The sequence below is a fragment of the Pseudarthrobacter sp. CCNWLW207 genome, assembly GCF_037203945.1.
Taxonomy (GTDB): domain Bacteria; phylum Actinomycetota; class Actinomycetes; order Actinomycetales; family Micrococcaceae; genus Arthrobacter.
This window is the reverse complement of the sequence record NZ_JBBCBS010000009.1, coordinates 57,150-172,492: the sequence shown is the minus strand read 5'-3', so window position 1 is coordinate 172,492 and position 115,343 is coordinate 57,150. Positions and strand designations below refer to the sequence as shown.

General features: G+C 64.8%; 104 protein-coding genes, 4 tRNA genes and 1 pseudogene (2 of these 109 cut by a window edge). 78 read left to right on the top strand and 31 right to left on the bottom strand.

The features are described 5' to 3' along the window. The 7 genes from thrC to V9L17_RS16400 form a co-directional block, all read left to right on the top strand. Positions 1-825 carry the 3' portion of a threonine synthase gene (thrC, locus tag V9L17_RS16430; protein WP_337345842.1) on the top strand. Its footprint begins 282 nt before the window's first position, so only the last 825 of its 1,107 coding nucleotides appear in the window; the start codon falls outside the window, past its left edge; the stop codon is at positions 823-825. Between the two features lie 2 nt (positions 826-827). Continuing rightward, positions 828-1,802 carry a homoserine kinase gene (gene thrB, locus V9L17_RS16425; protein WP_337345843.1) on the top strand — a complete coding sequence of 325 codons (975 nt, stop codon included), beginning with the start codon at positions 828-830 and terminating at the stop codon, positions 1,800-1,802. A gap of 297 nt (positions 1,803-2,099) precedes the next feature. Then, positions 2,100-4,322: a transcription termination factor Rho gene (gene rho / locus V9L17_RS16420; RefSeq protein WP_337352179.1), complete on the top strand. Its 2,223-nt coding sequence runs from the start codon at positions 2,100-2,102 to the stop codon at positions 4,320-4,322. A gap of 238 nt (positions 4,323-4,560) precedes the next feature. After that, the gene (prfA, locus tag V9L17_RS16415) at positions 4,561-5,634 is read left to right on the top strand and encodes a peptide chain release factor 1 (RefSeq protein WP_337345845.1); all 1,074 of its coding nucleotides are present in this window, start codon (positions 4,561-4,563) and stop codon (positions 5,632-5,634) included. Between the two features lie 12 nt (positions 5,635-5,646). Beyond that, positions 5,647-6,513 carry a peptide chain release factor N(5)-glutamine methyltransferase gene (prmC, locus tag V9L17_RS16410; protein WP_337352178.1) on the top strand — a complete coding sequence of 289 codons (867 nt, stop codon included), beginning with the start codon at positions 5,647-5,649 and terminating at the stop codon, positions 6,511-6,513. 15 nt (positions 6,514-6,528) lie between these two features. Next, a complete protein-coding gene (locus V9L17_RS16405; RefSeq protein ID WP_337352177.1) occupies positions 6,529-7,353 on the top strand; it encodes an L-threonylcarbamoyladenylate synthase in 825 nt (274 codons plus the stop codon). Continuing rightward, complete coding sequence (locus tag V9L17_RS16400; protein WP_337352176.1) at positions 7,353-8,111, top strand: WecB/TagA/CpsF family glycosyltransferase; 759 nt, start codon at positions 7,353-7,355, stop codon at positions 8,109-8,111. Before V9L17_RS16405 ends, V9L17_RS16400 begins: the two co-directional genes overlap by 1 nt. Here the strand turns inward: V9L17_RS16400 and V9L17_RS16395 are convergent. Next, complete coding sequence (locus V9L17_RS16395) at positions 8,108-9,004, bottom strand: glycosyltransferase (RefSeq protein ID WP_337352175.1); 897 nt, start codon at positions 9,002-9,004, stop codon at positions 8,108-8,110. The two genes, V9L17_RS16400 and V9L17_RS16395, sit on opposite strands and share 4 nt — an antisense overlap. Positions 9,005-9,317: 313 nt before the next feature. Here V9L17_RS16395 and V9L17_RS16390 point away from each other — a divergent pair, with 313 nt between their 5' ends. The 14 genes from V9L17_RS16390 (at position 9,318) to V9L17_RS16325 (ending at position 22,778) form a co-directional block, all read left to right on the top strand. Next, complete coding sequence (locus tag V9L17_RS16390) at positions 9,318-10,430, top strand: MraY family glycosyltransferase (protein WP_337345850.1); 1,113 nt, start codon at positions 9,318-9,320, stop codon at positions 10,428-10,430. A gap of 104 nt (positions 10,431-10,534) precedes the next feature. Then, positions 10,535-11,017 carry a hypothetical protein gene (locus V9L17_RS16385; RefSeq protein WP_337352174.1) on the top strand — a complete coding sequence of 161 codons (483 nt, stop codon included), beginning with the start codon at positions 10,535-10,537 and terminating at the stop codon, positions 11,015-11,017. Next, positions 11,010-11,342, top strand: a complete 333-nt coding sequence (locus tag V9L17_RS16380) for an AtpZ/AtpI family protein (protein WP_337345852.1) — start codon at positions 11,010-11,012, stop codon at positions 11,340-11,342. Before V9L17_RS16385 ends, V9L17_RS16380 begins: the two co-directional genes overlap by 8 nt. Positions 11,343-11,423: 81 nt before the next feature. Next, positions 11,424-12,224, top strand: a complete 801-nt coding sequence (gene atpB / locus V9L17_RS16375; protein WP_337345853.1) for a F0F1 ATP synthase subunit A — start codon at positions 11,424-11,426, stop codon at positions 12,222-12,224. Positions 12,225-12,302: 78 nt separating this feature from the next. Continuing rightward, positions 12,303-12,506: an ATP synthase F0 subunit C gene (atpE, locus tag V9L17_RS16370; RefSeq protein WP_009356484.1), complete on the top strand. Its 204-nt coding sequence runs from the start codon at positions 12,303-12,305 to the stop codon at positions 12,504-12,506. Between the two features lie 55 nt (positions 12,507-12,561). After that, entirely contained in the window at positions 12,562-13,113 is a 552-nt protein-coding gene (locus V9L17_RS16365; protein WP_337345854.1) for a F0F1 ATP synthase subunit B, read from the top strand. After that, positions 13,113-13,940: a F0F1 ATP synthase subunit delta gene (locus V9L17_RS16360; RefSeq protein WP_337345855.1), complete on the top strand. Its 828-nt coding sequence runs from the start codon at positions 13,113-13,115 to the stop codon at positions 13,938-13,940. Before V9L17_RS16365 ends, V9L17_RS16360 begins: the two co-directional genes overlap by 1 nt. Before the next feature lie 83 nt (positions 13,941-14,023). Beyond that, positions 14,024-15,661, top strand: coding sequence for a F0F1 ATP synthase subunit alpha (atpA, locus tag V9L17_RS16355; RefSeq protein ID WP_337345856.1), 1,638 nt, complete (start codon positions 14,024-14,026; stop codon positions 15,659-15,661). Between the two features lie 73 nt (positions 15,662-15,734). After that, positions 15,735-16,625: a F0F1 ATP synthase subunit gamma gene (locus V9L17_RS16350; RefSeq protein ID WP_337345857.1), complete on the top strand. Its 891-nt coding sequence runs from the start codon at positions 15,735-15,737 to the stop codon at positions 16,623-16,625. Positions 16,626-16,709: 84 nt separating this feature from the next. Next, entirely contained in the window at positions 16,710-18,164 is a 1,455-nt protein-coding gene (gene atpD, locus V9L17_RS16345; protein WP_337345858.1) for a F0F1 ATP synthase subunit beta, read from the top strand. A gap of 1 nt (position 18,165) precedes the next feature. Next, positions 18,166-18,450: a F0F1 ATP synthase subunit epsilon gene (locus V9L17_RS16340; RefSeq protein WP_131131695.1), complete on the top strand. Its 285-nt coding sequence runs from the start codon at positions 18,166-18,168 to the stop codon at positions 18,448-18,450. Positions 18,451-18,460: 10 nt separating this feature from the next. Beyond that, complete coding sequence (locus V9L17_RS16335; protein WP_131131696.1) at positions 18,461-18,892, top strand: DUF2550 domain-containing protein; 432 nt, start codon at positions 18,461-18,463, stop codon at positions 18,890-18,892. Between the two features lie 5 nt (positions 18,893-18,897). Continuing rightward, on the top strand, positions 18,898-20,208 hold the full coding sequence (locus V9L17_RS16330) for an alpha/beta hydrolase (protein ID WP_337352173.1): 1,311 nt from the start codon (positions 18,898-18,900) through the stop codon (positions 20,206-20,208). Further along, complete coding sequence (locus tag V9L17_RS16325) at positions 20,205-22,778, top strand: bifunctional lysylphosphatidylglycerol flippase/synthetase MprF (protein WP_337352172.1); 2,574 nt, start codon at positions 20,205-20,207, stop codon at positions 22,776-22,778. Before V9L17_RS16330 ends, V9L17_RS16325 begins: the two co-directional genes overlap by 4 nt. Before the next feature lie 174 nt (positions 22,779-22,952). Here V9L17_RS16325 and V9L17_RS16320 read toward each other — a convergent pair whose 3' ends face one another. Continuing rightward, a complete protein-coding gene (locus V9L17_RS16320) occupies positions 22,953-23,156 on the bottom strand; it encodes a cold-shock protein (RefSeq protein WP_011692441.1) in 204 nt (67 codons plus the stop codon). A 300-nt stretch (positions 23,157-23,456) separates the two neighbouring features. Beyond that, a complete protein-coding gene (gene nucS, locus V9L17_RS16315; RefSeq protein WP_337352171.1) occupies positions 23,457-24,152 on the bottom strand; it encodes an endonuclease NucS in 696 nt (231 codons plus the stop codon). 37 nt (positions 24,153-24,189) lie between these two features. Between nucS and V9L17_RS16310 the strand changes: the two genes are divergently transcribed. Beyond that, the gene (locus V9L17_RS16310; RefSeq protein WP_337345862.1) at positions 24,190-24,534 is read left to right on the top strand and encodes an ATP/GTP-binding protein; all 345 of its coding nucleotides are present in this window, start codon (positions 24,190-24,192) and stop codon (positions 24,532-24,534) included. A gap of 67 nt (positions 24,535-24,601) precedes the next feature. Then, complete coding sequence (locus V9L17_RS16305) at positions 24,602-25,402, top strand: alpha/beta hydrolase (protein WP_337352170.1); 801 nt, start codon at positions 24,602-24,604, stop codon at positions 25,400-25,402. On the opposite strand, the gene V9L17_RS16300 is transcribed toward V9L17_RS16305, so the two are convergent. Continuing rightward, positions 25,399-26,706, bottom strand: a complete 1,308-nt coding sequence (locus tag V9L17_RS16300; protein WP_376044095.1) for an AI-2E family transporter — start codon at positions 26,704-26,706, stop codon at positions 25,399-25,401. The genes V9L17_RS16305 and V9L17_RS16300 overlap by 4 nt on opposite strands. A 207-nt stretch (positions 26,707-26,913) precedes the next feature. Here V9L17_RS16300 and V9L17_RS16295 point away from each other — a divergent pair, with 207 nt between their 5' ends. The 8 genes from V9L17_RS16295 (at position 26,914) to V9L17_RS16260 (ending at position 36,202) form a co-directional block, all read left to right on the top strand. Continuing rightward, on the top strand, positions 26,914-28,614 hold the full coding sequence (locus V9L17_RS16295) for a hypothetical protein (protein ID WP_337352169.1): 1,701 nt from the start codon (positions 26,914-26,916) through the stop codon (positions 28,612-28,614). A gap of 69 nt (positions 28,615-28,683) precedes the next feature. Next, positions 28,684-29,679, top strand: a complete 996-nt coding sequence (locus V9L17_RS16290) for a tetratricopeptide repeat protein (protein ID WP_337352168.1) — start codon at positions 28,684-28,686, stop codon at positions 29,677-29,679. Further along, positions 29,679-30,776, top strand: a complete 1,098-nt coding sequence (locus V9L17_RS16285; RefSeq protein WP_337352167.1) for an NADH:flavin oxidoreductase/NADH oxidase — start codon at positions 29,679-29,681, stop codon at positions 30,774-30,776. Before V9L17_RS16290 ends, V9L17_RS16285 begins: the two co-directional genes overlap by 1 nt. A gap of 72 nt (positions 30,777-30,848) precedes the next feature. Continuing rightward, entirely contained in the window at positions 30,849-31,643 is a 795-nt protein-coding gene (locus V9L17_RS16280) for an ABC transporter ATP-binding protein (RefSeq protein ID WP_337345867.1), read from the top strand. Continuing rightward, positions 31,625-33,196 carry a transporter gene (locus V9L17_RS16275; RefSeq protein WP_337352166.1) on the top strand — a complete coding sequence of 524 codons (1,572 nt, stop codon included), beginning with the start codon at positions 31,625-31,627 and terminating at the stop codon, positions 33,194-33,196. The genes V9L17_RS16280 and V9L17_RS16275 overlap by 19 nt, the downstream gene beginning before the upstream one ends. Before the next feature lie 30 nt (positions 33,197-33,226). Then, positions 33,227-34,009, top strand: coding sequence for a glucosamine-6-phosphate deaminase (nagB, locus tag V9L17_RS16270; protein WP_337345869.1), 783 nt, complete (start codon positions 33,227-33,229; stop codon positions 34,007-34,009). Between the two features lie 67 nt (positions 34,010-34,076). Continuing rightward, positions 34,077-34,418 (top strand): DUF3039 domain-containing protein, encoded by a 342-nt coding sequence (locus V9L17_RS16265; protein WP_066292415.1) that lies wholly within the window; start codon positions 34,077-34,079, stop codon positions 34,416-34,418. Beyond that, entirely contained in the window at positions 34,418-36,202 is a 1,785-nt protein-coding gene (locus V9L17_RS16260) for a DEAD/DEAH box helicase (RefSeq protein WP_337345870.1), read from the top strand. The genes V9L17_RS16265 and V9L17_RS16260 overlap by 1 nt, the downstream gene beginning before the upstream one ends. A gap of 86 nt (positions 36,203-36,288) precedes the next feature. Here V9L17_RS16260 and V9L17_RS16255 read toward each other — a convergent pair whose 3' ends face one another. Both V9L17_RS16255 and V9L17_RS16250 read right to left on the bottom strand, forming a co-directional pair. After that, the gene (locus V9L17_RS16255) at positions 36,289-36,924 is read right to left on the bottom strand and encodes an isochorismatase family protein (protein ID WP_337352165.1); all 636 of its coding nucleotides are present in this window, start codon (positions 36,922-36,924) and stop codon (positions 36,289-36,291) included. Continuing rightward, positions 36,924-38,252, bottom strand: coding sequence for a nicotinate phosphoribosyltransferase (locus tag V9L17_RS16250; RefSeq protein WP_337345872.1), 1,329 nt, complete (start codon positions 38,250-38,252; stop codon positions 36,924-36,926). Before V9L17_RS16250 ends, V9L17_RS16255 begins: the two co-directional genes overlap by 1 nt. 161 nt (positions 38,253-38,413) lie before the next feature. Here V9L17_RS16250 and clpS point away from each other — a divergent pair, with 161 nt between their 5' ends. From clpS to rdgB, 6 genes are all read left to right on the top strand, one after another. After that, a complete protein-coding gene (clpS, locus tag V9L17_RS16245; RefSeq protein WP_337345873.1) occupies positions 38,414-38,797 on the top strand; it encodes an ATP-dependent Clp protease adapter ClpS in 384 nt (127 codons plus the stop codon). After that, positions 38,790-39,356, top strand: a complete 567-nt coding sequence (locus tag V9L17_RS16240) for a DUF2017 domain-containing protein (RefSeq protein ID WP_337345874.1) — start codon at positions 38,790-38,792, stop codon at positions 39,354-39,356. Before clpS ends, V9L17_RS16240 begins: the two co-directional genes overlap by 8 nt. 105 nt (positions 39,357-39,461) lie before the next feature. After that, positions 39,462-40,529, top strand: coding sequence for a glutamate racemase (gene murI / locus V9L17_RS16235; protein ID WP_337345875.1), 1,068 nt, complete (start codon positions 39,462-39,464; stop codon positions 40,527-40,529). After that, a complete protein-coding gene (locus tag V9L17_RS16230) occupies positions 40,526-41,323 on the top strand; it encodes an MBL fold metallo-hydrolase (RefSeq protein WP_337352164.1) in 798 nt (265 codons plus the stop codon). The genes murI and V9L17_RS16230 overlap by 4 nt, the downstream gene beginning before the upstream one ends. A 102-nt stretch (positions 41,324-41,425) precedes the next feature. Continuing rightward, the gene (gene rph / locus V9L17_RS16225) at positions 41,426-42,193 is read left to right on the top strand and encodes a ribonuclease PH (RefSeq protein ID WP_337345877.1); all 768 of its coding nucleotides are present in this window, start codon (positions 41,426-41,428) and stop codon (positions 42,191-42,193) included. Between the two features lie 41 nt (positions 42,194-42,234). Next, positions 42,235-42,906: an RdgB/HAM1 family non-canonical purine NTP pyrophosphatase gene (rdgB, locus tag V9L17_RS16220; protein WP_337352163.1), complete on the top strand. Its 672-nt coding sequence runs from the start codon at positions 42,235-42,237 to the stop codon at positions 42,904-42,906. A gap of 106 nt (positions 42,907-43,012) precedes the next feature. Here the strand turns inward: rdgB and V9L17_RS16215 are convergent, their stop codons facing one another. Further along, complete coding sequence (locus tag V9L17_RS16215) at positions 43,013-43,786, bottom strand: DedA family protein (RefSeq protein WP_337345946.1); 774 nt, start codon at positions 43,784-43,786, stop codon at positions 43,013-43,015. A 195-nt stretch (positions 43,787-43,981) separates the two neighbouring features. Here V9L17_RS16215 and V9L17_RS16210 point away from each other — a divergent pair, with 195 nt between their 5' ends. Then, a complete protein-coding gene (locus V9L17_RS16210) occupies positions 43,982-45,016 on the top strand; it encodes an exonuclease domain-containing protein (protein ID WP_337352162.1) in 1,035 nt (344 codons plus the stop codon). A 67-nt stretch (positions 45,017-45,083) separates the two neighbouring features. Next, entirely contained in the window at positions 45,084-45,620 is a 537-nt protein-coding gene (locus V9L17_RS16205) for a DUF4395 domain-containing protein (RefSeq protein WP_337352161.1), read from the top strand. Here the strand turns inward: V9L17_RS16205 and V9L17_RS16200 are convergent. Further along, entirely contained in the window at positions 45,607-46,689 is a 1,083-nt protein-coding gene (locus V9L17_RS16200; RefSeq protein ID WP_337352160.1) for an ADP-ribosylglycohydrolase family protein, read from the bottom strand. The two genes, V9L17_RS16205 and V9L17_RS16200, sit on opposite strands and share 14 nt — an antisense overlap. A gap of 167 nt (positions 46,690-46,856) precedes the next feature. On the opposite strand from V9L17_RS16200, the gene V9L17_RS16195 reads away from it, so the two are divergent. The 4 genes from V9L17_RS16195 (at position 46,857) to V9L17_RS16180 (ending at position 53,600) form a co-directional block, all read left to right on the top strand. Then, positions 46,857-47,810 (top strand): aquaporin, encoded by a 954-nt coding sequence (locus V9L17_RS16195; RefSeq protein WP_443198044.1) that lies wholly within the window; start codon positions 46,857-46,859, stop codon positions 47,808-47,810. Positions 47,811-47,902: 92 nt separating this feature from the next. Next, the gene (locus tag V9L17_RS16190; protein WP_337352159.1) at positions 47,903-49,090 is read left to right on the top strand and encodes an exonuclease SbcCD subunit D; all 1,188 of its coding nucleotides are present in this window, start codon (positions 47,903-47,905) and stop codon (positions 49,088-49,090) included. Then, positions 49,087-52,119, top strand: a complete 3,033-nt coding sequence (locus V9L17_RS16185; protein WP_337352158.1) for an SMC family ATPase — start codon at positions 49,087-49,089, stop codon at positions 52,117-52,119. Before V9L17_RS16190 ends, V9L17_RS16185 begins: the two co-directional genes overlap by 4 nt. Before the next feature lie 143 nt (positions 52,120-52,262). Then, positions 52,263-53,600, top strand: a complete 1,338-nt coding sequence (locus V9L17_RS16180) for an MFS transporter (protein ID WP_337352188.1) — start codon at positions 52,263-52,265, stop codon at positions 53,598-53,600. 24 nt (positions 53,601-53,624) lie between these two features. On the opposite strand, the gene V9L17_RS16175 is transcribed toward V9L17_RS16180, so the two are convergent. Further along, the gene (locus V9L17_RS16175) at positions 53,625-54,353 is read right to left on the bottom strand and encodes an IclR family transcriptional regulator (protein ID WP_337345885.1); all 729 of its coding nucleotides are present in this window, start codon (positions 54,351-54,353) and stop codon (positions 53,625-53,627) included. A gap of 163 nt (positions 54,354-54,516) precedes the next feature. Between V9L17_RS16175 and V9L17_RS16170 the strand changes: the two genes are divergently transcribed. The 3 genes from V9L17_RS16170 (at position 54,517) to V9L17_RS16160 (ending at position 58,051) form a co-directional block, all read left to right on the top strand. After that, entirely contained in the window at positions 54,517-55,053 is a 537-nt protein-coding gene (locus V9L17_RS16170; RefSeq protein WP_337352157.1) for a flavin reductase family protein, read from the top strand. Between the two features lie 60 nt (positions 55,054-55,113). After that, positions 55,114-56,568, top strand: coding sequence for a 4-hydroxyphenylacetate 3-monooxygenase, oxygenase component (gene hpaB / locus V9L17_RS16165; RefSeq protein ID WP_337352156.1), 1,455 nt, complete (start codon positions 55,114-55,116; stop codon positions 56,566-56,568). A gap of 151 nt (positions 56,569-56,719) precedes the next feature. After that, the gene (locus tag V9L17_RS16160) at positions 56,720-58,051 is read left to right on the top strand and encodes an MFS transporter (RefSeq protein WP_337345888.1); all 1,332 of its coding nucleotides are present in this window, start codon (positions 56,720-56,722) and stop codon (positions 58,049-58,051) included. Positions 58,052-58,140: 89 nt separating this feature from the next. Here V9L17_RS16160 and V9L17_RS16155 read toward each other — a convergent pair whose 3' ends face one another. The 6 genes from V9L17_RS16155 to V9L17_RS16130 form a co-directional block, all read right to left on the bottom strand. Continuing rightward, positions 58,141-58,788, bottom strand: coding sequence for a phosphoribosyltransferase (locus V9L17_RS16155; protein WP_337345889.1), 648 nt, complete (start codon positions 58,786-58,788; stop codon positions 58,141-58,143). A gap of 151 nt (positions 58,789-58,939) precedes the next feature. After that, a complete protein-coding gene (locus tag V9L17_RS16150) occupies positions 58,940-59,767 on the bottom strand; it encodes an alpha/beta fold hydrolase (protein ID WP_337352155.1) in 828 nt (275 codons plus the stop codon). A gap of 4 nt (positions 59,768-59,771) precedes the next feature. Continuing rightward, the gene (locus V9L17_RS16145; RefSeq protein WP_337345891.1) at positions 59,772-60,101 is read right to left on the bottom strand and encodes a biotin/lipoyl-containing protein; all 330 of its coding nucleotides are present in this window, start codon (positions 60,099-60,101) and stop codon (positions 59,772-59,774) included. Continuing rightward, positions 60,094-61,146, bottom strand: coding sequence for an alpha-ketoacid dehydrogenase subunit beta (locus V9L17_RS16140; RefSeq protein ID WP_376044069.1), 1,053 nt, complete (start codon positions 61,144-61,146; stop codon positions 60,094-60,096). Before V9L17_RS16140 ends, V9L17_RS16145 begins: the two co-directional genes overlap by 8 nt. Further along, a complete protein-coding gene (locus tag V9L17_RS16135) occupies positions 61,139-62,176 on the bottom strand; it encodes a thiamine pyrophosphate-dependent enzyme (RefSeq protein ID WP_337352154.1) in 1,038 nt (345 codons plus the stop codon). Before V9L17_RS16135 ends, V9L17_RS16140 begins: the two co-directional genes overlap by 8 nt. A 190-nt stretch (positions 62,177-62,366) precedes the next feature. Beyond that, positions 62,367-63,746, bottom strand: a complete 1,380-nt coding sequence (locus V9L17_RS16130; RefSeq protein ID WP_337352153.1) for an amino acid permease — start codon at positions 63,744-63,746, stop codon at positions 62,367-62,369. A gap of 175 nt (positions 63,747-63,921) precedes the next feature. Between V9L17_RS16130 and V9L17_RS16125 the strand changes: the two genes are divergently transcribed. The 6 genes from V9L17_RS16125 (at position 63,922) to V9L17_RS16100 (ending at position 70,401) form a co-directional block, all read left to right on the top strand. Beyond that, positions 63,922-64,404, top strand: coding sequence for an Lrp/AsnC family transcriptional regulator (locus tag V9L17_RS16125; protein ID WP_337345894.1), 483 nt, complete (start codon positions 63,922-63,924; stop codon positions 64,402-64,404). Between the two features lie 129 nt (positions 64,405-64,533). Then, on the top strand, positions 64,534-65,244 hold the full coding sequence (locus V9L17_RS16120; protein ID WP_337345895.1) for an NUDIX hydrolase: 711 nt from the start codon (positions 64,534-64,536) through the stop codon (positions 65,242-65,244). Beyond that, on the top strand, positions 65,241-66,554 hold the full coding sequence (nadA, locus tag V9L17_RS16115; protein ID WP_337345896.1) for a quinolinate synthase NadA: 1,314 nt from the start codon (positions 65,241-65,243) through the stop codon (positions 66,552-66,554). The genes V9L17_RS16120 and nadA overlap by 4 nt, the downstream gene beginning before the upstream one ends. Continuing rightward, a complete protein-coding gene (gene nadB / locus V9L17_RS16110) occupies positions 66,554-68,356 on the top strand; it encodes an L-aspartate oxidase (RefSeq protein ID WP_337352152.1) in 1,803 nt (600 codons plus the stop codon). Before nadA ends, nadB begins: the two co-directional genes overlap by 1 nt. After that, positions 68,349-69,236, top strand: a complete 888-nt coding sequence (gene nadC, locus V9L17_RS16105) for a carboxylating nicotinate-nucleotide diphosphorylase (RefSeq protein ID WP_337352151.1) — start codon at positions 68,349-68,351, stop codon at positions 69,234-69,236. The genes nadB and nadC overlap by 8 nt, the downstream gene beginning before the upstream one ends. 7 nt (positions 69,237-69,243) lie before the next feature. Further along, positions 69,244-70,401, top strand: coding sequence for a cysteine desulfurase family protein (locus tag V9L17_RS16100; RefSeq protein WP_337352150.1), 1,158 nt, complete (start codon positions 69,244-69,246; stop codon positions 70,399-70,401). Positions 70,402-70,502: 101 nt separating this feature from the next. On the opposite strand, the gene V9L17_RS16095 is transcribed toward V9L17_RS16100, so the two are convergent. The 3 genes from V9L17_RS16095 to V9L17_RS16085 are packed head-to-tail and all read right to left on the bottom strand — an operon-like array spanning position 70,503 to position 72,583. Then, entirely contained in the window at positions 70,503-71,006 is a 504-nt protein-coding gene (locus tag V9L17_RS16095) for a GtrA family protein (protein WP_337352149.1), read from the bottom strand. A gap of 17 nt (positions 71,007-71,023) precedes the next feature. Next, positions 71,024-71,863, bottom strand: a complete 840-nt coding sequence (locus tag V9L17_RS16090) for a fumarylacetoacetate hydrolase family protein (protein WP_337352148.1) — start codon at positions 71,861-71,863, stop codon at positions 71,024-71,026. 57 nt (positions 71,864-71,920) lie between these two features. Further along, on the bottom strand, positions 71,921-72,583 hold the full coding sequence (locus V9L17_RS16085; protein WP_337345902.1) for a DUF1684 domain-containing protein: 663 nt from the start codon (positions 72,581-72,583) through the stop codon (positions 71,921-71,923). A 68-nt stretch (positions 72,584-72,651) separates the two neighbouring features. Here V9L17_RS16085 and V9L17_RS16080 point away from each other — a divergent pair, with 68 nt between their 5' ends. Beyond that, on the top strand, positions 72,652-73,449 hold the full coding sequence (locus tag V9L17_RS16080; RefSeq protein WP_337352147.1) for a hypothetical protein: 798 nt from the start codon (positions 72,652-72,654) through the stop codon (positions 73,447-73,449). 70 nt (positions 73,450-73,519) lie between these two features. Then, a complete protein-coding gene (locus tag V9L17_RS16075; protein WP_337345904.1) occupies positions 73,520-74,326 on the top strand; it encodes a transglutaminase-like domain-containing protein in 807 nt (268 codons plus the stop codon). Between the two features lie 52 nt (positions 74,327-74,378). On the opposite strand, the gene V9L17_RS16070 is transcribed toward V9L17_RS16075, so the two are convergent. From V9L17_RS16070 to bcp, 8 genes are all read right to left on the bottom strand, one after another. Next, positions 74,379-74,840 (bottom strand): MarR family winged helix-turn-helix transcriptional regulator, encoded by a 462-nt coding sequence (locus tag V9L17_RS16070; RefSeq protein ID WP_337352146.1) that lies wholly within the window; start codon positions 74,838-74,840, stop codon positions 74,379-74,381. Further along, entirely contained in the window at positions 74,840-75,949 is a 1,110-nt protein-coding gene (locus V9L17_RS16065; RefSeq protein WP_337352145.1) for an LLM class flavin-dependent oxidoreductase, read from the bottom strand. The genes V9L17_RS16070 and V9L17_RS16065 overlap by 1 nt, the downstream gene beginning before the upstream one ends. Before the next feature lie 127 nt (positions 75,950-76,076). Further along, complete coding sequence (locus V9L17_RS16060; protein WP_337352144.1) at positions 76,077-79,292, bottom strand: efflux RND transporter permease subunit; 3,216 nt, start codon at positions 79,290-79,292, stop codon at positions 76,077-76,079. 70 nt (positions 79,293-79,362) lie between these two features. After that, positions 79,363-80,865, bottom strand: coding sequence for a malate:quinone oxidoreductase (locus V9L17_RS16055; RefSeq protein ID WP_337345908.1), 1,503 nt, complete (start codon positions 80,863-80,865; stop codon positions 79,363-79,365). Between the two features lie 79 nt (positions 80,866-80,944). Further along, positions 80,945-82,618, bottom strand: a complete 1,674-nt coding sequence (locus V9L17_RS16050; protein WP_337345909.1) for an ABC transporter substrate-binding protein — start codon at positions 82,616-82,618, stop codon at positions 80,945-80,947. 194 nt (positions 82,619-82,812) lie between these two features. Beyond that, on the bottom strand, positions 82,813-83,487 hold the full coding sequence (locus V9L17_RS16045) for a fasciclin domain-containing protein (RefSeq protein ID WP_337345910.1): 675 nt from the start codon (positions 83,485-83,487) through the stop codon (positions 82,813-82,815). Positions 83,488-83,751: 264 nt separating this feature from the next. Further along, positions 83,752-83,833, bottom strand: a tRNA-Leu gene (locus tag V9L17_RS16040). An 89-nt stretch (positions 83,834-83,922) separates the two neighbouring features. Beyond that, complete coding sequence (gene bcp / locus V9L17_RS16035) at positions 83,923-84,396, bottom strand: thioredoxin-dependent thiol peroxidase (protein ID WP_337345911.1); 474 nt, start codon at positions 84,394-84,396, stop codon at positions 83,923-83,925. A gap of 95 nt (positions 84,397-84,491) precedes the next feature. On the opposite strand from bcp, the gene V9L17_RS16030 reads away from it, so the two are divergent. The 3 genes from V9L17_RS16030 (at position 84,492) to V9L17_RS16020 (ending at position 86,342) form a co-directional block, all read left to right on the top strand. Continuing rightward, complete coding sequence (locus V9L17_RS16030) at positions 84,492-84,947, top strand: MarR family winged helix-turn-helix transcriptional regulator (protein ID WP_337345949.1); 456 nt, start codon at positions 84,492-84,494, stop codon at positions 84,945-84,947. A 139-nt stretch (positions 84,948-85,086) separates the two neighbouring features. Further along, positions 85,087-85,764, top strand: a complete 678-nt coding sequence (locus tag V9L17_RS16025) for an HNH endonuclease family protein (RefSeq protein WP_337345912.1) — start codon at positions 85,087-85,089, stop codon at positions 85,762-85,764. 56 nt (positions 85,765-85,820) lie between these two features. Continuing rightward, positions 85,821-86,342, top strand: a complete 522-nt coding sequence (locus tag V9L17_RS16020) for a hypothetical protein (protein WP_337345913.1) — start codon at positions 85,821-85,823, stop codon at positions 86,340-86,342. Positions 86,343-86,543: 201 nt separating this feature from the next. Here the strand turns inward: V9L17_RS16020 and V9L17_RS16015 are convergent. The 3 genes from V9L17_RS16015 to V9L17_RS16005 form a co-directional block, all read right to left on the bottom strand. Continuing rightward, positions 86,544-86,619: transfer RNA gene (locus tag V9L17_RS16015), tRNA-Lys, on the bottom strand. A 116-nt stretch (positions 86,620-86,735) separates the two neighbouring features. Further along, positions 86,736-87,908 (bottom strand): PQQ-dependent sugar dehydrogenase, encoded by a 1,173-nt coding sequence (locus tag V9L17_RS16010; protein WP_337345914.1) that lies wholly within the window; start codon positions 87,906-87,908, stop codon positions 86,736-86,738. Then, entirely contained in the window at positions 87,817-88,941 is a 1,125-nt protein-coding gene (locus tag V9L17_RS16005) for a sunset domain-containing protein (RefSeq protein ID WP_337345915.1), read from the bottom strand. The genes V9L17_RS16010 and V9L17_RS16005 overlap by 92 nt, the downstream gene beginning before the upstream one ends. Positions 88,942-89,095: 154 nt before the next feature. On the opposite strand from V9L17_RS16005, the gene V9L17_RS16000 reads away from it, so the two are divergent. From V9L17_RS16000 to V9L17_RS15950, 11 genes are all read left to right on the top strand, one after another. After that, positions 89,096-90,022: a LysR family transcriptional regulator gene (locus V9L17_RS16000; RefSeq protein ID WP_337352143.1), complete on the top strand. Its 927-nt coding sequence runs from the start codon at positions 89,096-89,098 to the stop codon at positions 90,020-90,022. 140 nt (positions 90,023-90,162) lie between these two features. Continuing rightward, positions 90,163-91,884, top strand: coding sequence for a dihydroxy-acid dehydratase (gene ilvD, locus V9L17_RS15995; RefSeq protein ID WP_337352142.1), 1,722 nt, complete (start codon positions 90,163-90,165; stop codon positions 91,882-91,884). A 363-nt stretch (positions 91,885-92,247) separates the two neighbouring features. Beyond that, positions 92,248-94,155, top strand: a complete 1,908-nt coding sequence (locus tag V9L17_RS15990) for an acetolactate synthase large subunit (RefSeq protein WP_337345918.1) — start codon at positions 92,248-92,250, stop codon at positions 94,153-94,155. A 2-nt stretch (positions 94,156-94,157) separates the two neighbouring features. Then, entirely contained in the window at positions 94,158-94,670 is a 513-nt protein-coding gene (gene ilvN / locus V9L17_RS15985) for an acetolactate synthase small subunit (protein ID WP_055796055.1), read from the top strand. Between the two features lie 22 nt (positions 94,671-94,692). After that, positions 94,693-95,796 (top strand): ketol-acid reductoisomerase, encoded by a 1,104-nt coding sequence (gene ilvC / locus V9L17_RS15980; protein WP_337345919.1) that lies wholly within the window; start codon positions 94,693-94,695, stop codon positions 95,794-95,796. Positions 95,797-95,923: 127 nt separating this feature from the next. Then, positions 95,924-97,513: a phosphoglycerate dehydrogenase gene (gene serA, locus V9L17_RS15975; protein ID WP_337345920.1), complete on the top strand. Its 1,590-nt coding sequence runs from the start codon at positions 95,924-95,926 to the stop codon at positions 97,511-97,513. 206 nt (positions 97,514-97,719) lie between these two features. After that, positions 97,720-100,515, top strand: a complete 2,796-nt coding sequence (locus tag V9L17_RS15970) for an ABC transporter permease (protein WP_337345921.1) — start codon at positions 97,720-97,722, stop codon at positions 100,513-100,515. Next, complete coding sequence (locus V9L17_RS15965) at positions 100,512-101,267, top strand: ABC transporter ATP-binding protein (protein ID WP_131131755.1); 756 nt, start codon at positions 100,512-100,514, stop codon at positions 101,265-101,267. The genes V9L17_RS15970 and V9L17_RS15965 overlap by 4 nt, the downstream gene beginning before the upstream one ends. 33 nt (positions 101,268-101,300) lie before the next feature. After that, positions 101,301-102,860: a methionine--tRNA ligase gene (gene metG, locus V9L17_RS15960; RefSeq protein WP_337352141.1), complete on the top strand. Its 1,560-nt coding sequence runs from the start codon at positions 101,301-101,303 to the stop codon at positions 102,858-102,860. A gap of 171 nt (positions 102,861-103,031) precedes the next feature. Continuing rightward, on the top strand, positions 103,032-104,084 hold the full coding sequence (locus tag V9L17_RS15955) for a 3-isopropylmalate dehydrogenase (RefSeq protein ID WP_310161981.1): 1,053 nt from the start codon (positions 103,032-103,034) through the stop codon (positions 104,082-104,084). 111 nt (positions 104,085-104,195) lie between these two features. Then, positions 104,196-105,308 (top strand): branched-chain amino acid aminotransferase, encoded by a 1,113-nt coding sequence (locus tag V9L17_RS15950; RefSeq protein ID WP_337352140.1) that lies wholly within the window; start codon positions 104,196-104,198, stop codon positions 105,306-105,308. A gap of 120 nt (positions 105,309-105,428) precedes the next feature. Here the strand turns inward: V9L17_RS15950 and V9L17_RS15945 are convergent, their stop codons facing one another. Then, positions 105,429-106,028, bottom strand: a complete 600-nt coding sequence (locus tag V9L17_RS15945; RefSeq protein ID WP_337352139.1) for a hypothetical protein — start codon at positions 106,026-106,028, stop codon at positions 105,429-105,431. Positions 106,029-106,153: 125 nt separating this feature from the next. On the opposite strand from V9L17_RS15945, the gene V9L17_RS15940 reads away from it, so the two are divergent. The 10 genes and pseudogenes from V9L17_RS15940 to V9L17_RS15900 all read left to right on the top strand — a co-directional run bounded on the left by V9L17_RS15940 (position 106,154) and on the right by V9L17_RS15900 (position 114,913). Further along, positions 106,154-106,954: an MBL fold metallo-hydrolase gene (locus V9L17_RS15940; protein WP_337352138.1), complete on the top strand. Its 801-nt coding sequence runs from the start codon at positions 106,154-106,156 to the stop codon at positions 106,952-106,954. Positions 106,955-106,995: 41 nt separating this feature from the next. After that, positions 106,996-107,772 (top strand): fumarylacetoacetate hydrolase family protein, encoded by a 777-nt coding sequence (locus V9L17_RS15935; RefSeq protein WP_337348933.1) that lies wholly within the window; start codon positions 106,996-106,998, stop codon positions 107,770-107,772. A gap of 71 nt (positions 107,773-107,843) precedes the next feature. Further along, positions 107,844-109,358 carry a glutamate--tRNA ligase gene (gene gltX / locus V9L17_RS15930; RefSeq protein ID WP_337348932.1) on the top strand — a complete coding sequence of 505 codons (1,515 nt, stop codon included), beginning with the start codon at positions 107,844-107,846 and terminating at the stop codon, positions 109,356-109,358. Continuing rightward, entirely contained in the window at positions 109,358-110,095 is a 738-nt protein-coding gene (locus tag V9L17_RS15925) for an HAD family hydrolase (RefSeq protein ID WP_337352137.1), read from the top strand. The genes gltX and V9L17_RS15925 overlap by 1 nt, the downstream gene beginning before the upstream one ends. Positions 110,096-110,245: 150 nt before the next feature. After that, a tRNA-Gln gene (locus tag V9L17_RS15920) sits at positions 110,246-110,317 on the top strand. Positions 110,318-110,447: 130 nt separating this feature from the next. After that, positions 110,448-110,520: transfer RNA gene (locus V9L17_RS15915), tRNA-Glu, on the top strand. Positions 110,521-110,642: 122 nt separating this feature from the next. Then, positions 110,643-110,921: pseudogene (locus V9L17_RS21330) on the top strand (acyltransferase family protein); the annotation flags it as partial. Between the two features lie 26 nt (positions 110,922-110,947). Continuing rightward, positions 110,948-111,517 carry an acyltransferase family protein gene (locus tag V9L17_RS15910; protein ID WP_337352136.1) on the top strand — a complete coding sequence of 190 codons (570 nt, stop codon included), beginning with the start codon at positions 110,948-110,950 and terminating at the stop codon, positions 111,515-111,517. A 7-nt stretch (positions 111,518-111,524) separates the two neighbouring features. After that, positions 111,525-113,300, top strand: a complete 1,776-nt coding sequence (locus V9L17_RS15905) for a dynamin family protein (protein ID WP_337352135.1) — start codon at positions 111,525-111,527, stop codon at positions 113,298-113,300. Further along, a complete protein-coding gene (locus V9L17_RS15900; RefSeq protein WP_337352134.1) occupies positions 113,297-114,913 on the top strand; it encodes a GTPase in 1,617 nt (538 codons plus the stop codon). The genes V9L17_RS15905 and V9L17_RS15900 overlap by 4 nt, the downstream gene beginning before the upstream one ends. 42 nt (positions 114,914-114,955) lie before the next feature. On the opposite strand, the gene V9L17_RS15895 is transcribed toward V9L17_RS15900, so the two are convergent. Then, a protein-coding gene (locus V9L17_RS15895; RefSeq protein WP_337348927.1) for a DUF1697 domain-containing protein crosses the window boundary here: on the bottom strand, positions 114,956-115,343 show its 3' portion. The gene runs 152 nt beyond the window's last position; only the last 388 of its 540 coding nucleotides appear in the window; its start codon lies off the right edge, out of view; it ends in the stop codon at positions 114,956-114,958.

The following is a 115,343-nucleotide window of genomic DNA, read 5'->3' as shown; positions in this document are numbered from 1 at the left end:
GCCTACGCAACCGCCGCAGGCCTGAAGTGTGCCGTGCTGGTTCCCGAGGGCAAGATCTCCATGGGCAAGCTCAGCCAGGCCATCGCACACGGAGCCACGCTGCTCCAGGTTGACGGCAACTTCGACAACTGCCTGGACATTGCACGGAAGCTGGGGGAGTCCTACCCGGTCTTCCTGGTCAACTCTGTCAACCCTGCCCGGATCCAAGGCCAGAAGACCGGCGCATTCGAGGTAGTGGACTCCCTGGGCGACGCTCCGGACATCCACGTCCTGCCCGTCGGCAACGCCGGCAACATCACGGCATACTGGAAGGGCTACAAGGAGTACTCCGCGCCGTTCGAGTCCGCAACAGCCGGTACCCTTCCTGCCGTCTCCACTAAGACCCCGCAGATGTGGGGCTTCCAGGCCGCTGGCGCCGCGCCGTTCGTAGCGGGCCACCCGATCACCGAGCCGGACACCATCGCCACCGCCATCCGGATCGGCAACCCTGCCTCCTGGGACGGCGCCATCGCCGCCCGCGACGAGTCCGGCGGATTCATCGATGCCGTCACGGACGAAGAAATCCTCGACGCCCACCGCTGGCTGTCGGCCCGCGAAGGTGTCTTCGTGGAGCCCGGCTCAGCAGCCGGTGTTGCCGGGCTCTTGAAGAAGCACGCCGCGGGGGAAGTTCCGTCCGGCAAGACGATTGTCATCACCGTCACGGGCCACGGGCTCAAGGACCCCCAGTGGGCACTGCGCACCGAAGACGGCAGCGACGTGCAGCCGGTCAAGGTCTCCAACGATGTTGTGACCGTTGCAGCCGAACTGGGACTGGAAGACAAGTAGCCGTGGAAACCACCTCGCCCACCACTGTTGGCCTGCCCCTCATCGAGGCAGGACAGCGCGTCACCGTCCGGGTCCCGGCCACCAGCGCCAATCTCGGTCCCGGATATGACAGCCTTGGCCTGGCCTTGGCGTTGCATGACACCCTGACAGTGGAGAGCCTCGAAACCGACGAACTGCTTTTCGAGCTCAGCGGCGAGGGAGCCGAAACGCTGCCGCGCGATGCCAACCACCTGGTTATCCGGGCCATGGAAGCCGCCTTCGAGCGACTGGGCTACCGCCATGGCGGCTTGAAGATTATCGCGAAAAACGTCAACCCGCACGGCCGGGGCCTGGGTTCATCGGCCTCGGCTGTGGTGGCTGCAGTCTCCGCGGCCAACGCCATGGTGCCGGAGGCCGGACAGCGTGGGCGCGACTGGATCCTCCAGCTCACCAGCGAGCTGGAAGGCCATCCGGACAACGTCGCACCGGCCATTTTCGGTGGGCTGGCGCTCTCCTGGCAGGACAGTGACCAGTACAGCAGCACATGTGCCAGTGTGCTGGAGTCGGTGATCCCGATTGTGGCGGTGCCTGATTTTGAACTGTCCACGGAGGCCGCCCGCGCGCTCCTGCCTGCCTCGGTGGGCCACCATGCTGCCGCCATGAATTCGGGCAGGGCTGCCCTGCTGATCCATGCACTGACGCAGAAGCCGGAGTTCCTGCTCGCCGGCACCGAGGATTTCCTGCACCAGAGCTACCGCGCGGAAGCCATGCGGCCCAGCGCAGCCCTGATCAGCGCGCTGCGGAAAGCCGGATATGCGGCCGTTGTCTCGGGTGCCGGGCCCACGGTCCTGGTGCTGGCCAACGGCCAGGCTGAAGCCTCCGCAGTCGTGGACTTTATCAATGCCTTTACGGCGTCAAACACGCCGGATATCGCCTGGCGCGTGCTGAAGCTCGCAGTGGACGTTGAAGGTGCTAAGGTGGACTTGCACCGGCGGTGATTCCGCCTATCTGATCTGCAGCTGCATTCAGTTGTTATTTGATCTCCTACTGCGCAACATCTTCCGGTGCCGCCTGCTTGGTCTGTCGCAGGAATCTGCAGCATGAAGTGTCTGCCCCTGAACCGTCAGTCCAGCGTTCCGCCATTAATCGGAGCGTGGGTGAATCAGTATCCGGCCCTGCTGGCCGAAATCCAACCGGCAAGGCCGAATTTCCGGCTGCAGATCTGAACTGCAGCCCAGATCAAATCATCGCGTCCAGCTCCCAGTCTGGACGCCGTCGAGGGGGAAGGATCCTTCGTGACCGAAACCACTGAGCTGTCTCCAGCTGTGGAACTATCATCTTCTGCTGCCGGATCGTCAACGGCCGCACCCGCCAAGAGCAGCGGCCTAGCCGGCCTGAAGCTCGCCCAGTTGCAGGCGCTTGCCAGCCAGCTAGGTATCTCCGGCGGATCCCGCATGCGCAAGGGGGACCTGGTCACGGCCATCTCCGCCCATCGTGCAGGCACTCCGGCCACCAAGGCGCCGGCCAAGGCTGCCGGAAAGGCGACCGAAAACCACGTTGCTCCCACTGTTGCCGCGCCTGCGACTGCACCCGCCGCTGCAGCGAGCGAAACCGCGGAGGCCCCGGCCGCCGAAGGTACCCGTGCACGTGGCCGTGGCCGCAGCCGCCGGGCAGTCAGCGACGGCGTTGTTGCCGCCGCTCCGGCGGAAGCAGCCGGCGAGGCCCCGGCCGCTGCCCCCGCCGAAGCTCCGGCCTCCCAGCCCGCCGAGGCCGGCGAGGCAGCAGAAGGCGCCGGCGAACGCCGCCAGCCCCGCACCCGCAACCGCCGCCGCGGTGAAGCAGCTGCTGCGTCCCCGCAGACCGCCGAAGCTGTCGAAACACCGGCCGAACAGCCCGTTGCCGAACAGCGCCACGCGGAGCGCACTGAAACCCAGCGCACTGAAACCCAGCGCACTGAAACCCAGCGCACCGACGCCCAAGGCTCAGAAGCCGGCGACGGCCAGCGTGCCGACCGCCGTGAAGGCGGACGTAGCCGCGGTGCCCGCGACACCGCCGTTCGCGAGACCACCGACGGCGGCCGCGACAACGCAGGCAGCCGTGAGGCTGGCCAGCGTGAAGGCGCCCGTCGCGACGACTCCCGCGACAACACCCGCGACAGCGATGATTCTGACGGCGGAAGCCGCCGGAACCGCCGCAACCGCCGGGACCGGAACGACCGCAATGACCGCAATGACCGCTCAGGCGGCCAGGATAGCCGGGACAACTCCCGCAACGACCGTTTCCGCGACCGCAACGACCGCCGTCGGGGACGCGCCCAGGGACCGGACGTCGACGACGTCGAGGTCACCGAGGACGACGTCCTGCTGCCTGTCGCAGGCATCCTGGACGTCCTGGAGAACTACGCGTTCATCCGCACCTCCGGCTACCTCCCGGGCCCGAACGACGTTTATGTCTCCCTCGCCCAGGTCAAGAAGTACAACCTGCGCAAGGGCGACGCCGTGGTTGGAGCCATCCGTGCTCCGCGTGACGGCGAAGACCGCAGCCAGCAGTCAGCCCGCCAGAAGTTCAACGCCCTGGTCCGCGTGACGTCAGTCAACGGCAAGACCTCCGAAGAACTCAAGGACCGCGTCGAGTTCGCCAAGCTGGTTCCGCTGTACCCGTCCGAGCGCCTGCGCCTCGAGACCGACCCCAAGAAGATCGGCCCCCGCGTCATCGACCTGGTTGCCCCGATCGGCAAGGGCCAGCGCGGCCTGATCGTCTCCCCGCCGAAGGCCGGAAAGACGCTCATCCTGCAGTCCATCGCCAACGCCATCACCACCAACAATCCTGAGGTCCACCTCATGATGGTGCTCGTTGACGAACGCCCCGAAGAAGTCACCGACATGCAGCGCACGGTCAAGGGTGAGGTTATTGCCTCTACCTTCGACCGTCCGGCCGATGACCACACCACCGTGGCCGAACTCTCCATCGAACGCGCCAAGCGCCTCGTGGAAATGGGCATGGACGTGGTGGTCCTCCTGGATTCCATGACCCGCCTGGGCCGCGCCTACAACCTGGCAGCACCGGCCTCTGGCCGCATCCTGTCCGGTGGTGTTGACTCCGCCGCGCTGTACCCGCCGAAGCGCTTCTTCGGTGCAGCCCGCAACATCGAAAACGGTGGCTCCCTGACCATCCTGGCAACCGCCCTTGTGGAGACTGGTTCCAAGATGGACGAGGTCATCTTCGAAGAGTTCAAGGGCACCGGCAACATGGAGCTCCGCCTGTCCCGCCAGCTGGCTGACAAGCGCATCTTCCCGGCCGTGGACGTCAACGCCTCCGGCACCCGCCGCGAAGAGAACCTGCTTTCCCCCGAGGAAGTCAAGATCATGTGGAAGCTGCGCCGCGTCCTCTCCGGACTCGAAACGCAGCAGAGCCTTGAGCTGTTGACCAACAAGATCCGGGAGACCCAGAGCAACGTCGAGTTCCTCATGCAGGTCCAGAAGACGACGCTTGGTGCGAAGTCGGATAACGACAAGTAGCTGTTTTCAGGGGCGGGGTGCGGTTGCCTCGCGTGGTTCGCCACGCGGGATTTCCGCCCCCGCCCCTTCGCGTGGTGGCCATGTCCTAACGGACTTGGCCACCACGCTTCAGCAGGCCCGATGCTACTCCCGGGGCGGAAAACCCACGCGTCGGGTGCCCGGTTCACCGTGTGCCCGGCCGCTTTGGGATGGATTCCTGTGCCCCACTAAAATGGGTGCAGAACGAAAGGTTTTGAAAATGTTTGAGTCCGTACAGGGCCTGCTTGATGAGCATGATGCTATCCAGGCGCAGCTTGGGGATCCTGCTGTTTATGCTGACCAGCGGCTGGCCCGGAAGCTGGGGCGGCGGTCTGCCCAGCTGAACGGCATTGTTGAGGCCTACCACAAGTGGGAGGGCATCCGGGATGATCTTGCTGCTGCCAAGGAAATGGCGGGGGAGGACCCCGAGTTCGCTGCCGAGGTGCCTGAACTGGAGGCTGCGCTCGAGACGGCCTCCGCGAAGCTGCGCCGTCTGCTCATCCCGCGCGACCCTGACGACGCCCGCAACGTGATCCTTGAGGTCAAGGGCGGCGAGGGCGGCGATGAGGCTGCGCTGTTCGCCGGCGACCTGCTGCGGATGTACACCCGGTACGCGGAATCGCGCGGCTGGAAGACCGAACTTATCTCGGCCACGGAGTCTGACCTGGGCGGCTACAAGGACGTCCAAATGGCCGTCAAGGGCAACTCGAACGATCCTGCCGAAGGCGTCTATGCACGGCTCAAGTTCGAAGGTGGTGTGCACCGTGTGCAGCGCGTGCCCGTGACGGAGTCGCAGGGCCGTATCCACACTTCGGCTGCCGGTGTGCTGGTGCTGCCTGAAGTTGATGAGCCCGAAGAGCTCGAAATCAACCAGAACGACCTCAAGATCGACGTCTACCGTTCCTCGGGACCCGGTGGCCAGTCGGTGAACACCACTGACTCCGCCGTCCGCATCACCCACCTTCCCACGGGGATCGTGGTGGCCATGCAGAACGAAAAGTCGCAGCTGCAGAACCGCGAAGCGGGCATGCGTGTCCTCCGGGCCCGCATCCTGGCCCACCAGCAGGAGCAGATCGACGCCGAGAACTCGGCCCAGCGCAAGTCGCAGATCCGTACGATGGACCGTTCGGAGCGCATCCGCACTTACAACTATCCCGAAAACCGGATCGCGGACCACCGTACCGGCTACAAGGCCTACAACCTGGACCAGGTCATGAACGGCGACCTCGAGCCCGTCATCCAGTCCGCCATCGAGATGGACGAACAGGCACGCCTGGACGCCATCGGCGAATAGCCTTCCCAAGAGATGACTGGTTCGGAGCGGACCCTCGCGGCAGCCGTCAGTGAGGCCACCACCATACTGCAGCAAGCCGGAGTTCCCAGTCCCCGTGTCGACGCCGAGTTGCTCGCCGAACACCTGCTCGGCGTCGGCCTCGGCCGGCTCCGGGCGATGATGCTCGGGAACTCCCCGGCGCCGGAGGGCTACGCGGACCTCGTGGCCGAACGCGCGCAGCGGACCCCACTCCAGCACATCACGGGCGTTGCGCACTTCCGCTACCTGGAACTCGCCGTCGGACCTGGCGTTTTCATCCCACGGCCCGAAACCGAGTCTGTCGTCCAGCTGGTCATCGACCACGTCAAAGGCATGGAACACCCGCGGATTGTGGATTTGGGCACAGGTTCCGGCGCGATTGCCGGTTCCATTGCCCATGAGGTTCCGGGCGCGGACGTGCATGCCGTGGAGTACAGCCCGTTCGCGCACGCGTGGGCGGCGAAGAACCTCGCTCCCCTCGGTGTGAACCTCGTCCTGGGGGACCTGCGCGACGCGCTTCCCGAACTTAACGGAACTTTCGACGTCGTCATTTCGAATCCGCCGTACATCCCGGCCGAAGCCGTTCCCAACGAGCCGGAAGTTGCGCTCCACGATCCGCCGGAAGCATTGTACGGCGGGGGAGCGGATGGCATGGAACTCCCGACGGCGGCGGCAGCTTCCGCGGCGCGGCTGCTGGTTCCCGGGGGCTACTTCGTGATGGAACATGCTGAGGTCCAGGCCGGCTGGATCAAGGCGATGTTGTCGCGGTCCGGTGTGTGGACCGGAATTACCACGCACCTGGATCTCAACGGCAAGGAACGGGCCACCAGCGCGGTGCTTTCCGGCCTGGACCACGAGTGATGAAAGAATGAGGCAGTGAGCACAACCTATAACTGCACGTCAGACGATCAGCGCGCCCTGGGACTGGAACATGCCCAGCGTGCCATCAGCGAACAGAAATGCGTCGTATTCCCCACGGACACTGTCTATGGGATCGCTGCCGATGCCTTTTCGCCGCAGGCTGTCACCATGCTGCTGGTCTCCAAAGGGCGCGGCCGCAGCATGCCGCCGCCGGTCCTCATCCCCAGGATCAATGCCCTCGACGGTCTGGCCACAGACGTGTCGGCGGACGCCCGCAAACTCGCTGAAGCTTTCTGGCCCGGCGGACTTACGCTGATCCTGCACGCCCAGCCGTCCCTGGACTGGGACCTCGGCGACACGAAGGGAACGGTAGCCCTCCGGATGCCCGCAGATGAAGTGGCACAGGAACTGCTGACCTTGACCGGTCCGCTGGCGGTGTCGTCGGCCAACCGTACCGGCCATGCTGCGGCCCAGACCGCCGCCGAGGCGCGGGAACAGCTCGCTGAGTCCGTGGAGGTCTACCTTGAAGGCGGATTCCGGCCGCTTGAGGGCACTGAGGGTGTTCCCTCAACAATTGTTGATGCCACCGGTCCGCTGCTCCGGGTGGTCCGGAACGGCGCCGTGACCCTCCAACAGTTGCGCGAGCACGTTCCAGGGGTGCTGGGGCTCGGTGAGATCCCTATGGCCGAGGAACCTGCAGACGAGACGCCAGTAGGCGACTCTGAGGTGGATGAGGCCCCCCTGGATGAAGTCCCCCTGGCTGAAGCCACCCTGGATGAAGCCCCCACAGGCGCAACGGCGGGGGAGCCAACCGGTCCGAAACAGGAGCCGAACGCTTGATGACCCTGCTCCGCCAGGCCATTCCGGTCCTCGGTGTTGATGCCACGCCCCTGAGGGTGGACGAACTGATTGATGTCCTTGAGGGGTTCGTTAACGACGGCAGCACAAGGACCGTCGTCGGCCATAACCTGCATAGCGTGACACTGACCCATTCGGATCCCGGCTTCCGCCGCCTCTACGAGGACAGCGACGTTGTGCTTCTGGACGGAGCGCCAGTGCTGTGGCTCTGGGGCCGTACCGGGCAGGCTTCCGGGCCGGTCATGGAGTACCGGCTTGGGTCAACGGACTGGATTCCCGCCCTGGGGCGGCTGGCCGGCCTGGAGCGGATCGCAGTGGTCGGCGCCGGCGCCGAGGCCAACGCGAAGGCCGTAGCAAGGTTGGAGGGCATTGTCCCGTCCGCGACGGTCTCAGGCTTTCCTGGCGAAGGCTGGAACGACGACGTCGAGGACACCGCCGCCGCCTGGCTCACCGAACAGCGTCCCCAGTTGGTGCTCCTGGGACTAGGCATGCCGCTGCAGGAATCAGTGCTGCAGCGCAGGCTGGATACCCTGCCGCCGGCCATTTACTGCGCCGTAGGCGGGGCGATCGAGCAGCTCGCCGGAATCCAGAAGCTGGCACCCCGCTGGCTGGGCCGGCTGGGGCTCGAATGGGCCTGGCGCCTGGTCCTGCACCCGCGCAGGGTGGCCTACCGCGTCTTTGGCGAGCCGTGGGTCCTGCTGTGGCTGCTCGCACGGCGCCGCCTCAGGCGGACGTCCTAGAACTTCTGCTCTTCCAGCGGAGCAAATCCCTTGGCCCGCAGCCCGGTGGTAAACGATCTGGCCCAGTCCAGGAACCCGGGCAGGTCTCGGCGCTGCGCAAAATAGCCAACGTAGCCGCCGACGTCGGCCACGAAGGACTTGACCCGGAAATACCGGCGGATCAGATAACCGCGGTTGCGGTAGTAGTAATACCGCTTGAAGGCCGACTCCGGCACGATGACATGCCAGCCGGCCCCATAGACGTGTTTGGTTTCGGCGAAGGCGTGGGGGTGCGTGATGGCGGTGGTTGTGACGGTGCCAAACCGGATGCCCGCCTTGCGGAGCCGGATGGTGAAGTCCACTTCGTCGCCCCGGATGAAGAGGCGCATGTCCGGCAGGCCCACCTTGAAGAAGACGTCTGAGCGGATCAACGCGCCGTTGAAGAAATGTCCGTCATCCAACAGGAAACCGACCTTCTCCAGTTCGGCGCGGTCGTGGGTGACTTTTCCGTCCAGGCGGAAGAAGAACGACAGCCGGTCGGGCTGGCCCGGCGCGACAACGAGGGGTACCACGGCCTCCAGATCGCGGGCTTCAGCTTCGCGAAGCAGGGTGGCCAGGCATTCCGGGTCAGCCGGTTCGGCGTCGTCGTCCATCATCCAGATCCAGTCTGCGCCGCTTGCGACGGCCTTGAGCGCCGCCAGGGCGAAGCCGCCGGCGCCGCCCAGGTTGGCCTCGGACCGGACATAGTCCACGTTGGAATGCTTACCGGCTACGTCGCGTGCGGGGTTGGTGCCGCTGTCAACCAGGCAGATGGTGTCCACGGATGCGGACTGGGCGTTGATGGCGTCCAACAAGGTGGACAGCTCCCGGTGACGGTCGAAGGTCACCGCAGCAACAGCAATACGGGGGGTCATGGACTTCCTTTCAGCATGGCTGACAGGGAATTCCCCGCTCGCAGTGCGCCGTGTGGCGCGAAGCCATGAAGCCGTTGGCGCTAGTATCTTTGACTAGAGTCCACTGTAATACAGCCGTGTAAGGCACTGCGTACAAGAAAAAAATGCACTGCCTGCTGCGCGCCCGGCGACGGAGAAGTTTCATTTATCGAAGAACAGATCCCCTGCCAGTGAGCCCATCGACCACGGAACAGCCGCTGTTGTGGCTGCCCAGCCCCAGCACTGCCGTAGCTCCAGGAGCTACGGCAGGAACTGACGAAATGGCCGCCATCGCATGATTATGTACCTGCTCATGGGCTTGACGGCTGCCGTCGTGTCCTACTCGGCAACCTGGGGTGCCCGGGTTATCGGAAACCGGCTCGAGCTCCACATGCCCATCCGCAGCCGCGACATGCATTCGACGCCGGTATCACGGCTGGGCGGCGTGGCTATCTTCCTTGGTGTGATGGTGGCCTTGATCGTGGCCAGCCAATCCTTCTTCGTGAAGGACATCTACCGGAACAACTTTTCCCCGTGGGGAATCCTCGCCGGAGCCGTACTGATCGTGCTGGTAGGTATAGCCGATGACCTGCTGGACATCCGTTGGTGGGTCAAGCTCATCGGGCAAAGTGCGGCAGCCCTGGTGGTAGCCATCTGGGGAGTCCAGATGACGATTGTTCCCTGGGTACCGGAACCGATCACCCTGGAAAATGAGATGCTTCGGGTGGTGCTGACCGCGGGGCTGATCGTGACCACCATGAACGCCTTCAACTTCATCGACGGCCTTGATGGCCTGGCTGCCGGCGTGGCCATCATCGGCGGCACAGCGTTCTTCTTCACCGCCTACTGGGTCCACCGCACATCCGTCATCTTGGACAAATCGGACCTCGCCACGCTGATTACGGTGGTCCTGGTGGGCAGCTGCATAGGGTTCCTGCCGCACAACTGGTTCCCTTCCAAGATCTTTATGGGGGACTCCGGTGCCATGCTCATCGGCCTGCTCATGGCCTCCGCGGGTATTGTCTCCACCGGACAGATCACGTCAGGGTTGTATGACCGGGCCAACGGTATCTCCACCGTGATACCCATCCTGCTGCCCTTCGCCGTACTGTTCCTCCCACTGCTTGACCTGGGCCTCGCCGTTGTTCGGCGCACGGCACGCGGACGTTCCCCGTGGTCGGCGGACCGCGGGCACCTCCACCACAAACTGCTTGATATCGGCTATTCGCACCGGACGGTGGTGATCCTCATGTATCTGTGGACCGCCATCCTGTCCTTCGGAGGGCTGGCCTTTGCAGTGTTCCCGTGGCAGATCGTGCTCTCTGTTGACCTCTTCGCCACCCTGGTGATGGGCCTCGTGACGGCGTGGCCGTACCTGCGGCGAAGGAAAGAGGAACCCGCGGCGTAACGGCGTTCGGAAATATTTCTATCTCGTGTAGAATTTAGGGGCAGCTCAAGCTGACCTCCACCACGCCCCTGGCTCCTTGCCTTGGTACCGACGATTGGGATCATATGACCTCCAACGCCGACTCCGGACCCGTGTCCGGCAACGGACCCGTTGGTGTCTCCGGTCCCACCCGGTCACTGTGGCTCCGCCTTCTTGTACTCAGCTCGCTGGCCGCTGGGGCAGGCCTGGTCCTGTGTTCCGTGGTTGCGGCATTCCTGGACGGCGTGAGTGGTGCCCTGTCGGCTGTCCTGGGCGGATTGCTGGTGATGCTGTTCTTCGGCATCAGCCTCCTCGTGGGCCATTTCGTCGGGCGCAGCAATCCATCGGGCGCCATCGGCGTCTTTGTTGCGACATATTTCATCAAAGTCGTGGGGTTCGCCGTCGTCCTGTTCCTTATCGGTGCGCCGGAGTGGCTTCACGGCCGATGGTTCCTGATCGGGGCCGTCGCCGCCGTCGTACTTTGGCAGGGTGCGGAGATCTACGGCTTTAGCAAGGCACGGTTGCAGATCTACAACGACCCCGAGACCAAGGAACCACGCGATGTCTGACCGGAAGCGAAACAGGGGCCCGTCAAAGCCTCGGGTAACCGGTTCCGCACCCGGTGTATCCACTGAAAACAACGACGGCGGATACAACGCCGGGATGGCCGTCTTCAGCTACATAATTGGCGGAATCATCGTCTGGAGTTTGATAGGGTGGGGTCTGGATAATCTGTGGGGAACCCGCTGGATCGTGCTCGCAGGCGCTCTGCTTGGAGCTGTCGGAGGATTTTATCTTTCCCACATGCATGGCCTTACCAGTCTCAGAAACACAGCCGGTAAGAGCGGCGCAGACAGCGGCCCGTCCGCGGACGGAAACACTAATGCCAAATAATTTCACACGGGGAACAGCGGAGCGCAAATCCGCGGATCCCCGACCAACGCCCAATGATGGACACTGCAGAGAGGAAACGCGTTGATCGCGCTTGCGCTCCCGGCCCAAGATTCAGGAGAGTTCACTCCTCCTGGAATTGAAGAAATGCACCTGCCGGCAATCCTGCCGTGGGGGGCGGCAGACGGATTCTCCAAGCAGATGCTGCTGGTAATCCTGTCGGTCGTCATTATCGCCACATTCTTTCTGCTAGCTGCACGGAAGCAGCAGCTTGTCCCCGGCAAGCTCCAGTTCGCTGGTGAAATGGCCTACGGCTTTGTGCGTAACAGCATCGCCAAGGACATTATCGGCGGCAAAGACTTTATGAAGTATGTCCCGCTGTTGTTCAGCCTCTTCTTCTTTATTCTCGTGAACAACATTTACGGCGCCATCCCCGTGATCCAGCTTCCGAGCTTCTCGCACGTCGGCGGTGCGTATGTCCTTGCGGGCATCGTCTACTTCACCTGGATTGCCATCGGCATCAAGAAGAACGGCATCAAGTACTTCAAGCTGGCCACCGTGCCGTCCGGAGTCCCGTTCTACATCCTGCCCATCGTGGTTCCGATCGAGATCATCTCCAACTTCCTGGTTCGTCCGGTCACGCACAGCCTCCGTCTGTTTGCCACCATGCTGGCCGGCCACCTCATCGTGATGCTTGCCGGTTCCGGCATCGAGTACCTCGTGATGCAGGAAAACCTCCTGTTGAAGGGCACCTCGGTCCTGGTCCTGGTCGGCGCCATCGCCATGTACATGCTCGAAGCCCTGATCATGGCGCTTCAGGCGTACGTCTTTACCCTGCTGACCGCCATCTACATCGAAGGCGCTCTGCACGCGGACAGCCACTAGGCTCCCAAAATCTTCCCCTTGCGGGGATGAAGCAAACCAAACAACCTGCCACACAGATGGCATCTTGAAAGGAATAAAATGGAAGGCAATCTCAACCTCGTAGGTTACGGTCTGTCCGCAATCGGCGGTGGTATCGGTGTGGGTCTCGTGTTCGCTGCCTACATCAACGGTGTAGCACGTCAGCCGGAAGCACAGCGCGTCCTGCAGCCGATCGCATTCCTCGGCCTCGCGCTGACTGAAGCCCTCGCCATCCTCGGCCTGGTCTTCGCTTTCGTTCTCTAGTCTGACTTCAGAACAAGCGAACATCCAGAACCGAGTAGATAAGGACGGGTGAATTATGAATCAGCTGATCATCTCAGCCGCCACAGAGGGTGAAACCAGCCCCCTGATGCCCAATGTCTGGGAAATGGGCGTCGTCCTCGTCGGCTTTGCTGTCCTCATGTACATCGTGGTCAAGTTCATTGTCCCGATGTTCGAGAAGACATTCGCAGAGCGTGCCGAGGCCATCGAAGGTGGCATCGCGAAGGCTGAAAAGGCCCAGGCTGAGGCCTCCGCTGCACTCGAGGAATACAAGCAGCAGCTGACTGACGCCCGCGCAGAAGCCAACCGCATCCGCGAGGAAGCACGTGCAGAAGGCGCTCAGATCCTTGCTGACCTAAAGGAAAAGGCGGCTGCAGAGTCCGCCCGCATCACCGCTCAGGCACACGTGCAGATCGAATCGGAGCGCCAGGCCGCAGTTGTGTCCCTGCGCTCCGAGGTGGGCACTCTCGCCACCACCCTGGCAGGACGCATTGTTGGTGAAGCACTCACCGATGACGAGCGTTCGGCTCGCGTCGTTGACCGCTTCCTGGCAGATCTGGAGAACCAGAACGCAGGTGCAGCTCAGTAATGGCAGGTGTATCGAGCGGATCGCTGGCCACGGCACTGACCGCGTTGGAAGCCAAGCTTCCCATCGCCTCACTGCAGCTGGCTAAGGAACTCTTCGGAATCCTGGGAACGGTGGACAGCTCGGCTGGCTTGCGCCGCGCCCTGACTGACCCGTCCCGTAGCGGTGACGAAAAGTCGGCGCTGGTCAAGCAGCTGTTTGGCGGGAAAGTCTCCGCTGATGCTGCGGATATCGCGGGCGGACTGGCCAGTTTGCGCTGGGCATCGGCACGAGATATCGGCGATGCACTCGAGACTCTTGCCGCAACGGTGGTCATCGCCGTCGCTGAAAACAAGTCTGCCGTTTCTGCCTCCGGAATCTCTGGGCTGGAAGAGCTGGAGAACGATCTGTTCTCCTTCAACCAGGCCGTTGCCTCCAGCCACGAGGTACAACGTGCCCTGTCCGAACCACAGGCAAGCGGTGCTGCAAAGACCACCCTCACCGAAAGGCTGGTTCCTGGCGCAAGCGAGGAAGCCAAAGTCCTCATCGGCCAGGCGGTCTCGCAGCCCCGAGGCCTGAAGCCGACCAGGCTGGTGGCGCGGTTCGCCGAGCTGGCGGCCAAGCGGCAGCAGCGCTGGATTGCAACGGTCAGCGTCACCCGTCCTTTGACGGAGACGCAGTTCAGCCGCCTCCAGGCAGGGCTCAACTCCCTGTATGGTCGCGAGCTCAAGGTCAACATCAACGTTGATCCTGCACTGATCGGCGGAATCCGTGTCCAGGTAGGCGACGAAGTGCTTGACGCTTCCGTTGTTTCCCGTCTGGGCCAGCTTCACCGCCAACTGGCCGGCTAGCCGGACAAGCACAACTTAACTGATAGAAACCCCGGTCATCGTGAGCAACGATGATCACGAAAACAGGAGAGCAGGGACTGCAGATGGCCGAATTGACCATCAACGCCGACGACGTCCGTAATGCGTTGAACGAGTTCGCGGCGTCCTACGAACCCGGAAACGCAGAGCGCGTAGAGGTTGGCCGCGTAACCACCGCAAGTGACGGCATCGCCCGTGTTGAGGGCCTTCCCTCGGTCATGGCGAACGAGCTGCTTCGCTTCGAGGACGGCACGCTGGGCCTCGCCCAGAACCTTGACGTCCGCGAAATCGGTGTCATCATCCTCGGTGACTTCACGGGCATCGAAGAAGGCCAGGAAGTCCACCGCACCGGTGAGATCCTTTCCGTGCCGGTAGGCGACGCGTTCCTTGGACGCGTTGTTGACCCGCTGGGCCAGCCGATCGATGACCTCGGTGAGATCAAGGCTGAGACCACCCGTGCGCTTGAACTCCAGGCTCCCGGCGTCACCCAGCGCAAGTCGGTCCACGAACCGATGCAGACCGGACTCAAGGCCATCGACGCCATGATCCCGATCGGCCGTGGCCAGCGCCAGCTGATCATTGGTGACCGCCAGACCGGTAAGACGGCCATCGCCGTGGACACCATCATCAACCAGAAGGCCAACTGGGCTTCCGGAGATGTCTCCAAGCAGGTTCGCTGCGTCTACGTCGGTGTTGGCCAGAAGGCTTCCACCATCGCAGCAGTCCGCCAGACCCTTGAGGACCACGGAGCACTCGAGTACACCACCATCGTGGCGTCTCCCGCTTCCGACCCCGCAGGCTTCAAGTACTTGGCCCCTTACGCCGGTTCGGCCATTGGCCAGCACTGGATGTACGGCGGCAAGCACGTCCTGGTGATCTTCGATGACCTGTCCAAGCAGGCCGAAGCCTACCGCGCAGTGTCACTGCTGCTGCGCCGCCCGCCGGGACGCGAAGCCTACCCGGGTGACGTCTTCTACCTGCACTCCCGCCTGCTGGAGCGTTGTGCCAAGCTCTCCGACGAGCTCGGTGCGGGTTCGATGACCGGCCTGCCGATCGTCGAGACCAAGGCAAACGACGTTTCCGCCTACATTCCGACCAACGTGATCTCGATCACCGACGGCCAGATCTTCCTCCAGTCGGACCTCTTCAACGCCAACCAGCGTCCCGCTGTTGACGTTGGTGTCTCGGTGTCCCGCGTTGGTGGCGCTGCCCAGGTCAAGTCCATGAAGAAGGTCTCCGGTACCTTGAAGCTGGACCTGGCCCAGTACCGCGACATGCAGGCTTTCGCCATGTTCGCCTCGGACCTGGATGCAGCTTCGCGCCAGCAGCTCACCCGTGGCGCCCGCCTGATGGAACTGCTGAAGCAGGGCCAGTACTCGCCGTTCCCGGTCGAAGACCAGGTTGTGTCCATCTGGGCAGGCACTAACGGATACCTCGACGACGTGCCGGTGGAAGACATCAGCCGGTTCGAGTCCGAGTTCCTGGAGCACCTCAAGCACAAGTCCTCGATCCTCACCACGCTGGCACAGACCAACGTTTTGGGCGACGACACCGCAGAAGCACTGAAGACCGCCATCGTGGACTTCAAAAAGGGTTTCTTCGGCGAGGGTGACAACCGCCTGGTAGGGGCTGGCCACGAGGAGCATGATGCTATCTCCGAGGGCGAAGTCGACCAGGAAAAAATCGTCAAGCAGAAGCGCTAGTTCCGTTGAACGGGGTGCGCCGGACCCACGGGTCCGGCGCACCCGGTCTACGGAATCTTAGGAAAGGATAAGTATGGGAGCCCAGATTCGGGTCTACCGCCAGAAGATCAGCTCGACCACGTCGATGCGCAAGATCTTCAAGGCGATGGAACTGATCGCTACCTCGCGCATCGGCAAGGCCCGTGCGCGCGTAGCAGCTTCACTGCCTTACGCGAACGCCATCACGCGCGCCGTTTCTGCTGTCGCCAGCCAAAGCGAAATCGACCACCCGCTGACCACTGAGCCGGAGCAGATCCGCCGTGCCGCAGTCCTGGTAATTACCTCGGACCGTGGCCTGGCAGGATCCTACTCGGCAAGTGTGCTCAAGCAGGCGGAAGGTCTCAACGAGCTGCTCCATGCTGAAGGCAAGGAAGTCAAGACCTACCTCGTCGGCCGCAAGGGACAGGCGTACTACGAGTTCCGGAACCGCGAGTATGCGCGGGTCTGGACCGGCGGCACTGACGCCCCTGAATTCGCCACTGCGCGGGAAGTCGGGGAAGCGCTGCTGACGGATTTCGCAACGGCCTACGAAGAGGGCGGCGTGGATGAAATCCACGTTGTGTACACCCGCTTCAAGTCCATGGTGACCCAGGAGCCGACGGTCATCCGCCTGCTCCCGCTCGAGGTCGTTGAAGAGCAGGCCGCTTCGGAATCGGAGCTCTTGCCGCTGTACGAATTCGAACCGGAATCGGAGCAGGTTCTTGATGCCCTGCTGCCGCGCTACATCGAATCCCGTATCTTCGCAGCCATGTTGCAGGCAGCAGCTTCCGAGCTTGCTGCGCGCCAGCGGGCGATGAAGTCCGCCGGCGACAACGCGACGGACCTGATCAAGAAGTACACACGTCTGCGCAACACGGCCCGCCAGGCTGAAATCACGCAGGAGCTTTCCGAAATCGTTGCCGGCGCCGACGCCCTCGCGTCCTAGCCTTCGGCATTTTCGGTTCCCGCGGGACCTGCACCACAACAGATAAACTTAACCCCACGCCATCTACTGAGTGAAGTGAGAGAGATGACTGCCACTGCTACCGAACACGTAGCCGCAACGTCCGGTGCCACCGGCCGTATTGCACGTGTTATTGGCCCGGTTGTCGACGTCGAATTCCCGGCTGACGCAATCCCGTCGATTTACAATGCCCTGTCCACGGAGATCACCCTCAACGGTGTCACCAAGACCATCACGTTCGAGACCTCCCAGCACCTGGGTGACAACCTCGTCCGCGCCATCTCCCTGCAGGCTACCGACGGACTCGTCCGCGGCACGTCCGTGGTGGACAGCGGCGCCCCGATCTCCGTGCCTGTTGGCGACGGCGTCAAGGGCCACATCTTCAACGTCCTGGGCCAGCCCCTCGACGTTGCCGAGTCGGAACTGGAGATCAGCGAACGCTGGCCCATCCACCGCAAGGCTCCTGCCTTCGCTTCGCTTGAAGGCTCCACCGAGATGCTGGAAACCGGCATCAAGGTGATCGACCTTCTCACCCCGTACATCAAGGGTGGAAAGATCGGCCTCTTCGGCGGCGCCGGCGTGGGCAAGACCGTTTTGATCCAGGAAATGATCACCCGTGTTGCCCGCAACTTCGGTGGTACCTCCGTATTCGCCGGTGTGGGCGAGCGTACCCGCGAGGGCAACGACCTCTGGGTGGAAATGGAAGAGGCTGGAGTCCTCAAGGACACCGCCCTTGTATTCGGCCAGATGGATGAGCCGCCGGGAACGCGCCTGCGCGTGGCATTGTCGGCCCTGACCATGGCGGAGTACTTCCGCGATGTCCAGAACCAGGACGTGCTGCTCTTCATCGATAACATCTTCCGTTTCACTCAGGCAGGCTCCGAGGTTTCCACCCTCCTCGGCCGCATGCCTTCGGCTGTGGGCTACCAGCCCAACCTTGCGGACGAAATGGGCCTCCTCCAGGAGCGCATCACGTCCACCAAGGGCCACTCCATCACCTCGATGCAGGCTATCTACGTTCCCGCAGATGACTACACCGACCCGGCCCCGGCCACGACCTTCGCACACCTCGACGCGACCACGGAACTTTCCCGTGAAATCGCCTCCCGTGGTCTGTACCCGGCCGTTGACCCGCTGACGTCGACTTCCCGAATCCTGGATCCCCAGTACATCGGCAAGGACCACTACAACACGGCTGTCCGCGTGAAGCAGATCCTGCAGAAGAACAAGGAACTCCAGGACATCATCGCCATCCTCGGCGTTGACGAACTCTCGGAAGAGGACAAGATCGTCGTGTCGCGTGCACGCCGCATCCAGCAGTTCCTGTCCCAGAACACCTACACCGCCAAGCAGTTCACCGGCGTCGAAGGCTCCACGGTTTCCATCAAGGACACCGTCGAAGGCTTCACGGCGATCTGCGACGGCGACCTTGACCACATCGCAGAGCAGGCGTTCTTCAACGTCGGCGGCCTGGATGATGTTGAGCGCCAGTGGGCCAAGATCCAGGAACAGACCAAGTAATATGGCTGAGCTTGAGGTTGAGATTGTCGCAGCGGACCGTTTTATCTGGTCCGGAGCGGCCACGATGGTCAAGGCCCGCACCAGCGATGGTGAGATCGGAATCCTGCCCGGCCACTCGCCCCTGCTGGCGATCCTGGCCGAAGGTGAACTGGCCATCCAGCCGGTTTCCGGTGACCGTATTGCCGTAGTTGTTGACGGCGGATTCTTCTCCGTCGACAACAACCGCGTGGTTATTGTTGCTGACAACGCCCAGCTGGGTGACGCGGCTACTGCTGGGATCCGCTAGCACGACCTTGATGGACGCACCGAGTCTTCCGTTCATCGCCATGGCAATCGCCTTTGGATTGCTGATATTTGCACTGTGCCTTTCCGGGGTGCGCCGCTTCAATTTGCGGCGTGCCCTGGGCACGGTGGACGCCTCCATTTGCGTAGCTGGAAACAGCTGGCAGATGGGGGTTTGTCGTTATCAGGACAACGACCTTGAGTGGTTCCGGCTGCTCTCCCTCAGTGTCCGGCCCAAGCATAAGTTCAAGCGAAGTTCCCTTGAGTTGCTTGGCCGCCGCAAGCCGACCGAAGCAGAGGCCGTGAAAGTCCAGCCCGACGTCGTAATTGTGGAACTGCGTTATGAGGGCCAGGACCTGCGGCTGGCCATGAAGTTCGATGCCTACACCGGGCTCTCATCCTGGCTGGAAGCCGGGCCGGTCATCGGTGTCGGAACCTGGCGCTAGCCGGCGTGGACTTCATTGCTGATGTCCGGCTGACTGACGGACCGGTATTTTGGACCGCCTCGGCACTGGGGGCGGCTGCAGCCGTATACCTGCTGTGGCGCCCCGCAGCCGAGGGACCGCGTCCATGGTGGCTCTCAGTCCTGGTCTCCGTTGCCGGCGGCTTCGCCGTAGTGGGCCTGGTGCACTGGGCGCTGATCGACGTTTTTTCGACTTTCCCGGAGGACCTTCCGGATGACGTCCTGCTCTGGGCGGTTCCAGCTGTAGCCGCCCTGATCCTGGCGCTGATCCGCCTGCCGCGGTCCACCCAGCGGGCGCGGGGCGCCGGTATTGTTGCTTTCTTGCTGGTGCTCCTGTTGTCCGGAGTCCAGATCAACGCGTACTTTGGCCTCAACCGGACAGTCAGCGACCTCATGGGCACCGCGCTGGCCCGGATCCCGGCTCTGGAGCCTACCCTGACTCGCCAGCCTGGCGGCCCCTCTCCCGTGCCGTTGGCAGGCTGGGCCCCGCAGGGGGAGGTGCCTGACGAGGGCGCCCTCCGAAAGGCAACCATCCCCGGAACGGCCTCGGGGCTGGAGACGCGGGAGGCCTACATCTACTTGCCGCCGGCCTATTTCGCCACCAACAGGCCCGCGCTTCCGGTCCTGGTGCTGTTCTCCGGACAGCCGGGCGGTCCAGCCGACTGGCTCACCGGCGGCGCACTGAGGACACACCTGGACACGTTTGCCTCCGGCCACGGCGGTATTGCACCGGTTGTCGTGGTGGCGGACCCCAACGGGACACAGTCAGCTAATACGCTGTGCCTGGACAGCCGGATAGCCCGGGCGGACACCTACCTGTCCGTGGACCTTCCGGCATGGATCAACACAACCCTGGATGTGGACCCTGACCACGGGCGATGGGCTGCGGGCGGATTTTCCTTCGGCGCAACCTGCGCCCTGCAGATGGGCACCCGCCACCCGGATCTTTACAGCTCCGTGCTGGCGTTCTCCAGCGAACTCGAACCGGCCCTTGCCAAGGAACGGCAGAAAACCATCGACGCGGCGTATGCCGGAGACACCGCTGCCTTTGAGCGCGAGACCCCGCTGACCAGGATGAACCAGCAGCGGTTTGACGCCAAAGCAGTGTACTTCGCAGCGGGGGAGCGGGACCCCGAATTTGTGGAATACATGGACACCCTGGCCGAGGCTGCCAGGAAGGCCGGCTTCACTGTCGAAGCCACGCAAGTCCAGCATGCCGGCCACTCCTGGGACACGCCGTCCCGCGGGATGGCGGACGGGCTTGCGTTCCTGGCCGCCCGCTGGGGTATCAGGTCATGAGTGCCCGAACCGATGTCCGGACGGCCTCGCTCGCCTGGGCCACTGTGGGCCGGCCGGCGTGGCAGCGCTCTAAGGCGCGCCTCAGCTCGATTCCCTTCACCCTGGGCGTCCTGGGGGCCTTCATTCTGACCGGAGCCCTGACCGGAAGCTATCTTGCCGGTCCGCCGGAAACCATGCTGGACCTCGCCAGCGTCAGCGGGCCGGGACTGAAGTCGGGCCTGTGGTGGTCGCTGTTTACGTCGATGTTTTTCGCCACCAACCCGCTGGCCTATTTGACGGCATCACTGATGATCCTTCTGCTGCTGGGACTCGCCGAGCGAAAACTTGGGACACTGCAGGCTGCTGTGTTCTTTGCCGCCGGCCAGTTCGGCTCTGTAACTCTCTTCCTCCTGATCACCCAGGTGGCCAGATACGCAGGCGATGGCTGGTTGGGCCTGATGGCGGACAGCCACCTCATCGGCCCTTACGCCGCCGTTCTCGCTGTTGGCCTCGCCGCGAGCGGCCGGCTCGCAGTCCTCTGGCAGAGGCGCTTGCGGACGGGGCTGGTGTCGGTGTCGCTTCTCCTTGTGCTCTATGTTGGCCACCCGGAAACAGTGATTGGTTTCTTGGGGGCACTCCTTGGCCTCGTCGCCGGCTGGTGGATCCAGGGCGAGCACGGCCACCTGCACCGGCACCGTTCCACAGGCCGCGAAACGCGCAACCTGCTCGCCCTGACGGTGGCCGTTTTTGCCGTTGGACCCATCCTTACGGCGGTGGCGAGGACCCCCACCGGTCCCCTTGCCCTGCTGCGCGACGTAGTCCTGAATCCTCTGCCTACGCTGAGCCAGTTGGAATCCTATTGCGGTTCCACGGTTGAGGCATCCTGCCTGGAGGCGGGCCGGCAGGGTTTCGCAGGACCGGTGGGGCTGGCCCTGGCGATCGTTCCCGTCATCTTGCTGCTGATCTGCGCGGACGGAATGCGCCGCGGGCGGCGGCTTGCCCTGCGCATCACGCTGGTGATCCAGTTGGCCGTCACAGCGCTGGCGGCCGTCTACCTGGCGCTTTTTGCGCTGATCCCGCACTATCCGTCGCGGCCGCATACGGCGGCGATGGGGTCAGGCTTCGCACACATCCTGCCACTCGTGACGGTGCCCCTGCTGCTGGCCGCCGTGCTGTGGGCCAACCGCAGGCAGTTCAGGGTGGAGACCGTCCCCGAAGCCCGCCGAACGCTCATGGCTGTGCTGGGCGGGGCCCTGCTGTTGCTGGCCGGGGGCTACAGTGCGGCGTGGCTCAGCGCGGGCGGAATGACCCGCGACGGCGGCCCCTTGGGACTGCTTGCTGAACTGTCGCGGCAATACCTGCCCGTGCCCATCCCCAACCTTTATCGCAGGGTGTTCGCAGACCGCGACGGCGCAGAGTCCTTCATCTTCGCCTTCTCCGGTCCCGTTTTTTGGGTGATCGCCCTGGCCGGCGTCTGGTTCGTACTGCTGGGGCGGCACCATGGCAGCGATGCCGGCGCGTCCGACAGGGCGAGGGTGCGAGGGCTATTGCAGGAGGGCGGCGATTCATTGTCCTGGATGGCTTTGTGGGAACCCAACGTGTACTGGTTCAGCCCGGATCATAGGGGTGCCGTCGCGTACCAGCAGCACGGTAGCGTCGCGCTGACCCTTGCCGGACCCTTTGGCGCGCGGGCCTCGCGTTCCGGTGTTGCTGAAGGCTTCCTTGCACACTGCAGCCGGCATGCGCTCATTCCCGCGTTCTATTCCTGCGACTCCAGCCTCTGGCCACCGTTGCAGGACCGGGGCTTCCACCGGGTGGCGGTTGCCCAAGAGACCAGGCTTGCGGTACGCGAACTGGAATTCCGTGGGAAGGAATGGCAGAACGTGCGGACCGCCCTGAACCGTGCAGCGAAAATGGGCGTCACCGCTGTTTGGGGGAGCTATCACGGTTTGCCACAGGCACTGCGCGGCCAGCTCAGCGAAGTATCGGAGGAATGGGCGGCCGAAAAGTCCGTCCCCGAAATGGGCTTTACCCTCGGCGGGCTGGATGAGCTGATGGACGACGACGTGCTGTGCTGCCTTGCCGTTGACAGGGACGGCAACGTACATGGGGTGACCAGCTGGCTTCCCGTGTACGACGGCGGCAAGCTGGTCAGCCGCACGCTGGACGTCATGCGCCGCGGAGCCGGCGGGTTCCCGGGAGTCATGGAGTTCCTGATTGCCTCGGCAGTGCTGGAGCTACGAAAGTCGGTGGAGGTCATTTCGCTGTCCGGATCTCCGCTGGCGCGGCGCCCGGAGGATGGGCAGGCGAGCGGGGAAGCGGACGGGCAGGGGAGCGGCCAGCCCGGCCCGGTGCATGCGGAGAACCTGGTCCGCATCCTGGATGTGGTCGGACATGCGCTCGAGCCGGTTTATGGTTTCCGTTCGCTGGCTGCCTTCAAGTCACGCTTCAAGCCGGAGTACCGCACTCTGTACCTCTACTACCAGGACCCGCTGCACCTTCCAGCAATTGGCAGGGCGCTCACCAGGGCGTACCTGCCGGGGCTGTCCCTGCGGCAGGGCGCCAGGCTCCTCCGCGAACTGGTGAACTGACAAGCGGTCCCATGGTGGGACAAAACATTTATGACTGGGGAAGTCTTCGGGGAATGCCGTAACGGAAGGCCCGCCACATTTGGCTTTTGGTAAATAACAAAAATGATCCCCGGCAATCATGCCGGGGATCATTAATTCGCGGGGGCCGCACACGTGCGGCCGGCAGGCGAGGGACTAGACCAGCGTCACGCCGGTAGCCTGGGGACCCTTGGCGCCCTGACCGATTTCGAACTGAACACGCTGGTTCTCGTCGAGGGTCTTGAAGCCACCGGTCTGAATCTCGGAGTAGTGAACGAAGACATCGCCATCGGAGTCATCCGGGGTGATGAAGCCGAAGCCCTTTTCAGCGTTGAACCACTTGACGGTTCCCTGTGCCATTTATTTCTCCTCATAATGGAACTTTTAAGTCCAGCACACCTCGTGCTGGCCTTGGTCACTCCGCGAGAAGAATCCTGGATTGCCGTTCCTAGGAACTGGCCCTGCAGGAGCTTCGCGCTCGCAACATGTCTTGCGAGCATGAAAAACACCTACACAAAGACTCAGATAAGAATTTCATGTCACTACCCTCAGGTCAACGGTCCAGACAGCCAATCCGGTAAATTTTGCGTAAAACAAGCGTTAAACCCCTCGTCAGGGCCTTGTAACGGCCGCATCTCCGGATTCGCCGTACTGAAGTGCCTAGAAAAGCCGGGATTCGCTGTCGTCCACACCGCGCATGGCGTCATAGTCCAAGGTGACGCAGTCGATGCCGCGGTCATTGGCCAGGACCTTGGCCTGGGGCTTGATCTGCTGGGCGGCGAAGATGCCGCGGACGGGTGCCAGCAGCGGGTCACGGTTCAGGAGTTCAAGGTAGCGGGTGAGCTGTTCAACGCCGTCGATATCGCCGCGGCGCTTCAGTTCGATGGCCACGGTGGCCCCGCTGGCGTCGCGTGCCAGGATGTCCACCGGGCCGATGGCGGTGAAATACTCCCGGCGGATCAGTGAAAAGCCGGAACCGAGGGTTTCTATCTGGTCCGCGAGCAGGCGCTGGAGATCCGCCTCAACGCCGTCCTTGATCAGGCCCGGGTCAACACCAAGGTCATGGGAGGACTCGTGGAGGTGCTCATGGATGTTGATGATGAGCCGGTCATCGGTCTTGGCGGACTGGACGGTCCACTGCTCCGTGACTCCCAGTTCGAGATCAACGTCCTCCGGGGAAGACACACGCAAAGTTGCCGGCGGGCTCATCCAGTTCAGCGGTTTGTAGGAGCCGCCGTCGGAATGGACCAGCACCGACCCGTCAGCCTTGACCAGCAGGAGCCTGGTGGCAAGGGGGAGATGGGCTTTGAGCCGGCCAACATAATCAACGGAGCATCGGGCTATGACAAGTCGCACGCCGTACACACTACCGGGGCTGGGGCAGAATGGAGGCATGCCGCGTTCGAACCGCCCCCGCCGCCCTGCCTCCGGAAAACCGGGCGCCGCTGCAGGCAAGAAGGGAAACGGCGAGGTCCCGGAACTCGACCTGGAGCGGGCACGGGCGGGCATTGCCCGCCGCGAAAGCGCCCCCGACGGCGACTGGATGGTCCGGACCATGACGGCCCGGAACGCGGAAAAGACGTACGTCTGTCCTGGCTGCTCCACGGCCGTACTGCCCGGGATTGCGCACCTGGTGGTGTGGAAGGATGACCACCTTTTCGGCGCGGCCGCCGGCCTGGCCGAGCGCCGCCACTGGCACACGAACTGCTGGATGTCACGCAGCTACCGGTACCGCTGAGCAGACCGGTAAACCGGTGGCCGTCAGGGGACAATCCCGGCAGCGCAAAGTCGCTAAGCTGGCAGGCATGACTTTTGATCCGGCGTCGTACGAGTTCACCGTTCCTGTTGGCCCTGCACCCATTCGTGCCTCCACCGTTCTCCCCGCGAGGCGCGAAAACGTTGAGCTGCGCACCGAAGACGGCCACACCCTGGTGGGGGAACTGGCGCTGCCCGAGTCCGGAGAGATTACCGCGACGTTGATCACGCTTCACCCACTGCCCACGCACGGGGGGTTCATGGACTCCCACGTGTACCGGAAAGCGTCGTACAGGCTTCCGGCACTGGCGGGCGTAGCGGTGCTGCGGTTCAATACGCGCGGAACCTCTTCTCCCCGCGGCACCAGCGAGGGAGCCTTCGAGGAGGGGATCGGCGAGAGGTTCGACGTCGAGGCGGCCGTCCGCTTCGCCGTCGAACGCCAGCTCCCGAACCGGTGGCTGGTGGGCTGGTCCTTCGGCACCGAACTCGCACTGATGTACGGCGCAGTAGAACCGGTGGCCTCCCAGGTCGAAGGGGCAGTGCTGCTGTCCCCGCCGCTGCACCGGGCAACGGATGCCCACCTGGGTGCCTGGGCGGCGAGCGGCAAACCCCTGACAGTGCTGGTGCCCGAACACGATGATTATCTGCGGCCCGAGGCCGCGGCGGACCGCTTCCGGCTGGTACCGCAGGCCCGCGTTGTGGGGGTCGACGGCGCCAAGCACCTGTGGGTGGGCGAAAAGTACGCCGCGCGGGTACTTAACGAAATCGTGGATGAGGTTACGGAGGCTGGATCCGGCCCGGAAGGCCTGCCTCAGGAATGGGACGGCCCGGCAGCCACTGCTGCGGCCTAGTGCTTGTCCTGGCGGACGATATAGATCTCCTTGACCAGCAGGAGGATGGCGGCTGCGGTGGGGATTGCTATCAGGGCGCCCAGGATGCCCAGCACGCTGCCGCCGGCGATCACGGAAATAACGGCTACGGCGCCCGGCACTGCCACGGCCTTCTGCATGATGCGCGGGGAGATGAAGTACGCCTCAAACTGCAGGTAGGCGAAGTAGCAGATCGCGTAAATCGCGGCCGTCTGCCAACCCTCCGTCAGCGACACCAGGAGCACCACCACCGCCGCAATCAGTCCGCCCACCAGCGGGATGAATGCCAGCAGAGCCACCACAAAGGCGAGCAGGACGGCAAACGGGATGCCCAGGATGGACATCACCACAAACGCGAAGGTGGCATTGAGCAGCGCGACGCACGCCTGTCCGATGACGTAGTTGCCCACCGAGCGCGTGATTTCTTCGGAGAGCGCCTGCACGCGCGGCCTGCGCGACCGGGGTGCCAGGCGGTAGCCCCACTTCTTCATGGCCGGGAGCGCCGCGAGGAAGTAGAGGCTCAGCACCAGGACGATCAGGGTGCCGAACAGCCCGTTGGCCACCGTTGAGCCGAATCCCACCACCCCACCGAAGATGCCGCCCATGGCCTCGGGGTTATTGACGAACTTATCCAGTTCGTCCTCGATGCGGTCCCGGACGCCGAACTGGTCATCCACGCTTCGGAAGAAGTCCGAATCTATAAAATCGCGCACCCAGACCGGTGCCTGTTGGACGATTTCCGTGACCTGCTCCACGATGGTGGGGATCAGGGTGGCAAAGAATCCCACCACCGCGGTGACCAGCACTGACACCGAGACGAGGATGCCGGCAGGGCGCGGAATTTTCCTGCTTTCAAGCCAGCCGACCACCGGATCCAGGCCCAGGGCAATGAAGAGGGCGGCAACTATCCAGAGGAGTAGTTGGGTGGTGTTGGAGCCGATCCAGTAGACCAAGAGCGCCAGCCCCACGCCCACTGTGCCCATGAACCCGAGGTAGAGCGGGTGTTGCGGCGAGATTCGTGGACCTGGTTGGCCAAACTGCGGAGGTGACTGCACCGAATCGGAGTCGGCAGACTCTTCCTGCTGTGAATACTCGGGAGGCATCTCAAAGCGGAGCCGGGGCTGCGCACCGGGCAGCGGCTGGCGGAGCCTTCGTAATACGGATCCCAAGGCAGCCGCGGCGCCTGATCGCCGGACCAGGACAGGCCGCTCCGGCCCCGTACGCTGCGCGGGGACAGCGGGTGGATTTTCCTGTCCCGCGGGGGATTCTTCCGTCTTGTCAGTCACTGCTTTTTGGGGCCTGTTCCGTGCGTGGCGCCGCGGCTGCGGGCCGGTGTGATGATCATCGCAAACACTATCAGCAGCCTTGTCAACAGCCGGGAGGATCGCCTGTCCAGGAGCGGCTGGGACGCGCGCGTCAGGCCCCCGACTGAGCTATTGGTAACAAAACGGTTACTATTGAAAGCAAACCCCCGCTGATGATAGGTGTTTCCTTTGCGTTTCAAGACTGCAGTCGCACTCGTGCTGCTCGGCCTCCTGACACTTCTGGCCGGTATCGGCCAGAAGACCATCTGGGCTCCGTCCGAGACCTTCACGGCCTCGGTACCCACAGATGCCGCCGAGGCGCCGTTGACCGTCATTGACCAGAACCTCCGCACGCTTCACGGCGGCACGGTAAAGATCAACATCAAGGGTGATGGCAACTTCATCCTCGCTGCCGGCCGTCCGGACGACGTTGACGCATGGGTGGGCCAGGCCGCCCACAACACCGTCACGGGGGTCTCCGAAGACAACAAGTCCCTGAAGGTGGAGCACGCCGACGGCGAAGCCACAGCCCCGAACCCCGCAGGATCAGACCTGTGGGTGTCCAGCGAAAACGCCAGTGGCGAACTGGACTACTCGTGGACCCCTCCCGCGGACGGTGAATGGTCGCTGCTGCTGGCCTCTGACGGCACGAAGGCTGCCCCGGGCACAGTGTCGATGACGTTCCCGAACGACATCTCCACGCCGTGGGCCATTCCGCTGATGGTCATCGGCGGCCTGCTGATCCTCGCCGGCATTGCGTTGGCTATCCTTTCTGCACGAACCCGGAACGGCGACGGCACCGGCCAGGGAAGCCTGTTCGCCCAGCGGGCCCGCGCCAAGGCCGAGACACGCTCCACGGCCCGCCTGGGCATGGTGAGTGCAGGCATGGTCACAGCAGCTGTCACGGCAGCCGTCGTAGCCGGAACGGGCGCGGCCGCCAACGCAACCACAACTCCTGCGCCTTCATCGGAGCCCACAGCTTCCGCCTCCGAAGCGGCCGCTCCATCCTCGCGTGTCCTCCTGGACGCGCAGTTCCGCCGCATCCTGGAGCAGGTCTCCAGTGCCACTGACGCCGGCGACGCCGCCAAGGACGCCGGCAAGCTGGCCGATCGCGTCGCGGGAACCGAGCTGGAAGTACGGACCCAGAACTACAAGATCCGCTCCCAGGTGGGTGCCTACGAGGCACGGATGCCCGTTCGCTCCACGAAGCTGCTTACCACCGTTGTCACTAGCAAGCGTGACTGGCCGCGCCAGGTCCTGGCCGTGACCCAGGGCGACGGCAACGTGGTGCCCCAGCTGCTGACCCTGGTACAGCCGTCACCGCGGGAGAACTACAAGCTCGTGGAAACCACCCCGCTGCAGCCGGGGACCACGTTCCCGTCCATCGGCAGGAGTGGCACGGAGACCCTGGCTCCGAACGACAAGACCGGCCTGCTGTACAGCGGGGAGGAGGCCCTAGCGGGCCTGGCAGACCGCCTCAGCTCCCCTGACTCGAGCTTCAAGGACAAGCTGGTGGAAGGTGAGTCTTCGCCGTACATCGCCGACACACTCTCCTACCAGGCTGAAGTGGTCAAGTCCGGTGAGAACGGCAACTTCTCCTTCACCCACAAAGTCGTGCCGGAAAGCACAGTGGTGTTCCGAACGGCCGACGGCGGTGCCCTGGTTTTGGGTCGGTTGAACTTCGCGTTCGACGGCACTCCCAAGGCTTCCGGCGACAAGCTCACCATCGGTGACGACGCAGCTGCGCTTGCCGGAGGCAAGGAAACCACCACCGGCATGGTGCTGAACTTTGCCGAGTCCATGGCCGTCTATGTCCCGCCGACCGGCTCAACGGACCCCATCAAGCTCGTTGCCGCCACCCGTGGACTGGTCGGAGCAAGTTTCAAGTAGGCAGGCAGCAGGGCACAAGCCCGCTGTGCATTACCCCCGGCAGCGGCCGGAGTGGCTAGAGTGGAAAGCATGAGTTCGCCAGCTTCCCGCCCAGTCCCTCCAGCCGCTGCCAGCCTGCTTAACCTGCGAGGCGCCGTCGACCTTTCCGCACTGAAACAACGCCAGGCGCCGGCTCCCGGTCCCGGAAATGCGCCGGGTAATCCGCCCCTTTCCGGGGACGCCGCCGGAACCTCCGAGGCCGGCCCGGCACCGCTGCGGGTCAATGTCACAGAAGGAAACTTCCAGGACCTGGTGGAGCTCTCCACCAGGGTGCCGGTGGTCTTCGCCCTCTGGGCCGCCTACTCACCGGAATCTGCCGGAATGCTGGACACGCTCGAACGAGTCGTCAACAGCTATGGCGGCCGGCTGGTTCTGGGCACAGCCGACATCGATGCTTTTCCGCAGCTCGCGCAGGCCTTCCAGGTGCAGGCAGTTCCTACCGCCGTTGCCGTGCTCAAAGGCCAGCCGGTCCCGCTGTTCCAAGGCTGCGCGGACGAGGCACAGGTCAGGGCGCTGCTCGATGAACTGCTGAAAGTCGCGGCCGCCAATGGCGTCACCGGCAGCCTGGGCAATGGAGCGCCCGCGGACGCCGAACCCGCGCCGCTTCCCCCGCTGCACCAGGCCGCCTACGACGCCATCGAGGAGGGCGATTACCAGGCAGCGGCCGCCGCCTACCGCCAGGCGCTGCTGGAAATGCCAGCAGACGCAGAGGCCAAGGCCGGCCTGGCTCAGGTGGAAATGATGGCCAGGCTGCAGCCGCTGTCCGCCCAGGACACCGAGGCGCTGCGGACCCAGGCAGCCGAGGAGCCCGATAACCTTGACGCCCAGCTCGCCGTTGCGGACCTGGACGTTGCCGGCGGCCACGTCGAAGACGGCCTCAACCGCGTGGTCAGCTTCATCGGGAGGAACTTCGGCCCCGAACGGGAAACGGCCCGTGTCCGCCTCCTGGAACTTTTCGACGTTGTGGGCACCACCGACGAACGCGTGGCGAAGGCGAGGCAGAACCTGGCCCGGGTGCTGTTTTAGTGTCGGCGCTGTTCCGGCCGCTGAGGCTGCGCTCCCTGGAGCTGACGCACCGCGGCTGGGTGTCACCCATGTGCCAGTACAGCTGCGAACCCGACGGCGCCCCCGGAGTCCCCAACGACTGGCATCTGATGCATTTGGGGTCCTTCGCCGCCGGCGGCGCTGCCCTCATCCTCACGGAGGCGGCGGCCGTCAATGCCGAGGGGCGCATCAGCCCGCGGGATGCCGGACTGTACAACGACGAACAGGCCGAGGCCTGGCAACGGATCACGGACTTTGTGCACCGCCACGGCGCCGCGGAGCCGAAGATTGGCGCCCAGTTGGCCCACGCCGGGCGGAAGGCATCCACGTACTGGCCGTTTTCGGGCCAGCGCGGCAGCGTGCCGGAGTCCGACGGCGGCTGGGCCACAGTAGGCCCGTCGCCGTCGGCCTTTGACGGCTATGCCGAACCCGCCGAGATGACCGAGGAACAGATCCAGGGGGTGATCAGCGACTTCGCTGCCGCCGCCATCCGGGCCGTCGATGCCGGTTTTGACACCCTGGAACTGCACGGGGCACATGGCTACCTCCTGCACCAGTTCCAGAGCCCGCTGACGAACACGCGGACCGACTCCTGGGGCGGGGATGAAGCTGGGCGGAACCGCCTCGTGCTCGCCGTGGTCGACGCCGTCCGGAAAGTCATGCCGGAGTCCATGCCACTGCTGCTGAGAATCTCCGCTACTGACTGGGCGGAGGGCGGCATCGACATAGAGGCCTCCGTCCGCCTGGCTGCGCAGGCCCATGAACACGGTGTTGACCTCATCGACGTCTCCAGCGGGGGAGCGGTGGCCCACCAGCAGATCCAGCCAGGCCCCGGATACCAGACCGGCTTCTCCGCACGGATCCGACGGGAAACCCGGGTACCCACCGGCACCGTGGGCCTGCTGACCTCGCCCGGCCAGGCCGAGCACGCCGTCGCCACCGGACAGGCTGACGGTGTGTTCATCGCCCGTGCCGCGCTGCGGGACCCGCATTGGTGGCTCCGGGCGGCCTTCGAACTGGGGCATGATCTGGCCTGGGCCCCGCAATATGAACGTGCCGTGCCGCGGCATTCCTTTTAGGCGGCCCTACTCCTTTGTCCCTACTCCTGCGGGAGGACCCCCCACACGGGACCGTAGGGCTACTCTGGCTTTATGACTGCTCCGCATCCTGATCCGGTGGTGCACGCCGGCCCGGTTCCCGCCCTGTCCATCCGCGGGCTCGCCAAGCGTTTCGGCGGAAAAATCGCCGTTGACGGTATCAGCCTCGACGTCCCGGCCGGCTCATTCTTTGGCATCGTGGGACCCAACGGTGCCGGGAAGACCACTACCCTGTCGATGGCCACCGGCCTGTTGCGGCCGGACTTCGGCACCGCGGTGGTCCATGGCGTGGACGTCTGGACCAGGCCGCTGGAGGCGAAGAAGCTGATGGGCATCCTGCCCGACGGAGTGCGCCTCTTTGACCGGCTCACCGGAGAGCAACTGGTCACCTATGCCGGGCTGCTGCGCGGAATGGAGAAAGACGTGGTGTCCGCCCGCGTGGGCGAGCTGTTGTCTGCCCTGGACCTTGGCCAGGACGCGGGCACCCTGGTGGTGGACTACTCGGCAGGCATGACGAAGAAAATTGCCCTTGCTTCGGCTTTGATCCATGCGCCCCGGGTGCTGGTGCTGGACGAGCCTTTCGAATCAGTAGATCCTGTATCGGCCTCAAACATCCGCGCCATCCTGGACCGTTACGTCGCCTCCGGCGGGACGGTGATTGTCTCAAGCCACGTCATGGACCTGGTGCAGCGCATGTGCGACCACGTCGCTGTGGTAGCCGGGGGCCGGCTGCTCGCTGCTGGGACGGTGGACGAGGTCCGGGCCGGCGCCTCCCTGGAAGAGAGGTTTGTCCAGCTCGTTGGCGGCCGCAACCACACGGAAGGCCTGGAATGGTTGCGCACCTTCTAAGGCTGAAGCTGACCCTGCTCCGCAATGGCCTCCGGCGCAGTCCCTGGCAGCTGGTGGGCATGGCCATCGGCGGGCTGTACGCGCTGGGGCTCGTGGGCGCCCTGGTGGTGGCGCTGGTCCTTTTGCGCGGCGCGGACCCGGAGCTGGCCCAGACCGTGGTGGTGCTCGGCGGCTCGGCGGCCCTTGTGGGATGGGCCATTATCCCCCTGGCCGCGTCCGCTGCGGACCTGACCCTGGATCCTGCCCGCTTCACCACGTCCGCCATCCCCATGCGGCAGCTCCTGACCGGCCTGGCACTTGGCGGCCTGATTGGCATTCCCGGCCTCGCCACTGCACTTGTGGCGCTCGCTACCGTATGGACGTGGGCCCGCGGACCTTTGCCGGCCGTGGCCGCCCTGGCGGGTGCCGCCGTCGGCGTCCTCAGCTGTATTGTCCTGTCCAAGGTGGTGACCACGGCAACCGCCAGCCTTGCGTCGTCGCGGCGCTTCAAGGACGTCAGCGCCATTGTCTTTATGATCCCGCTCATCATGATGGGCCCGATCGTGGCGGGCGTGAGCAGGGGTGTCTCCGCCTCTACGGGCTTCCTGCCGGAGTTGGCGGCCACGTTGTCCTGGACGCCCCTGGGGGCTGCCTGGTCACTCGGCGGCGACGTTGCCTCCGGGAACCCGGGTTCGGCGGCGGTGAAATTCCTTATCGCCCTGGCAACACTCGCTGGCCTCGCCTGGTGCTGGAAGCTCTTGCTTGAGCGGGCCCTCGTCAATCCGCCCTATGCCGGAAGCGGGAGCCGGAAAGGCGGAAAGCTTGGCTTGCTTGGCCTGCTGCCGGCCACTCCTGCCGGTGCCGTCACGGCGAGGGCGTTGACGTACTGGCTGCGCGATCCCCGTTACTCAGGTTCACTTGTTGTGGTTCCGCTGCTGCCCATCCTGCTCGTCTTCCAAGGCAGCCAAAGCGGTGACTATGCCACCCTGGCACTGGCAGCGCCTTTGGCCGCGTTCTTGCTGGCGTGGTCCATCTCGGCGGATGTCTCCTATGACAACACGGCTTTCGCCCTGCACCTGGCCACCGGTGTGAAGGGAACCGATGACCGGCTCGGCAGGGCGCTCGCCTGCCTCACCTTCGCCCTGCCGGTGGTGCTGATCTTCGCCGTGGGCCAGTGCTTCTTCACGGGCAGCTGGGATGCACTCCCGGCCCAGCTGGGCCTCAGCCTGGGCATCCTGTTCACCGGGCTGGGCTTGTCGTCCGTGGTCTCGGCACGCTACACGGTGGCCGTGCCGTTGCCCGGGGACAGCCCGTTCAAGAAGCCCCCTGGCAATGTGGGCCAGACCCTGGCGGTGCAGTTCGTAGGGATGGGAGTCCTGAGCCTGCTGGTCCTGCCTGAGGTGGGGCTGTTCATCGCGCAGCTTGTCACTGGCAACCCTGTCTTCGGGTGGGCGAACCTGGCCGTCGGACTGATGCTGGGGCTGGCGCTGTTTGGGGCAGGGATCCGGCTGGGCGGCAAGTGGCTTGACGCCCGCGGACCCGAACTGCTGGCCCAGCTGACCGTTAACCGCTGAATCCGCAGAACTCCAGAAAGGTGGCCCCGAGTGGAAGTTGTCATCCTTCCAGGCAGCAAACAGATCGGGAAACTGGCAGCAGACGCCGTCGAAGCGCTGCTGCGTCGAAAGCCCGCCGCGGTTCTGGGGCTTGCCACGGGCTCCTCGCCCCTTCCCGTCTATGACGAGCTGGCGGCACGGCACGAGCGTGACGGGCTGGACTTCAGCGCGGCGCACGCGTTTGCGCTGGACGAATACGTTGGCCTGGAGCCCGGGCACCCGGAGTCCTATCGCGAGGTGGTCAGGCGCGAGTTCACCAACCGGGTGAATATCCTCCCGGAGAACGTGCACACTCCGGATGGTGCCGCCGAGGACCTTCCGGCTGCCTGCGAGGCCTATGAGGACCAGATGCGGTCCATGGGGGGAGTAGACCTGCAGCTTCTGGGCGTTGGCACGGACGGCCACATCGGCTTTAATGAGCCGGGCTCGTCGTTCGCGTCCCGGACCCGGATCAAGAGCTTGATCGAGCAGACGCGCCGGGACAACGCCAGGTTCTTCAACAGCCTCGCAGAGGTGCCGCACCACGTGGTGACCCAGGGGCTGGGCACCATCCTTGAGGCTAAGCACGTTATCCTCATCGCCACGGGAGCGCAGAAAGCCCAGGCTGTCCGTGACTTTGTGGAAGGGCCTGTCGCCGCCATCTGCGCGGCCTCGATCCTGCAATTCCACCCGCATGCCACCATCCTGCTGGACGAGGCTGCAGCGTCGTCGCTGAAACTCGCTGATTTCTACCGGCACACTTACGACAACAAACCCGCCTGGCAGGGGCTATAGGCGCAGGGGCTGTGAGAAGCGAAACGGTCCTCCCGCCGTCGGACGCCACCCTCCCGGAACGGCTAAGATGGATGCCATGACTAGCATGACGGACCCTCTCGAAAACGACCCGATGCGCGAGCTTTCCGGGGCTGGAACGTCCACGGCCACTATTGAGCGCGAGGAACTGCGCCAGGAAGTTGAGCCCGGTGACCGGGAACGCTTCTCGCATTACGTGCGCAAAGAAAAGATCATGGAATCCGCGCTGACGGGTGAGCCCGTCATTGCCCTCTGCGGCAAGGTGTGGACGCCGGGCCGGGATCCGCAGAAGTTCCCGGTATGCCCCATGTGCAAAGAGGTTTATGAAGGCCTCCGCCCGGGCAACGACGGCGGCAAGGGTCCCGGAGGGGACTCGGGCAACAACAAGTAGTGACGGAGACGCTCTTTGGCGGCCCCACCCTGCCCCCGGCTTATCCGGAACGTGCAGCCTGGGGAACCGCCCCAAAACTCCGTGCCTGGCAACAGGAAGCCCTGGACCTCTACTTCACCACCGGCCCCCGGGATTTCCTGGCGGTAGCCACCCCCGGGGCAGGAAAGACCACCTTCGCGCTGCGTGTGGCGTCCATGCTCATCGAATCCGGGACGGTCAACCGTGTCACGATTGTTGCGCCCACCGACCACCTGAAACGGCAGTGGGCCGACGCCGCTGCCAAAGTAGGCATCGCCATCGACCCCAATTTTAAGAACTCCGATGGCCAGCACGGCCGCGGGTTCATCGGAGTCGCGGTCACCTATGCCCAGGTGGCCAGCAAACCTATGCTGCACCGGGCCAAGACGGAGGCCGCCCGTACCCTGGTGATCCTCGATGAGATCCACCACGGCGGCGAGGCCCTGTCCTGGGGCGATGGGCTGCGCGAGGCGTTCGATCCCGCTGCCCGGCGGCTATCGCTGACGGGTACCCCGTTCCGCTCGGATACGTCGCCCATCCCTTTTGTGGAATACGCGCAGGACCGGGACGGCATCCGCCGCTCCAAAGCGGATTACACCTATGGCTACGGCAACGCCCTGCGGGACCACGTGGTCCGTCCCGTAATGTTCATGGCGTACTCCGGCCAGATGCGCTGGCGCACCAGCGCCGGGGAGGAGATGGCGGCTTCGCTTGGCGAGGCTGCGGTCACGAAGGATATTACTTCCCATGCGTGGCGGACGGCGCTGAATCCGGCCGGAGAATGGATCCCGGCTGTCCTTGCCGGAGCGGACAAACGCCTCAGCGAGGTGCGCCGGACGGTCCCGGACGCCGGCGGCCTGGTCATCGCCACCGACCACGAGGACGCCAGGGCATACGCCGGGCAGCTGAAGCGGATCACCGGCGAGTCGCCCACGGTGATCCTGTCCGACGACGCCAAAGCCTCCAGCAAGATCGAGGAATTCACGGCCAGCGAGAAACGGTGGATGGTCGCCGTCCGGATGGTATCCGAAGGCGTTGACGTTCCCCGGTTGTCAGTGGGGGTGTACGCAACGTCTACCTCCACTCCGCTGTTCTTCGCCCAGGCTGTGGGACGCTTTGTGCGTGCCCGGAAACGGGGTGAGACGGCATCGGTCTTCCTGCCGTCCGTGCCGCAGCTGATGGCGTTGGCAAACTCGATGGAGGCCGAGCGCGACCACGCACTTGACCGCCCCGAGAAGGAGGACGCCGACGGGCTGTTCAATCCCGAGGATTCCCTGATGGCGGAAGCGAATCGGGAGGACAAAGCGTCGGACAGCCTGACCAAGGGCAAGTTCGAGGCCCTCGATTCGCAGGCCTCGTTTGACCGTGTCCTGTTCGACGGCGGCGAGTTCGGCACCGGGGGAGAAGTGGGCTCGGAGGATGAGCTGGACTTCCTCGGCATCCCGGGGCTACTTGACGCCGAGCAGGTGGGCACGTTGCTCCGGCAGCGCCAGCACGACCAGCTCAACCGGAAGAACCGGCGCTCACCGGCGGCCGAACAGGCGCCGACCGCTCCTGCGATCCCGGACCACAGGATGCTCATGGACCTGCGGAACGAACTGGCCAAGAACGTGGCGGCCTGGTCCGCGCGGACCGGAACCCCGCACGGTGTGGTGCACACCAAGCTGCGGACGGTGTGCGGCGGACCCCCGGTGGCCCAGGCGAACGAGGAACAGCTGCAGTCAAGGCTGCGGAAGCTCCAGGACTGGTTTATCGGCAGGAAATAGCAGCCCGTTTGGAGCTGTCGTGACGTAAAGAGAGGAGTGGCCCGGTGCAGAGCACCGGGCCACTCCTGCAGGTGCCCGCCCTGCAATCAGGCGACGTCTACGCCCCCGAGCTCCATTTCGGCCACGGCGTCGTCGAGGTCTTCCGCGATTCCGGCGGTGAGGGAGCGGATGACCGTTACCGAGTAGCCCGCTTGGACCGCATCGAGGGAGGTTGCCATGACGCAGTAGTCCGTGGCGATCCCCACAACCACCACGTCCTCGACATCATGGCTTTGGAGCCAGTCATCAAGCCCGAAGGCGTCGTCGGCTGCGGCGTAGCTTTCGGGATCACCGGCGGAGAGGGACCCGGGCTGGCGGTCCCCGGTGGGCACTGCGTCCTCGGGCGCCAGGAGCCCTTCGAATCCCGAGTACGCTGCTGCGAATTGGCCCTTCTGGAAATAGGCCTGGATGTATTCGGTGTCCAGGTCCGGATGGAGTTCTGCCCCTTTGGTCCCCGCAACGCAGTGCGGCGGCCAGCTGTCCTTGAAGTCGGGCTCCTCGGAGAAATGGGCACCGGGATCGATGTGCCAGTCCTGCGTGGCGACGATGTGGTCGAACTCAAGGTGATGTGCGTCCACGTAATCGCTGATTGCCGCGGCTACCTCCGCGCCGCCGGCCACAGCCAGTGAACCGCCTTCACAGAAATCGTTCTGGACGTCGACAATGATCAAGGCGCGTGACATCAGTACTCCTCGTAGATGGTGGGAATGGCGGCTTCGCCGCGCTGCAGCCGGTTGACCACGGGTGGAAGTTCGGCCATGGTGTCCGCGTGCCGCTGCCGGGCGCGAAGAACGCCTTCGTGCCCGGTCCAGCCCGGAAGGAGTTCGCCGTTCTTCATGAACTGCTGGAGCAGGGGCCGGTCGTTGCCGTCGTCCTCGGGGCGATGTCCGATTCCTACTATTTCCTGGGTGGCGATTCCGTGCTCATTGAGCTTCCGCAGGGCGTACTTGCGCCCGCCCATGCTGGTCTTGTTCTTGGCAGCCTTCGCCACCGAGACGAAGTTGCCGTCGTCGTCGGTGCGGCTGACGAGCTTGTAGACCATGCTGGCAGTGGGTGCGCCTGAGCCAGTGACCAGTGACGTGCCCACGCCATACGAGTCGACAGGCGCGGACTGCAGTGCGGCGATGGCGAACTCGTCCAGGTCCGAGGTAACCACGATCTTGGTGTCCTCGTTGCCAAGTTCGTCCAGCAGCTGCCTGACCCACTGTGCCTGCGCGACGAGGTCGCCGGAATCCAGCCGCACAGCACCCAGCCGGGGCCCTGCCAGCTCGACGGCGGCACGGACTGCCGCTTCGACGTCGTACGTATCCACCAGCAGCGAGGTGGCCGGCCCCAGGGAGGCGATTTGCGCCTCGAAGGCCTCCCTTTCGGTGTCATGCAGGAGCGTGAACGAATGCGCGGCGGTGCCCACCGTCTTGATGCCGTAGCGGATCCCGGCTTCGAGGTTGGACGTGCTGTCGAACCCGGCGATGACGGCGGCGCGTGCGGCGGCCGCTGCGGATTCCTCGTGCGTGCGGCGGGATCCCATCTCGATGCAGGGCCGGTTGCCGGCCGCAGTGATCATACGGGAGGCTGCGGAGGCGATGGCGCTGTCGTGGTTCAGGACGGAGAGCAGGTAAGTCTCCAGCATGCAGGCTTCGGCGAACGTTGACTCGACGATCAGGATGGGCGAGTTGGGGAAGTAGGCCTCGCCCTCCGGGTAGCCCCAGATGTCCCCGGAGAAGCGGTAGTTCGCCAGGTAGTCGAGCGTGTCCTGGTTGACCACGCCGGTCCGGCCGAGGAAATCCAGTTCCGCCTCGCCGAACCGGAAGTCAGCGAGACCTTCCAGGAGCCTGCCCGTGCCCGCCACAATCCCGTAGCGGCGGCCGTCCGGCAACCGCCGTGCGAAGGCCTCGAAGACCGACCGGCGGTGCGCGGCGCCGGAATGGAGCGACGCCTGCAGCATGGTCAGTTCGTAGTGGTCTGTGTAAAAGGACGTGCGGGGATGGTCCCAGCCGGCAGAGGTACTCACAAAATTCACTCTAGTCCCCACCGGCTCCCATCGTCTCGCTTCGCTTCGCCGCGGGGCCCTCGCCGGCGTGGGCCCATCCACCGGCGTGGGCCCACCCCCCGGCGTGGGCCCATCCACCGGTGTGGGCCCATCCGGCGGGGGCCTCCCCATAGAATGGACAGATGACCTTAAGCGTTGCGCTCGGCCCTGATACACAGGAGGGCACCCGGACCGGGACAGAGGCGTCCACCGACTCCCTGACCGCCCCGGACATCCCCTGGAACCTGGTGATCTGGAACGATCCCGTCAACCTGATGAGCTATGTCAGCTATGTTTTCCAGAGCTACTTCGGCTACTCCGAATCCAAAGCGAACAAGCTCATGATGGAGGTCCACAAGAAGGGCCGGTCCATTGTTGCGCACGGCAGCAAGGAACAGGTCGAACGCCATGCCGTGGCCATGCACGGCTTCGGGCTGTGGGCCACCGTGGAGAAGGCATCCGGAGGGCCGGGAGGCAATTCCGGCAAACCGGGCGGATCCGGGCAGGGCAGGGGCAAGCGTGGCTAAAGCATTCAAATACGGACTCAAAGGCATCACCGGATTCCTCGAACCTGCTGAACGGGAACTGCTCCGCAGCCTGATCGATGACGTCATCTCGATGCTTCAGCCGGAGGAGCGGGCCAACCAGGATCCGCTGACCGCGATGATCGGGCTGGACATGGACGTCCAGGAACCCACCGACCGCGCGGTCCGGCGGTTGCTTCCCAACGTGATGAAAAACGACGACGGCGCGTCCCTGGAATTCCGCCAGCTCACCGAGCGTTCACTGCGGGAAACCAAGATCGGTGCCCTCCGGGCCGCCGCCCTTGACCTGGACAAAGACGAAATTCTCCTGACCCCTGAGGGCGCCCGACACTGGTCGATGGCCCTGAACGACGTCCGCCTGGTGCTGGCGGAACGGCTGGACATCCGGGATGAGGAGGACGCGGAGCACGTCCACCTCATGCAGGACTGGTCCCAGGCGGAGGACGTGGAGAGCTACCTTGCCCTCGTATATAACTTCGCCACATGGCTGCAGGAGTCGCTGGTCCAGGCGATGCTCCAGTCCTTGGACACGCGGGCCTGAATGCTGTCCTGTCCGGGCTCTCCTTTCCGGTGTGCGTCAGCCTCCTGCTTCGGGGATATATCCTGCAGTGTGACAAATTAGACATGAGTCGGCCGACACAATGTGATGGCCGCACCCACAGGGAAGACCTATCCTCGAATAATCATGACAACAGCCTCGAGCACGGATTCGACAGCAGCTGCGGCGGAGTCCCCAGCCAGCAGCATTCCCGGCGGTCACCTGGGATCCCGGCCCATCGGCGTCTTTGATTCCGGCGTCGGCGGACTGACCGTGGCGCGGTCCATCATCGACCAGCTGCCCAACGAATCGATCCTTTACGTTGGCGACACCGCCCATGGGCCGTACGGGCCGTTGCCCATCGCCGAAGTCCGGGCAAACGCCCTGGGTGTGATGGACGAACTGGTGGACTCGGGCGTCAAGCTGCTCACCATTGCCTGCAATTCGGCGTCGGCCGCTGTCCTGCGCGACGCCCGTGAGCGGTACACCGCCAAATACGGGATTCCCGTTATTGAAGTGATCCAGCCCGCTGTGCGGCGGGCAGTGGCTGCCACCCGGAGCGGACGCGTGGGCGTCATCGGAACGTCCGCCACCGTTGGGTCCCGAGCCTATGAGGACACCTTTGCCGCCGCGCCGGACCTCGAGATCACGTCAGTTGCGTGCCCTGAGTTCGTCAGCTACGTCGAGGCAGGCATTACAACCGGCCCGGCGCTGCTCGCCATCGCCGAAGAGTACCTGGCACCGCTGAAGGCCGCCGGCGTTGACACCGTTGTCCTGGGCTGCACCCACTACCCGCTGCTGACCGGGGTCATTTCCTACGTCATGGGCGAGGACGTCACGCTGGTCTCGAGCGCGGAGGAGACGGCCAAGGATGTCTACCGCGCGCTGGCAACCCACGACCTCCAGCGCACCACGGCAACGCCGCCCGAACACCACTTCATCGCCACGGGCGATGCCGGACAGTTCGAAGCGCTCGCGCGCCGCTTCCTGGGGCCGGAGGTCCTCTCAGTGCGGCACGTGGACCATGTTTCCGCCCAGTACCCCACAGGCAGCCTGGCCCGGATCACCCCCGAGATGATTGCCGCTGCGCAGAGCGGAGCCGGAAGCATCAGGCCCCAGCGGCGGTTGTCGAACTTCGTGGGCAATGCCGGCCGGGCCGGGGGTCCTGCCCAGTGAAGCTCACCATCGTTGGCTGCACGGGTTCCTTCCCGGGACCCGGCTCGCCGGCGTCCTGCTACCTGCTTACCGCCAACGACGGCGAACGGACCTGGAAGATCGTGATGGACCTGGGCAGCGGAGCCTTGGGCGCCATCCAGCGCTACACCGATCTCGAGGACATCGATGCGATTTTCCTGACCCACCTGCACCCGGACCACTGCATGGACCTGTGCGGCTTGCACGTAGCGGTCCGCTGGAAGCCGGGCGGCTGGGGACGCGGCCGGATTCCTGTGTGGGGTCCGGCGGCAACGGCCAACCGTATGGCAACTGCGTATGGCCTGGAGCTGGACCCCGGCATGCACGAGGAATTCGACTTCACCAACTGGACCGAACGCGAGTCCGTAAACCTTGGCCCATTCACCATCACTCCGTTCGCCGTGAACCACCCGGTGGAGGAGGCTTACGCCCTTCGGGTGGAGGTCACAGAGCCGGATAAGGAAGGCAACCTGGTCAGCCGGGTGCTGACGTACTCCGGGGATACCGATTCCTGCGCCGGCCTGGAGGAAGCGGCCAAGGACGCAGACCTCTTCCTTTGCGAGGCAGCCTTCGAAGAGGGCCGCGACGACGGCATCAAGGACGTGCACCTGACCGGCAAGCGCGCGGGCGAGGCGGCGGCGGTTGCCGGCGCGCGCCGGCTCCTGCTCACGCACATCCCCGTCTGGACCTCACCTACCACCGTCATGGCCGAGGCCCGCCCGGTCTTTGGCGGCGACGTCGCGGTCGCGGTGGCCGGAGTGCACTACACGATCTAGGAATACGTGGCCGTTGGGTAAGTACTGGTACCGGGCCTGGGGTGGAGCGCGGAAGGGGTGCCCGTGGCCGGGCTGCCCGCGGCTAGTCGATAAGCTAAAGGTATGACTTCAGAAGCAACCGCAGTGCCCGTGGTACCCGTAGTGCGCGCCGATGGCCGTACGCCCGACCAGCTCCGCCCCATCAGCATCACGCGCGGGTGGTCCAAGCAGGCAGAGGGTTCGGCCCTGATCGAGTTCGGCAACACGCGGGTCCTGTGCACGGCTTCGTTGACGGCTGGGGTTCCGCGCTGGCTCAAGGGCGAGGGCAGGGGCTGGGTCACCGCCGAATACGCCATGCTGCCCCGCGCCACGAACACCCGTTCGGACCGCGAATCGGTCAAAGGCAAGATCGGCGGGCGGACGCACGAGATCTCCCGGCTGATCGGCCGTTCGCTGCGCTCCATCATCGATACCAAAGCTTTGGGCGAGAACACGATTGTGCTGGACTGCGACGTCCTGCAGGCCGACGGCGGAACCCGGACCGCGGCCATCACGGGAGCCTACGTGGCCCTGGCCGACGCCATCCGCTTCGCCCGCGACAACAAGCTGATTGCCAAGAACGCCCAGCCCCTGATCGACACCATCGCCGCAGTCTCGGTGGGCATTATCGACGGCGTACCCATGCTTGACCTGCCCTACGTCGAGGATGTCCGGGCCGAGACTGACATGAATGTTGTGGTCACCGGGTCAGGGAAGTTCGTGGAAGTCCAGGGCACCGCGGAAGGGGCCCCTTTCGACCGTGACGAGCTGAACCAGCTGCTCGATCTTGCCCTCCTGGGCACAACCCAGTTGGCGGCGATCCAGCGCGAAACCCTCGCGGACGCCCTGTGAACCCGGCAGCACCAGGCGGGGGCCTTCCGGACAGCGCTGGATTGGACAGCGCTGAATTGGACAGCGCTGGATTGGACGGCACCGTGCCCCGGCTGGTCCTCGCCACCCACAACGCGGGCAAGCTCCGCGAGCTGCGTGAGCTCCTGCGCGGCCAGGTTCCAGGGCTCGACGTCGACACCCAGGTAGTGGATGCCGCGACGGCCGGTGCACCGGACGTCGTCGAAACAGGCGTGACGTTTGCCGAGAATTCGCTGCTCAAGGCCCGTGCCGTGGCCGAGGCAACCGGCCTGGCGGCGATCGCCGACGATTCAGGGCTGGCTGTGGACGTCCTTGGCGGGGCCCCTGGCATCTTTTCTGCACGCTGGGCCGGCCGGCACGGTGATGACGCCGCCAACCTGCGGCTCTTGCTGGACCAGCTCTCCGACGTCCCGGACGGGCACAGGGGTGCGGCCTTCGTCTGCGCCGCGGCGCTCGCCGTGCCTGCGCCGGGCGGCACGGCCCACGAAACGGTGGAATACGGGCAGCTTGAGGGGATCCTGCTGCGCGAGCCCCGGGGTGTGGGCGGTTTTGGCTACGACCCCGTCCTGCAGCCGCTCGGCGAGGACCGCAGCTGCGCGGAACTGTCCCCGGAGGAGAAGAACGCGATCAGCCACCGGGGCAAGGCCTTCCGGGCTCTGCTGCCCGCCATCGTTGAGGCCCTCGCCCGGACGTAGCGCGGTCTCTGATGACACCGGATCTAAGAGACAAAGGAAGGGAGCCCTGCATAAGCAGGGCTCCCTTCCTTTGTGCAGGCGTTGTGCCTGCGGTGCTCTTCAGGACCTAGTCCAGGTTGGTCTTGCGCTCTTCAGCGGGGGCGTGCTCTTCGATGAATTCGTCCACCGCATCCGTTCCGAAGACGGCTGCCTGGCGCTTGGCAGAGATGCCGCGGAGTACTTCGATGCCGATCGGGATCACGGAGACCAGCACGATCGCGATGAAGATGATGTCCAGGTTGTCCCTGACCCACGGGACCCTGTCGCCCAGCAGGTAGCCCAGGAGGGTGACGCCGCTGCCCCAGAGAACAGCGCCGATCACGTTGAAGAGGAAGAATTTCTTCTTGTCCATCTGGGCCACGCCCACAATGACCGGAACGAAGGTCCGGATGATTGGAACGAAGCGCGCCAGGATGAGCGCCTTGCCGCCGTGCTTTTCGAAGAATGCGTGGGCGTTCTCCACGTTTTCACGCTTGAAAAGGCGGGAATTTGGTTTGTTGAAGATGGCAGGACCGGCCTTGGAACCGATCAGGTAGCCGGTCTGGTTGCCGATGATGGCTGAGACGGTGATCAGCAGTGCCAGCAGCCAGACATTGAACTTGATGGTGTCGGTGGCCACCAGCAGGCCGGCCGTGAACAGCATCGAATCGCCGGGCAGGAAGAAGCCCACCAGCAGGCCTGTCTCGGCGAAGACGATGCCGCAGACGAGCAGCACTACCCAGGGAGCCAGTGCAGGGTCGGCCAGGAAGACTTGGGGGTTCAGCCAGTCGGGCAGGAATGATGCCAGCTGCGGCTGGACCGGTCCTGCACCTCCCAGCATGGGCACGGCGAGGTCGCTGATCGCAAGAAAGTTCACCTACTCAGGGTACTTGACCTAGCCAGTGGCGGTGGCGCGGATGCCACCCGTCACTCAGTGGACCAAGTACGGGAATCCGCTGCTCATCCTCGCCGCCACCCGCCGTCGTGCAGGTGATATCCGCGACAGCGCCGCCGTGGTGCCGCCGGAAGGGCCCTGCCCGGCGGTAAAGTGTGGGCCGTGGGTTTGGACTTTACGGCGATCGACTTCGAAACGGCCAACGGCTTCCGCGGTTCACCGTGCGCGGTGGGCTTGACGAAGGTCCGGGGTGGAAAGGTCGTAGCCGAGGCGTCCTGGCTTATGCGGCCCCCGGCGAACCACGACCACTTTGACTACCACAACGTCCGGATCCACGGCATCCGGGCCGAGGACGTTGCCGGGCTGCCCCGGTTTGGTGAGCTGTTTCCGGAAATCGGTGCCTTCATCGGCGACGACATCCTTGCGGCGCACAATGCGGCCTTCGACCTCGGCGTCATCAGGTCAGGCCTGGAGGTGTCGGGCCTTCCCGGGCCCGCCTACGACTACGTCTGCACCGTGATGCTGTCCCGCCGCTGTTACTCGCTGGTCTCCAACTCCCTGCCGTTCGCCGCCGAGGAGGCCGGCGTCCCGCTGGTCAACCACCACGACGCCGGGGAGGACGCGCGGGCATGCGCCGGCATCCTGATCGACATCGCGGCACGAAACGGAGCCAACAGCATCGCCGAGCTGTACCTGTCACTTGGCCTTGCCGTGCCCCACCAGCAGGCCTTCGATCCATCCCGGGACGCCCTGTCCAAGCAAAGCCTCGCTGCAATCGACGTTGCCGGCACCGGCGGCAGTGGCGCCGCCCGTCCACTGCCGTTCCGGTCGGGCTGGCCTGAGGAGGGTGCCAACCCGCTGCCCAATGCCGACGCCGAACCCGGCCATCCGCTGTTCGGCCAGACTGTCGTCTTCACCGGAGAGCTTTCCATGGCCAGGCCCGAAGCCAAGGTCCGCTCGGCAGAACTGGGCGCGCGGCCCGAAAGCAGGGTGACGGCACGGACCACCGTGCTCGTGGTGGGAGACGGGTTTGTGGCCTCGGACCTGCGCTCGGGGAGGCTGACCGGCAAAGCCCGGCGGGTCCTGGAACTGCACGAACGTGGCCAGATGATCGAAGTGCTCTCCGAAGGCGAGTTCCTCCAGATGGTGGGCGGCTACGCCACTGCCGGCGTTGCTGCGGGAGCCCACCCGGCCTGATGCCTGGCGCCATTCATCTGGCGCAACAAACCTTCCACGCCGCCCGGTGTACTCCTAGCCTTGCAGCATGATCAAATCCACGGGCGTTCAGACCACCCCTCCGACCACGCGGACGGGGATCGACTGGCGCGTGGTGTTTGCCTTCCCCAACCCGGTCAACGAATACGCTGCCCGGATCACGGCCGGGCTTGTAGTGCTGCTGGCCGGCATCACGCTGTTAACCGGTTCCGGGTGGGGACTGCTGTTGATCGCCGCCGGGTTTTGGCTCCGGGTGCTGTTCGGCCCCAGGATCTCCCCGCTGGCCCTGCTTTCGGTGAAAGTCCTGGCACCGCGGCTGGGGCGGCCTAAGCTCGTCCCGGGACCTCCCAAGCGCTTCGCCCAAGGTCTGGGCACCGTGGTCTCTACCACCGCCCTGATCCTTTTCGCCGTTGGGGCAGCCCCGGCAGCCTGGATCGTGCTGGCGGTGCTGATCCTGGCAGCCTCGCTGGAAGCCTTTGCAGGCTTTTGCCTGGGCTGTGTCATCTTCGGGCTGCTGCAGCGCCGTGGCCTCATTCCCGAGGAAGTCTGCGAAGCCTGCAACAACATCTCCCTTAGGCGGTTGTGACGCCCACCAGCAGGTCCGCCATGCCGCGGATGACGTGCGGAGCCTCTAACCGCTCGAGCCAGGCAGCCGGGAGGCACGCCTCGCCGTAGTAGGCGCCGAGGATGTTGCCGGCGATGGAACCGGTGGAGTCGCTGTCCCCGCTATGGTTGACGGCCAGGCCGATGGCGGCACGGAAGTGGTCTTCCGGTGCGCTTGGGGTGGTTTCGTCAGGGGCGGTGGCAAGGACCGAGTAAAGCCCGACGGCGAACGCCTCCTCCGCGACCCAACCCTCGCCGAGCTGCTGCACCAGTTCCTCCGGCTCTGCAAGCCCGGTTTCGGCCAGGCGAACGGCAGCCTCCAGCCGCGCCGGCAATTCCGGTGCGACGTCGGCGATGGCCCGCACATCAACCAGGACAGCCGCCGCAGCCGACTGCAGGCTTTCACCGGACACCAGGCGGTGGATCAACAGGCTGAACGCTCCCGCACTCTGGCGCGCGGACGGGTGGCCGTGCGTCAGGGCCGCGGCGTCGGCACTGAGCTTGTAGACGGCGTCGGGCGTGATGTGGGGTATCAGCCCGAACGGTGCGGACCGCATGACCGTCCCGCAGCCCTTGGAGTCGGGGTTGACCGGACGGAAGGACGTGCCCATCTCGCCGGTGGCGAGTCCGCTGATGCAGGCCGAGCCTGGGGCGCGGCGGTGCCGGAGCACCTCCTGAGTGTCGATCCAGCGTGGCTGGGGAACCGGGGCGGAGGACGGTGCCGCCTCACCTTGGCTGGCCAGCCAGCGAAGGTATGCCAGCCACAGGCAGGCGTTGACGTCGGCGCCCACGCCGGAGTTGGCCCATTCGAGGGCCTCGACGAGGCCGTCCACGGTGTAAAGGGTCATTTGGGTGTCGTCCGAAAAGTGGCTGCCGCCGTCGACCGCTGAAAAATCCGTCAGTCCTTCCGGACCGAACCGGCGGCGGATGTCCGCGATGGAGTCGAACTCGACGGCGTAACCCAGCGAGTCGCCCAGCGCCCCGCCCAGCAGGCAACCATGGATGCGGGACTCCAACGAAGGCACGGCAAGAATGCCCGGTTCATAGCTCATGCCAGTAAATTTACCGTGGCGAAGGCCGTCGCCTGCACCGGACGCTAAGCTCGGTTCCAGCCAACGCCCAGACTCCGGTGGCACAATGCAGGGGCTGCCTGGTGCATTACAGCCCACCGCAGTTCCCGGCCACTGTGCCTGACCCCTACGAAAAGGACCGTCCAAACATGACCATGCCTGTGCCCGTTCACCACGCCCACAACGCCGAGCCGTACGGCAGCGGCGCTGTCGCCGTCCGTCACGGGCTGGTGGCCAGACTGTCAGCCGAAGCATTCGGCAGCTTGTTCCTGGTGGTGGCGGGCCTCGGTGTGCCGCTCTTCACCATTCCGCAGTCCAGCCCGCTGCCTGCCGCTCTCGCCGCTGGCCTCGCTGTCACTGCCGTAATGCTGGCGTTCGGCTATGTGTCGGGCGGACACTTCAACCCCGCCGTGACCGTCGGCCATGCCGTAGCCGGGCGGATCCGCCTGGCAGACGCCGCCGCGTACATCGGGGCGCAGCTGGCAGGTGCCCTGCTCGGCGCCTTGGCGCTCTTCGCGATCCTGCGCACGCTTCCCAGCATCCAGGACAGCCGGACGGCGTTCGATACCGTCACGGCGGGTTTTGGTGAGCATTCCATTATCCAGGCGCCCATGGCCGCTGTCCTGCTGCTGGAAGTGCTGGGCGCCGCCATCCTGGTTGCCGTGTTCCTGGGCACCACCGCCCGGAACGGCCTGAACAAAGCCGCTGCACCCGTCGCAGTGGGCCTCGCCTTCGCAGTGCTGCTGCAGCTGGGCCAGTCCGTGGGCAACGCGCCCTTCAACCCTGCCCGCGCCACGGCGTCTGCCGTTTTTAGCTCGTCCTGGTCGCTGGAGCAGCTCTGGGTCTTCTGGGTGGCACCGCTGGTGGGCGCAGCCATCGCAGGGCTGGTTTTCCGCGGCTTCGCGGTTTCGACTCCTGCCGCCGGCGGAACGTCCGTTGCTGTTTCCGCTGACGCGGCGGACGCGGACCTGGAAGAATCCGATGAGCTCGAAGAAGCGGAAAACCTGGACGGGCCGGAAGGCTCGGTTGCGTCCGAGCCCGCGGCGGTCCCGGCGACCAAAAGCAACGAGGCCCAGGAGTTCTTTGACGGAAAACGCGGTTAGGCCTCCCGGCCAAGGGTCCCCGCATGCACTGCGCAGGGGCCCTTGCAGCGGGGTTGGCTCAAACTGTCAGTGGCAGCCGATAGCGTAGGAATATGCGGTTATTGCACACATCGGACTGGCATCTGGGCCGGTCGTTCCACGGCGTCGGGATGCTCGATGCCCAGCGGTCCTTCATCGACCAGTTGGTCAAGGCTGTTTCGGAAAACGCTGTTGACGTTGTCCTGATCGCCGGCGACGTATACGATCGCGCCCTGCCGGGAGTGGATGTGGTGGGCCTGCTGGACGATGCCCTGGTAAGGCTCACCGGAGCCGGCGCCCAAGTGGTCCTGACCAGCGGCAACCACGACTCCGCCATCAGGCTGGGGTTTGCCTCCCGGCTTTTGGAACGGGGCGGGGTGCATCTTCGCACTCGGCTGGCCGAACTGGACCAGCCCCTGCTGCTGCCGCTGGATGCAACGCCCGTGAAAGACGGCGCAGCCGGCGCCACGCTGGCCATCTACGGCATTCCGTGGTTGGAACCGCGGCTGGTGGCCGAGCCGCTGGGCGTGGAGACGGCCAGCCACTTCGAGGTCACCCGGGCAGCTACGGACCTCATCCGCGCGGACCTCCGGCGCCGCGCCGGGCAGGGCACTGTCTATTCCGTCGTGCTGGCACACACCTTCGCCAGCGGCGGCATCAGCTCGGACAGCGAACGGGACCTCAGCATCGGCGGAGTCGGGGCCGTCCCCCTGGACCTGTTCGACGGCTTCAGCTACACGGCCCTGGGCCACCTTCATGGCCGTCAGACGCTCTCTGCCCAGGTCAGGTACTCCGGATCCCCGTTGGCCTATTCCTTCTCGGAAGCCAGGCACCAAAAAGGGGGCTGGCTTATCGACGTCGGCCCGGCCGGAGTCGCCAGCGTGACCGAAGTGGCCTGGGAGGCCCCCCGGAAACTGGCGGTACTCCGCGGCGGGATCGCGGAACTGCTGGAATCCAGTGACCACACCTGGGCAGAAGATGCCTACTGCCAGATCACCCTGACGGACGCCCAGCGGCCCGCCCAGGCCATGGAACGCCTGCGGTCACGTTTCCCGGACACGCTGGTGCTGGGATTTGACCCGCAGGGCGCGGCCACGAAGCCCGCGTCGACCTACAGCAGCAGGCTGGCCGAGGCAGAGGACGACCTCTCCGTCTGCTGCGGATTCCTGGACCATGTCCGTGGCCGTGAACCCGACGACGCCGAGCGGAGTGCCCTGGCAGCTGCCTTGGACAACGTGCGGCTCCAGGAGGCGTCGCTGTGAGGATCCATCGGCTCAGGATCTCCGCTTTCGGACCGTTTGCCGGCACCGAGGAAATCGATTTCGACAGGCTGAGCGCCCATGGGCTGTTCCTCTTGAACGGACCCACCGGCGCAGGCAAGACCAGCGTCCTGGATGCCATCTGCTTCGCGCTCTACGGCTCTGTACCCGGCGCGCGGCAGGACGGCAAACGCCTTCGCAGCGACCACGCGGACCCGGCCACCGAACCGGCCGTCAGCTGCGAGTTCTCAGCCCAGGGGCGGCATTTCGAAGTCACCCGCTCGCCGTCCTGGGACAAGCCCAGCACCCGGGGGAAGAATGGGTTCACTACCCAGCAGGCCAAAACCCTGCTCCGCGAACGGGTGAACGGGGAATGGACGGAAAAATCCGGTCGCAACGATGAAGCGGGCGCCGAAATCACCGGCCTTTTGGGGATGGACCGGGAACAGTTCACGCGCGTGGTCATGCTGCCACAGGGAGACTTCGCCGCATTCCTCCGCTCAAAGGCGGCGGACCGTCTGGACCTCCTGCAGAAACTTTTTGGCACACAGCGTTTCGAGGCAGTGGAACAGGAGCTCTCCCTCCTTGCCCAGGAAGCGCGCAACGATGTTTCGCGTCTCAACGGACAACTTGAGCTGCTCACGGCCAGGGCCGAAGCCGAGGTATCCGCTGTTGGCATTGATGAATCCGACGCGCCGCCGGCAGCAGACCCGGCGGCCCGGATTGAGTGGCTGCAGGCAGCCCTCACCGTCCGCGCCGCTGGCCTGGCCGGCGAGGCCGAGGCAGCCGCTTCGCTGAGCAGGGAGCACCGGCAGGCCCTGGACACCGCGGTTGCCCGGACCGGGCGCCGCTGCCGGCTGGAGTCCGCAACAGCGCGGAAGGCCGCCGCGGAGGAAGCAGCTCCGCTGCTGGCGGCGCACGCCGCCCGGCTTTCCCGGCACCGCCAGGCGGAAGTCCTGACCGGTCAGCTGCAGGCAGTGGAGAAGGCAGAAGCCCAACTCCGCAGTGCCGCTGCCGCACGCGAGGCGGCCCTCACCCTGCTGCGAATGGCAGTGGAGGAGGATCCGGAGCTTGGGAGGCTTGATCCGGACGCCCCTGATGCTGAACGGGAACTGGACAGGCTGCGCTCCCTGCTGGCCGTTGTGGAAGCACGGCTGCCGGACGAAGAGCGGCTTCGTGCCCTCACGGCCAGGCGGACAGCGCTCGGCCGCACAAAGGAAGAACTGCAGGCCGCCGGGATTGAACTTGATGGCCGGCTCAAAACCCTGCGGGCGGAGTATGCGGACGTGTCATCGGGCCTGGAGCCACTCGCCGAGCTGGCAGCAGCCGCCGTCATGCACACCAAGGAAGCCGCCGCGGCCGACGAACTGCTGGACGTCGTCCGCCGCCACCATTCGGCGGTTGCGGCGCAACTGTTGGCGTCAGAGCACTACGAGGCATGCCGTGAGGATCAGCTGCAGAAAAAGCGCCGCTGGCTTGACCTTCGCGAAGAGCGCCTGGCCAATGCGGCAGCTGAACTCGCGGCCCAGCTGGCCGACGCCCTTCCGTGCCCCGTATGCGGCAGCCCGGATCACCCATCCCCGGCAAAGGCCGCCCAGTCAGCCCTCCAGCTGGGCCAGGCCGAAGAAGAGGCCCGGGAGGTGTTCGAGGCGGCCGAGGCCCGGCTCTCAACGCTGGGCACGGAGCTGGCAGGAGCCAAGCAGTTGGTGGCCGTCCTTGCTGGTCAGGGTGGCGATACACCCGAAGCAGAAGCCCGGAAAGCGGCCGACGAGGCCCGGCAGGCCGCTGAACGCTCAGATCAGGCGGCTGCCAAACTGGAAGGGATGCGGCTGCGGCTCACGGAAATCGAAACGCGCATCGCAGAAGCAGAGACCGCCAGGGCCGCTGCCGGCGAGGAGCTTGCGCAGGTGCAGTCCACACTGGCTGAGGTCCTGGAACAGGCAACTGCCCTCCACGAGTCACTGTCTGGCCTCCGCTCCGGCCACCGCGACCTCACGCACCGGCTGCGCGCGCTGCAGGAAGCATCCCGAACGCTTGAAAAGACGGTGCAGGCGCAGGCCCAGCTGGACCAGGCCGAGGTTCGGGCCGCCGATGCCAGGCAACAGTTGGAGTTGGCCCTGCCCGAGGCAGGCTTCAACACAGCCGGGGATGCCCGGGCGGAACTGCTTGACAGCGCCGAGGCTGCCTCCCTGCAGGCAGAGATCCGCGCCGGCCACGATGAACAGGCCAGGGTTGCGGAGCTCTTTGCCTCCGAAGAAGTGATGCTGGCCCTTGAGGAACAAGAGTTGGACCTGTTCCCGGACGAGGCACAGCTCGGGGAGTTGCAGGCAGCTGCTGCACAGGCTGAGGAGAAGGCACGCGCGGCCGGCCTTTCGGCGGCAATGGCGAAGCGCTGCGTGGAATCCCTGAATGACATCATGGCGGAATACCAGGACCTCGCCGGCTCCGGAAACGCTCCGCGGGAGCGCGCACGGATGCTGACGGCCCTGGCGGACGCCGCCGGCGGACGCGGTGAGAACACCTACCGCATGAGCCTGAACAGCTACGTCCTAGCGGCGAGGCTGGAACAGGTGGCCTTGGCAGCATCTGAGCGACTGGTTGCCATGAGCGACGGCCGTTACCTGCTCCAGCACACCGATGCCAAAGCGGCACGCGGGGCCAAATCGGGGCTGGGACTGGAGGTGGTGGACCAGTGGACCGGGCACCGCCGTGACACGTCGACGCTCTCCGGCGGTGAATCATTTATGGCATCCCTGTCGTTGGCCCTTGGCCTGGCCGATGTGGTCCAGCATGAGTCCGGCGGAATCCAGATCGAAACCTTGTTCGTGGACGAGGGCTTCGGCAGCCTGGACGAGCAATCGCTGGAACAGGTCATGGACGCCCTCGAAGGGCTGCGGGACGGCGGTCGGGTGGTGGGGCTCGTGAGCCATGTGGGCGAAATGAAGCAACGCATCGGAGTGCAGCTCCAAGTGGTCAAAGGCCGCAACGGGTCCGCACTGCACATCTCAGATACGGTTTCGCCGCTTTCCTGACACCGGGTCGCCGAAACCCCAGGTGCCGGGCAACCGCTATAATCGGACAGTTACCGGGTTGCGCGCATCGGGAGGAGGGACGATGCGCATGACTGAACGAGCCCGGAACCTTGAATCCTTCAACCCTCCCATCAACTCCCTCCCTGCAGCACGGTTCCAAGACCGGCAGTCCTCCAACTGACGCTCCCCGGCCGACTGCCAAGGGGCGCTTCGCGCAGCTTCCGCAGTTGGCCGGACGTACCTTTATTCCCCTGGGACTCTTTGCAAGGCTGCCCTTGGCCATGCTCACAGTAGGGACCCTGACCCTGGTGACTTCGATCACCGGCTCGTACGCTGTGGGCGGCACTGCGGCAGGTGCGGTCGGTATCGGTTCCGCGCTCGGCGCGCCGGTACTCGGGGCGATGGCAGACCGCCGTGGTCAGCGTCCTGTCCTGCTGATCGCAGCCGCCCTCAACGCCCTCGCCGTACTCGCGCTGATTGCCGCAGCCTACGCCACGGTCCTGGCCGGGGCCTTCCCCGCAGCCCTGCTCGCGGCCGCGTTTTCCGCCGGGGCCAGCTGCCCGCAGGTCGGCCCGCTGGCACGGGTCCGCTGGATGGCGTTGACGTCCCAAAACTCCCCAAACAGCCCGGCTGACAGCAAGGCGTCGAACAGGCAGGACCTGGACACAGCCCTGTCCTATGAGAGCACCGCGGACGAACTCACGTTTGTGCTGGGTCCTGCCTTGGTGGGAATCCTGGCCAGCTTGGTCGCGCCCTGGCTTCCCCTTGCCCTTGCTGCTGCCCTGACCATCACCCTGGTCCCTGCGTTTGCCATCCACCGGACCCACCGGGCTGTTCCTGTCCACCGCACGGTACCCCGGGGACCCTTAAGCCAAGGCAATGAGGGCACGAACGCAGCTGCGCCGAAAGCCACCCCACGCACCATCCCGTGGGCGGTGGCCCTCCCTGTTCTGGCCATGGTCTGCATGGGCACCTTCTTCGGGTCCACGCAGACAGCACTGAGTTCGTTTGCAGCGGGCTTTGCCACCTCCGAAATCGCCGGATTGCTGTATGCCGTGATGGGCGTGAGCTCCGCCGTCGCCGCATTGTCCGTAGCGTACTGGCCGCAGCGCCTCACCCTCTCGGCACGGTGGCTGCTCGGCGCCGTCCTGATGGCGGCCCTGGCGTTCCTGCTCTTCGTTCCGTCGTCGGTTGCGGGTATGGTGCTGGTGCTGCTGGTTCTGGGAATCCCGGTTGGCCCGGTGATGGTGACGGTCTTCGCCATCGGCGGCCTCATCTCTCCCGCAGGACGGCTGGGAACGGTCATGACGGCGCTGGCCAGCGGCATTGTGGCAGGCACAGCCGTCGGATCCGCGGTTGCGGGCCAGCTGGCACAGGCCCATGGCTATTCAGTGGCGTTCCTCGTACCCGTCGCAGCGTCGGTTGCCCTTATCCTGCTTGGTGCTGCGTCCGCCGTCGTGCTTCGACGGAAGCGGCCCTAAGCCGCCGCGCCGCAGCAGCGCCCATCAGGCCAGCTGGCGTTCAATCCTGGCAGCGCTTTCGGCCAAGGCAACACCCATAGTGGCGGGGTCATGCGAGGACCGGATATAGACGACGGCGAGGGCGGCCGGCCGCCCCCCGGGCACCCGGACCGGGGCAGCCAGGGATGACACTCCCGCAATGACCTCGTCATGGCTGGCTGAGTACCCTGCGCGGCGGGCATCAGCAGCCTCGGGCCGGTAGGGTATCCCCGGCGCCAGCTGGGCCCACTCGGCCTCTGTCAGTGCTGACTGGATGGCGATGCCCGGTGCCCCCGCGCTGATGGGATGCCGGGTGCCAGGGTGCTGGGCGACTGTCGCCCCTGAATGGCGCGGTTCCACGGTCACCAGGGTGATGCAGTCGAGGTGGTCCCAGACGGCCACGAAAGCCGTCATGTCCAGGGTGTTGGCCAAGTGGGTGAGTTCGGGGAGGGCGGCAGTCTGGAGATTTCGTGAGACGCCCCGAGCCAGGACGGCCAGGCCGGGGCCGGGCTGCACGCGGCCGGCGTCGTCGCGCACCAGCAGCGAGTGGTCCTCCAGCGTCCGCAGGATCCGGTACGCGACGGACCGGTGGACGCCCATGGCGTCGGCAAGCTCGGCGATGGTCATCGGGCTCTGGGCGGCGGCCAGGATCTCGAGTGCCCGGATGCCGCGGGAAAGTGTCTGCGACGGCGACGCCTGCGCTGCTCCGGCGGGGGCGGCGGCTGTGGGATTCATGGTGTCCATCCTAGGCGGCTCCGGGCGGGGGATCGGCCCACTCTTGTGCTGACGCCTTCATCCGAGTAGCGTCCTATATACGAATTAGTAGTTCAAATATAGAACTCCGCGTGTGAAAGCGTCCACCATGTGGCGCTCGCGGGTCCTGCGTTGAGGATCAGTGATGATTTCCGATTCACGGAACACGGCCGATCCGTCAGCCGCCGGCCGGACCTCGGCCCCGCGGTCGCATCACTTCCGCGGCAGTCTGGGCAGATATGCCACGGGGGTCGCCATTGTGACCTTCGACGGCGCAACCAGGCGCCACGGCATCACGGTTAACTCCTTCACGTCCGTGTCCATGGAGCCACCTTTGGTGCTCGTCAGCATCGCCCGGAGCGCCAGGGCCCACGACGAATTGTCCGGCCGGGCGTTCACGGTCAATATCCTTGGTGCCGAGCAACGCCAACTGGCCTTGCACTTCGCCGGGCGGCCGGGGCCGGAGCCGTTGTGGGTTGAGGGCGGGTCGGCGCCGCGGCTATCAGGTGTCCTGGCCTGGTTCGAGTGCAGGCCCTGGGCCGCCTACCCCGGGGGAGACCACACGCTCTACGTGGGCGAGGTGGCCGATTTCAACTACCGCAGCGGTGACGCGCTGGCCTTTGCCAACAGCAGCTTCACCACCATTCCGGAGAGCCAGTTGGGAATGGAGAACCTCCTCTGACCCCTTGCTCCCGCCACGGGACCACCACTTGGCAGTTCAACGACGAACGGAGAAAACACGATGGGCATCCGCACCGGCCAGCAATATTTGGACAAGCTCAATTCCATGACGCCGCAAGTAATGATCGACGGCGAGATGGTCACCGGGAACATCGCAGAGCATCCGTCTTTCGCCAACGTGGCCCGCACGTACGCGCGGCTCTTTGACATGCAGCACGAGCCGCAGCATGCCGCTGCGCTGACCTATGTCTCGCCCACCTCCGGTGACACGGTCAGCGCTTCCTTCCTGATCCCGCGGACAAGGGAGGACCTGGCCCACCGGCGGGCTGCCACCAGGACGTGGGCGGAGTACTCCAACGGGTTCCTAGGCCGCACCGGCGACTACATGAACAGTGCCCTGACGGCGCTCGCGGCCTCCGAAAAGTGGTTCGCGCAGGTGGATCCGATGTTCGGCGAAAACATCCGCAACTACTACGAGCACTGCCGTGAAAACGACCTGCTCGCCACCCACACCCTGATCCCTCCGCAGGCCAATCGCTCCGTCTCAGGCTCTGAGCAGCTCGGCGGCCAGCTTTCCGCCCGCGTCGTTGAAGAGCGCAAGGACGGCATCGTGGTTCGGGGTGCCCGGATGCTGGCCACGATCGCCCCGATCGCCGACGAACTGCTGGTGTTCCCTTCGACGATCCTTCGCGGAACCCCCGAGGATGCCCCGTACTCCTACGCCTTCGCGGTCCCGAACGACGCCGAAGGCGTCCGGTACCTGTGCCGCACCTCGCTGTTCCACGGTGGAAGCAGGCACGACGAACCGCTGGCCAGCCGCTTCGAGGAGACGGACGCCGTCGTGGTCTTTCACGACGTCTTTGTCCCTAACGAGCGGATTTTCATGCTCGGGCATCCGGAACTCTGCAACGTTTTCTATTCCGAAACCGGAGCCGCCGCGCTCATGACGCACCAGGTGGTCACGCGCACGATTGCCAAGAGTGAGTTCTATCTTGGCCTCGCCTCCGAAATCGCGGATTCGATCGGCATCGACGGCTTCCAGCACATCCAGGAGGATCTCGCCGAGCTGATCCAGACCGTTGAGATCGGCAAGGCGCTGATGACGGCAGCGGAGGCTGAAGCGGCGTTGAACGACGACGGCGTGATGCTGCCCAAGTGGTCTACGTTGAATGCCGCCCGGAACTGGTATCCCAAAGTTGCCCAGCGCTTTCCCCAAATCATCCGGAAGTTTTCGGCGTCCGGCCTGATGGCCCTTCCCGGCGAAGCCGACGTCGCCGGGGAAGCGCGGCCGGACATAGACCTCTACTTGCAGGCCAAGACTCTTACCGGCCCGGAGCGCGTGAGGCTGTTCAAGCTGGCGTTTGACGCGAGCGTCTCGTCGTTCTCGGGCCGGCAGGCGCTCTATGAGTACTTCTTCTTTGGGGACCCCGTGCGGATGGCCGGCGCCCTGGTCAGTTCCTACGACCGCGGGCCGGTCCGGGCGAGGGTGAGGGAGTTCCTGACGAGGGAAGACTGATGCATCCGATCCCGCCATCTGTCGAAATATCTGCGAGGGGCGTGTTTTCCCTCACATATTCGTAGTACGCTACTAACTAACTGACCGTTCTGTCGGTAATCATGAAGGCGTTTCACCTGGCAGCATCCCTGCCTTAAACAATGGAGTTTCAATGACCACACCTTCTTTGGTGGATTCACTTGCCGGCCCCAGCACCCGGAGGGAAGAACGCAAGGTCCTGGCCGGGACCCTCGTAGGCACCACCATCGAGTGGTACGACTTCTTTATTTTTGCCCAGTTGACGGGAACCCTGCTGTCCCCGCTGTTCCTGGCGCCGCTGAACGATTCCAACCCCGGCCTGGCGCAGATCCTGTCGTTTGCCCTGATCGGCATCAGCTTCCTGTTCCGGCCGCTGGGCGCTGTCGTCGCCGGCCACCTCGGGGACCGCCTCGGCCGCAAGGCGATGCTGGTGTTCACCCTCGTCATGATGGGTGCCGCGACGGCGCTGATCGGCATGCTGCCCACATACGCCCAGATCGGCGTCTGGGCACCGATCCTGCTGATCACCCTGCGCATCATCCAGGGCTTCTCCGCCGGCGGCGAATGGGGCGGTGCCGCGCTGATGGCGGTCGAACACGCACCGCTGAACAAGCGCGGCCTGTTCGGCGCCTATCCGCAGATTGGTGTTCCGGTGGGCATGATCCTGGCCACCGGTCTGCTGTTCTTCCTCAACAGCAGCATGTCCAAGGAGGACTTCGCCGCCTGGGGCTGGCGGGTGCCGTTCCTGCTGTCCATCGTCCTGATCGTGGTCGGATACCTGATCCGCCGGGCCGTGGCCGAGAGCCCGGTCTTCAAGGAGATGGCTGCCCGTAAGGAAGCGAGCAAGGCACCCCTCGGCGAACTCATTCGGAAGCACAAGAAGGCTGTCCTGTACTCCACCATGATCTTCATCGGCAACAACGCCGCCGGCTACCTGCTGATTGCCTTCTTCATCTCCTACGCCACAAGGATCCTGAAGATGCCCACACCGCAGGTCCTCCTGGCCACCACGCTGGCATCCTTCGGATGGCTGATCTTCACCCTGGTCGGCGGCTGGCTGTCTGACCGGATCGGCCGGGTCAAGACGTTCCTGATCGGCTATGGCATCGTGTTTGCGTGGATGATCCCGATGTTCGCGCTGATCGACACGAAGGACATCATGCTCTATGGCGTGGCATTGTTTGTCCTGACCATCGGGCTCGGACTGTCCTACGGTCCGATGTCCGCCATGTATGCAGAAATGTTCCCGGCCAACGTGCGCTACTCGGGCATCTCCATTGGCTACGCTTTCGGTGCCATCCTCGGCGGAGCGTTCGCTGCCACCATCGCGGAGTCGCTGCTGCTGAGCACCAAATGGACCGGCTCGATCGGTATCTACATCATGATCCTGTGCGTGATCTCGGCCGTCGGCGTCCTGCTGGCCAAGGAGACCAAGGGCCGCCCCCTGGGAATCAGCCACCACTAGGGAGACTGCGCCGCGTCAGCGGATCTTTCGATGGCAGGCACGGACCGAAGGGTTCCGTGCCTGCCGTCCCTGTCGTGAAGGCCGGCGGGCTATTGTTCCAGCTGGCTGATGGCGTCCTCGTCCGTCAGTTGCTCGAAATGGCGGTAAAAACTTCCCACGGCCCGGAACTTGCCCGGCAGGTGCAGGCACAGTACGGCATCGCAGACGGACGACACCGCAGCCTCCGCCTCCACTGAACCGACGGGCGCCGCGGCCACCACGTGGGCTGCGCCGCCGGAACGGACCGCTTCGACCGCCGCCCTCATCGTGGCTCCAGTCGCGAGGCCGTCGTCGACCAGCAGGACCGTTTTTCCCTTGAGGTCATGCTTGATGGCCGGGTAGGTTTCAACCCGTCGGAGAAGCTCTGCGCGCTCCCTCTGCTCCACTTCATCCAGCCACTCCTGCCGGACGCCATGTTCCAGGACGCGGGACATGAGGGGCCTGTTGAGCAGGCGCACAACGCGCCCGTCTGACCACGCCAGGGCTCCGTACGCGGTCTCGTCATGGCCCGGGATTCCGAGCTTCCGGACCAGCACGGCACCGAGCGGCAGGTACAGGGCCTTCGCCGCGGCCGCCGCAACCGGGATTCCGCCGCGGGCGAGCCCCAGGACAATCGCGTCGGGACGTTCCCGGAACTGCGTCAGCACCGCAGCCAGACGCTCACCGGCATCCGTGCGGTCTTCAAAACGCGTGCTCATTGTTCCCTCTCCCGGCTGACTCCGCCCCGCTTCCAGCCTACCGTCTGCGGTGGCAGCACCGGGAAGTACCGGCCCGTTCCAACCCGGCAGGCCACAAGCTTTCAGCTGCCTTCGGACGTGGTGCGGACGGGAGTTATGAAACCCCTGCGGGTCAAACCGCCAGGAAGTCTATGGCGCCCTGCTTGAAGGCCCTGCCGGTAATGGCGTTGGTGTGGTTTCTGCCCGGAAGCAGCAGCTGCTCGGCCATGGAACCTGCCGTCCTGGCCAGCTCGGCCAGTTGCGGCATGGTTGCAGCCCGCTCATCCTTGTCGCCGGCAACCAGGAGCACGGGCATGTGCGGGACGGCCTCGGCAGGATCGTAGGGCTCGTCCTTGATCGCTTCAACCAAGGAAAGCAGGGCAAAAATGTTGTTGCTGGGCAGCAGCATGGCCATCTTCAGCAGCCCCGCGGTGGACTCGTCCGCGATGGGAGTCCCGTCTGCAAGGTATCGCTGGGCCGCCACGAGGTCGAAAGCGGCCAGCGGGTCCGCGACGTTCGGACCGCCCAAGACCAACCGGTGGACGATCTCGGGCTGGGTGGCGCCGAATTCCCAGGCGAGCCTGGAGCCCAGCGAGTAGCCCACAACGTCCATCCCGCTGGCTGGGTCGCCGTCGTGCAATGGCCGGACGCCGGCGTCGAACGCGATCTGGAGCAGGTCAGCGCGGATGCGGCTGGGGGAGTAGGAATCCCGGTCCTCCGGGGCGCCGCTGCGGCCGTGTCCCGGCAGGTCCACGGTGATGACGCGCCGGCCCGCCTCCAGCAGGGCCGGCACCCACCCGGTGTCCTCCCAGTTGAGCTTGCTCGAGGAGGAAAATCCGTGGAGCAGCAGGATGGGCCGGAGTCCGGCGTCCTGCGCGGGATCGTGCACCTGCACGTACAGCTGGGGATCGGTGCCCTCAACGGTGTGGGAATGCATCTCGCCTGTGTGCCTGCCGCTCATGGTGTCAGTCCTCATCAAGTACGGCGCTCAGGCGGACCCGGCGCTTCGGTGCCTCGTCCTTCGGGACCGTGCCAACAATTCCGGCGGTGTTATCCGGCACCTCGAACACGATCAGGGGGTCGCCGACATTGATCCTGTCACCTGCCCCACCGAAGGTACGCACCACTTTACCTGCCTGCGGACTGGGCAGTTCAACAGCGGATTTGCTGGTTTCGACTTCCACCAGCGGCTGGTTCCGCTCCACGTGGTCACCGGGGGAAACCAGCCATTCGAGCACAGTTGCTTCAATGAGGCCCTCGCCCAGGTCGGGGAGCGGGAACGAGATTTCAGCCACGGCGGTACTCCAATACGCGTTGGATCCCGTTGAGGATCCGGTCGACATTGGGGATGTATTCGTCTTCGAGGTCGCCGGAAGGGTACGGCACGTCGAAACCGGTTACCCGTTCCACGGGCGCCTTGAGCGTGTCAAAGCAGCCCTGCGTGATCAGTTGCGCCACCTCCGCGCCGAGGCCGGAAGTCAGCGGTGCTTCATGAACGACGACGGCGCGCCGCGTCTTCGCTACGGATGCCACCAAAGCTGGCGCGTCGATGGGCTTGAGCCAGCGCAAATCCAGGACTTCGATGTCCACGCCGTCCTCAGCCGCCAGTTCCGCCACCTGCAGGCAGCGTGCCACCATCGCACCCCAGGCGACCAGGGTGAGGTGCCTGCCTGGCCTCATGACCTTCGCAGCGTCGGGAGAGCCGCCGTCGGCCTCGGCATTGGCGATATCAACCTCGCCCTTTTGCCAATAGCGGGACTTCGGTTCCATAAAGATCACCGGGTCCGGCCGCGTGGCTGCGTACTTGAGCAGGTGGTAGGCCTCGTGCGGGTTCGACGGCGACACCACCTTCAGGCCGGGAACGTGGGCGAACAGCGCCTCGAGGGATTCGCCGTGATGTTCGGGGGCGCGGATCCCGCCGAAGCTGGGAACGCGCAGGGTGATGGGCATCGGCAAGGTGCCGCGGCTGCGGTAATTCAGTCGGGCGATCTGACAGACGATCTGGTTGACCGCCGGGTAGGCGAAGCCGTCGAACTGCACCTCGGGGATGGGATGGAAACCAGCCATGGCCAGGCCCACGGACATGCCCAGGATGCCTGATTCCGCCAGCGGCGTGTCAAAGACCCGCTGCTCCCCGTGCTTGGCCTGGAGACCGTCCGTGATCCGGAAGACTCCGCCGAGCCGGCCGCAGTCTTCGCCAAAGACGACTGCCCTGGGGTTGTCCGCGAGGATCTCGTGAAGGGCCCGGTTCAGGGACTGTTGCATGGACAGTTGCACAACTTCGTGTCCTGGATTTCCCTGACCCATGGAGGCCTCGCTTTCAAGGATGGAGTTAGACATGCTCCGACTCCTCCCGCCAGTTGGCAGCCTGGGCCTGCAGGGCAGGTGTGGTTTCCTGGAACACCAGATCGAACATTTCGCTGCCAGGGCGTGCTTCCAGCGCCTGAAGGCCTGAGCGGACCATCTCTTCTTCCGCTTTGGCCTTGGCGAGGGCTGTGGCGAAAAATGCCTCGCCGGCGATCCCCCTGGTGAGCAGGACCTGACGGAACCGTTCCAGCGGGTCCTGGCCGGCGTCGTCGTGCTCTTCCTGAAGTGAGCGATAGCGGCCGGGGTCATCGGACGTGGAGTGCGGGCCGCGGCGGTATGTCATGGCCTCGATGAGGACAGGGCCGTTACCGGCGCGGCAGTTCGCCAGCGCCTTCCGGGTCGCGTCCACGACTGCCACGACGTCGTTCCCGTCGACCTGGCTGGCGGGGATGCCATAACCATCCGCCCGGGCGGCCACGGAGCCGCCCGCCACCTGCCGTTCGGTAGGGACTGAAATGGCCCAGCCGTTGTTCTGGACGAAGAACACCACCGGCGCCTTCAAGACCGCCGCGAAGTTCATGGCCTCGTGGACGTCGCCCTGGGATGAGGCGCCGTCCCCGAAGTAGCTCAGGGCCACGCCGTCCTTGTGATCCAGGGCCTGGCCGTGGGCCCAGCCGACGGCGTGAAGCACGGAGCCGGCCACCACTGCCTGGATCGGGGCAAGCCGGGATTCGAGCGGGTTGTATAGGCCGCCGTGCCAGGTGGCCTTGTGCGTGGCCATGTAGGAGACCATATCCACCCCCATGGCACGGGCAACGCCCATTTCGCGGTACGTGGGAAACACGAAGTCGCGGGACAGGTCCACGGCGTACCCGCTTCCCACCTGGGCTGCTTCCTGGCCCAGTTCGGGGGCGTAGCCGGGGATGATGCCTTGCCGCTGCCACGCGACGGCGGATGTGTCCAAGTGCCTGACGGTGACCATGAGGGAGTACAGCTCGCGGAGTTCGTCCGGGGTCAACGGCGCAGCGGGTTCACCGGGAGGCGGTGGAGGAAGAGTGCCCATGCCTGTGACCCTAGTCACCGTCGAAAGCCTAAACAATCAGCTCACATTCCACTGACCAAACTGCCAAAAGTTGCCGCCCTGTTGACCATGTTGCCTAGCAACTTGCTCATGTTGCGGCGCTCCCGTCTGCCCGCCCAACTGGGTAGCAGCAAGTGTCGTTATGAGCGTCCATAACGACATTTAGTGCTACCTACTTGGGCTGCCGTTCGCGGCTGGAGAGCCGGGCACCGATCCAGCAGGCCGCGGCGAGGCAGGCCACCAGGGCGAAAGTGCTGAGCAGCTGTGCACGGCTGCTTTCCGCACTGAAGCCGACGGCGAAGATCAGGCCCAGGAGAACCAGTCCGAGGATGGTCAATCCCGGATAGCCTTTCATTCGCAAGGGCAGCGCAATCCCGTCACGGTCTGCCCTGCGGCGCAGGATGAGCTGCGAGACAAGGGCTGTGCCCCACACCACCAGGCAGGTGGACCCCACCAGCTGGAAGAGGGCCGGGAGGATGCGTTCCGGGAACAGGAGCTCCAGCACCGTTGCGGCAAAACCAAAGGCCACGGAGACGCCAACAGCGAGCGCGGGCACGCTCGCCCTGCTCAGCCGGGACAGGAAGCGCGGCGCCTCGGCGCGTTCGGACAGCGAGTAGACCATCCGGGAGGCGCCGTAGAGGTTGGCATTCAGGGCGGAGAGAAGCGCGACGACGGCCACCAGCGTGATTGCCGTGCCGGCACCCGGGATCCGGGCGGCATCGAGAACGCCAGCGAATGGCGACGCGAGGCCCTCTGAGGTGGCAGGCAACACTGCTGCAATAACAAAAACCGAGCCGATGTAGAAGACCAGGATCCGCCACACCACCGTCCGGATGGCCTTGCCCACGCTGTGTTCGGGGTCCTCGGTCTCGGCTGCGGCAACGGAAACGATCTCCGTGCCACCGAAGGCGAAGATCACCACAAACAGGGCGGTGGCCACTCCGCCGAGGCCCGCCGGAGCGAAGTCTGTTGAGATGTTGGCCAGCCCCGGCGATGTGACGTCGGGAAGGAGGCCCAGCAGCAGGCTGGCGCCGACCACCAGGAAGAGCACGATCGCGGCGACTTTAAGGATGGCGAACCAGAACTCGAACTCGCCGAAGTTCTTGACTCCGGCGAGGTTGATGGTGGTGAACACAATCATGAAGATCAATGCAAGGGCCCACACGGGGATGATCGGCCAGACCGAGAAGAGGAGCCCTGCCGCCCCCAGGGCCTCGGCGGCAATCACGACGACGAGCTGCAGCCACCACAGCCATCCCACGGTAGCGCCCGCTGTCTTCCCCAGTGCGCGTTCGGCGTACACCGAGAACGCGCCGCTTGTGGGGTTGGCGGCAGCCATTTCCCCCAGCGCCCACATGACGAGGATGATGAGCGTCCCGGCCACCAGGTATGAAACAAGGACGGCAGGCCCGGCTGCCTGGACTCCTGCGCCGGAGCCCAGGAACAGGCCGGCGCCAATCGCGCTTCCCAGCCCCATCATGGTGAGCTGGCGGGGTTTCATGGTGTGGCCGAGGTGGGTTTCCGGCCGCACGTGCGCGGACTTCATTGTCATGCCTTTTGAACCTTCTTGGGGTGTAGGTGGTGGTCCTCGTGGGACCACTCGAATTTACCGCCTCGCCCGCCGGCCAGCGTGCGGCCGTCGTGCCATCATGGACTCAGATTGATTAGTCATCACGGCAAGGGGCTCACAGGTTGCCTCTTTGCGCTGGCCCCAGAAGGAAAATTGTATGAATGTGGATGCCTTAGACGCCAAAATTGTCCGATTCTTCACTGACTCGCCGCGGGCCTCGGTGCTCGAGGCCTCCAGGGTGCTGGGCGTGGCCCGCGCGACGATCCAATCGAGGCTGGACAGGATGACGGAGGCAGGGGTGATCAGTTCCTGGGTGCCGCAGCCCGATCCCGCCAGCTTTGGCTTCCCGGTGGTGGCCTTCTGCTCCCTGACCATCAATCAGGACCTCGGCCATGACGCGGTAGCGGAAGCGCTCGCTGCGATCCCCGAGCTCATTGAAATCCACACGGTTTCGGGGAGCTCGGACCTGATGGCAAGGATCGCCGCGCGCTCCAACCCGGATCTCCAGCGAGTGCTCGATGCCATGATTGCCACGAAGACGATCCTCCGCGCCTCCTCGGTCATAGTCCTCAATACGCACTTCCAAGGGCGGACGCTCAACTTGCTGGAAGCGGCGGCTTCGACCGCCCCGGCCCGATAAGACGACCAGGCGGCCTGCGGACCCCGCGTCGGTCCAAGTTGCGAAACATTTTGATAAGCGCCCCGCTGGCCTTAGAATCAGTTCTAGTCATTATGACTTTAACTGCCGTGGAGAGAGTGGGTGGAAAGCATGTACACCAGCGCAGCCAATGTGGCCGAACGCCGTACCGCGCCGCCGTCGCTCGCCATTTCCACGGTCATTTTCGCCCTCCGCCCCAGTGAAAAGTCCGGGCGCCCCACTTTGTGGATCCCGCTGGTCCGCCGCATCCGTGAACCATTCAAAGGGCTGTGGGCACTGCCCGGGGGGCCGCTGACCCATTCGGAATCCTTGCAGGACGCGGCGTCGCGCAACCTGCAGGAAACCACCGGCCTGGCACCGAGCTACTTGGAGCAGCTCTACGCGTTTGGCGGTTTGCACCGCTCCCCAACCCAGCGTGTTGTCTCCATCGTCTACTGGGCCCTGGTACAGCCAACCGAGGCCGCCCTCGCCGACGAATCCGAAAACGTCAGGTGGTTCCGCGCCGACCGGCTGGGCGACCTGGCCTTCGACCACAACGCCATCGTCGACTACGCCCTCTGGCGGTTGCGGAACAAGCTGGCGTACGGCTCAATTGCCTACCACTTCCTGGGCGAGTACTTCACGCTGGCCCAAGTCAGGGAAGTCTACGAAGCGGTCCTGGACCGCCAACTGGACCCGGCCAACTTCCGCCGCCAGATCATCTCCACGCCGGAGATTGAAGAAACCGGCGAATACCTCCAGGGCGGAAAACACCGCCCGCCCCGCCTCTACCGCTTCACCGGCCGCCCCGGCCTTGACCCAGATAACAGGAGCACCCCATGAGCAGCGTCAACACAGCAATCCAGCTGATCACGCGCGAACAGGCCGAAAGCGCCGCACGCACCGCGTCCGCAGGCAAATCAACGTGCAGCCCGGCACTCGCCAAAGGGCCTTGGGACTACGATCTCGCCGAGGCCCTGGCCGGTGTGCCCGCCTACGGCCCGGGAGCATCCAGCGCAGACGTTGCCCCCGCCGCTACGCCCCGCCAGGGTCAGCTGCCCGAAGAATACAAGCTGGCCACCGACGCCGAACTCGACCAGCGGATCCGCGCGGCGAAAGCCACGCTGGGGGACCGTGCCGTGATCCTGGGGCACTTCTACCAGCGCGACGAGGTCATCCAGTACGCCGACTTCGTGGGTGACTCCTTCCAGCTGGCCAACGCCGCGCTGACCAGGCCCGACGCCGAGGCAATCATTTTCTGCGGTGTGCACTTCATGGCGGAAACCGCGGACACGTTGTCCCGGCCCGAGCAGGCCGTCATCCTGCCGAACCTGGCAGCCGGCTGCTCCATGGCTGACATGGCGGACACGGACTCCGTCGAAGAATGCTGGGAACAGCTTGAGGAAATTTTCGGCACCGAGCCCGACGCCGACGGCCGCGTACCGGTCATCCCCGTCACCTACATGAATTCCTCCGCAGCCCTGAAGGCTTTCTGCGGCGAGCACGGCGGCATCGTCTGCACGTCCTCCAACGCCCGCACCGTCCTGGAATGGGCCTTCGAACGCGGCCAGCGCGTCCTGTTCTTCCCGGACCAGCACCTGGGCCGCAACACTGCCAAGGCCATGGGCGTACCGCTTGAGCAGATGCCCATGTGGAACCCCCGCAAGGAACTCGGCGGCAACGACGAACAGGCCCTGCTGGATTCCCGTGTCATCCTCTGGCACGGATTCTGCTCGGTCCACAAGCGCTTCAACGTGGCCCAGATCGAGAAGGCCAGGATCGACTTCCCCGGTGTCAACGTCATTGTCCACCCCGAGTGCCCCATGGAAGTCGTGGACGCAGCCGACTCCGCCGGTTCCACCGACTTCATCAAAAAGGCCATCGCTGCGGCTACCGAACCCACCACGTTCGCCATCGGCACCGAAATCAACATGGTCAACCGGCTCGCCGCCGAATACCCCCAGCACACCATCTTCTGCCTGGACCCGGTGATCTGCCCCTGCTCCACGATGTACCGGATCCACCCTGGCTACCTCGCCTGGGTTCTGGAGGAGCTTGTGGCCGGCCGGGTGGTCAACCGCATCACCGTCGCGGACGCCGTGCAGGCGAACGCCAGGACAGCGCTCGAGCGTATGCTCGCCGCCAGGCCGTAATGACCGCCATCCCAGCCGTCGGACAGACCCCGGCCGCTGCCGACCGCAGCTCTGCCCCCCAGCAGCTGATCGTCGTCGGAAGCGGCATCGCGGGCCTGTACGCTGCCCTCCTGGCGGCGGACGCGGGCGTCGATGTAGTGGTGCTGACCAAGGGTGCGCTCGCAGACAGCAATACGTTCTACGCGCAGGGCGGGATCTCAGCGGTGCTGGACGAACCTGCGCCGGGCGACACCGTTGCTGCCCACATCGCAGACACCCTCACTGCGGGTGCCGGGCATTGCAACGACGAAGCTGTGCGCGTGCTCTGCACTGAGGCGCGCAGGGACATCGCAGGCCTGGTGCGGTTCGGTGTGCGTTTCGACCAGGATCACGACGGCGGGCCCTCCCTTGGCCTCGAAGCCGCCCATTCCGCTCCACGGATCCTCCACGCCGGCGGCGATGCCACCGGCGCGGGGGTGGTCCACGCCCTCATCAACTCCGTGCTGTCGCAGCAGGGAACAGGAAAGATCAGGATTGTCGGGCAGGCTCTGGCAACCGAACTGATGATGGACGGCCACACCGTGTGCGGTGTCAGGTACCTCCACGGTGGCCGGAGCCTGAGCGTGCAGGGAGACGCTGTTCTGCTGGCGACGGGCGGCGCCGGCCAACTGTTTGCCCAAACCACCAACCCCGCTGTTGCAACCGCCGACGGACTGGCCCTCGCATGGCGCGCAGGCGCTGCCGTGGCTGACCTTGAATTTTTCCAGTTCCACCCCACCTGCCTGGTTCCGTCCCGGACCCAAAGCCCTGCGGACGCCGACCCCTTGTTGATCTCGGAGGCCGTCCGCGGGGAAGGCGCCGTCCTGCTGGACGCCCTGGGCAGGCGCTTTATGCCCGAATACCATCCGGACGCCGAACTGGCGCCCCGGGACGTCGTGTCCCGCAGCATCGCCCTCCACCTGGCCAAGCTCGGGGATCCCAACGGCCACGTTTACCTTGACGCAACCGTCATCGAGGCTGCCAAGGGTGCAGGATTCCTCGCACGACGGTTCCCAACCCTCAGCCAGCGCACCCGCGAAGCCGGCGTCGACTGGACCCGCGAGCCTGTACCCGTGGCCCCGGCGGCGCACTACTGGATGGGCGGTGTCGCCACCGACCTCCACGCCAGAACCTCAGTTCCCGGGCTTTATGCCGCCGGTGAAGTTGCGTGCACGGGCGTCCAGGGCGCGAACCGGCTCGCCAGCAACTCGCTCCTGGAGGGTCTTGTCTTTGGCCGGCGTGCTGTTGAGGCGTTTCTTGGGGGCAGCGCTGCCGTGCCTCCTTGGGAGTCGCCTGACGGCACTCCTCCGCGTGCTGTCTCGGCCGCTGGCGGCCTCCCCTTGACGCACGCTTCCGGAGCACCCTCAGGCGACCTTGAACAGTCCAGTATGGGTGCTGGTCGGGAAATGCTTCCGGCCGACGCGTCCGAGTGGGGGACTGTCGTGCCCGAGCCAGAGCCGTTTTCGCGGGACGCCCTGCGGCGGTTGATGACTGCCAAGGCCGGGGTGCTTCGGAATGGCGTGCTCCTTGAGGAGGCGGGGGGCTTACTGGAGGCTTGGGCCGGCGTCGTGCGTCCTGAGGTGGTTCCCCGTGACGGGGACCCGCGGGCGCACGAGGACGCCAACCTGTTGCTTGCCGCCCGGCTGCTCGTGGCTGCGGCACGGCAGCGCACCGAATCCCTGGGCGCCCACTACCGCAGCGACAGCCCTGCCGAAGCCGCCGACCTGCACGAAGAACTTGAAGAGACCTACACCCGCCCGAAAGCGAGCCTCGTCCATGACTGAATCCACGGTGTTTGACCTGGCCCTCCCCACAGCGCCGGTGCGGGAAATCCTGGAGCGGGCGTTCGCCGAGGACGCCCCTGCCGGTGACATCACCTCGCAACTGCTGATCCCAGCCGAAGCCAAGGCAACTGCCGTCCTGAACGCGCGTGTCCCCGGCGTCTTCAGCGGCGCCACCGTGTTCCGGGACGCCATGCTGCTCATCGACCCGGATACCGACGTCGAGCTCCTGCTCGCCGACGGTGACACGTTCGACGCCGGAACGCACCTTGCCCGGGTCACCGGCCGGGCACGCTCTGTGCTGCTCGCAGAACGAGTCGCCCTCAACCTGGTGCAGCGCATGTCCGCCATTGCCACCAAAACGGCAGAATTCGTGAAACTCACGGAGGGCACCACTGCCCGGATCACCGACACAAGGAAAACCACCCCGGGGCTGCGTGTCCTGGAACGCTTTGCCGTCCGGTGCGGGGGAGGGGCGAACCACCGATACAGCCTGTCGGACGCCGTCCTGGCCAAAGACAACCACCTGGCGGTCATGACCGGCGGCGATCCTGCCAAACTGACCGTGCTCCTGGCGGCAGCCAAAGCCCAGCTCGGCCACACCACACATTTCGAAGTGGAAGTGGACAGCATCGACCAGATCGAGCCGGTCCTGGCAGCCGGGGTGGACACGATCATGCTGGACAATTTCACTGTGGAAGAACTGCGTGCCGGTGTGGCACTGGTGGGCGGCCGTGCACGCGTCGAGGCAAGTGGGAACGTCAACCTGCAGACGGTGGCCGGAATTGCCGCCACGGGCGTGGATGTCATATCCATTGGAGGGCTGACCCACAGTGTGGCGGCGCTGGACCTGGGCCTGGATGTTGAGCTAAGCGTCGGATGAGTGCATCGTGATTTTCCTCGACGCCGCCGCCACCACCCCGGTCCGCCGCGAGGTGCTCGATGCGATGTGGCCTTACCTGACCGGCGAATTTGGCAACCCCTCCAGCCATCATTCACTGGGCGAAGCTGCCGCCGCGGCGCTCGCGGACGCTCATGCCGCCGTCGCCAGTGTCCTGGGCTGCCGGGCGGGGGAGGTGACTTTTACCTCGGGTGGTACCGAGGCGGACAACCTTGCCGTGAAGGGGATAGCCCTGGCACGGCAGGCCTCGGATCCCCAGCTCAACCGTGTGGTGGTCAGCGCCATCGAACATCCAGCCGTGGAGGAGTCGGCACGCTACCTTGAGCGGTTCCACGGGTTCGCCGTCGACGTGGTTCCCGTTGATGCGACGGGACTGGTCACGCCCGAGGCGCTCGCCGCCGTGCTCGGCCCTGAGACCGCTTTGGTCAGCGTGATGTACGCCAATAATGAAGTGGGTACCGTCCAGCCGATTGCAGATTTGGCAGCCCTGGCACGGGCACACGGCATCCCGTTCCACACTGACGCTGTCCAGGCCGCAGGCTGGCTTCCCCTGGACGTCAAAGGGCTGGGGGTGGACGCATTGAGCATTTCAGGCCATAAGCTCGGGGCGCCGAAGGGCTGCGGCGTGCTTTACGTCCGAGGCCGGACCCGGATTGAGCCGCTGGTCCACGGCGGCGGACAGGAACGCGGACGCCGCTCGGGCACCGAGAACGTGGCCGGAGCCGTGGGGCTGGCCACAGCCCTCACTCTGGCCCAACGGGACCAGGCCGGCCTTGAGGAGCGGGTGGCAGGGCTGCGTGACGGCTTCGTCGGCGCTGTGCTCGACGGCGTGCCGGGGGCCGTCCTGACTGGCCACCCCACCAAACGCCTGCCTTCCGTGGCGTCATTCTGTTTCCCCGGTACCAGCGGGGAGTCCGTCCTTCTCGAACTGGAACGGCAGGGCGTGGTGTGTTCCAGCGGTTCGGCGTGCGCTGCCGGCTCGGACGCGCCGTCGACGGTCCTGACCGCGCTGGGCATCCCTGCCGAGGTGGCGCAGACGGCGGTGCGGTTCAGTTTTGCCTCATCCGTCAGTGCCGCGGACCTGGAGGCCGCTGCCCAAGCCGTGCTGGCCGCCGTCGCGAGCGTCCGGACTCTGGGCCGGGCCTAAGCTCCGCCCCCAACTAAGTAGCAGCAGATGTCGTTTTGACCGCTGAAAACGACATTTGCTGCTACTTAGTTGCCAAGGCGCGACGCGGTTCAGGGAAAGCGTCAGATGTGCCGGGCGCGGCGGAAAATCCAGTGCCGGAGCATGGTGAACCTGACAGCCGTCGCCAGGAAACCGGACAGCGTGGTGGTCCAGAGTTCGTCGGCAACGCTTGCCTCCGGTTTCAGCCAATGCAGGACGCCCAGGCTGCTGCCCGTGATGAACAGGGCTACGGCAATAACGATGAGACCGTTCAGGTGGTCCCGAGCCATCCGGCGTTGCCCGGTGATTTTGAACGTCAGCCTGCGGTTCATGGCCGTGTTCAGCAAAGACGTGGCAACCAGCGCTGCGGCATTGGCCAGCTGTGGGCCCAGCCAGGGGCGTAACAGGGCATAGAGCCCCAGCGAAGCGGCCGTGCAGACGATGCCCACTCCGGTGAAGCGGATGAGTTGGCGGACGACCGGGAACCGTAGAATCCCCCGGTAATGCCTGGTGGCGGGAGCCCGACGGCCTTCGTGGACGCCCGGCTGCTGCGTCTGCGGGGCGGCGGGCGCAGCAGGGGATTCCATGGGTCAAGCCTGACACATCAGGCCGCGGAACACTCCCAAGGCGCTGCCTTCACAGGGTTGGTGAGTTCGCCAATGCCCTCCACCCGGCAGGTGACCGTATCGCCGGGAGCGATGGGCGCGCACTCTGCCGGGAAGCCGGTAAGGACCAGGTCTCCCGGGTGCAGGGTCATGAAGGATGTGAGGTAGACGAGTATCTCGTCAACCTTCCAGCCCAGGTCCGCGCTGCTGGCGGCTCCCAGTGCCTCGCCGTTGTGGACGATGCTGATGGCTGCATCGGCGTCGTCCAACGCGGTAACGATCCACGGTCCCACAGGCGTGAAGGTGTCCTGGCTTTTGGCGCTGATCCAGAGCTCGTCCGAGTTTTGCAGGTCCCGGGAGGTCACGTCGTTGCCGATAGTGAATCCCAGCACTGCAGCGCGCGCATTGTCCGGAGTCAGTCCCCGCACCTTGCGGCCGATGACGACGGCCAGCTCCGCTTCGGGGTCTACGTGGCCGGCATCCGTTGCCAGCTCGATGGCGTCGCCGGGGCCGATCACGCTGGTGGCGGCTTTGTGGAATGCCTGCGGGGGCAGCTCACGGCCCGCACTGCCCGTGTTGTGGGCCATGCCCAGCACATTGGCCGGGACGCTGGGCGCAAGGAACTCGAAGCCCTCCTGGTGCACCCGGTCTCCGGGCTCCCATCCGGGGCGCGGAGTGCTCGACGCATTCGCCGGGGAACCCGGGAAGGGAGTGTCCACCACCGTCCAGGTGGCGCCGGCATCGCTGGCGAAGTCGGCAGCACTGTTGGCTACAAAGAACTGCTCGCCTGGTGTGGCGGGGGAGGCCGGACGGACTCGGGCAAGTCGCAGCTGGGTCATGGGCGTTCCTTGAGAGATGTGCGACGGCGGCAGGCGCCTGCTTGCTGGACAGTCAGGTCAGTACAGTTCGCCGGCCGGGATCTCGACGGCGAGGCGGTTCGAGGGGCCGGCCAATGGGCACGCCCACGCCTCGTTGTAGGCGCAGGAAGGGTTGTATGCGAAATTGAAGTCAAGGACGAATTCCGCACCGGGTCCGCTGCCGTGAACACCGTGGAAAGCGCCCTTGATGGTGTCGATCAGGTAGCGTCCTGCACCGTAACTGCCTCCGGGCTGACCTGCCGTTGCGTCACGGAACGGCACAAAGATGCCGCCGCCGTACCCCACAAGCTTCCACACGGCGAGCTGCCCCATCTCCGGAAGGTCGAACGTTCCCAGCCGGACAAAATTGATCACGCCATCCGTGGCGGTTTCCACTGACATTTCCCGGCCGGCGCCCTCCAGCGTCAGCGGCACATGGAATCGGTAGATGGGATCGTAGTCTGCCGTCCTGAGCCCTGAGAAGCGTGCCTTGTCCTGGGCTGTCAAAGCAGACGCGGGATGCGTGGCGAACATCCGGTCGCGTTCGTGCCGCCAATACGAATGGGCCTCCGCAGGGCTCTCTACCGAAATCTTCCGGACCATTTCATACAAAGCGAACGTCCGCAGGCGCCAATCTGCAATGTCGATGGCGGAGATGTCCGCCGGGCTGTCATCCGCCACGCCATACTGCTCTTCCGCCATAGCCACCAGCCTAGTGCCTCGGAGCGCGCTTCCGTCGCGGCGGCGGCACCCGGCGCTACGCTGGCTGCATGACGCGCAAGAGGACAGTGTTTGGGTTTCGGATCATGGCTCTGCTGGTGGGCGGCGGCCTGGCCGCCGGGTGCAACGCGCCAGGCCAGGCTCAGCCGTCCTGGACCGCGGAGCCGGAGGCGTCCCCGTCAACTTCTTCCCCCACCGGGACGGTCACGCCGTCGGGTGATCCGACGGCGACCCAGGAGTCCGGCTCCCCCTCGCCTGGGGCGGCGGCAACGTCAGCTGCATGGAAGACCTTCTCGGATGCCGGCAAGAAAGTGAGCTTTGAGTTGCCGGAGGAATGGATCGCACAGTCTGTGACCCCTGAGGAAGGGACGCTGGCCGGTGCACTGAAGGTGGAGGTAAAGAAGCCGGACGGTACCGTTGTTGCGGCGCTGCGGACGGGACTGCCGCCGTCGGCCCCTGAATGCGCGGAAGCTGCGCGCCGGCCCTACACCGTGATCAGCAGCCTGCCCGTGGACCTTCCGGCGCTGACAGGCGAAGGGACCATCGCCCCGCACGTGGTGTTCAGGGTGATCCAGGGCTACCGGTATTTCGGGTCCTTCGGGATCACGAACATTGTGGGCGGCGCCGACGGCCAGGCGTGCGAACTGCGCAACGTGGTCCGCGGTCCGGCTGGCAAGGGCGATTACTCCTTCGGGGACCTGCCGGTGCTCAAGGCGTTCGCGCCTGATGAAAAGGTTGCACCGGCCAAGGCCTTTGACACCCTCGACCAGGCGGCCAAGTACGTGGACGAGGGGACCGAATTCGCTAACGTCCAACGGATGCTAATGTCTCTGGAGATCAAGAACTAGTCCTGCCGCCGGCCCACCCTGCCGGGCCGAGTGGAGACTGGCCAGCCGCTTCCACACACCCCGGAGATCCATGGACCGCTCTGTTTCCGCACGCCTGGTTTTCAGGACCGTAGCCGACACCAAGGTTGCGCTGGCCATAACAGTGGCCAGGAACCCCGGCTACACCTCCTTTGAGGAATCCCTGTCAGTTACGGCGGACGGGGCGCAGGTGGCGCTGACGGAACTGTCAGACCACCACGGCGGCAGGATCCACTACATGGAATTCCCGGACCCGGCCGAGGTGACTGTTGAGTATTCGGCCTCGGTGGGCGGCCAGGCCACCCCGGAGGACGCGCCGCTGGAGGACCTTATCCGCTACGTGCGCCCCAGCCGTTACGCCGAGTCGGACCGGCTCCTGCCTACCGCCTATGCCGAATTCGGCGGACTCCACGGCGAGGAGCTCCTGCAGGCCGTGCGGAACTGGGTTTACGGCGAACTAAGGTACATCAGCGGATCCTCGCGCGGGACCGACGGTGCGGTGGAAACCCTCCTGCACCGCCGGGGAGTCTGCCGGGACTTCGCCCACCTTGCCATCGCCCTGCTGCGGTCCAAGGACATCCCCGCGCGGCTGACGGCTGTCTATGCACCGGGACTGAGCCCGATGGATTTCCACGCTGTGGCCGAGGGCCACATCAATGGTGCGTGGCACGTCATCGACCCCACGGGGCTGGCCCCGCGGGAATCGATGCTCAGGATTACGGCCGGCCGCGATTCCGCCGATACCGCATTCCTCTCCACGGTCGGAGGCAGCCTCACCCTGAACCAGATGAACGTCACCGCCGTCGTGAACGGCAGCCTGCCGGTTGAGGATCCAGCCAAGCTCGTGGTGCTGCGCTAGCGGACCGGGACCCGGCGCCGCGTCAAGTGGCGCCGGGTCCTCGGAAGCACTGTTAGTGGCGTGCGCCTACAGAATGGCGCAGCTTCTCGGTGAGCCGCTTCAGTTCCTTCTGCTCGGCCGTGGTCAGGGCCGGCCCCAGGAGCCCGGAGATATCCCGGACGTGTTCCCGGCCAATGTCCTTCTGCAGCTCTGCGCCGGCTTCGGTCAGCTTCAGCAGCACCCCCCGGCCGTCGTCCGGGGCCGGCATCCGTGCCACCAGTCCGCGCTTTTCCAGCCGCTCCACCAGCCTGCTGAGGCTGGACTGGCTGAGCAGGACGTTGTCGTTGAGCTCGTTAAGCCTCAGCCAACCGGACGGACAGCGGGAAAGCGTGAACAGGACGTCGTACTCGTTCAGCGCCACCTTCCTGAAGGCGGGCCCGGCCTGGAGCTTACGCATGACCGCCACCTGGGCCCGGAACAGGGACTCCCAGGTCTCGGCGGCCAGCCGGACCGGTGATTCGCCGTCGGTTGCCATCACGCCTCCGAAGGGCTTGTCTCGGTGCTCTGCGCAGCCAGCAGCGTGGCGACCCGGCCGGCATGCGTGGGCGGGTCCGGGACGTGCGCGGGCTTGAGGGCTGCGTACTCCTTGCGCAGGACCGGCAGGACCTCCTCACCGAACAGGTCAAGCTGTTCGAGCACGGTCTTCAGCGGCAGGCCGGCATGGTCGATCAGGAACAGTTGGCGCTGGTAATCGCCGAAGTACTCACGGAACGTCAGGGTCTTCTCGATGACTTCCTGGGGGCTGCCCACGGTGAGCGGGGTCTGCGAGGTGAAGTCCTCCAGCGACGGGCCGTGACCGTAGACCGGCGCGTTGTCGAAGTACGGCCGGAACTCCTTGACGGCATCCTGGGAGTTCTTCCGCATAAAGAACTGGCCGCCCAGCCCCACGATCGCCTGGTCCGCCTGGCCGTGGCCGTAGTGCTCGTAGCGTTCGCGGTACAGGCCAATGAGCTGCTGGTAGTGCTCCTTCGGCCAGAAGATGTTGTTCGCGAAGAACCCGTCACCGTAGTACGCGGCGACCTCGGCGATCTGGGGTGTGCGGATGGAGCCGTGCCAGACGAAGGGGGCGACGCCGTCGAGCGGGCGGGGTGTGGAGGTGAAATTCTGCAGCGGGGTCCGGAACTTTCCGGACCAGTTCACCGTGTCCTCGTCCCAGAGCCGGCGCAGCAGGCTGTAGTTCTCGATGGCCAGTTCCACGCCGTCCTGGATGTTCTTGCCAAACCAGGGGTACACCGGGGCTGTGTTGCCACGGCCCAGTACCAGGTCCACGCGCCCGTCGGCCAGGTGTTGGAGCATCGCGAAGTCTTCGGCTATCTTGACCGGATCATTCGTGGTGATCAGTGTCGTGGCCGTGGACAGCGTGATCCGCTCGGTCTGTGCTGCGATGTAGGCGAGTGTCGTGGTGGGAGAGGAGGAGAAGAACGGCCGGTTGTGGTGCTCGCCGATGGCGTACACGTCCATGCCGATTTCCTCGACCTTTTTGGCGATCGCCACGGACGCCTTAATGCGCTCGTTCTCCGTGGGGGTCTGTCCCGTGGTGGGGTCAGTAGTGATGTCGCTGACGCTGAATACGCCGATCTGCATGATGTGCCTTCCGTTCTGGATGTCCGTGGTGGCTTATCACCACTATAGCCGATTTAGATGCATATGCATCTATCGACGGGTACAACACTTCCCGGACGGGATTATTCCCTGGTTGTCCGTGGCGGCTTTAGGCAGGGTCTCCAAGTGCGGCGCGGCGGCCGCTGACCTTGGGAACCATTCCGGTGGTCCAGTCACGGAACTCGTCGTCGACGTCGGTTGCCGGGCCCAGCTCCGGACGCTCATGAAGAGCCCGGAGCAGTGCCTTCTTCTCGCGCCGCCCCTCCACCAGCCGGTACAGAACGGGGACCAGGACTAACGTGAGGGCGGTGGATGACACCAGCCCGCCGATCACCACGACGGCGAGCGGCTGGGAGATGAAGCCACCGCCACCTGTCAGGCCCAGCGCCATGGGCGTCAGAGCGAACACTGTGGCCAATGCGGTCATCAGGATGGGACGCAGGCGCTGGCGGGCGCCGTGGGTGATGGCGTCCGCCACTGACATCCCCGGCTGGCCGTCACCGGGTTTCCGGTACTGGTTGATCAGGTCGATCAGCACGATGGCGTTGGTCACCACAATTCCCACCAGCATCAGCATGCCGATCAGGGAGGGAAGACCCAGCGGCACCCCGGTCACCAGCAGAAGCGCGACGGCCCCGGTGGCCGCGAACGGGACGGACACAAGCAGGATGAGTGGCTGGACGAGGGACTTGAAGGTGGCCACCATGATCACATACACAATGGCGATGGCGGCCAGCAGGGCCAGCCCGAGCTGCCGGAAGGACTCTGCCTGCTGGGTGGTTGCCCCGCCCAAAGTGGCCGTGACCCCGGCCGGAAGCTGAACATCATCCAGGCGGGACTGGACTTCGGCGCTCACGGCGCCAAGGTTGGATCCCGACGGCGTCAGGGAGACTTTCGCCGTCCGTTGCCCATTGCTGGCGGTGATGGAGATCGGAACCTCGACCTGTTCCACGGAGGCTATGCTGCCTAGGGTAGCCCGTCCGCCCGGAAGCGGGATGTTGCGGACGGCCTCGACACTGGTGAAGCGGGTCCCCTCGCCGATTTGCACGGGGAAGTCGTCAGTATCAATCCGCACCGTTCCTGCCGGGACCGGGCTGATGGTGGAGGCAAGCACGCCGGCAACCTGTTGCTCGTTCAGTCCGGCTGCCACGGCCTTCGCACGGTCAACCTTGACCTGGACAACGTTTTGGCTCGCTGCCAGGTTGGTGGCCACCTCGCTGGTGCCCGGTACTCCGCTCATCGCTTCCACCATCGCGTCGCTGGCGGTGCGGAGGTCGGCGGACGTGGCAGCGCGGAGGGTGATGTCCACTGTGGACGATGTGCCGAAGCCACCCTGCTGCGTGCCCACGGAGATCTTGCCGGCGTCGGGGACGTCTGCGAGCCGCGTGCGGACTTTCTCCTGCAACTCTGCCTGGTCCGCTTTCTCATCCGTGACCACGGTGAAGGTCGAATTGGAGGCGCCGGAGGATACTAACGCGGCGAAGCCGGCCTGGGCATTGCCGGAAGTGACCTGAACAGTCTTAATGCCTTCAATGCCGCGCAGCACTCCTTCCACCCGGACAGCGGCGGCACTGGTCTCGGAGAGGCTGGTGCCGCCCGGCAGGACCTGGCGCACAGTCAGGCTGTTTTGTCCGGACTGGCCCAGCAGGTCAGTGGCCAGCAGCGGTGTCATGGCGCCCGTTGCTACAAGCACCAACCCAGCGGCGATCAGTGTGACAACCGGATGCTTCTGGGTCTTGGTCAGGATGGGCACGTAGCCACGCTGCAGCCTGCTTCTCTGCTCGGCTTCCAGCGCCTTGGCCCGGACGGCCGCGGCGGATTCGCGTGCGGCGGGGGACCCGGGGAGAGCGGCCGACGGCGACTTCAGGAACCAATACGCGAGCACAGGGACAATGGTCAGCGACACCAGCAGGGAGGCCAGCAGCGCCATTGTGACGGTGAGCGCGAACGGGCGGAAAAGCTCGCCGGCGAGTTCGCCAACAAACGCGATGGGAAGGAAGACGGCCACCGTGGTCAGCGTTGAGGCGGTAATCGCCCCGGCAACTTCGCGGATGGCGGTCAGGATGGCGGTCACCTTGTCCTCACCGTAGGCGAGGTGCCGTTTGATGTTCTCGATCACCACAATGGAGTCGTCCACCACGCGGCCGATGGCGATGGTCAGGGCACCCAAGGTCAGGATGTTCAGGGAGTAGCCCGTCGCGGACAGCCCGATAAAGGTGATGAGCAGCGACAGCGGGATGGACACGGCTGTGACCAACGTAGAGCGCGTGGACATCAGGAACACCAGGATGACGGCGACGGCGAAGCCCAGGCCCAGCAGGCCCTCAGTGGTCAGGTCCTTGATGGATTTCTCAATGAAGGGTGCCTGGTCGAACACCTGCGTGAATTTGGCGTTGGAGCCCAGCTCCGCCTCAAGGTCGCCGATGATGCCGGCCACGGCGTGGGAGATGGCGACGGTGTCGCCTTCCGGCTTTTTGGTGATGGCAACGGCCAACGTTTCCTTGCCGTCCGTGCGGGAGATGGAGGTCCGTTCATCGTCTTTGAGTGACACGTCCGCCACCGAGCCGATCGTGGCAGGCGCCTTCGTACCGGCAAGGGGCAGCGCTTTGATCGCGTCGAGGGAGTCCACCGGACTGCCGATCTGTAGGGAGAGGGTCTTGCCCTCTTCCTCGATGGTTCCGGCAGGAATCAGCGCCCCGTTGTTGGACAACGCATCGCGGATCGCCGGAATGGTTGCTCCGCTGGACAACATGGCATCCGCGCGTGGCAGGATCTGGATGTGCTGGGTGGCGCCGCCCGTTACATCGGCGCTGCGGACGCCGTCGATCTTCTGCAGCCGGGGGACGCTGAGCCGCTGCAGGTCGGCATTAAGCTCGCTCAGTGATTTGTCCGAGGAGACTGCCAGGAACAAGATGGGGAAATCGCTGATGCTGCCGGCGATGGCCTGCGGCTGGACGTCCTCCGGCAGCTGGCGTTTGGCGTTGGAGATGGCCCGGTCTATCTGGTTCCGCGCACGATCAAGGTTGGAGCCGTACGTGAACGTCATTGAGATCTGCGAGACACCCGTGCGCGACGTTGAGGACGTTGACTCCAGGCCTTCGACGCCGTTCAGCGCCTTCTCCAGCGGCTCGCTGACCTGCTTGTCCACTACCTCCGGCGAGGCCCCAGGCATCGCCGACAGCACCGTGATCTGCGGGAACTCGATGGAAGGGATCAGTTCCTGCTTCAGCGAAGACATGGTGATCACCCCGAACACCGACGCGAAGACGGTGATCAGGGCGATCAGCGCCCGGTTCGCCAGTGAAAGTTGTGCCAGCCGGAACATCGCATGGTCTCCTGAAGGGGTTGGCGGACTGGTACGGACATCGAACTGCTGCCCGCCGACCCCGACAGGGTCAACGGCTCGCGGAAACGCTCTCCAGCTGAAGGGCCGCGGCAGTGGCCTTCTCAAGCTCCGCCGCGAGCTCCGGGTTGCTGTCCAGCTTGGTTCCGTAGCCGGGCATCATGTCCCTGAGCTTGCCCTGCCAGCCCTTGAAGTTCTTGGGGAAGGCCTTCTGCAGCAGTTCAATCATGATGGGCACCGCGGTGGAAGCCCCGGGCGAGGCACCCAGGAGCGCCCCGATGGAGCCGTCACGCCCGGCGATGACTTCCGTGCCGAACTGCAGCACTCCGCCCTTCTTCGGGTCCTTCTTAATAATCTGTACACGCTGGCCCGCGGTGATCAGTTCCCAGTCGCCGTCTTTGGCCTCGGGGTAGTACTCGCGGAGCGCCTCCACCTTGTCGCCGTGGCGCTTCGCCACCTCTTTCACGAGGTAGGCCGTCAGGTCCATGTTGTCCTTGGCCACGGCGAGCATGGGAATGATGTTGCTGGGCCGGATGGACAGCGGCAGGTCCAGGTAAGAGCCGTTCTTCAGGAAATTCGTGGAGAAACCGGCGTACGGGCCGAACAGCAGGGAGCGCTTCCCATGGACGTAGCGCGTGTCAAGGTGCGGCACGGACATGGGCGGAGCACCCACGGAGGCCTGGCCGTAGACCTTCGCGCTGTGCTGGGCCGCGATTTTTTCGTCGGTGCAGCGGAAGAACTGGCCGGAGACCGGGAAGCCGCCGAAGCCCTTGCTTTCGGGAATGCCTGAAGCCTGCAGCAGGTGCAGGGCGCCGCCGCCGGCACCCACAAACACAAACTTCGCGTGGATCCTGCTGTGTTCCCCGGAAGCCGGGTATTTGAGCGAAAGGTCCCAGCCGCCGTCGGACGCCCGGGAAATCCCGGTCACGTCGTGGCCGTAGTTGATGTCGACGCCGTTGTTCCCGAGGTATGTGGTCAGCTCGCGGGTGAGTGCACCGAAGTCGACGTCGGTGCCCTCCGCCGCGCGGGTGGCAGCGATGCGCTGCTTCGGGTCGCGGCCCTTGACGATCAACGGAGCCCATTTGGCGATCTGGGCGTGGTCCTCGGAATACTCCATGCTGCGGAACAGCGGGTGCGGCTTCAGTGCCTCGTACCGGGTCCGCAGGAATTTGGTGTTGTCCTCGCCAATGACGAAGCTCATGTGCGGGACGGTGTTGATGAAGCCCTTGGGCGAACCGATCAGCGACTGCTCCACGAGGTGGGCCCAGAACTGGCGGGAGAGCTGGAACTGCTCGTTGATGAGCAGCGCCTTGGTGGGGTCCACCGAGCCGTCTTTGGCTGCGGGGGAATAGTTGAGCTCGCAGAGTGCGGCGTGCCCGGTGCCGGCGTTGTTCCACGGACCGGAGCTTTCCAGTCCGGGCTCATCGAGGCGCTCGAAGAGGGAGATGGTCCAGGTGGGTTCAAGCTGCTTGATGAACGCCCCAAGTGTGGCGCTCATGATGCCGCCGCCGATCAGGACGACGTCGGCATTTTTGGTCTTGGAAATAAAAGTCACAGTGAGTCTCCGATAGCAGCGGCTCTGGCTGTCACAGAATATCCCCGCGCCACCCTCTTACTGAAATTGGACGGCTGCGTCAAGGCTTTAGTTGGACCTTGGTGAAAACTTCGTTTAATACAGGTGAGGCCGGGTAGCTGGCCACGCGGTCAGAGAGGGCCAATGCGGAGATGGGGAATGCGATGGGAACAGCCGGGACCGAGGCAGCGATCTGGACATTGATGGTGTGATATTGCTCATCACGTTCCTGTCCCTGTGGCATGCTGCGGGCCCGATTGATCTTTGAGAAGACCTGGGGATCCTGATAGCCGAACTCGCCGTTTTTCTCGCCGAACAGGGGGCCAACGAAGTTGTCGGCGTCGGCGTAGGCGCCATTCCAGCCGAGCAGGTGGAGGGCGTGGTCGCCCGGGGACTGGACTTTCTGGAGGTATCCGTTTGCCCAGTCCACCGGAACAGGCTTGATGTTCAGTCCGACGGCGGTCAGTTGCCGGCTGATCTCCGCGTAGACCTTCTCTGGCGTGGGGAGGTAAGGCCGGGTGGCGTTCAACGGATAGTAGAACTTCAGCTCTTCGCCGTCATATTCGGACTCTTCGAGGTACGTCTTTGCCTTGGCGGGGTCGTGGCCCAAGGAAGGCGCCTCGTTATTGAAGCCGCTGATTTTCGGCGGAACAAATTGCGTTGCCTGGGCGGTGTTGTCGATAAAGAACTTGCGGATGAGGGTGTCTTTGTCGATCGCCATTTCAATCGCCTGCCGCACCTTCACATCCTGGAGGGCAGGGACTTCCTGGTTCATGCCGACGTACATCACGGAGAACGGGTCCCGCTGCACAATCTGCATGCCCCGTTTGACCAGCTGGTCAAAGTTTCCCACCGTGACGGCGTCGTAGCCGTCGATCTTGCTGTCCAGGAGCGCTTGCATGCGGGTCTGGGGGTGGTCGTAGGTCAGGAAGTTGATCGTGGCGATCTGCCCGCGGTTGCCCCAGTAGTCCTTGTTGCTGACCAGCGTGACGCTGGTTTCGTCCCAGGCGCCCAACCGGAAGGGCCCGGTTCCCACCGGATTCGTGGCAAAGGCTGACAGAGGCTGTCCGCCCCGGTCCCTGTCCAGGACATCGGCAGTCCCGGCCGCCAGCGCTGTGGGCGATGCCATGGCGAAAGCCGGCAGGGTCAGGGCCTGGAGGAAGGCGGTGAAGCGCTGTGTGAGGTCGATCCGGACAGTGTCAGCGGAAAGGGCGGTGCAGCTTTTGAAGATGGACAGCGATGCCTCATCGGAATGGGCCTTGAACACACCCTTGAAGGAGCTTCCCGGTGCCTGTTGCCGGAGAGCCACCGGGAACGCGAACCAGCGGTTGAAGTTGGCGCAGACGGCATCGGCATTAAAGGGTGTTCCGTCCTGGAACGTGACTCCGCTGCGCAGTTTGAATGTGTAGGAGCGGCCTTCGTCGGATTCGGTCCACTCGGTTGCCAGCAGCGGTGTGGGCTTGCCCGTAGTCTGGTCCACTCCGACCAGGCCTTCCAGGATCTGGCGTGTGATCCGGTGCGACTCCACGTCGTTGGACAGGGCGGGGTCGAGCCCGAGCGGCTGGGATGCTGTTCCGAACCTGAAGGTAGCTGTGGGCTCAGGGCCAGTGGACGGCGTTGAACTTGTGGGCGATGACGGGGAAGGGCCCGGAACTCCGGTGCAGGACGTCACTCCCAGTGCCAGGAGAACGGCGCTTGTCTTGATCACCGTTCGTCGCGATGTACTGCTGGGCACTCGTTGATCACCTCTGGGCTGCTGGCCGGCTCCGCGGTCTGCGGGCCCCAGCCCAGTCTAGTTGACGGACCAGGATGATCCTGGAGACGCAGTTGGGCCCGGCCTGTACAGGCCGGGCCCAACTATATGCACGGAGCCGCCGGGGGAGTCACGCCCCGCGGCTCCGGTTTGCCCGGTGTCGCTGGTGCCCGTGGTTACTTGGGCATCAGCACCGAATCGATCAGATAGACCGTGGCGTTGGCCGTCTGGACGCCGCCGCAGATCACGCTGGCGCCGTCAACCATGAGGGCGTCCTTGCTGCCGGTGACCGTTACGGAGCCGCCTTGGACCGTGGCGTGGGTGCCGGCAATCTTGTCGGGGGTGATCTGGCCGGGGACCACGTGGTAGGTCAGGATCTTGCTCAGCAGGGCGTCGTCCGTCTTGAGCGTCTCGATCGTGGCGGCGTCGATCTTGGCGAAGGCGTCGTCCACCGGAGCAAAGACCGTGAATTCGCTGCCATTCAGCGTGTCCACCAGGTCAACCTTAGGGTTCAGCTTTCCCGAGACCGCTGCCGTCAGGGTGGTAAGGATGGGGTTGTTCGAGGCTGCAACAGCCACGGGATCGAGCGCCATGCCCGCAACAGAGCCCGCGCCGGTGGGAACCTTCTCGGCGTAGCCGGCACAGCCGGCGCCGACCAGGTTCGCAGCCGGGTCCATCGGGGCAGCGGAGCTTGCCGACGGTGACGGAGCCATGCTGGAGGATGAAGGCGTGGAGGCCGGTGCCGACGATGACGTTGCCGTGGTGGCGGAGCCGCCGCAAGCGGTCAGGCTGAGCAATGCGGCAGCGGCAACGCCTGCGACGGTGAAGGTTGTGCGTTTGATTGACTGCATTTCGGTTCTCCTTGTTAGTGCCGATCGTTGCCTTTGCGGACAGCTTGCCTGCCGCTTATGGCCTTCCGACGTGGTGGGCACCTGCCTTGGCTGGTGTCTCACTGTGTATTCGGGTGGTGCCTCGATGCGGATGGGTGGATCTCAAGGAGTTTTTTTGCGGTGGGCGCCGACGGACTGAAACTTGCGAAAGCCGGCGTCGGGGGACTTAACGAGGGAATCCCGGGCCGTTGGGCCCGGGATTCCATGGTTCATGACGTTCAACAGTGCGCAAGGGGGGACTTGAACCCCCACGCCCGAAGGCACAGGAACCTAAATCCTGCGTGTCTGCCAATTTCACCACTCGCGCTTGGCTGCCGCGGCAGAAACTTGCGACGGCGGATGCCAGGTTCCATTGTAGCGCCGGCCGGCCGTGGGTCCGGTCAGTCGCCGGACCCGTCAGGAATCAATTTTGAGGTCACGGCGCAGTTTGGCAACATGACCGGTCGCCCGGACGTTGTACTGCGCCACGGCAACCTTGCCCTCAGTGTCCACCACGATGGTCGAACGAATCAGCCCCTGGTAGGTCTTTCCGTAGTTCTTCTTTTCCCCCCAGGCACCATAGGCCTCTGCCACGGCGTGGTCTGCATCCGAGAGCAACGGGAAGCTGAGTCCTTCTGCGGCCGCAAACTTTGCCAACTTCTCCACCGGGTCCGGGGAGATGCCCAGGACTTCATAACCGGCCGCCTGCAGGGAAGCCAGGCTGTCTCGGAAATCGCATGCCTGCTTTGTGCAGCCAGGCGTGGACGCGGCGGGATAGAAGTACACAATGGTGTTGCGCCCCCGGGTGGAAGCCAGGCTGACGTCTTTACCTTGCGAGTCCTTCAAAGTGAAGCCAGGTGCTTCGGTGCCGGTCATGAGTCTGTCAGCCACAATTAATCTCCTAGTTGAAGGCGGGACATACCAGCTTAGTAAGCGTGCTGGACCGGGGCGAATCGTCACTTGGCTATACTGCTGGTATGCCTGATATGGATCATTGGCCCACTGGGCGCCTACTGTCCACTGCGGCCCGTCTCGTAGAACACTCTTGGAACGAAAAACTCGGCGCCATTGGATTGACACACGCCGGTGTTATCGCGATCGAAGTGCTTGCGGCCCAGGGCCCCATGACGCAGGCGCAGCTGGCCCAGTACGTCCGCGTCCAGGCGCAGACAATGGGCAAGACGCTCAGCAGGCTGGAGACGCACGGACACATCGCCCGTGTCCGCAGCACCTCGGACCGCCGTAGTCATGTTGTCTCTTTGACGGACCGTGGACGCGAGGCTGTCACCGCCGCAGTGGAGATGGAACGTTCGGTGCTTGCTGCCGCGTCCATTGATCCCGACGTCCTGCGCCAGGAGCTACAGGCTGTGGTGCGGGAACTTGCCAGCCAATTTGCTTCCCCTGAAGCCAAGGCACTGGCGGACGGTTCCCCAGTGGGGTAGCCGCATCACGGCCTCCAGGCGCAATCACTGGTTCCTCACAGTGGTTGCGCGTTTTTCTTTTAATCTTTGAACCAGGATCGCCAGCCGCTACGCTTCCTCGCGCGGCGGTAAACCTGCGCCGTGCACATTAAGGAACTTCTTGTACTACCGCTCCGCCGTCACCATCGCGCTTACTGCCATCTCCGGTTTGGTCCTTGCCGGTTCCCTTGCCGGCTGCGATGCCCCAGCCCATGCCGAACCAAGGGTTTCCGGAACCGAAGCCGCCGCTGCCCTCGCCCAGCTGGAAACCATCCCGGTGAAGGGGCGTGCTCCCAAGACCGGCTACAGCCGTGAGGAGTTCGGTCCCGCCTGGGCGGATGTGGACCGCAACGGCTGTGATACCCGCAACGACATCCTTGCCAGGGATCTTGAGGGCGAGACGTTCAAGCCAGGAACACAGGACTGTGTTGTCGCGTCCGGCACGCTGGATGACAGCTACACCGGCACCAGCATCAGGTTTGTCCGCGGCGACACTACCAGCTCAGCGGTCCAGATCGACCACATCATCGCGCTGTCGGACGCGTGGCAGAAAGGTGCCCAGCGGCTCAGTGCTGACCAGCGCAGGCAACTGGCCAACGACCCGCTGAACCTCATGGCCGCCGACGGTCCCACCAACAGCGCCAAGGGAGACAAAGACGCAGCGACGTGGCTTCCGCCGAACAAGGCGTTCCGCTGCGAATACGTTGCCCGCCAGACGGCCGTGAAGGCAAAGTACCAGCTGTGGGTTACCCCAGCCGAGCATGCTGCGATCGCGGGGATCCTGGGCACCTGTGAGTAAGGGCGCCTGCGGGTCTTCGTGGCTTGCCTCGGCTGGCACCGGACGGTGGCCGCAGCATGACGACAGATAAGGTTAATCCCGTGGGGACCAAGGACGAACCTTTCAGAAGAGCGCTTAACCGGCCGTACTACTACGGGTACGCCAGGACGGGCAAAACTGTGTACGCGTACACGAAGCAAGAGTGGGGCATGGGGGCCGGCTCCGGCGGAGGCGACCACAAACTGATCCGCTCCTTCTACTTCAGTCTCCTGGCAACGGCTCTCATCTTTCTCCCTGCCTCGCTGGCCTGCCTGGTCTTCGGCCTCCTTGCGCTGTTCAAGATGCCGCTCATGACACTCGTCATGGTTTTCTTCGGGCTCATCTTCGGCCTTGGGGTCCTCCAGGGATACTTTAACGTCCAAGAAGAATGGCGGGGGAGGAAGGCCCGGAAGCTCAAAGGTCTCCCGAAGCCCTGGTGGCAGGCTGCTGATGACCACGCCTACGAGTGGTTCCTCACGCACCCTGATTCCCGCATCCAGATGACCCTGGACTATTTCCCTCATTCCGCGAAGCTCCGGAGGCAGGAGGCAGCCCGATGACCTTCCCGAAAGACCGGGACGAGAAATAGGGTCCACGTGAGTCTGCGCCACGCGGTGTCTTCAACGTGGCCGCGGCTGCGATAGCTGGCGGCGCCGTCGGCCGATCGGCCCAGTTATCAGCCCGAAATATCCCTCGGCCTGATCGATGGGCAAAGCAAAACCCCGCCTTCGTGGCTTGTGGCCATGAAGACGGGGTTTTCTTGGTGCACCCCCCGGGACTTGAACCCGGAACCCATTGATTAAGAGTCAATTGCTCTGCCAATTGAGCTAGAGGTGCATCTCTTGTTTTGATCTCCCCGGGGCTTTTATTTCCCGGTTGATCTCCGCAACGACATGAAACTCTACACGAACTTTTGGCCCATGTGAAATCGGGGTGGCGGGCGGTTGGCAGCATCACGCCGAAGGGGTCAAAACCAGCACAAAGTCGGGGTTTTCGTTGTTCGTCAGCAGCCAAAAACGTCCGTCCGGAGCCTTGATGACATCGCGGATCCGGCCATATTCCCGTGTGAAATAGGCCACAGGATTTCCGGCTTCCTCGCCTTCAAGCGGAACCGTCCACAGCCGCTGGCCGCGTAGTGCCCCGAGGTACGCTGTGGCGCCAACAATTTCCAGCCCGCTCGGGGAGGATTCAGCCGTGGATGGCCACACCACTTTCGCGTCGCGGAATCCGTCCCGGTGCGGTGCCCCTGTGACCTGGGGCCAGCCATAATTGGCCCCCGGAAGGATCAGATTGAGTTCGTCGTTGACGTCCGGGCCGAATTCGCTGGCCCAGAAGCGCCCTTCACTGTCCCAAGCCAGCCCCTGGACGTTCCGATGGCCGAGACTGTAGACGGCATTGCCGAAAGGGTTGCCCGGCGCCGGGCGGCCTTCGGGCGTCAACCTCAGGATCTTTCCACCCAGCGCATTCGGGTCCTGCGGCTGCTCCCGGCGCTGCGAGTCGCCGGTCCCCACATAGAGCAGGCCGTCTGGTCCAAAGCGGATCCTGCCGCCGTTGTGCGTTGATGCTTTCGGGATGCCGGTGAAGATGACCTCCGGAGAGCCGATGGCGAATTTCCCGTCGCCGTCTGCCCTGAGGACCGCACGGGCAATCCGGTTGTCCCGCTCGGCCGTGAAGTAGAAGTAGAGCAAATTGTCCGAGGAAAAAGAGGGGGAGAGCGCGAGTCCGAGCAGGCCGCCCTCCCCGCCGGGAACTACTCCGGGAACCTCTCCGATGGGGGAGGACCGCCCGTCACGGACCGCCTTGAGCAGTCGGGAATCACGCTCCGAGATGACGGCCGTTCCGTCCGGCAGGAACACCGCTGCCCACGGGATCTGGAGCCCGAGGTCAAGCCGCTCCACCACAGCGGGCGCTCCCGCGGTGCCGCCGGTACCCGCACTCGTGCTGACTGTGGTGGGCGGCCCATTGGCATCTTCTGTGCAACCGGTCAGGAGGAGCCCGAGGCAGACGGTCCACGCCGCAGGGGCGCGGCCGAATTTACTGGAACCGGGTCCGCCGCGGGGCCCGGAAGCCGGCAGCTTCGGCGTGGGCCGCTGATTCGAACCAGACTCCTGCGCGGGTCTGCTCATACTCCGGGTGCCCCTCTTCGTAATAGACCATAGAGTCCGCGTCACCTTTGACGGTGTAATCGGCCGGGCCGCTGCCGTCGGGGGACGGCGACGCCGACCCTTCACCATACGGGCGGTCCGCCGCCAGGTAACCCGCGGGTTCGGGGACTGATTCCGAGCCGACGGACGTGGGGGACTCTGCCTTGATGGCTTCGACCTCATTCACTTCGCCTGGACTGGCCTGGACTCGGTTGGATTCGGCCTGTTCGGCGGCCGCCGGCTCGTCCACCACAACCTCGGCTGCTGCAGATTCAGCACCCGGCAGCGTGGGCGCATGTGGCCCGGTGTACTCGGGGCGATGGACCGGCCCGGACTGGCCTGCTTTGCCGGCGTCCGTGGGACCCCCGGCTGCACTACCCGCCGCAGGGGCGGTTGGGGCCGCTGTAGTCGGGGCCGCTGCATGGGAAGCGGGCGTTCCGCCGGCCTCAGACCATTGGGTCTCCCACTCGCCTTGGTCGCTGCTGACCTGAGATGGACCCGAAGCCTGGGCTGTGCCCGCGGACTGCGCGGCCCCTCCGCCCTGGGCTGCTTGGGCGCCGTGAACCTCAGTGGCGTCGTCAACAGCAGGCGGAACAGGGGCTTCCGGCATATCCCCGGCGCCCGGGGCGCCTGTTGGTGCAGGGGCTGCAATTGTCTCCGCGGATGTGGTCCCCGGTCCGGCTTCCGTCCGTTCCGGCGCAGGGGAATCCTGTTCACCAACCCGGCTGGCATCAGAGGGTTCGGGCAGCTCGGAGGCGTCATCCGCCGTCGTCGGCGGCACAGGGTCGGACGGCCGTCCAAAGCCTGCGGCAGTGGCGATCCCAGTGGTACCAGCGGCTTCCGCGGAAGCCGCGGCACTCCCTCCGGCCAGGGCGCCGTCCGCGCGGAAACCGGCCGGAGCTGCCGCTGACCTGTCGTCCTCGCTGGTGGACTTGGTGGAACTGCCGCGGTTCAGCAGCCACCAGACGACACCGACGATCAGCACGATCAGAATGATCCAGAAGACAAAATCCATATCAGGGCCCTTCAGTCCGGATGGCAGGGTTGCCGTTCACCTGACGGTACGTCGGGGCAAACGGGACTGTCTAGGTCTTCGGCAGGGAGCAGCCCGTCCGGCGGACAGTGAAGACGGCCCGAACAACGCAGCGGCAGTCCAGTAGCCTCTCTACATGGACTTCAAGAGGCTGCGGATTCTGCGCGAACTTGCCGACCGGGGCACTGTGGGCGCCACGGCCGAAGCCATGCACGTCACGCCATCGGCTGTATCCCAGCAGCTCAAAACCCTGCAGGACGAGCTAGGTGTGGTCCTTATCGAGAAGGCCGGCCGGGGAGTCCGGCTGACCGAAGCCGGGCTGGCAATGGCCTCGGCCGCTGCGGATGTCTCAACAGCAATGGCCAGGGCGGAGGCCACCATCGATACGTACCGGCACGGTTGGCAGGCCCATGTGCGGGCCGCGTTCTTCCCCAGCGCGGCGGAGATGTTCCTGCCAGGACTCCTGCACCGGGTCAAGGACATCGCCGGCTTGCAGTTTGAGGCCCATTTCGAGGACCCGGGAGTGGACGGTTTCGCAGGCCTCGCCGCCGACTATGACATCGTGCTGGCGCACAGCGTGGATGGCCCGGACGTGTTTTCCTCCCACGGGCTGATCGTGGTCCCGCTACTTAATGAGCCCTTGGACGTTGCCATGCAGTCAGGGCACGCCCTGGCGTCGAAACCCCGGCTGACCGCCCGGGATGTGGTGGGTTATCCCTGGATGGGGGTCCCCGAGGGGTTCCCCTTCGACGCCGTGCTGCGGCAGATCGAAAAGCAGGCCGGATCCACCGCGGTCCGGGCGCAGCTCTTTCCGGACCTGCGCGTGCTCGAAGCATTGGTCAGCGCCGGACACGGCCTTGCACTGCTGCCGCGGTACACCGCGGTGGCAAACCAGGACCGCGGGTTTGTGCTGCGGCCGCTGGTGGGTGTGACGGCCCGCCGCAGCATCGTGGCCCTCGCCCGGCCCGACGTCGCGGCACGGACCACCATCCGGAAGGTCCTGGACATGCTCCAGCAGGAAGCTGAGTCGGTTGCTGCTGGCCGTGGCCCGAGTGATTTCTGACACGTTGCGGGGGAGTCCCCGAGCTCCGATCTCAATATATGAGACGAGAGTCCACTATTTGATCGAAATATTCACTGAATTGGGCTTCACGGACCCTTCCGTGTCGTTGGCCTCCCAATCTGAGTCATAGACTTTGACGCATGAGTGAGGACACCCAGATCGCAACTGAAAACAAGCCTGACATCAAGCCCCGAAGCCGGGTCGTCACCGACGGAATCCACGCCGCCCCCGCGCGCGGCATGTTCCGAGCGGTCGGCATGGGGGACGACGACTTCGCCAAGCCGCAGATCGGCGTTGCGAGCTCCTGGAATGAAATTACTCCCTGCAACCTTTCCCTGAACCGTCTGGCCCAGGGCGCCAAGGAAGGCGTCCACGCAGGCGGCGGGTTCCCGATGCAGTTCGGCACCATCTCCGTCTCGGACGGCATCTCCATGGGCCACGAAGGCATGCACTTCTCCCTTGTTTCCCGCGAAGTCATCGCCGACTCCGTGGAAACGGTGATGCAGGCCGAGCGGATCGACGGCTCGGTCCTCCTGGCCGGGTGCGACAAATCCCTTCCGGGCATGCTGATGGCAGCTGCCCGCCTGGACCTCGCCAGCGTGTTCCTCTACGCCGGCTCCATCATGCCTGGCTGGGTCAAGCTCGAGGACGGCTCCGAAAAGGAAGTCACCCTCATTGACGCTTTCGAGGCCGTGGGGGCATGCGCCGCCGGCAAGATGAGCATGGAAGACCTCACGCGGATCGAAAAGGCCATCTGTCCTGGCGAAGGCGCCTGCGGCGGCATGTACACGGCCAACACCATGGCCTGCATCGGCGAAGCCCTCGGTATGTCCCTGCCGGGCTCCGCTGCCCCACCCTCGGCAGACCGCCGTCGTGATGACTTTGCCCGCAAGTCCGGTGAAGCAGTGGTGAACCTCCTGCGCAAGGGCATCACCGCCCGGGACATCATGACCAAGAAGGCCTTTGAGAACGCCATCGCCGTGACCATGGCTTTTGGTGGCTCCACCAACGCTGTGCTGCACCTGCTGGCCATCGCCCGTGAAGCCGAAGTCGAGCTCTCCCTGGCCGACTTCAACCGCATCGGCGACAAAATCCCGCACTTGGGAGACCTCAAGCCCTTCGGCCGCTACGTCATGACTGACGTGGACAAGATCGGCGGCGTGCCGGTCATCATGAAGGCACTGCTCGACGCCGGCCTGCTGCACGGCGACTGCCTCACCGTTACCGGCAAGACCCTCGCCGAGAACCTTGAGTCCATCAACCCCCCGGACCTCGATGGCAAGATCCTGCGCGCCCTGGACAACCCGATCCACAAGACCGGCGGCATCACCATCCTGCACGGTTCGATGGCACCCGAAGGCGCCGTCGTCAAGAGCGCCGGTTTCGACGCCGACGTCTTCGAAGGTACGGCCCGCGTGTTCGAGCGCGAACAGGGCGCCCTTGATGCGCTGGACAACGGCCAAATCCACGCCGGTGACGTCGTCGTCATCCGCTATGAAGGACCCAAGGGTGGGCCGGGCATGCGCGAGATGCTCGCCATTACCGGCGCCATCAAGGGTGCAGGCCTCGGCAAGGACGTGCTCCTGCTGACTGACGGCCGCTTCTCCGGCGGCACTACGGGCCTGTGCATCGGCCACGTAGCGCCGGAAGCCGTCGACGGCGGTCCCATCGCCTTTGTCAAGGACGGCGACCGGATCCGGGTCGACATCGCAGCCCGCAGCTTCGACCTGCTGGTCGACGACGCAGAGCTCGAAGCACGCAAGGAGGGCTGGGAGCCGCTGCCGGCCAAGTTCACCAAGGGCGTCCTTGCCAAGTACGCCAAGCTGGTCCACAGCGCCTCCACCGGCGCATACTGCGGGTAGTACACCGCAGCCGGTCGCCTGAACCCAACTGGGTAGCAGCACATGTCGTTATGGGCCCTCAAAACGACACCTGCTGCTACCTAGTTGGGAGGGCGGCCGATTGGTGGACAATGGAGTCCACATGGTGAGATGCGTATCGTCGTCGTTGACATGCATCTCACGCAGAGGGAAAACTGATCGCATGATCGCATTCGTTACCGCCGGCATCGCTGCAGATGCAGTCGTCGTCCTTACCAAGCGCGTGGCACATTAGCCCCGGGTAACGAACCGTCACGCGCAACCCCTCGAAGAGCCACAAGGCTGAGGGGTTTTTTTATTTCCCGCAGTTCCCAAAAATACAAATGATCCACAAGGAAGAGTCCGATGAGCAAAGGATCGCCGATCAGCCCCTCGCTGATGGCTACAAAGTCCGCTGGAGCCCCCAAGGCCCCGGAACGCGCCGACCGAACGGCTGACCATGCCGCAGTCGTCGCTGATCTTGCCGCTGTCTCTCCTGTCCTTGGGCCGAACAACGTTGTACCCCCAACGGTGATGACCGGCTCGCAAGCTATCGTCCGCTCGCTCGAAGAACTCGGCGTCGACGATATTTTTGGTTTGCCTGGTGGCGCGATCCTGCCTACCTATGACCCCTTGATGGCCTCCAGCATGAATCACGTACTGGTCCGTCACGAACAGGGAGCCGGCCACGCCGCGCAAGGCTATGCCATGGTTACCGGCCGGGTGGGCGTTTGCATTGCCACCTCGGGCCCTGGTGCCACCAACCTCGTTACCGCCATCATGGACGCCCACATGGACTCGGTGCCCCTAGTGGCCATCACCGGCCAGGTGTCCAGCGGTGTGATCGGCACCGACGCGTTCCAGGAAGCCGACATTGTGGGCATCACCATGCCCATCACCAAGCACTCTTTCCTGGTGACCGACCCCAACGACATCCCTCACGTCATGGCTGAGGCGTTCCACCTGGCCTCCACCGGGCGTCCGGGGCCCGTGCTCGTTGATGTCGCAAAGGACGCCCAGCAGGGTCAGATGACCTTCTCCTGGCCGCCAAGGATCGACCTCCCCGGCTACAGGCCCGTGACTCGCGGACACAACAAGCAGGTCCGCGAAGCAGCAAAGCTCATCGCGGCGGCTACCAAGCCCGTCCTGTATGTCGGCGGCGGCGTCGTGAAGGCCCATGCCTCCGCGGAACTCCGCGAGTTGGCCGAACTGACAGGCGCCCCCGTGGTCACCACACTGATGGCGCGCGGTGTGTTCCCGGATTCGCACCCTCAGCATGTGGGCATGCCTGGCATGCATGGCACGGTGTCGGCCGTCACTGCCCTCCAGCAGTCCGATCTCCTCATCACCCTGGGCGCCCGCTTCGACGACCGTGTCACAGGCGTACTCAAGACGTTCGCGCCGAACGCCAAGGTGATCCACGCGGACATCGATCCCGCCGAAATCTCCAAGAACCGCACGGCCGACGTCCCCATCGTGGGCTCCGTCAAGGAAATCATTCCAGAGCTCACCGAGGCCGTACGCTCGCAGTTTGAGGCCACCGGCACTCCGGACCTCACTACGTGGTGGGCGTTCTTGAACAACCTCAAGGAAACCTACCCGCTGGGCTGGACGGAACCGGAGGACGGGCTTTCCGCCCCGCAGCGCGTCATCGAGCGCATCGGCGCACTCACGGGCCCCGAAGGCATCTATGTGGCAGGCGTGGGCCAGCACCAGATGTGGGCTGCGCAGTTCATCAAGTACGAACGTCCGCACGCCTGGCTCAACTCCGGCGGCGCCGGCACAATGGGCTACGCGGTTCCGGCTGCCATGGGCGCCAAAGTGGGTGACCCGGACCGCGTGGTCTGGGCCATCGACGGCGACGGCTGCTTCCAGATGACCAACCAGGAACTGGCCACCTGTGCGATCAACAAGATCCCCATCAAGGTTGCAGTGATCAACAACTCCTCGCTGGGTATGGTGCGCCAGTGGCAAACCTTGTTCTACGAGGGCCGCTATTCCAACACCGACCTGAACACGGGCCATGAGACCGTCCGGATTCCGGACTTCGTTAAGCTGGGGGAGGCGTACGGCTGTGCCTCGTTCCGCTGCGAGCGTGACGAAGACATCGACGCGACCATCCAGAAGGCCCTCGAGATCAACGACCGCCCCGTGGTCATCGACTTCGTGGTGAGCCCCGACTCCATGGTGTGGCCGATGGTGCCCGCCGGAGTAAGCAACGACCAGATCCAGGTTGCCCGCAACATGACCCCGGAATGGGAAGAGGAGGACTGATCATGAGCCGCCACACACTGTCCGTTCTGGTCGAAGACAAGCCCGGTGTACTGACCCGCGTCGCGAGCCTGTTCGCACGCAGGGCCTTTAACATCAATTCCCTGGCCGTCGGCCCGACGGAAGTCCCGGGCATGTCCCGGATGACCGTCGTCGTCGATGCCGACGGTGACCTCATTGAGCAGGTCACCAAGCAGCTCAACAAACTGGTCAACGTGATCAAGATCGTTGAGCTGACCTCCGAATCTTCCGTACAGCGAGACCACATCCTGGTCAAGGTACGTGCGGATGCCGCGACTCGCCTGCAGGTGACCCAGGCTGCAGACCTGTTCCGTGCTTCAGTGGTTGACGTCTCCACAGACTCCGTGGTCATTGAAGCAACCGGCCACCCCGAAAAGCTCACCGCACTGCTTTCAGTGCTTGAGCCCTTCGGCATCCGCGAAATTGTGCAGTCCGGCACCTTGGCCGTTGGACGGGGATCCCGCTCCATGAGTGACAGGGCCTTGCGCAGCGCTTGAAACTGGCGGGGTCCGTCCCGCTATGCAGCGCAATGCCCGTGCAGTACCGCAACACCACAGACTGTCTACCCAGAGAAACCACTCAAGAGGAGTTACCCAAGTGACTGAAATGTTCTACGACGACGACGCCGACCTGTCGATCATCCAGGGTCGCAAAGTTGCGATTGTCGGCTATGGTTCCCAGGGCCACGCCCACGCGCTGAACCTGCGCGACTCCGGCGTCGAAGTTACCATCGCCCTGAAGGAAGGCTCTTCCTCCATCGCCAAGGCTCAGGACGCCGGCTTCACGGTCAAGAACGTGGCCGACGCCGCCGAGTGGGCAGACGTCATCATGATCCTGGCACCGGACCAGCACCAGCGCTCGATCTTCAATGACTCCATCAAGGACAAGCTGACCCCGGGCAAGGCACTGGCCTTCGCACACGGCTTCAACATCCGCTTCGGCTACATCGAGGCCCCGGAGGGCGTTGACGTCATCCTGATCGCCCCGAAGGCTCCCGGCCACACCGTGCGCCGCGAGTTCGAAGCCGGCCGCGGTATCCCCGACATCATCGCCGTTGAGCAGGACGCATCAGGCGCTGCATGGGACCTGGCCAAGTCCTACGCCAAGGCAATCGGCGGCACCCGCGCCGGCGTCATCAAGACGACCTTCACCGAAGAAACCGAAACCGACCTCTTCGGTGAGCAGTCCGTCCTGTGCGGCGGCGTCTCCCAGCTGGTCCAGTACGGCTTCGAAACGCTCACTGAAGCCGGCTACCAGCCGCAGATCGCCTACTTCGAGGTGCTGCACGAGCTCAAGCTCATCGTTGACCTCATGTGGGAAGGCGGCATCGCCAAGCAGCGCTGGAGCGTTTCCGACACCGCAGAGTACGGCGACTACGTTTCCGGCCCGCGCGTCATCACCCCCGAGGTGAAGGAAAACATGAAGGCCGTCCTCGCGGACATCCAGAACGGCGCCTTCGCCAAGCGGTTCATCGAGGACCAGGACAACGGCGGTGTGGAGTTCAAGGCCCTGCGCGCCAAGGCAGAGCAGCACCCGATCGAAGCTGTCGGCCGTGAACTGCGCGGTCTGTTCTCCTGGCAGCAGCAGGACGAGGACTACGTAGAGGGCTCAGCAGCCCGCTAAGGTTGCGCCCCCACGCGCCCTTCACGGCGCGCCAGTGAGGCCGGGTTCACACTTAACAATGTGAGCCCGGCCTTTCCGTCAGCCTAGACTTGACTTATCCCCAGGACTGCAACGCAGAGGATCAACCGTGTCAAAACCCGTAGTACTGCTCGCCGAAGAACTTTCGCCCGCCACGATCGAGGCCCTGGGCCCGGACTTCGAGATCCGCCAGACGGACGGCGCCGACCGGTCCCAGCTGCTCTCCGCCATCGCCGATGTGGATGCCATCCTGGTCCGCTCTGCCACGCAGGTGGACGCCGAAGCCATCGCCGCAGCGAAGAACCTCAAGGTCATCGCACGTGCCGGCGTCGGCCTGGACAACGTGGATATCAAGGCTGCAACGCAGGCAGGTGTGATGGTGGTCAACGCCCCCACCTCGAACATCGTCTCCGCCGCGGAACTGACGGTAGGCCACATCCTGAGCCTGGCACGGCACATCCCGCAGGCCAGCTCCGCCCTTAAGGGCGGTGAATGGAAGCGCTCGAAGTACACGGGCATCGAACTCTTCGAGAAGAAGATCGGCATCATCGGCCTCGGCCGCATCGGCGCCCTGGTCGCCGCCCGCCTGCAGGGCTTCGACACCGAAATCCTCGCCTACGACCCCTACATCACCTCGGCCCGCGCGGCGCAGCTCGGCGTCAGGCTGGTCAGCCTCGACGAGCTCCTGAGCCAGTCCGACTTCGTCACCATCCACATGCCCAAGACCCCTGAAACCGTTGGCATGCTCGGCGCGGACGCCTTCACCAAGATGAAGTCCACCGCCTACGTCGTCAACGTCGCCCGTGGCGGCCTGGTGGATGAGGAAGCCCTCTACGCCGCGCTCCAGGACAAGCAGATCGCCGGCGCAGCCGTGGATGTCTTCGTCAAGGAACCCAGCACCGATCTGCCGTTCTTCACCCTGGATAACGTCATCGTGACTCCGCACCTGGGTGCCTCCACCGATGAGGCCCAGGAGAAGGCTGGCGTTTCGGTCGCCAAGTCCGTGCGCCTGGCGTTGGCCGGAGAATTGGTTCCGGACGCCGTCAACGTCGCCGGCGGGGTCATTGCCCCCGACGTCCGCCCGGGCATCCCGCTGATCGAGAAGCTGGGCCGGATCTTCACCGCGCTGACCCACGCCTCGCTAACCCAAATCGACGTCGAGGTTGCCGGCGAAATTGCTGCGCTGGACGTCAAGGTCCTCGAACTCGCAGCCCTGAAGGGCATCTTCGCCGACGTCGTGACCGAGCAGGTCTCCTACGTCAACGCCCCGGTCATTGCCGAACAGCGCGGCATCAACACCCGCCTGATCACCACGCCGGAAGCAGAGGACTACCGCAACGTCCTGACCATCAGGGGCGCGCTGAGCGACGGCTCACAGATCTCCGTTGCGGGTACCCTCACCGGGCCCAAGCAGGTTGAGAAGCTCGTGGGCCTCAACGGCTACGACGTAGAGATTCCCATCAGCGAGCACCTCGTGGTGGTGGCCTACTCCGACCGTCCCGGCGTGATCGGCACCATCGGTCATATCCTGGGCATGAACAACATCAACATCGCCGGAATGCAGGTTGCGCGCCAGGCGGAGGGTGGCCAGGTGCTGGCCCTTCTGACGATCGACAGCTCCGTGCCGCAGCAGGTGCTGGACGCCATCAAGGCAGGCATCGGCGCCGAAATGGTCCGCGAAGTGGACCTCGAGGACTAGCATCCCCAGCATGTGAACTACGCGTGACCTCGACTTAACGTCGGCCACGTATGATTGGCCGGTCTGCTTACAATGGCTAGGTCCTGATTCAGGACCGGGCCGGCAGGCCGGCCAATACTTTACGCACACCAGGCAGGAAACCAATCCTCACGTCCGTCAACCGCGGATGATGGTGTGCGCACGCAATCCAGGTTTCAGGGAGCCCAATGAACGCCGTCCAGAGGTTCATCAGAAGCAAAGTGCTGCTGCTGACCGCGGCCATCTTGATCGCAGCCATGTGCTTGTCGGTCCTCGTCCAAGGCCAGTCGCAGGCCGCACTTAACAGGACCGTGGATGAGAACTCACGCGGACTTTACGATGTTCTGGTCCAGGCCAAAGCGGGATCCGGCGCGCTGATGCAGCCGGAAATCGCCAGCGGCAGCGGGGGCATCAGCTTCGAACAGCTGGAGTCCATCCGCGACCTGACGGGCACGTCGGTGGCAGCGCCGATCAGCCTGGTCTCGCGAGTGACCCAGAACCTTGAAGCACCGCGGTTGGACGCCATGGACTACCTCGGCTACAACGCCGGGCTCGCCGGTACCGCCACAGCGGACCAGGCCGCGGGTGCGACCTCACCGGACAAGTGGCCGGCCGCAGAATCGGTCCTGAGCGACACCGCCAAGAAGTACCGCCTCACGGCCAGCGCCGTCAGCTCCGACGGCGTTTCCGAGCAGACCCTCTTCAAATCCACGGCGGAAGGCAGCCTCGGCAAGGCCAAGCTCGTGGAGGAACAGGCCGCCGGAGGAAGCAGCATCCGCATTGCCGCCCCCAAGGACGAAACCGGGATCAAGTTCCCTGACCCGGCCGGCGGCTCCGAGCACAACCTCTTTAATCTTTCCGTGTCGCTGCCCTTGTCGCCCGAGGTAACGGAGTCCGTCGTCGCCGTCGATCCTGTGGCCGAACGTGCGCTGCTGGGTTCGGCTGGTGACTTCCTGGCTCCGTTGGAGAAGGCGCCGCCCGCCGATGCCCGCAACGCCGGGGCCATTGGCCGTCACTTCGAAAGCCTCTTCACCAACGGCATCAGCACGGAAGAGCTGGCGGAGGGCCCTGACTTCCTGGGCGTTAAGCTCAAGTACTGGGCACCCCTGATGACCCAGTACCAGCAGGCAAAGCGTAACGGTCAGCTCACGGCGGACTCACAGGCCATCCCCCTGATTGTCCGTTCGGGCACATCCCTTGACCTGAAGTACAACGTCAAGATCGAAGAGATCGACGACTCCGGCAAGGTGGTCAAGGAGGTCGGGACTGCCTCCCGTTCCCTGGACAAGGACTACCTTCCGTTCGTGTCCAAGGATCCCTTCGCGTTGTCCTGGCCCGGTTCAACCGATCACTCGTCCGTCCTTGGCAACCAGGGCAACTTCAACCAGGGCCTTTACACACCGGCCACCTGGAGCACCGACTTTGCCGCCGCGCCGAAGTACACCGATGGCGAAACCGCGGCCAACGGCGCCGTCGAAAAGTCGGCCGTTCCCGGCGAGTGGGTGACCGTTAACAGGCTGCCTGAGAAGACACCGTCCGGCGGTCCGGTTGATCAGACCCAGCGTGAGCCCGTGGATGAGCGCTCGTACCGCGAAAACCTGGAGACGGGGGAGAAGCTGGCAGCGCCCCTCGCGATGGTCTACGGAACCTTTGACCCGTCAGCTGTGGCAAAGGCAGCCGGCGACGTCAACCGGCTCCCACTGGGCGGCTACGACCCCACGCCGTTCACCCTGACCAAGGACGCGGACGGCAAGGACGTCACGGCTACCGAACTCGAGCCCTCCCTCAGCGCCACCGGCCTGGCGAGCCAGTCGGCTGGTGCAATCACCGACTACTACGGCCTCGCCGCTGCCCGCGGTTATAAGGACAACGCCGCCGTCATCGACGCTGTGCGGGTCCGGGCCAAGGCCCCCGGAAGCTGGAAGCAGGCACAGCCCGACGTCGAAAAGCTGGCCAGTGAGATCCGCGAGATGGGCCTGGAAGCCACTGTTGTTGCCGGCTCCGCCCGCGAGGATGCCAGCATCTTCGTTCCCGGCTACTCAAAGGACGGCGCCGGCAAGGAATCGGCCCTGGGTACCGTCCAGCAGTCCTGGGTACGGCAGAACGCCGCCGACGCCGTTTCCGGTTCGCTGACCGGAACCAACGTCACCCTGTTGTTCCTGACGCTTTGTGGAGCTGCCCTGCTGACAGGTGCCTCCACCGTCAGCTACATCCGCAAACGCAAGAGTGAAGCCGGAACCCTGCGCGCCATGGGTTGGACCCAACGGCGGATCCGCAGCTGGGTGCTGGAGGAATTCGGCGTTGGTGCCGCGCTCCTCGCCGTGGCGGGAATCGTCCTGAGCGTTGTGAGCTGGAGCCTGACAACGGTCATCGTGTCCGCATCAGTCCTCGTGCTGTATGCGGCAGCAGCCTTCTTCGCGGCGCAGCAGCTGCGGCACCGTGACGTTGTGGACCAGGAACCGCAGCACGACGAGCGCCTGATCCCGGTGGATTCTCCCTTGACGTTCGCCAACAGGCAGCTCAGCACCAACAAGTTCAACACGCTCTCGCTGGCCGTGGCCGTGGGTGTCTTCGGGGCCGCTGTTGGCGGCTTGATCGCATTGCTCATCGACATCCCACGGGCCGCCGGCGCAAGCGCACTGAGCGGACTCGCCGCCGCCAGCGTCGCTTTCCCCAGCATCCTTTTGGCCCTTTCGGGCGTGATTGTGGGACTCGTGCTCACTTTGGTGACCGGACGGTTTGAGCTCAACGCGAAACGCCAGTACCTTGGCATCCTTGAAGCCATGGGCTGGAATCCGGACATGCTCCGTCAGGTCCGCCTGTTCGAAAACGCGCTGGTGGGCACGGTGGCGCTGCCGCTGGGCGTGCTGGGCGCGCTGGGCATTGGGCTCCTCCTTGCCCCCTATGCCGCCCTGTGGGCCGGAGTCGCCGGCCTCGTGGCTGTACTTTGCTGGATACCGATTGCAACGAAAGTGGTCCAATGACAAACGAGACGAATGTTCACCGGAGCCGGAGGTCCGGCTCGGTTGAGGCGCCCCTGCAGACCCGTGCCAACACCATCGTCAAGGCCTCGGACCACGGGACCCCGCTGGAACTGAGCGACATCACCATTCGGTATGGCGGGGGCAAGGGCGGTGCGGAAGCTGTCAGCGTTGTCGAAGGCTTTGACCTGACGCTTCACGCCGGCGAGATGCACTGTGTCGCCGGCCGAAGCGGATCCGGCAAGACCAGCATCCTGACCGTGGGCGCGGGCCTGACGCTGCCGACGTCGGGCCGGGTCTTCTGGGAAGGCGATTCGCTCGAAAGCATGGGCGACGACGAAATCGCCGACCGCCGTCGGGCCCTCATCGGCTACGTGGACCAAGGCGGGGCACTGATCGACGGCATGAGCGCGCTGGAAAACGTGCTGCTGCCGGCCGTGCCCGACGGCGAGGTGGAGCAGCGCCGCGACATGGCCAAGGACCTGTTGGACCTCGTTGGGCTGGGCCGCCGGATGAGGCACCGCCCCGCACAGCTCTCGGGCGGCGAACGCCAACGTGTGGCCATAGCCCGTGCGCTGATCCTGGGCACCCGTGTCCTGGTGGTGGACGAGCCGACCGCAAGCCTGGACAGGGCATCCGCCAACCGCATCATCAGCATCCTCAAAGACACCACTAACGACGGAATCGCAGTGCTGGTCGCTTCACACGACCACGAACTGGTCCGCCTGAGCGATACGCTGACTGAACTTATCTAGCCCGTCCCTTCGCACCAAAGGTACCGTCCGCACGTGACTGCTCCAGAGAAAACCCCCTTCTACATCACCACTGCCATCACGTACCCCAACGGGGTGCCCCATATCGGCCACGCGTATGAGTACATCGCCACCGATGCCATGGCGCGGTTCAAGCGGTTGGACGGTTATGACGTGATGTTCCTCACCGGCACGGACGAGCACGGAATGAAGATCGCCCAGACGGCCGAAAAGGAAGGCATCACTCCCAAGGAGCTGGTGGACCGCAACGCCGAGGTTTACAAGGCTGCGCACTCCGCCCTGGGTATCACCTATGACCGGTTCATCCGCACCACGGACGAGGACCACTACGCCGCCTCGCAGGCCATCTGGAAGAAGATGGAAGCCAACGGCGATATTTACCTGTCCAAATATGAGGGCTGGTACTCCGTCCGCGACGAAGCTTTCTACGTTGAGGACGACACCGTGGTCAAGGACGACGGCGTGCGCTACTCGAAAGAGACCGACACTGAGGTGACCTGGACTGCGGAGGAGAGTTACTTCTTCCGGCTGTCCGCCTACCAGGACCGCCTTCTGGCGCTGTATGAGGCACAGCCCGAATTTGGCGCGCCGCAGTCCCGATTCAACGAGGTCATCAGCTTCGTTAGGCGCGGCCTCGAAGACCTGTCCATCAGCCGAACCACTTTCGACTGGGGCGTTCCCGTCCCCGGCAACGACAAGCATGTGATGTACGTCTGGGTGGACGCCCTCACCAACTACCTCACCGGTGTGGGCTACCCCGATGTCGACTCGGAATCGTTCAGGAAGTTCTGGCCCGCCGACGTCCACGTCATCGGCAAGGACATCTCGCGCTTCCACGCCATCTACTGGCCAGCCTTCCTGATGAGCGCCGGGCTGGAACTGCCCAAGCGCGTCATGATCCACGGCTTCCTGCACAACAACGGCGTCAAGATGTCCAAGTCACTCGGCAACGTCGTGGCGCCCGCAGATTTCGTGGCGCAGTACGGCCTGGACCAGGTACGGTTTTTCTTCCTCCGCGAGGTCCCGTTCGGCGCCGACGGCAGCTACAACCACGAAGCCATCGTGGGGCGCATGAACTCCGACCTCGCCAACAACTTCGGAAACCTGGCTCAACGGTCACTGTCCATGGTGGCCAAGAACTGCGAAGGCCAGGTACCGGTACCCGGTCCATTCACCGCTGCGGATACGGCGATCCTGGAGCAGGCCAACGGGTTGCTCGAGGCGGCACGGGCCGCCTTCGAAAAGCAGGAGTTCAGCCGCGCCCTTGAGGCCATTTGGGCCGTCCTGGGAGACACCAACGCCTACTTTGCGGACCAGGCGCCCTGGGTCCTGCGCAAGACCGACGTCGAACGCATGAACACAGTGCTGTACGTGACGCTGGAAGTGCTGCGGATTGTGGCTATCCTCGCGCAGCCGGTCATGCCCACCGCCACAGCTGCGCTACTGGATACACTCGGCCAGCCCGACGGCGCGTCCCGGCAGTTCGCCGCGCTCACCACACCGATCGCGGCAGGAACGCCGCTGCCCGCTCCGGCCCCGGTTTTCCCCAAGTACGAGGAGCCCACCGAGGCCTAGCATCACGGACGCTCTCTCACTTCCTCTTCCGAGGTGAGAGAGCGTTTGCCGTTAACGTGCAGGAAGTGAGAGAGGGCCGCCCCGAAACGTGCAGGAACCGGGAGAGCGTCCGGGGTTTCGAATAATGAGACGGTTTGACCATAATGTGGATGACTTGGCTACCCTGAAATCATGAGCGCATCCACCATCAATCTCGCTGTCATTCCCGGTGACGGCATTGGCCCCGAGGTCATTGCCGAGGCACTGAAGGTCCTCGAAAAGGCCGTCGCCGCCGAAGGTGTTGACCTCGAGCAGCACCACTACAAGCTCGGCGCCGAACACTGGCTGGCCACGGGGGAGACCCTTCCGGATGAGGTCCTGGAGGACCTGCGGACGCGCGACGCGATTCTCTTCGGCGCGGTTGGTGCAGCACCCGGCGACACCCGGATCCCGTCCGGCATCATCGAGCGGGAGATGCTGCTCAAGCTCCGCTTCAGCCTGGACCACTACGTCAACCTGCGGCCATCCCGGCTCTTTGGCACGGTGGGGAGCCCACTGGCCAACCCTGGAACCATCGATTTCATTGTCGTCCGTGAAGGAACCGAGGGCCCCTACGTCGGCAACGGCGGCACGCTGCGCGGCGGCACTCCGCACGAAGTAGCCACCGAGGTCTCACTGAACACCGCTCACGGCGTGGAGCGTGTAGTCCGCGATGCCTTCCGCCGTGCCAGCGCACGCGAACGCAAGCATGTCACCCTTGTCCACAAGCACAACGTCCTGGTCTTCGCCGGCCACCTGTGGAAGCGGACCGTTGAGGCTGTGGCCAAGGAATTCCCCGAGGTCACCCACGACTACCTGCACGTAGACGCGGCCACGATCTTCATGGTCACCGATCCGTCGCGCTTTGACGTTATTGTCACAGACAACCTCTTCGGTGACATCCTGACGGACCTCGCCGCGGCCATCACCGGCGGCATCGGGCTGGCCGCCTCGGGCAACATCAACATGGACCGCACCGCGCCCTCCATGTTCGAACCCGTCCACGGTTCCGCACCGGACATCGCCGGGCAGCAGAAGGCGGACCCCACCGCCGCCATCCTGTCAGCGGCACTTCTGCTGGACCACCTCGGCTACACCGAGGCGGCCCGGAAGATCGAAGCGGCGGTCATCACCGACGTCGAAAACCGCGACGGCGGCTCCCGCACCACCAGTGCCATCGGAGATGCCATCGCCGCAGCGCTCTAGGCCGTGCCCTAGAGACTCGGTTAACCGGCGTAAGCTAGTTTCGAATCACCAAATGCTGCCCTGGGGTTCAAGGATGAACCACATCCACACGCAGCCGATCGTGGAGGAACCATGACTCAGACCGCCCATGGCGTCGAATTCAACCAGCAGCCCTCGGCAACCCCGAAGTCCGCTGAAGAGCGTGCAGCCATCCTGGCCAACCCAGGGTTCGGCAACTACTTCACCGACCACACCGCCATAGTCGACTACAGCGTCGACGAGCACGGCGAGGGCGGCTGGTACGACCCCCGGGTCGAGGCCTACGGACCGATTTCGCTGGACCCGTCCGCGGCAGTTTTGCACTATGGCCAGGAGATCTTCGAAGGTCTCAAGGCCTACCGCCACGCCGACGGATCCATCTGGACGTTCCGCCCTGAAGCCAACGCCGCCCGCCTGAACAAGTCCGCCCGCCGGTTGGCCTTGCCGGAGCTTCCCGTGGAGTACTTCCTGGGCGCCATCCGTGAGCTGGTTGCCGCAGACAAGGAATGGGTTCCGGCCGGCGATGGCGAGGCCCTGTACCTGCGTCCGTTCATGATCGCCACCGAAGCTTTCCTGGGTGTTCGTGCGGCGCGTGAAGTGTCATTCCGCGTCATTGCTTCCCCGGCCGGCAACTACTTCGGCGGCGAACTGAAGCCCGTTTCCATCTGGATTTCCCGTGAGTATGCACGCGCAGGCCGCGGCGGCACGGGAGCGGCAAAGTGCGGTGGCAACTACGCGGCCTCGCTTATCGCCCAGCAGGAGGCAGAGGCCAACGGCTGCAAGCAGGTGCTGTTCCTGGACCAGTTCAATGACAACGCCGTTGAAGAGCTTGGCGGCATGAACGTCTTCTTCGTGATGAAGGACGGCTCCCTGGTCACTCCCGCCCTCACCGGCACCATCCTCGAGGGCGTCACCCGGATGTCAGTCATCCATGTGGCCAAGGACATGGGACGCAACGTCACCGAACGCAAGATCACCCTGGACGAGTGGCGTGACGGCGTGGCCTCCGGCGAGATCACCGAGGTGTTCGCCTGCGGAACCGCTGCTGTTATCACTCCCATTGGCGTGCTGAAGGACGCCACGGAGTTCATTGGCTCCGAAGACGCCAAAGCGGGGGAGACCACCATGGCCATCCGCGAGCAGCTTTTGGGCATCCAGACCGGCGCCCTGCCAGACACGCACGGCTGGCTGACCCGCTTGGCCTAGCCGGGATACAGCGCAAGAGAAAGGTACGACGGCGGCTGGCCGGCACTGCGGTACGTCAAGCGCAGTGCCGGGCAACCGCCGTCGTTCTTCCATTTCTGCAGGCAAAGCCGGCCCCGGGCATCAGCGCCGCGCGGCCTTCCGGGCAGCGTTCTTGAGCGCCTTGCGGGACACCGGCTTCAGGGCCTTGCGGGCAGCTTCGTCCTTGAGGGCCTGGTTGCGGCGGGCGTCTATCATGTCGTTCCACAGCGTCGTTGCGAAGGTGCCGCCATCCTGCGCGTACACATCATAGGGATAGCCCGCAAAAATGGACGGCGTGGTGCTGCCTGTGGGCAGTTCCCTGCCCGTTGCCGTCGCGACGGCGTCCGCGACGGCCCAGGTCCGCGTCAGATGGTGGACCAGGTTTTCCTGGACAAAAACGTTCGCATCGCTGGAGGCAGCAGCGCGTCTGAGGAGTGCAGCCAGGTCATCAGCCAGGAAGGTAGCCGCCTGTTCTTCGACGGGTGTTGGACGTGACCGGAAATCCTCCGCGACGCCTTCCACCGCCTCGCTCCAGTCGGACGTCTCGCGGAACGTCCGCCATGTGGGAAACCACACGATCGCTCCAGTCGCGTGGTTATGGATGTGCTGCAGACCGCTGTTTTTCTCGGTGGCAGCGTGGTCATGGCCAGCTGAGTCAGCTTCGGCGATGAGGTCTGCAATGGTGCGGGGTGTGTCGCTCATGTGTCCGGTTCCGGCTTTCCTGATGGAGATCTTGTGCTCTTCATGGTGGTCAACCCGGTTTGTTAGCTGTTCTATTCCGGCGGCGGGACCGGTGCCGGAGCCGCGGCTGGTGCAAAGATGGGTTTGTGACTTCAGCTTCCAGCCTTGGCCTGCAGCGCAGCTCTGCCTTGACGCAGTTCGTCCTTGCCCCCAATCCTGGACCCATGAGCCTGGAGGGCACCAACTCCTACGTATTACGGGGTGGCGGTAGCCCGTCCGCTGTTGTAGTGGACCCCGGACCGCTGGACGAACAGCATCTTCAGGCGCTGGCGGCTGCTGGACCCGTCGAACTCATCCTGGTCACGCACCGGCACGCGGACCACACGGCCGGTTCAGCCGCGCTGCATCAGCTGACGGGCGCGCCGGTCCGAGCCGCCGAACCCGCCCACTGCCATGGCGGCGGGTCGCCCCTCCTGGACGGCGAGATCGTCGTGTTGGCGGGCCTGGAAATCCGGGTCCTGGCCACACCCGGCCACACCTCTGATTCCGTCTGCTTCCACCTTCCCGACGACGGCGGCCGCGGTTCCGTGCTGACCGGCGACACCATCCTGGGCCGCGGCACCACCATGCTGGACTACCCGGACGGGACGCTCGGGGACTACCTTGCCTCGCTGGACAGGCTGGAAGCGCTGGGGGCCGCAACGGTCCTGCCTGCCCACGGGCCCGTGCTGCCGTCCCTGGAGGCGATCGTCCGCGACTACCGAGGCCACCGGCACGAACGCCTCGACCAGATCCGGGCCGCACTGGACCGGCTGGGCCGCAACGCCGCCGTCAGTGACGTCGCCGACGCCGTGTATTCCGACGTCGGACCATCTGTGCGGCGTGCGGCCGAAATGTCTGTCGCAGCGCAGCTGGACTACCTGCGCGGAGGCGCCGGGCACCGTTGAATGCGCCGGGCCGCACGGCCGAAGACTGTAGGCTGGGAACCATGCGTATTGCCAGGTTTGTAGTCGATTCTGATCCCCTTTACGGCATTGTGGAGGGCCAGCCAGGCAGTGAGGAAATCACTGTCATCCACGGTGACCCGTTCTTTAACGGCGTGGAGCGTACGGCGGTCCACCACAAGCTCGAAGACGTCCGCCTGCTCGCGCCGATCATTCCCCGCAGCAAGGTGATTGGCGTTGGCCGCAACTTCGTGGAGCATGCCCATGAACTCGGCAACGAGGTGCCTGCCCATCCGCTGCTCTTCCTGAAGCCCAACACGTCCGTAGTGGGCCCGAACGACCCCGTTGTGCTGCCTGAATTTTCCGAGGAAGTCTCCTTCGAGGCCGAGCTGTGCGTGGTCATTGGCCGGATCTGCAAGGACGTCCCGGAGGAACGCGTCGACGACGTCATCTTCGGGTACACGTGCGGTAACGACCTCACCGCCCGGGATGTCCAGAAAACGGACCTGCAGTGGGCGCGTGCCAAGGGCTTTGACACATCGGCGCCGCTGGGGCCGTGGATCGAGACCGAACTGGACACCGAGGACCTCCAGATCCAGGGCCGGCTCAACGGCGAGCTGCGGCAGGACGGCAGTACCAGCCAAATGATCCGCAGCGTCCGGGAACTGGTGTCCATCGTCTCGCAGGCCTTCACCCTGCTGCCGGGGGATGTCATCATGACTGGAACTCCTGCCGGGGTGGGCCTGGTGCAGGCCGGCGACCGCTATGAAGTGGAGATCGAAGGGATCGGGCGGCTGTCCAACCCCATCGTGCGCCGCTGACGGTCCGCCCAACCCGACGGTCCCGGGACGGAGCAGCAGGGCAGGCAGCAGGCGGTAAAGTTGGAGCCACTATGACTACTGCTTCTGCGTCGAACCCTGCCTCCGTCCCCACCGTTACCGCCGACACCCCCGTGCGTGTCCGGTTCTGCCCCTCACCCACCGGGACGCCGCACGTGGGCCTGATCCGCACGGCCCTGTTCAATTGGGCCCACGCCAAGCACACCAAGGGCACGTTTGTGTTCCGCATTGAGGACACGGACGCGGCACGCGACTCGGAAGAGAGCTACCAGCAGTTGCTGGAAGCCTTGAAATGGCTGGGGATCACTTGGGAAGAGGGCGTGGAGGTCGGCGGTCCGCACGAGCCGTACCGTCAGTCTCAGCGGCTGGACCTCTACAAGGACGTCGTCGCCAAGCTCCTTGAAGCGGGTTACGCCTACGAGTGCTACTCCTCGCCGGAGGAAGTCGAGGCACGCCACCGTGCCGCCGGACGCGACCCCAAGCTCGGTTACGACAACTTTGACCGGGAACTCAGTGAAGATCAGCTCGCGGCGTTCAGGGCCGAGGGCCGCCAGCCGGTCCTGCGCGTCCGGATGCCTGACGAGGACGTCGTTTTCACTGACCTGGTCCGCGGCGACATCACGTTCAAAGCCGGAAGTATTCCGGACTACGTCATCGTTCGTGCTGACGGATCCCCGCTGTATACGCTGGTGAACCCCGTAGACGACGCCCTGATGGGGATCACGCACGTACTGCGCGGCGAGGACCTCCTGTCCTCCACCCCCCGCCAGGTGGTGCTGATCCGCTACCTGATGGACATCGGCGTCGCCAGCTACCTGCCGCTCTTTGGCCACCTCCCGTACGTGATGGGTGAGGGCAACAAGAAGCTGTCCAAGCGTGACCCGCAGTCCAACCTGTTCCTGCTGCGCGACCGTGGATTCATTCCCGAAGGCCTGCTGAACTACCTCTCACTGCTCGGCTGGAGCCTTTCGGCCGATGAGGACATCTTCACCGTGGACCAGTTGATTGAATACTTTGACGTCAAGGACGTCCTGGCCAACCCGGCGCGGTTCGACATCAAAAAGGCCGAGGCCATCAACGGCACCCACATCCGCATGCTCGACCCGGAAGACTTCCGTGACCGGCTTGTGCCGTACCTGCGCACTGCAGGCTTCGTGGGGGAGCAGCCCACAGCGCGCCAGGAGGAAATCCTTACCGAAGCCGCGCCGCTGATCCAGGAACGCATCACGTTGCTGGGCGAGGCGCCGGAGATGCTGGGATTCCTGTTCAAATCAGACGATGCCATCGACGTCGCCGACGACGCCCGCAAGGGCATGCCGGAGAATCTCAGCGAGGTCCTCGAGGCCGCCATCGCGGCGCTGGAGCCCATTGCGGAGTGGAACCCTGAGAACATCCAGGCCGCCCTGAAGCAGGCCCTCGTGGAGGACTTGGGCATCAAGCCACGGCTGGCGTTCGGTCCGGTCCGGACAGCCATCTCCGGGCGTCGGATCTCGCCGCCCTTGTTCGAGTCCATGGTGATCCTCGGCAAGGACTCCTCCCTTGCCCGGCTCCGCACCTTCCGCGGCTGATGGCTTCTCCCGGCCAGCGAGCTGACGGTTTCCTTGAGACGCCGTTCGGCACCATCAGGGGGGTTCTCTTCGACATAGATGACACCCTGGTGGACCTTGAATACGCCATGACCACCGCCCTGCGCGAGGTCAGCGAACACCTCCTTCCTGGCCTGGACCAGGCCGGCTGGGAGCGGTTCGGCAGGATCTTCACGCACGAAACCACCCACTACTACGACCGCTACCTGGCCGGGGAACTGACCTTCAACGACCAACGGCTGCTTCGTGGCCGCGCGGCCCTGGGCCATTTCGGCGTGGACCTTGCCGACGGCGAGGAGGCCCATCAGTGGCTTTCCGCTTACGGGCGCGTCCAGCCGGGGTATGTGAGGGCCTTCGAGGATGTCGTCCCGCTTCTTGAAGCCCTTGATGCAGCCGGTGTTCCCTACGGCGCGGTGAGCAACAACGTCCATGACTACCAGCGGGCCAAGCTGGACGGCGCCGGCCTGGACAGGATAAAGCGCCTGGTCGGAACGGACACCGTGGGCGTGGCCAAGCCGGAGCCTGCGATCTACCTTGAAGGCGTCCGCCTCCTTGGCACGCTCCCCGCGGACACCCTCTATGTGGGAGATAACCGGATGCTGGATGCGGAAGGTTCGACGGCGGCGGGCCTGTTGGGCGTTTGGCTCAACAGGGTGGGGGAGCCGCGGCAGGGCTATGCTGGCCACGAGGTCACGTCCCTGGCAGGGTTGCTGGGCTGACCCTGGCCTTGCCGGCTGCCGCCGGACACGTGTGATCCACGTAACGGCGGCTCGATTTGTGCGGTGGAAAAGTCTCGGGTAAAGTAATTACTCGTGCTGAGGCGCCGGGAGCGCTGGTTTAGACCAACGGATCCGGCCCGAAAGTTCCATTGGGATATGGTGTAATTGGCAACACTACGGTTTCTGGTACCGTCATTCTAGGTTCGAGTCCTGGTATCCCAGCTCTGATAAATCCACGGATTTCCGCGGAAAATCAGGGGTTTCAAAGCGGTTCCGCCGATTTGAAACACGGGCTGAGTGTATGAAATACTCACTTAGCCTGAACGGCAGAGATGCTGTTTTGGAAGTACGCGGCCCCATCGTATAGCGGCCTAGTACGCTGCCCTCTCACGGCGGTAACGCGGGTTCGAATCCCGCTGGGGTCACCTCTGAACGGTCCCGGGCACTAGCCCGGGGCCGTTTCTCGTTTCCCCAGGGTTGCCGAACTATGGCTTCGCCGCGCTTCGCTGCACTACTGTGAACCCCATCACTTATTGGGGGAGCGGGCATGCTTGGACACCGGTTTGACGAGGGCAAAAACTCATTAAATGCGCTCAGGCTGATACTCGCTGCCCTAGTGATCGTGTCCCATTCCTGGTGGCTCGGCGGCTACGGCGCTGAACCGCAACCGGGTGGCATGAAACTGGGCACGTGGGCCGTCATCGGATTCTTCGGGATTTCGGGATACCTGATCACCCGGAGCCGAGTACATTCGAGGTCGGCGGTGAGCTACTGCCGCGCAAGGTTTCTGCGGATATTTCCCGGTTTGGCCGTTTGCGTTGCGGCGGTGGCCTTTGTGAGATCGTCTGCTATGTGTTCATCGGACTCGCGTTTGGAATCTTCCGCCTGGAACTGGCGCGAGTGGCAGTACTTTTCCTGTTTGTCCTCGGTTCCGCAGCTGTTTTCGCCGTCGACGCCGGATGGCTCGCCTCACCGACTCCCTACGACTGGCCGTTGATCCCGGTTGTCACCTTTCTGGCGGGTTCCCTGGTGTACCTCTTTCGGGAGCGAATTCCCGCCACGCCCATCACGCTTGGGGTTTGCGCCGTCACGATGCTGGTCATTGCCGGGACAGGGTTTGTCTCGTCGCTGATCCACCTCCCACTGTGCGTCCTTGTGCTGGCTGGTTCCCTCTACGTGCCTTTGGCGGCCGTGGGATCCCGCTATGACATTTCCTATGGCGTCTACATTTACGGTTGGCCCGTCCAGCAGTTCCTGGCTGCCCAGGGCGTCCACACCGCCGTTCCGCCATTAGTGTTCGCTGGCGCCTCCCTGCTGGCCGTTGCCCCGCTGGCGTGGCTTTCCTGCCGCTACGTGGAAGGGCCGGCGCAGCGTTGGCGCCGCTCGTGGGACACCCAGCGAAGGATTGCAGAACTGGCATGATGATGCTGTGACCACCGACAACCAGCCCGACCGGCCAGATCGTCCTCCAGCAACGCCAGCGGCCGCTGGCGTGGATCTCCTTGAGGCCGTACGGCTGGAACTGTCCAAGGTCACCTTTCCCCTCCTGACACCGGGTGCTGAACAGGCCAGGTTGGAGCTCAGGAATGCCATCGCACAGCTTGATGACTACATCCTTCCCCGGTACCGGAGCCTTGAGGCGCCCCTCCTTGCCGTCGTTGGAGGTTCCACCGGCGCCGGAAAGTCAACACTCGTCAACGCCCTGGTCGGGCATCCCGTCACGCGTTCAGGGGCTATCAGGCCCACCACAAGGCAGCCCATCCTGCTGCACCATCCGGCCGATGCCGGCTGGTTCCAAGGGAAACGGGTCCTGCCCAGCCTCAACCGGATCCGTGGCACCGTATCTTCGCAGCCAGTACCGGCCAGCAGGGCCGGTGCGGTTCCGGACCCGTTGGCAGTCACGTCGCTCGTTCTGCTCGCGGACAGCGCCGTTCCGCAGGGCATTGCCCTGCTTGATGCGCCGGATGTCGATTCCATTTCCGAGGACAACCGCAGGCTGGCCGGACAACTGCTCGCTGCCGCGGACCTGTGGGTGTTCGTCACCACGGCGAACCGCTACGCCGACGCCGTTCCGTGGAAACTGCTGCTGGACGCGGCCTCCCGCGACATCCTGGTGGCCGTGGTGTTGGACCGTGTACCGGCCGAGGCAGAGGCAGAAGTTTCTGCGGACCTGCGGAGCCTGCTGGGCAGGGAAGGCCTGGGTTCGGCGGGACTGTTCATCATTGCCGAGACTGACCTTGACGCGCTCGGCATGCTCCCCCCTGCCGCAGTGGAGCCTCTCCGTACCTGGCTGCACAGCCTGGCCGCTGACGCCGTAGGCAGGGGACAGATTGCCCGGCGGACCCTCAACGGAACCGTGAAGGCATTGGCGGGCCGGATTGGCAGCGTGGCGCGGGCGCAGGACGAGCAGGAGCAGGCTGCGGCGGGGCTCAGGGCTGAAACCCTCACGGCCTATCGTGATGCGGAAACGCGGATCCTTGATGCGACGAAGGATGGCGCCCTGTTGCGGGGAGAGGTCCTTGCCCGCTGGCAGGACTTCGTGGGAACGGGGGAGTTCTTCCGCAGCCTTGAACAGGGCATCGGGCGCTTGCGCGACCGGGCGGGCGCGTTCTTCCGCGGCGAACCTGCCCCGGCCGTCAAGGTCGAGGCCGCCATCGAATCCGGGCTGCAGGCAGTCATCCTTGATGAGGCCGCCAACGCTGCCGAGCAGGCAGACAAGCGGTGGCGCGCAGACCCGGCAGGCCGTCAGTTGCTCGGAACCGAGGACCTCTCAGGGGCAGCTATGGATTTCCCCGGAACCGTGGCGGCGGAGATCCGGGCCTGGCAGGCGGACCTGATGGAACTGATCCGGACTGAAGGGCAGGAAAAACGTACCCAGGCCAGATGGTTGTCCTTCGGGATCAACGGCCTCGGGGCAGCGCTGATGGTCGTGGTGTTTTCCATGACCGCCGGGCTGACTGGCCTGGAGGTGGGCGTGGCCGGCGGCACCGCCATCGTGGGCCAAAAGCTGCTGGAAGCGGTCTTCGGTGAAGACGCGGTCCGCCGGCTTGCCCGGAAAGCACGGGAGGATCTCCACCAGCGCACCCGGAAGCTGCTGGCGGAGGAGCAGCGAAAGTTCCTTGACCGGCTCCCCGAGGTGCCCGCTGACCGGGCTCTGCTGGCCCGCCATGTTGAAGCCCTGACGCGGCTTGCGGACACCGCATGAGCCGCCACACCGCTGCCCGTGTCTCGTCGCAGCTGGACGCCCGCCTTGAAGCCCTCAATAGTGCCCGTGAACTCGCCGAGGGCGTGCTGCCCGACGATGTCTTGCAAGACGTGTTGAGGCTGCTGGAGCGCGCCACGTCCCGGCGGTCCCTCTCCGCCGACCACACGGTTGTTGGCTTTTTCGGCGCCACCGGAAGCGGCAAGTCATCGCTCTTCAACGCCGTCAGCGGCGCCGAAATCGCGACGGCGGCCGTTCGGCGGCCAACCACCACCGAACCTTTGGCAGGAGTCTGGGGAGCGGAAGGCAGCGAACCGCTGCTGGACTGGCTGGATGTTCGCAGCCGGCACCATGCCGCGCCCGTGCCCGGGTTCGCGGATGAGGAAACCGGGCTGATTCTCCTCGACTTGCCGGACTTCGATTCCACGAGGGCAGCCAACCGTGAGATCGTGCAGCGGATGGTGGGCATGGTGGATGTCCTGGTTTGGGTGCTCGATCCGCAAAAATACGCCGACGCCGCGGTTCATAACGGCTTCCTTGCACCGCTGGCAGCGCACGGTTCCATCACCCTCGTGGTGCTCAACCAAACCGACCGGCTGCCGGAGAGGGACGTCCAGCCCGTGCTGGAATCATTGAAGGGAATCCTCGCCGTGGACGGCCTGGGGCAGGTCGAGGTGATCGGTGCTTCTGCCGTCACCGGCGCAGGGGTGCACCGTGTCAGGGCCGCTATTCGGCACGTGGTGGTGCGGCGGCAGGCGTCTTCACAGCGACTCACAGCTGACGTGTCCCGCGCCGTCGCACGGCTGCGGGACGCCTCCGGAGCCGGCGAGGCCGCCGGTGTCCGGCCCGGGTCTAAAACGCGACTTGCGGATGCGTTGGCCTCGGCTGCCAACGTGCCCCTGGTGGTGGGAGCCGTGGACCGCTCCTACCGCCTGGAAGCGGCCCGCCGCACCGGGTGGCCGGTGACCCGCTGGCTGCTGAAATTCCGGCCTGACCCCCTGCGGCGGCTTAACCTGCGTAGCAGTGCCCCATCCGAACTCAGCCGCACGTCGCTGCCACCCGCCGGGGCGCCCGAACGCGCGCGGACGGATGCCGCCGTCCGCCAGTTCGGCGACGACGCCAGCGCGGGCGCGCCCGGCCCGTGGCGCGCTGCGATCCGGGATGCTGCCCGTGAAGGCAGGGAGCGGCTCCCGGACGCCCTCGACCAGGCCATTGCGGGCACGGACCTGCTGGCCGCGCGGAAGTCCTGGTGGTGGCCGGTCTTCAACCTGTTCCAGTGGCTTGCCCTGCTGACCGTTCTCGGCGGCCTCGGATGGCTGGGAGTGCTGGCTGGGCTGGGCTACCTCCAGTTGCCTGTCCCCGACGTGCCGCGGGTTGAAGGCTGGCCGATCCCAACCCTGATGATTGCCGGGGGAGCCGCCCTGGGAATTTTCCTGGCGCTTACGGGGAAGTTCATCGGGGCCGTAGCCGCCCGGGCCCGGGCCACCACGGCCAGGAAGCGCCTCCGTGCCGCCGTCGGAGAGGTTGCCCAGGCCTTGGTGGTGGAACCTGTTGACCTTGAGGTCAGCCGACACAGGTCATTCAATACCGCTCTGGACAAAGCGAGGGCGGCGTAGCGCCACTGCCCGCCTGGGTCCGCCGCGTCCGCAGGTGCCTGCCTATGAAAGAGCTGCGGCTGCCTCCCGCACCTTGATCAGGGTCCGCAGGTTCCGGGTGGTGGTAGTTGCCTTGTATTTTGCCTTCGATGAGACCTTGCTGAAGGGGCTGTCCAACGTGCCGCCCGCAGGTGCCAGCCAGGCCAGGGCTTCCGGTCCGAGCCTTTTCTGTTCTGTACCTTCCAGGGCCGCCCCGGCCGCATCCAGTTCATCCAGCATGGCGGTGTCTGAAGCCAGCGTGACATAGGTGTGGGTGGATTTGTCGTCATCCGGGTACGGGCACGCGTCCACCAGTTCGGACACTCTCTGTGCGGTGAGGACAACCACCCAGGCGTCATAGCCGAATGATGTCCGCAGGCAAGCCTCGAAGTCCTTCTTAACGGCGGCGGGT

Bases quoted from the DNA above. Each gene is read 5' to 3' on its own strand.
- murI (WP_337345875.1), top strand. From the start codon at position 39,462: ATGGCCGCACCCACAGGGAAGACCTATCCTCGAATAATCATGACAACA.
- V9L17_RS16045 (WP_337345910.1), bottom strand. From the start codon at position 83,487: ATGCAGTCAATCAAACGCACAACCTTCACCGTCGCAGGCGTTGCCGCT.
- V9L17_RS16155 (WP_337345889.1), bottom strand. From the start codon at position 58,788: ATGAGCACGCGTTTTGAAGACCGCACGGATGCCGGTGAGCGTCTGGCT.
- V9L17_RS16080 (WP_337352147.1), top strand. From the start codon at position 72,652: ATGACGCGCAAGAGGACAGTGTTTGGGTTTCGGATCATGGCTCTGCTG.
- rph (WP_337345877.1), top strand. From the start codon at position 41,426: ATGACTTCAGAAGCAACCGCAGTGCCCGTGGTACCCGTAGTGCGCGCC.
- V9L17_RS16290 (WP_337352168.1), top strand. From the start codon at position 28,684: ATGAGTTCGCCAGCTTCCCGCCCAGTCCCTCCAGCCGCTGCCAGCCTG.
- V9L17_RS16065 (WP_337352145.1), bottom strand. From the start codon at position 75,949: ATGCAGATCGGCGTATTCAGCGTCAGCGACATCACTACTGACCCCACC.
- V9L17_RS15950 (WP_337352140.1), top strand. From the start codon at position 104,196: ATGACTCAGACCGCCCATGGCGTCGAATTCAACCAGCAGCCCTCGGCA.
- V9L17_RS15970 (WP_337345921.1), top strand. From the start codon at position 97,720: ATGAACGCCGTCCAGAGGTTCATCAGAAGCAAAGTGCTGCTGCTGACC.
- V9L17_RS15935 (WP_337348933.1), top strand. From the start codon at position 106,996: ATGCGTATTGCCAGGTTTGTAGTCGATTCTGATCCCCTTTACGGCATT.
- V9L17_RS16325 (WP_337352172.1), top strand. From the start codon at position 20,205: ATGAGTGCCCGAACCGATGTCCGGACGGCCTCGCTCGCCTGGGCCACT.
- V9L17_RS16020 (WP_337345913.1), top strand. From the start codon at position 85,821: ATGACGACAGATAAGGTTAATCCCGTGGGGACCAAGGACGAACCTTTC.
- V9L17_RS16130 (WP_337352153.1), bottom strand. From the start codon at position 63,746: ATGACAATGAAGTCCGCGCACGTGCGGCCGGAAACCCACCTCGGCCAC.
- V9L17_RS15945 (WP_337352139.1), bottom strand. From the start codon at position 106,028: ATGAGCGACACACCCCGCACCATTGCAGACCTCATCGCCGAAGCTGAC.
- V9L17_RS16350 (WP_337345857.1), top strand. From the start codon at position 15,735: ATGGGAGCCCAGATTCGGGTCTACCGCCAGAAGATCAGCTCGACCACG.
- V9L17_RS15965 (WP_131131755.1), top strand. From the start codon at position 100,512: ATGACAAACGAGACGAATGTTCACCGGAGCCGGAGGTCCGGCTCGGTT.
- V9L17_RS16200 (WP_337352160.1), bottom strand. From the start codon at position 46,689: ATGAGCTATGAACCGGGCATTCTTGCCGTGCCTTCGTTGGAGTCCCGC.
- gltX (WP_337348932.1), top strand. From the start codon at position 107,844: ATGACTACTGCTTCTGCGTCGAACCCTGCCTCCGTCCCCACCGTTACC.
- V9L17_RS16400 (WP_337352176.1), top strand. From the start codon at position 7,353: ATGACCCTGCTCCGCCAGGCCATTCCGGTCCTCGGTGTTGATGCCACG.
- atpD (WP_337345858.1), top strand. From the start codon at position 16,710: ATGACTGCCACTGCTACCGAACACGTAGCCGCAACGTCCGGTGCCACC.
- atpE (WP_009356484.1), top strand. From the start codon at position 12,303: ATGGAAGGCAATCTCAACCTCGTAGGTTACGGTCTGTCCGCAATCGGC.
- V9L17_RS16070 (WP_337352146.1), bottom strand. From the start codon at position 74,840: ATGGCAACCGACGGCGAATCACCGGTCCGGCTGGCCGCCGAGACCTGG.
- V9L17_RS16175 (WP_337345885.1), bottom strand. From the start codon at position 54,353: ATGAATCCCACAGCCGCCGCCCCCGCCGGAGCAGCGCAGGCGTCGCCG.
- V9L17_RS16060 (WP_337352144.1), bottom strand. From the start codon at position 79,292: ATGTTCCGGCTGGCACAACTTTCACTGGCGAACCGGGCGCTGATCGCC.
- V9L17_RS16310 (WP_337345862.1), top strand. From the start codon at position 24,190: ATGCCGCGTTCGAACCGCCCCCGCCGCCCTGCCTCCGGAAAACCGGGC.
- V9L17_RS16385 (WP_337352174.1), top strand. From the start codon at position 10,535: ATGACCTCCAACGCCGACTCCGGACCCGTGTCCGGCAACGGACCCGTT.
- V9L17_RS16170 (WP_337352157.1), top strand. From the start codon at position 54,517: ATGATTTCCGATTCACGGAACACGGCCGATCCGTCAGCCGCCGGCCGG.
- V9L17_RS16305 (WP_337352170.1), top strand. From the start codon at position 24,602: ATGACTTTTGATCCGGCGTCGTACGAGTTCACCGTTCCTGTTGGCCCT.
- nadB (WP_337352152.1), top strand. From the start codon at position 66,554: ATGACCGCCATCCCAGCCGTCGGACAGACCCCGGCCGCTGCCGACCGC.
- atpA (WP_337345856.1), top strand. From the start codon at position 14,024: ATGGCCGAATTGACCATCAACGCCGACGACGTCCGTAATGCGTTGAAC.
- V9L17_RS16075 (WP_337345904.1), top strand. From the start codon at position 73,520: ATGGACCGCTCTGTTTCCGCACGCCTGGTTTTCAGGACCGTAGCCGAC.
- V9L17_RS16010 (WP_337345914.1), bottom strand. From the start codon at position 87,908: ATGAGCAGACCCGCGCAGGAGTCTGGTTCGAATCAGCGGCCCACGCCG.
- V9L17_RS16380 (WP_337345852.1), top strand. From the start codon at position 11,010: ATGTCTGACCGGAAGCGAAACAGGGGCCCGTCAAAGCCTCGGGTAACC.
- V9L17_RS16120 (WP_337345895.1), top strand. From the start codon at position 64,534: ATGTACACCAGCGCAGCCAATGTGGCCGAACGCCGTACCGCGCCGCCG.
- prfA (WP_337345845.1), top strand. From the start codon at position 4,561: ATGTTTGAGTCCGTACAGGGCCTGCTTGATGAGCATGATGCTATCCAG.
- ilvD (WP_337352142.1), top strand. From the start codon at position 90,163: ATGAGTGAGGACACCCAGATCGCAACTGAAAACAAGCCTGACATCAAG.
- V9L17_RS16195 (WP_443198044.1), top strand. From the start codon at position 46,857: ATGACCATGCCTGTGCCCGTTCACCACGCCCACAACGCCGAGCCGTAC.
- V9L17_RS16005 (WP_337345915.1), bottom strand. From the start codon at position 88,941: ATGGATTTTGTCTTCTGGATCATTCTGATCGTGCTGATCGTCGGTGTC.
- V9L17_RS16150 (WP_337352155.1), bottom strand. From the start codon at position 59,767: ATGAGCGGCAGGCACACAGGCGAGATGCATTCCCACACCGTTGAGGGC.
- V9L17_RS15990 (WP_337345918.1), top strand. From the start codon at position 92,248: ATGAGCAAAGGATCGCCGATCAGCCCCTCGCTGATGGCTACAAAGTCC.
- V9L17_RS16280 (WP_337345867.1), top strand. From the start codon at position 30,849: ATGACTGCTCCGCATCCTGATCCGGTGGTGCACGCCGGCCCGGTTCCC.
- V9L17_RS16275 (WP_337352166.1), top strand. From the start codon at position 31,625: ATGGTTGCGCACCTTCTAAGGCTGAAGCTGACCCTGCTCCGCAATGGC.
- V9L17_RS16320 (WP_011692441.1), bottom strand. From the start codon at position 23,156: ATGGCACAGGGAACCGTCAAGTGGTTCAACGCTGAAAAGGGCTTCGGC.
- V9L17_RS16095 (WP_337352149.1), bottom strand. From the start codon at position 71,006: ATGGAATCCCCTGCTGCGCCCGCCGCCCCGCAGACGCAGCAGCCGGGC.
- V9L17_RS16205 (WP_337352161.1), top strand. From the start codon at position 45,084: ATGATCAAATCCACGGGCGTTCAGACCACCCCTCCGACCACGCGGACG.
- clpS (WP_337345873.1), top strand. From the start codon at position 38,414: ATGACCTTAAGCGTTGCGCTCGGCCCTGATACACAGGAGGGCACCCGG.
- V9L17_RS16335 (WP_131131696.1), top strand. From the start codon at position 18,461: ATGGACGCACCGAGTCTTCCGTTCATCGCCATGGCAATCGCCTTTGGA.
- V9L17_RS16000 (WP_337352143.1), top strand. From the start codon at position 89,096: ATGGACTTCAAGAGGCTGCGGATTCTGCGCGAACTTGCCGACCGGGGC.
- V9L17_RS16265 (WP_066292415.1), top strand. From the start codon at position 34,077: ATGGATGCCATGACTAGCATGACGGACCCTCTCGAAAACGACCCGATG.
- ilvN (WP_055796055.1), top strand. From the start codon at position 94,158: ATGAGCCGCCACACACTGTCCGTTCTGGTCGAAGACAAGCCCGGTGTA.
- V9L17_RS15925 (WP_337352137.1), top strand. From the start codon at position 109,358: ATGGCTTCTCCCGGCCAGCGAGCTGACGGTTTCCTTGAGACGCCGTTC.
- nadC (WP_337352151.1), top strand. From the start codon at position 68,349: ATGACTGAATCCACGGTGTTTGACCTGGCCCTCCCCACAGCGCCGGTG.
- V9L17_RS15900 (WP_337352134.1), top strand. From the start codon at position 113,297: ATGAGCCGCCACACCGCTGCCCGTGTCTCGTCGCAGCTGGACGCCCGC.
- V9L17_RS16125 (WP_337345894.1), top strand. From the start codon at position 63,922: ATGAATGTGGATGCCTTAGACGCCAAAATTGTCCGATTCTTCACTGAC.
- prmC (WP_337352178.1), top strand. From the start codon at position 5,647: ATGACTGGTTCGGAGCGGACCCTCGCGGCAGCCGTCAGTGAGGCCACC.
- ilvC (WP_337345919.1), top strand. From the start codon at position 94,693: ATGCAGCGCAATGCCCGTGCAGTACCGCAACACCACAGACTGTCTACC.
- V9L17_RS16030 (WP_337345949.1), top strand. From the start codon at position 84,492: ATGGATCATTGGCCCACTGGGCGCCTACTGTCCACTGCGGCCCGTCTC.
- nadA (WP_337345896.1), top strand. From the start codon at position 65,241: ATGAGCAGCGTCAACACAGCAATCCAGCTGATCACGCGCGAACAGGCC.
- V9L17_RS16090 (WP_337352148.1), bottom strand. From the start codon at position 71,863: ATGACCCAGCTGCGACTTGCCCGAGTCCGTCCGGCCTCCCCCGCCACA.
- V9L17_RS16190 (WP_337352159.1), top strand. From the start codon at position 47,903: ATGCGGTTATTGCACACATCGGACTGGCATCTGGGCCGGTCGTTCCAC.
- V9L17_RS15955 (WP_310161981.1), top strand. From the start codon at position 103,032: ATGAGCGCATCCACCATCAATCTCGCTGTCATTCCCGGTGACGGCATT.
- V9L17_RS16395 (WP_337352175.1), bottom strand. From the start codon at position 9,004: ATGACCCCCCGTATTGCTGTTGCTGCGGTGACCTTCGACCGTCACCGG.
- V9L17_RS16365 (WP_337345854.1), top strand. From the start codon at position 12,562: ATGAATCAGCTGATCATCTCAGCCGCCACAGAGGGTGAAACCAGCCCC.
- hpaB (WP_337352156.1), top strand. From the start codon at position 55,114: ATGGGCATCCGCACCGGCCAGCAATATTTGGACAAGCTCAATTCCATG.
- V9L17_RS16390 (WP_337345850.1), top strand. From the start codon at position 9,318: ATGATTATGTACCTGCTCATGGGCTTGACGGCTGCCGTCGTGTCCTAC.
- V9L17_RS16135 (WP_337352154.1), bottom strand. From the start codon at position 62,176: ATGGGCACTCTTCCTCCACCGCCTCCCGGTGAACCCGCTGCGCCGTTG.
- V9L17_RS16340 (WP_131131695.1), top strand. From the start codon at position 18,166: ATGGCTGAGCTTGAGGTTGAGATTGTCGCAGCGGACCGTTTTATCTGG.
- V9L17_RS16160 (WP_337345888.1), top strand. From the start codon at position 56,720: ATGACCACACCTTCTTTGGTGGATTCACTTGCCGGCCCCAGCACCCGG.
- V9L17_RS16255 (WP_337352165.1), bottom strand. From the start codon at position 36,924: ATGTCACGCGCCTTGATCATTGTCGACGTCCAGAACGATTTCTGTGAA.
- V9L17_RS16360 (WP_337345855.1), top strand. From the start codon at position 13,113: ATGGCAGGTGTATCGAGCGGATCGCTGGCCACGGCACTGACCGCGTTG.
- V9L17_RS16085 (WP_337345902.1), bottom strand. From the start codon at position 72,583: ATGGCGGAAGAGCAGTATGGCGTGGCGGATGACAGCCCGGCGGACATC.
- V9L17_RS16140 (WP_376044069.1), bottom strand. From the start codon at position 61,146: ATGTCTAACTCCATCCTTGAAAGCGAGGCCTCCATGGGTCAGGGAAAT.